Origin of the sequence: Pseudomonas sp. EA_5y_Pfl2_R50, from assembly GCF_963970475.1 — a bacterium.
Taxonomy (GTDB): domain Bacteria; phylum Pseudomonadota; class Gammaproteobacteria; order Pseudomonadales; family Pseudomonadaceae; genus Aquipseudomonas.
Genome location: NZ_CAXAPT010000009.1, coordinates 1 through 115343 on the forward strand (window position 1 = coordinate 1; position 115343 = coordinate 115343).

General features: G+C 58.9%; 108 protein-coding genes (1 of these 108 running past the window's edge). 34 read left to right on the top strand and 74 right to left on the bottom strand.

Annotated elements, in window-relative coordinates; all coding sequences use genetic code 11:
- Nucleotides 1-272 precede the first annotated feature (272 nt).
- Entirely contained in the window at nt 273-929 is a 657-nt protein-coding gene (locus tag AACY19_RS16435; protein ID WP_339451910.1) for a thiopurine S-methyltransferase, read from the bottom strand.
- 103 nt (nt 930-1032) lie between these two features.
- Here AACY19_RS16435 and AACY19_RS16440 point away from each other — a divergent pair, with 103 nt between their 5' ends.
- Nucleotides 1033-1800, top strand: coding sequence for a DODA-type extradiol aromatic ring-opening family dioxygenase (locus tag AACY19_RS16440; protein ID WP_339451912.1), 768 nt, complete (start codon nt 1033-1035; stop codon nt 1798-1800).
- Between the two features lie 117 nt (nt 1801-1917).
- Here AACY19_RS16440 and AACY19_RS16445 read toward each other — a convergent pair whose 3' ends face one another.
- Complete coding sequence (locus AACY19_RS16445; RefSeq protein WP_007964821.1) at nt 1918-3591, bottom strand: DEAD/DEAH box helicase; 1674 nt, start codon at nt 3589-3591, stop codon at nt 1918-1920.
- A 421-nt stretch (nt 3592-4012) separates the two neighbouring features.
- On the opposite strand from AACY19_RS16445, the gene AACY19_RS16450 reads away from it, so the two are divergent.
- Nucleotides 4013-4804, top strand: a complete 792-nt coding sequence (locus AACY19_RS16450; protein ID WP_339451915.1) for a crotonase/enoyl-CoA hydratase family protein — start codon at nt 4013-4015, stop codon at nt 4802-4804.
- A gap of 132 nt (nt 4805-4936) precedes the next feature.
- Here the strand turns inward: AACY19_RS16450 and AACY19_RS16455 are convergent, their stop codons facing one another.
- Nucleotides 4937-5692, bottom strand: coding sequence for a spermidine synthase (locus tag AACY19_RS16455; RefSeq protein ID WP_339451917.1), 756 nt, complete (start codon nt 5690-5692; stop codon nt 4937-4939).
- A 150-nt stretch (nt 5693-5842) separates the two neighbouring features.
- On the opposite strand from AACY19_RS16455, the gene AACY19_RS16460 reads away from it, so the two are divergent.
- On the top strand, nt 5843-7189 hold the full coding sequence (locus tag AACY19_RS16460; RefSeq protein WP_016985491.1) for a class II 3-deoxy-7-phosphoheptulonate synthase: 1347 nt from the start codon (nt 5843-5845) through the stop codon (nt 7187-7189).
- Nucleotides 7190-7297: 108 nt separating this feature from the next.
- Here AACY19_RS16460 and AACY19_RS16465 read toward each other — a convergent pair whose 3' ends face one another.
- Both AACY19_RS16465 and AACY19_RS16470 read right to left on the bottom strand, forming a co-directional pair.
- Nucleotides 7298-8524, bottom strand: coding sequence for a winged helix-turn-helix domain-containing protein (locus AACY19_RS16465; RefSeq protein ID WP_339451921.1), 1227 nt, complete (start codon nt 8522-8524; stop codon nt 7298-7300).
- 64 nt (nt 8525-8588) lie between these two features.
- A complete protein-coding gene (locus tag AACY19_RS16470; protein ID WP_339451923.1) occupies nt 8589-8804 on the bottom strand; it encodes a DUF1127 domain-containing protein in 216 nt (71 codons plus the stop codon).
- A gap of 97 nt (nt 8805-8901) precedes the next feature.
- Here AACY19_RS16470 and AACY19_RS16475 point away from each other — a divergent pair, with 97 nt between their 5' ends.
- Nucleotides 8902-9756, top strand: a complete 855-nt coding sequence (locus AACY19_RS16475; protein ID WP_339452376.1) for a LysR substrate-binding domain-containing protein — start codon at nt 8902-8904, stop codon at nt 9754-9756.
- On the opposite strand, the gene AACY19_RS16480 is transcribed toward AACY19_RS16475, so the two are convergent.
- Entirely contained in the window at nt 9746-10492 is a 747-nt protein-coding gene (locus tag AACY19_RS16480; RefSeq protein ID WP_445262312.1) for a sulfite exporter TauE/SafE family protein, read from the bottom strand. The two genes, AACY19_RS16475 and AACY19_RS16480, sit on opposite strands and share 11 nt — an antisense overlap.
- 112 nt (nt 10493-10604) lie before the next feature.
- On the opposite strand from AACY19_RS16480, the gene AACY19_RS16485 reads away from it, so the two are divergent.
- The 4 genes from AACY19_RS16485 (at nt 10605) to AACY19_RS16500 (ending at nt 13875) form a co-directional block, all read left to right on the top strand.
- Nucleotides 10605-11561, top strand: a complete 957-nt coding sequence (locus AACY19_RS16485; protein ID WP_339451926.1) for a LysR family transcriptional regulator — start codon at nt 10605-10607, stop codon at nt 11559-11561.
- Between the two features lie 71 nt (nt 11562-11632).
- The gene (locus AACY19_RS16490) at nt 11633-12088 is read left to right on the top strand and encodes a MarR family winged helix-turn-helix transcriptional regulator (RefSeq protein ID WP_339452378.1); all 456 of its coding nucleotides are present in this window, start codon (nt 11633-11635) and stop codon (nt 12086-12088) included.
- A 323-nt stretch (nt 12089-12411) separates the two neighbouring features.
- Nucleotides 12412-12831 carry an organic hydroperoxide resistance protein gene (locus AACY19_RS16495; RefSeq protein WP_339451928.1) on the top strand — a complete coding sequence of 140 codons (420 nt, stop codon included), beginning with the start codon at nt 12412-12414 and terminating at the stop codon, nt 12829-12831.
- Nucleotides 12832-12864: 33 nt separating this feature from the next.
- Nucleotides 12865-13875 carry an alpha/beta hydrolase gene (locus AACY19_RS16500; protein WP_339451930.1) on the top strand — a complete coding sequence of 337 codons (1011 nt, stop codon included), beginning with the start codon at nt 12865-12867 and terminating at the stop codon, nt 13873-13875.
- 123 nt (nt 13876-13998) lie between these two features.
- Here the strand turns inward: AACY19_RS16500 and AACY19_RS16505 are convergent, their stop codons facing one another.
- Together AACY19_RS16505 and earP are read right to left on the bottom strand one after the other, a co-directional pair.
- Nucleotides 13999-14568, bottom strand: a complete 570-nt coding sequence (locus tag AACY19_RS16505) for an elongation factor P (protein WP_003226785.1) — start codon at nt 14566-14568, stop codon at nt 13999-14001.
- Nucleotides 14569-14616: 48 nt separating this feature from the next.
- Nucleotides 14617-15759, bottom strand: a complete 1143-nt coding sequence (gene earP, locus AACY19_RS16510; protein ID WP_339451932.1) for an elongation factor P maturation arginine rhamnosyltransferase EarP — start codon at nt 15757-15759, stop codon at nt 14617-14619.
- A 124-nt stretch (nt 15760-15883) separates the two neighbouring features.
- On the opposite strand from earP, the gene AACY19_RS16515 reads away from it, so the two are divergent.
- Nucleotides 15884-16297 (top strand): hypothetical protein, encoded by a 414-nt coding sequence (locus AACY19_RS16515; RefSeq protein ID WP_339451934.1) that lies wholly within the window; start codon nt 15884-15886, stop codon nt 16295-16297.
- 2 nt (nt 16298-16299) lie between these two features.
- Complete coding sequence (locus AACY19_RS16520) at nt 16300-16782, top strand: GreA/GreB family elongation factor (RefSeq protein ID WP_339451936.1); 483 nt, start codon at nt 16300-16302, stop codon at nt 16780-16782.
- A gap of 9 nt (nt 16783-16791) precedes the next feature.
- On the opposite strand, the gene cysB is transcribed toward AACY19_RS16520, so the two are convergent.
- From cysB to AACY19_RS16545, 5 genes are all read right to left on the bottom strand, one after another.
- Nucleotides 16792-17766 carry an HTH-type transcriptional regulator CysB gene (gene cysB, locus AACY19_RS16525; protein WP_003183769.1) on the bottom strand — a complete coding sequence of 325 codons (975 nt, stop codon included), beginning with the start codon at nt 17764-17766 and terminating at the stop codon, nt 16792-16794.
- 113 nt (nt 17767-17879) lie between these two features.
- Nucleotides 17880-18383, bottom strand: coding sequence for a universal stress protein (locus AACY19_RS16530; protein WP_339451939.1), 504 nt, complete (start codon nt 18381-18383; stop codon nt 17880-17882).
- A 97-nt stretch (nt 18384-18480) separates the two neighbouring features.
- Complete coding sequence (locus tag AACY19_RS16535) at nt 18481-19386, bottom strand: 5'-nucleotidase (protein WP_122844743.1); 906 nt, start codon at nt 19384-19386, stop codon at nt 18481-18483.
- Between the two features lie 32 nt (nt 19387-19418).
- On the bottom strand, nt 19419-20375 hold the full coding sequence (locus tag AACY19_RS16540) for a putative 2-dehydropantoate 2-reductase (protein WP_339451943.1): 957 nt from the start codon (nt 20373-20375) through the stop codon (nt 19419-19421).
- A complete protein-coding gene (locus AACY19_RS16545; RefSeq protein WP_339451945.1) occupies nt 20372-20758 on the bottom strand; it encodes a thioredoxin family protein in 387 nt (128 codons plus the stop codon). The genes AACY19_RS16540 and AACY19_RS16545 overlap by 4 nt, the downstream gene beginning before the upstream one ends.
- Here AACY19_RS16545 and AACY19_RS16550 point away from each other — a divergent pair.
- Nucleotides 20757-21212: a PilZ domain-containing protein gene (locus AACY19_RS16550; protein WP_339451947.1), complete on the top strand. Its 456-nt coding sequence runs from the start codon at nt 20757-20759 to the stop codon at nt 21210-21212. The two genes, AACY19_RS16545 and AACY19_RS16550, sit on opposite strands and share 2 nt — an antisense overlap.
- 130 nt (nt 21213-21342) lie before the next feature.
- Nucleotides 21343-22419 (top strand): 3-deoxy-7-phosphoheptulonate synthase, encoded by a 1077-nt coding sequence (locus AACY19_RS16555; RefSeq protein ID WP_339451949.1) that lies wholly within the window; start codon nt 21343-21345, stop codon nt 22417-22419.
- 60 nt (nt 22420-22479) lie between these two features.
- On the opposite strand, the gene AACY19_RS16560 is transcribed toward AACY19_RS16555, so the two are convergent.
- A complete protein-coding gene (locus tag AACY19_RS16560; RefSeq protein ID WP_095189182.1) occupies nt 22480-22761 on the bottom strand; it encodes a GNAT family N-acetyltransferase in 282 nt (93 codons plus the stop codon).
- Nucleotides 22762-23400: 639 nt separating this feature from the next.
- On the opposite strand from AACY19_RS16560, the gene oprI reads away from it, so the two are divergent.
- The gene (oprI, locus tag AACY19_RS16565) at nt 23401-23652 is read left to right on the top strand and encodes an outer membrane lipoprotei OprI (protein WP_003183784.1); all 252 of its coding nucleotides are present in this window, start codon (nt 23401-23403) and stop codon (nt 23650-23652) included.
- Between the two features lie 125 nt (nt 23653-23777).
- On the opposite strand, the gene AACY19_RS16570 is transcribed toward oprI, so the two are convergent.
- From AACY19_RS16570 to AACY19_RS16580, 3 genes are all read right to left on the bottom strand, one after another.
- Nucleotides 23778-24746, bottom strand: a complete 969-nt coding sequence (locus tag AACY19_RS16570; RefSeq protein ID WP_339451953.1) for a L,D-transpeptidase family protein — start codon at nt 24744-24746, stop codon at nt 23778-23780.
- A 198-nt stretch (nt 24747-24944) separates the two neighbouring features.
- Nucleotides 24945-25238 (bottom strand): hypothetical protein, encoded by a 294-nt coding sequence (locus tag AACY19_RS16575; RefSeq protein WP_007908575.1) that lies wholly within the window; start codon nt 25236-25238, stop codon nt 24945-24947.
- A gap of 57 nt (nt 25239-25295) precedes the next feature.
- Nucleotides 25296-25901 (bottom strand): arylesterase, encoded by a 606-nt coding sequence (locus AACY19_RS16580; RefSeq protein WP_339451956.1) that lies wholly within the window; start codon nt 25899-25901, stop codon nt 25296-25298.
- 10 nt (nt 25902-25911) lie between these two features.
- Here AACY19_RS16580 and AACY19_RS16585 point away from each other — a divergent pair, with 10 nt between their 5' ends.
- From AACY19_RS16585 to greB, 3 genes are read left to right on the top strand one after another with little or no spacing between them, the layout of a single operon-like run.
- Complete coding sequence (locus tag AACY19_RS16585) at nt 25912-26595, top strand: ABC transporter ATP-binding protein (protein WP_339451958.1); 684 nt, start codon at nt 25912-25914, stop codon at nt 26593-26595.
- Nucleotides 26595-29099, top strand: a complete 2505-nt coding sequence (locus AACY19_RS16590; protein WP_339451960.1) for an ABC transporter permease — start codon at nt 26595-26597, stop codon at nt 29097-29099. Before AACY19_RS16585 ends, AACY19_RS16590 begins: the two co-directional genes overlap by 1 nt.
- Nucleotides 29100-29133: 34 nt before the next feature.
- A complete protein-coding gene (gene greB / locus AACY19_RS16595; RefSeq protein ID WP_339451962.1) occupies nt 29134-29631 on the top strand; it encodes a transcription elongation factor GreB in 498 nt (165 codons plus the stop codon).
- A gap of 5 nt (nt 29632-29636) precedes the next feature.
- Here the strand turns inward: greB and AACY19_RS16600 are convergent, their stop codons facing one another.
- The 3 genes from AACY19_RS16600 to AACY19_RS16610 all read right to left on the bottom strand — a co-directional run bounded on the left by AACY19_RS16600 (nt 29637) and on the right by AACY19_RS16610 (nt 32162).
- Nucleotides 29637-29945: a class I SAM-dependent methyltransferase gene (locus tag AACY19_RS16600; protein ID WP_339451964.1), complete on the bottom strand. Its 309-nt coding sequence runs from the start codon at nt 29943-29945 to the stop codon at nt 29637-29639.
- Between the two features lie 249 nt (nt 29946-30194).
- Nucleotides 30195-30629: a DoxX family protein gene (locus AACY19_RS16605; protein WP_339451966.1), complete on the bottom strand. Its 435-nt coding sequence runs from the start codon at nt 30627-30629 to the stop codon at nt 30195-30197.
- Between the two features lie 111 nt (nt 30630-30740).
- Nucleotides 30741-32162 (bottom strand): transglycosylase SLT domain-containing protein, encoded by a 1422-nt coding sequence (locus AACY19_RS16610; protein ID WP_339451968.1) that lies wholly within the window; start codon nt 32160-32162, stop codon nt 30741-30743.
- A gap of 236 nt (nt 32163-32398) precedes the next feature.
- Between AACY19_RS16610 and AACY19_RS16615 the strand changes: the two genes are divergently transcribed.
- From AACY19_RS16615 to AACY19_RS16625, 3 genes are all read left to right on the top strand, one after another.
- A complete protein-coding gene (locus AACY19_RS16615; protein WP_339451971.1) occupies nt 32399-33205 on the top strand; it encodes a TatD family hydrolase in 807 nt (268 codons plus the stop codon).
- Between the two features lie 217 nt (nt 33206-33422).
- Complete coding sequence (locus AACY19_RS16620) at nt 33423-34904, top strand: methyl-accepting chemotaxis protein (protein WP_339451973.1); 1482 nt, start codon at nt 33423-33425, stop codon at nt 34902-34904.
- A gap of 213 nt (nt 34905-35117) precedes the next feature.
- A complete protein-coding gene (locus AACY19_RS16625) occupies nt 35118-35483 on the top strand; it encodes a terminase (RefSeq protein WP_339451974.1) in 366 nt (121 codons plus the stop codon).
- A 1-nt stretch (nt 35484) separates the two neighbouring features.
- On the opposite strand, the gene AACY19_RS16630 is transcribed toward AACY19_RS16625, so the two are convergent.
- The 3 genes from AACY19_RS16630 to AACY19_RS16640 form a co-directional block, all read right to left on the bottom strand.
- Nucleotides 35485-36279: an acyl-CoA thioesterase gene (locus tag AACY19_RS16630; RefSeq protein WP_339451975.1), complete on the bottom strand. Its 795-nt coding sequence runs from the start codon at nt 36277-36279 to the stop codon at nt 35485-35487.
- A 172-nt stretch (nt 36280-36451) separates the two neighbouring features.
- Nucleotides 36452-37216: a CHAD domain-containing protein gene (locus AACY19_RS16635; protein WP_339451977.1), complete on the bottom strand. Its 765-nt coding sequence runs from the start codon at nt 37214-37216 to the stop codon at nt 36452-36454.
- Between the two features lie 78 nt (nt 37217-37294).
- Nucleotides 37295-37573 (bottom strand): hypothetical protein, encoded by a 279-nt coding sequence (locus AACY19_RS16640; protein WP_129394926.1) that lies wholly within the window; start codon nt 37571-37573, stop codon nt 37295-37297.
- A 216-nt stretch (nt 37574-37789) separates the two neighbouring features.
- On the opposite strand from AACY19_RS16640, the gene AACY19_RS16645 reads away from it, so the two are divergent.
- Nucleotides 37790-38836, top strand: a complete 1047-nt coding sequence (locus AACY19_RS16645) for a patatin-like phospholipase family protein (protein ID WP_339451981.1) — start codon at nt 37790-37792, stop codon at nt 38834-38836.
- A gap of 140 nt (nt 38837-38976) precedes the next feature.
- Here the strand turns inward: AACY19_RS16645 and AACY19_RS16650 are convergent, their stop codons facing one another.
- From AACY19_RS16650 to kdpF, 6 genes are all read right to left on the bottom strand, one after another.
- Nucleotides 38977-39675, bottom strand: a complete 699-nt coding sequence (locus AACY19_RS16650) for a response regulator (protein ID WP_339451983.1) — start codon at nt 39673-39675, stop codon at nt 38977-38979.
- Between the two features lie 48 nt (nt 39676-39723).
- Entirely contained in the window at nt 39724-42375 is a 2652-nt protein-coding gene (locus AACY19_RS16655; RefSeq protein WP_339451985.1) for a sensor histidine kinase KdpD, read from the bottom strand.
- A gap of 130 nt (nt 42376-42505) precedes the next feature.
- Entirely contained in the window at nt 42506-43051 is a 546-nt protein-coding gene (gene kdpC / locus AACY19_RS16660; protein WP_339451987.1) for a potassium-transporting ATPase subunit KdpC, read from the bottom strand.
- 195 nt (nt 43052-43246) lie between these two features.
- Nucleotides 43247-45304 carry a potassium-transporting ATPase subunit KdpB gene (gene kdpB, locus AACY19_RS16665; protein ID WP_339451989.1) on the bottom strand — a complete coding sequence of 686 codons (2058 nt, stop codon included), beginning with the start codon at nt 45302-45304 and terminating at the stop codon, nt 43247-43249.
- Nucleotides 45305-45314: 10 nt separating this feature from the next.
- Nucleotides 45315-47009, bottom strand: coding sequence for a potassium-transporting ATPase subunit KdpA (gene kdpA, locus AACY19_RS16670; protein WP_339451991.1), 1695 nt, complete (start codon nt 47007-47009; stop codon nt 45315-45317).
- Between the two features lie 8 nt (nt 47010-47017).
- Nucleotides 47018-47107, bottom strand: a complete 90-nt coding sequence (gene kdpF, locus AACY19_RS16675; protein ID WP_007899818.1) for a K(+)-transporting ATPase subunit F — start codon at nt 47105-47107, stop codon at nt 47018-47020.
- A gap of 400 nt (nt 47108-47507) precedes the next feature.
- Between kdpF and eat the strand changes: the two genes are divergently transcribed.
- From eat to AACY19_RS16690, 3 genes are all read left to right on the top strand, one after another.
- Nucleotides 47508-48872, top strand: coding sequence for an ethanolamine permease (gene eat / locus AACY19_RS16680; RefSeq protein WP_339451993.1), 1365 nt, complete (start codon nt 47508-47510; stop codon nt 48870-48872).
- Nucleotides 48873-49001: 129 nt separating this feature from the next.
- Nucleotides 49002-49169 carry a DUF2897 family protein gene (locus AACY19_RS16685; protein WP_339451995.1) on the top strand — a complete coding sequence of 56 codons (168 nt, stop codon included), beginning with the start codon at nt 49002-49004 and terminating at the stop codon, nt 49167-49169.
- Nucleotides 49170-49307: 138 nt separating this feature from the next.
- Nucleotides 49308-49862, top strand: coding sequence for a TetR/AcrR family transcriptional regulator (locus tag AACY19_RS16690; RefSeq protein ID WP_339451997.1), 555 nt, complete (start codon nt 49308-49310; stop codon nt 49860-49862).
- Here the strand turns inward: AACY19_RS16690 and fabF are convergent.
- The 4 genes from fabF to AACY19_RS16710 all read right to left on the bottom strand — a co-directional run bounded on the left by fabF (nt 49859) and on the right by AACY19_RS16710 (nt 54615).
- Nucleotides 49859-51133, bottom strand: a complete 1275-nt coding sequence (gene fabF, locus AACY19_RS16695; protein ID WP_339452000.1) for a beta-ketoacyl-ACP synthase II — start codon at nt 51131-51133, stop codon at nt 49859-49861. The two genes, AACY19_RS16690 and fabF, sit on opposite strands and share 4 nt — an antisense overlap.
- Nucleotides 51134-51155: 22 nt before the next feature.
- The gene (locus AACY19_RS16700) at nt 51156-51959 is read right to left on the bottom strand and encodes an SDR family NAD(P)-dependent oxidoreductase (RefSeq protein ID WP_339452002.1); all 804 of its coding nucleotides are present in this window, start codon (nt 51957-51959) and stop codon (nt 51156-51158) included.
- A gap of 214 nt (nt 51960-52173) precedes the next feature.
- Nucleotides 52174-52509, bottom strand: a complete 336-nt coding sequence (locus AACY19_RS16705) for a ComEA family DNA-binding protein (RefSeq protein ID WP_339452004.1) — start codon at nt 52507-52509, stop codon at nt 52174-52176.
- A 111-nt stretch (nt 52510-52620) separates the two neighbouring features.
- Entirely contained in the window at nt 52621-54615 is a 1995-nt protein-coding gene (locus tag AACY19_RS16710) for a polysaccharide biosynthesis protein (protein WP_339452006.1), read from the bottom strand.
- A 189-nt stretch (nt 54616-54804) separates the two neighbouring features.
- Here AACY19_RS16710 and AACY19_RS16715 point away from each other — a divergent pair, with 189 nt between their 5' ends.
- Entirely contained in the window at nt 54805-55569 is a 765-nt protein-coding gene (locus AACY19_RS16715; RefSeq protein ID WP_339452008.1) for an SGNH/GDSL hydrolase family protein, read from the top strand.
- Nucleotides 55570-55579: 10 nt separating this feature from the next.
- Here the strand turns inward: AACY19_RS16715 and AACY19_RS16720 are convergent, their stop codons facing one another.
- The 30 genes from AACY19_RS16720 to mtnA form a co-directional block, all read right to left on the bottom strand.
- The gene (locus AACY19_RS16720) at nt 55580-57310 is read right to left on the bottom strand and encodes a glycosyltransferase (RefSeq protein WP_339452010.1); all 1731 of its coding nucleotides are present in this window, start codon (nt 57308-57310) and stop codon (nt 55580-55582) included.
- Nucleotides 57311-57592: 282 nt separating this feature from the next.
- Nucleotides 57593-58609, bottom strand: coding sequence for an MraY family glycosyltransferase (locus AACY19_RS16725; protein ID WP_339452012.1), 1017 nt, complete (start codon nt 58607-58609; stop codon nt 57593-57595).
- A complete protein-coding gene (locus AACY19_RS16730; RefSeq protein WP_339452014.1) occupies nt 58602-59576 on the bottom strand; it encodes a UDP-glucose 4-epimerase family protein in 975 nt (324 codons plus the stop codon). The genes AACY19_RS16725 and AACY19_RS16730 overlap by 8 nt, the downstream gene beginning before the upstream one ends.
- 173 nt (nt 59577-59749) lie before the next feature.
- Nucleotides 59750-61126: an FAD/NAD(P)-binding protein gene (locus tag AACY19_RS16735; protein WP_339452016.1), complete on the bottom strand. Its 1377-nt coding sequence runs from the start codon at nt 61124-61126 to the stop codon at nt 59750-59752.
- Nucleotides 61123-61716 (bottom strand): adenylyl-sulfate kinase, encoded by a 594-nt coding sequence (cysC, locus tag AACY19_RS16740; protein ID WP_115078780.1) that lies wholly within the window; start codon nt 61714-61716, stop codon nt 61123-61125. Before cysC ends, AACY19_RS16735 begins: the two co-directional genes overlap by 4 nt.
- A gap of 169 nt (nt 61717-61885) precedes the next feature.
- Nucleotides 61886-63232 carry a glycosyltransferase gene (locus tag AACY19_RS16745; protein ID WP_339452018.1) on the bottom strand — a complete coding sequence of 449 codons (1347 nt, stop codon included), beginning with the start codon at nt 63230-63232 and terminating at the stop codon, nt 61886-61888.
- Nucleotides 63233-63280: 48 nt separating this feature from the next.
- Nucleotides 63281-64213 (bottom strand): NAD-dependent epimerase/dehydratase family protein, encoded by a 933-nt coding sequence (locus AACY19_RS16750; RefSeq protein ID WP_339452020.1) that lies wholly within the window; start codon nt 64211-64213, stop codon nt 63281-63283.
- Between the two features lie 95 nt (nt 64214-64308).
- Entirely contained in the window at nt 64309-66522 is a 2214-nt protein-coding gene (locus tag AACY19_RS16755) for a glycosyltransferase family 4 protein (protein ID WP_339452022.1), read from the bottom strand.
- Between the two features lie 6 nt (nt 66523-66528).
- A complete protein-coding gene (locus AACY19_RS16760; protein WP_339452024.1) occupies nt 66529-67692 on the bottom strand; it encodes an acyltransferase family protein in 1164 nt (387 codons plus the stop codon).
- Nucleotides 67685-68152, bottom strand: coding sequence for a hypothetical protein (locus AACY19_RS16765; RefSeq protein WP_339452026.1), 468 nt, complete (start codon nt 68150-68152; stop codon nt 67685-67687). The genes AACY19_RS16760 and AACY19_RS16765 overlap by 8 nt, the downstream gene beginning before the upstream one ends.
- Before the next feature lie 106 nt (nt 68153-68258).
- A complete protein-coding gene (locus tag AACY19_RS16770; protein ID WP_339452028.1) occupies nt 68259-69320 on the bottom strand; it encodes a glycosyltransferase family 2 protein in 1062 nt (353 codons plus the stop codon).
- A gap of 1 nt (nt 69321) precedes the next feature.
- On the bottom strand, nt 69322-70620 hold the full coding sequence (locus AACY19_RS16775; protein ID WP_339452030.1) for a sulfotransferase family 2 domain-containing protein: 1299 nt from the start codon (nt 70618-70620) through the stop codon (nt 69322-69324).
- A 131-nt stretch (nt 70621-70751) separates the two neighbouring features.
- Nucleotides 70752-72077, bottom strand: a complete 1326-nt coding sequence (locus AACY19_RS16780; RefSeq protein WP_339452032.1) for an ABC transporter ATP-binding protein — start codon at nt 72075-72077, stop codon at nt 70752-70754.
- Nucleotides 72067-72885 carry an ABC transporter permease gene (locus tag AACY19_RS16785; RefSeq protein WP_115078789.1) on the bottom strand — a complete coding sequence of 273 codons (819 nt, stop codon included), beginning with the start codon at nt 72883-72885 and terminating at the stop codon, nt 72067-72069. Before AACY19_RS16785 ends, AACY19_RS16780 begins: the two co-directional genes overlap by 11 nt.
- A gap of 54 nt (nt 72886-72939) precedes the next feature.
- Nucleotides 72940-73929, bottom strand: coding sequence for a glycosyltransferase family 2 protein (locus AACY19_RS16790; protein WP_339452037.1), 990 nt, complete (start codon nt 73927-73929; stop codon nt 72940-72942).
- A 176-nt stretch (nt 73930-74105) separates the two neighbouring features.
- Entirely contained in the window at nt 74106-75026 is a 921-nt protein-coding gene (locus AACY19_RS16795) for a glycosyltransferase (protein WP_339452039.1), read from the bottom strand.
- 55 nt (nt 75027-75081) lie between these two features.
- The gene (gene rfbA, locus AACY19_RS16800; RefSeq protein ID WP_339452041.1) at nt 75082-75972 is read right to left on the bottom strand and encodes a glucose-1-phosphate thymidylyltransferase RfbA; all 891 of its coding nucleotides are present in this window, start codon (nt 75970-75972) and stop codon (nt 75082-75084) included.
- Nucleotides 75969-76862: a dTDP-4-dehydrorhamnose reductase gene (gene rfbD / locus AACY19_RS16805; RefSeq protein WP_339452043.1), complete on the bottom strand. Its 894-nt coding sequence runs from the start codon at nt 76860-76862 to the stop codon at nt 75969-75971. Before rfbD ends, rfbA begins: the two co-directional genes overlap by 4 nt.
- Nucleotides 76859-77935 carry a dTDP-glucose 4,6-dehydratase gene (rfbB, locus tag AACY19_RS16810; RefSeq protein WP_339452045.1) on the bottom strand — a complete coding sequence of 359 codons (1077 nt, stop codon included), beginning with the start codon at nt 77933-77935 and terminating at the stop codon, nt 76859-76861. Before rfbB ends, rfbD begins: the two co-directional genes overlap by 4 nt.
- 226 nt (nt 77936-78161) lie before the next feature.
- The gene (locus tag AACY19_RS16815) at nt 78162-78401 is read right to left on the bottom strand and encodes a LapA family protein (protein WP_339452047.1); all 240 of its coding nucleotides are present in this window, start codon (nt 78399-78401) and stop codon (nt 78162-78164) included.
- 30 nt (nt 78402-78431) lie between these two features.
- The gene (gene ihfB / locus AACY19_RS16820; RefSeq protein ID WP_008042113.1) at nt 78432-78725 is read right to left on the bottom strand and encodes an integration host factor subunit beta; all 294 of its coding nucleotides are present in this window, start codon (nt 78723-78725) and stop codon (nt 78432-78434) included.
- 152 nt (nt 78726-78877) lie between these two features.
- A complete protein-coding gene (locus tag AACY19_RS16825) occupies nt 78878-79156 on the bottom strand; it encodes a hypothetical protein (RefSeq protein WP_339452049.1) in 279 nt (92 codons plus the stop codon).
- Nucleotides 79157-79367: 211 nt separating this feature from the next.
- A complete protein-coding gene (rpsA, locus tag AACY19_RS16830) occupies nt 79368-81053 on the bottom strand; it encodes a 30S ribosomal protein S1 (protein WP_339452051.1) in 1686 nt (561 codons plus the stop codon).
- A gap of 119 nt (nt 81054-81172) precedes the next feature.
- Nucleotides 81173-81862, bottom strand: coding sequence for a (d)CMP kinase (cmk, locus tag AACY19_RS16835; RefSeq protein ID WP_339452053.1), 690 nt, complete (start codon nt 81860-81862; stop codon nt 81173-81175).
- On the bottom strand, nt 81859-84066 hold the full coding sequence (locus AACY19_RS16840) for a bifunctional prephenate dehydrogenase/3-phosphoshikimate 1-carboxyvinyltransferase (RefSeq protein WP_339452381.1): 2208 nt from the start codon (nt 84064-84066) through the stop codon (nt 81859-81861). The genes cmk and AACY19_RS16840 overlap by 4 nt, the downstream gene beginning before the upstream one ends.
- A gap of 28 nt (nt 84067-84094) precedes the next feature.
- Nucleotides 84095-85207 carry a histidinol-phosphate transaminase gene (gene hisC / locus AACY19_RS16845; RefSeq protein WP_339452055.1) on the bottom strand — a complete coding sequence of 371 codons (1113 nt, stop codon included), beginning with the start codon at nt 85205-85207 and terminating at the stop codon, nt 84095-84097.
- 13 nt (nt 85208-85220) lie between these two features.
- Nucleotides 85221-86315, bottom strand: a complete 1095-nt coding sequence (gene pheA, locus AACY19_RS16850; RefSeq protein WP_016770924.1) for a prephenate dehydratase — start codon at nt 86313-86315, stop codon at nt 85221-85223.
- Nucleotides 86315-87400, bottom strand: coding sequence for a 3-phosphoserine/phosphohydroxythreonine transaminase (gene serC, locus AACY19_RS16855; protein WP_339452057.1), 1086 nt, complete (start codon nt 87398-87400; stop codon nt 86315-86317). The genes pheA and serC overlap by 1 nt, the downstream gene beginning before the upstream one ends.
- Nucleotides 87401-87632: 232 nt before the next feature.
- Complete coding sequence (gene gyrA / locus AACY19_RS16860) at nt 87633-90407, bottom strand: DNA gyrase subunit A (RefSeq protein ID WP_339452059.1); 2775 nt, start codon at nt 90405-90407, stop codon at nt 87633-87635.
- A 423-nt stretch (nt 90408-90830) separates the two neighbouring features.
- Nucleotides 90831-91907 carry an S-methyl-5-thioribose-1-phosphate isomerase gene (gene mtnA, locus AACY19_RS16865; RefSeq protein ID WP_339452061.1) on the bottom strand — a complete coding sequence of 359 codons (1077 nt, stop codon included), beginning with the start codon at nt 91905-91907 and terminating at the stop codon, nt 90831-90833.
- A gap of 108 nt (nt 91908-92015) precedes the next feature.
- Here mtnA and AACY19_RS16870 point away from each other — a divergent pair, with 108 nt between their 5' ends.
- The 5 genes from AACY19_RS16870 (at nt 92016) to AACY19_RS16890 (ending at nt 96871) form a co-directional block, all read left to right on the top strand.
- On the top strand, nt 92016-93350 hold the full coding sequence (locus tag AACY19_RS16870) for a TRZ/ATZ family hydrolase (RefSeq protein ID WP_339452063.1): 1335 nt from the start codon (nt 92016-92018) through the stop codon (nt 93348-93350).
- A 56-nt stretch (nt 93351-93406) separates the two neighbouring features.
- Nucleotides 93407-94105 carry a bifunctional 2-polyprenyl-6-hydroxyphenol methylase/3-demethylubiquinol 3-O-methyltransferase UbiG gene (gene ubiG, locus AACY19_RS16875; protein ID WP_007908399.1) on the top strand — a complete coding sequence of 233 codons (699 nt, stop codon included), beginning with the start codon at nt 93407-93409 and terminating at the stop codon, nt 94103-94105.
- Between the two features lie 4 nt (nt 94106-94109).
- Nucleotides 94110-94781 (top strand): N-acetylmuramic acid 6-phosphate phosphatase MupP, encoded by a 672-nt coding sequence (mupP, locus tag AACY19_RS16880; RefSeq protein WP_339452065.1) that lies wholly within the window; start codon nt 94110-94112, stop codon nt 94779-94781.
- A 61-nt stretch (nt 94782-94842) separates the two neighbouring features.
- Nucleotides 94843-95583 (top strand): YciK family oxidoreductase, encoded by a 741-nt coding sequence (locus AACY19_RS16885; RefSeq protein WP_025113079.1) that lies wholly within the window; start codon nt 94843-94845, stop codon nt 95581-95583.
- A gap of 361 nt (nt 95584-95944) precedes the next feature.
- On the top strand, nt 95945-96871 hold the full coding sequence (locus AACY19_RS16890; protein WP_339452068.1) for a GGDEF domain-containing protein: 927 nt from the start codon (nt 95945-95947) through the stop codon (nt 96869-96871).
- A gap of 135 nt (nt 96872-97006) precedes the next feature.
- Here the strand turns inward: AACY19_RS16890 and AACY19_RS16895 are convergent, their stop codons facing one another.
- Complete coding sequence (locus AACY19_RS16895; RefSeq protein ID WP_445262313.1) at nt 97007-97768, bottom strand: TenA family transcriptional regulator; 762 nt, start codon at nt 97766-97768, stop codon at nt 97007-97009.
- Between the two features lie 79 nt (nt 97769-97847).
- Nucleotides 97848-100307, bottom strand: coding sequence for an EAL domain-containing protein (locus AACY19_RS16900; protein WP_339452072.1), 2460 nt, complete (start codon nt 100305-100307; stop codon nt 97848-97850).
- A 175-nt stretch (nt 100308-100482) separates the two neighbouring features.
- Between AACY19_RS16900 and AACY19_RS16905 the strand changes: the two genes are divergently transcribed.
- Nucleotides 100483-100953, top strand: a complete 471-nt coding sequence (locus AACY19_RS16905) for a hypothetical protein (protein WP_339452074.1) — start codon at nt 100483-100485, stop codon at nt 100951-100953.
- A gap of 53 nt (nt 100954-101006) precedes the next feature.
- Here the strand turns inward: AACY19_RS16905 and AACY19_RS16910 are convergent, their stop codons facing one another.
- From AACY19_RS16910 to AACY19_RS16930, 5 genes are all read right to left on the bottom strand, one after another.
- A complete protein-coding gene (locus AACY19_RS16910) occupies nt 101007-102824 on the bottom strand; it encodes an ABC transporter ATP-binding protein (RefSeq protein WP_339452076.1) in 1818 nt (605 codons plus the stop codon).
- A complete protein-coding gene (locus AACY19_RS16915) occupies nt 102817-103452 on the bottom strand; it encodes a DsbA family protein (protein WP_339452077.1) in 636 nt (211 codons plus the stop codon). Before AACY19_RS16915 ends, AACY19_RS16910 begins: the two co-directional genes overlap by 8 nt.
- A gap of 2 nt (nt 103453-103454) precedes the next feature.
- A complete protein-coding gene (trhO, locus tag AACY19_RS16920) occupies nt 103455-104396 on the bottom strand; it encodes an oxygen-dependent tRNA uridine(34) hydroxylase TrhO (RefSeq protein WP_339452078.1) in 942 nt (313 codons plus the stop codon).
- Nucleotides 104397-104577: 181 nt separating this feature from the next.
- On the bottom strand, nt 104578-104874 hold the full coding sequence (locus AACY19_RS16925) for a BolA family protein (RefSeq protein ID WP_339452079.1): 297 nt from the start codon (nt 104872-104874) through the stop codon (nt 104578-104580).
- A gap of 12 nt (nt 104875-104886) precedes the next feature.
- Nucleotides 104887-105408 carry a DUF2059 domain-containing protein gene (locus tag AACY19_RS16930; RefSeq protein ID WP_095120531.1) on the bottom strand — a complete coding sequence of 174 codons (522 nt, stop codon included), beginning with the start codon at nt 105406-105408 and terminating at the stop codon, nt 104887-104889.
- Between the two features lie 193 nt (nt 105409-105601).
- Between AACY19_RS16930 and AACY19_RS16935 the strand changes: the two genes are divergently transcribed.
- Nucleotides 105602-106996: a class II fumarate hydratase gene (locus tag AACY19_RS16935; protein ID WP_339452085.1), complete on the top strand. Its 1395-nt coding sequence runs from the start codon at nt 105602-105604 to the stop codon at nt 106994-106996.
- Between the two features lie 122 nt (nt 106997-107118).
- Here AACY19_RS16935 and AACY19_RS16940 read toward each other — a convergent pair whose 3' ends face one another.
- Complete coding sequence (locus tag AACY19_RS16940; protein ID WP_339452087.1) at nt 107119-108078, bottom strand: DMT family transporter; 960 nt, start codon at nt 108076-108078, stop codon at nt 107119-107121.
- A 210-nt stretch (nt 108079-108288) separates the two neighbouring features.
- Here AACY19_RS16940 and AACY19_RS16945 point away from each other — a divergent pair, with 210 nt between their 5' ends.
- The gene (locus AACY19_RS16945; RefSeq protein WP_339452089.1) at nt 108289-108483 is read left to right on the top strand and encodes a DUF6316 family protein; all 195 of its coding nucleotides are present in this window, start codon (nt 108289-108291) and stop codon (nt 108481-108483) included.
- 112 nt (nt 108484-108595) lie between these two features.
- Here the strand turns inward: AACY19_RS16945 and AACY19_RS16950 are convergent, their stop codons facing one another.
- Nucleotides 108596-109780 (bottom strand): thiolase family protein, encoded by a 1185-nt coding sequence (locus AACY19_RS16950; protein ID WP_339452091.1) that lies wholly within the window; start codon nt 109778-109780, stop codon nt 108596-108598.
- Nucleotides 109781-109882: 102 nt separating this feature from the next.
- Complete coding sequence (pap, locus tag AACY19_RS16955; RefSeq protein ID WP_339452093.1) at nt 109883-111397, bottom strand: polyphosphate:AMP phosphotransferase; 1515 nt, start codon at nt 111395-111397, stop codon at nt 109883-109885.
- 221 nt (nt 111398-111618) lie between these two features.
- Between pap and mnmC the strand changes: the two genes are divergently transcribed.
- Nucleotides 111619-113598: a bifunctional tRNA (5-methylaminomethyl-2-thiouridine)(34)-methyltransferase MnmD/FAD-dependent 5-carboxymethylaminomethyl-2-thiouridine(34) oxidoreductase MnmC gene (gene mnmC / locus AACY19_RS16960; protein WP_339452095.1), complete on the top strand. Its 1980-nt coding sequence runs from the start codon at nt 111619-111621 to the stop codon at nt 113596-113598.
- A gap of 18 nt (nt 113599-113616) precedes the next feature.
- Here the strand turns inward: mnmC and AACY19_RS16965 are convergent, their stop codons facing one another.
- Entirely contained in the window at nt 113617-113973 is a 357-nt protein-coding gene (locus AACY19_RS16965) for a hypothetical protein (RefSeq protein WP_339452097.1), read from the bottom strand.
- Between the two features lie 202 nt (nt 113974-114175).
- Here AACY19_RS16965 and AACY19_RS16970 point away from each other — a divergent pair, with 202 nt between their 5' ends.
- On the top strand, nt 114176-115343 hold the 5' portion of the coding sequence (locus AACY19_RS16970; RefSeq protein ID WP_339452099.1) for an N-acetylglutaminylglutamine amidotransferase. It continues 605 nt past the right edge of the window; the window shows 1168 of its 1773 coding nt (coding positions 1-1168); the start codon lies at nt 114176-114178; its stop codon lies off the right edge, out of view.

The window sequence follows — 115343 nt, forward strand, 5'->3', positions numbered from 1 at the left end:
GTTGAAGAATCGATAGAAATTTATAACCGTAAGCGACCTCACTTGTCCCTGAAATACAAAACGCCCGATGCGGTGCATCGGGCGTTTTGAGACTGAAACAGGTGTAAACCTATTTCAGGACTAGACACTTGAATTGTGCGTCGACAGTGCCGGCCCTTTCGCGAGCAAGCTCGCTCCCACAGGTTATGTGGTTCTTATGTAATCGGCGAAACAGCACAAATCACTGTGGGAGCAAGCTTGCTCGCGAAGAGGTCGGCAATGGCGCCGACACACTAGCGGGACGAAACGCGATAAACCCGCTCCTCCAACCGCGTCACCCCCGCCTGCAAGAACTTCCAGCTCTCCTCCAGCACATCCTGCTCTTCCAGCACTTGCACGTGCCAGCCATCACCCAGCAACCGCTGCACCTCATCCTCCCCCACCGCAAACGGTGGCCCGGGCATCTGTGCCTGATCGTAATCCAGCGTGATCAGCAGCCCCTGAACACCCGGCGCGAGGATCTGCTGAAGATGCGCCGCATAACGCTCACGCATCGCCGGCGGCAAGGCGATCAGCGCCGCCCGGTCATACAGTGCCGTGCAGTCGCCCACATCGCTGGCCGTCAGCGCGAAGAAGTCACCGCACCACAACTCGATGGCGTCGCCTCGGTAGACCTTGAACACGCCTTTTTCGCTGATCTGTGGCTCAATCCCGTGCTCGCTGAAAAAATCCTCGACCGCTTTTTCCGACAGCTCAATACCGAGTACTTGATGGCCTACACCCGCCAGCCACGCCAGATCCAGACTTTTCCCACACAGCGGAACCAACACACGTGCCGATGAGGCTACACCCAGATCCGGCCAGTGCCCCTGCAAATGTGGATTGACATCCGGCAAGTGAAAACCGATCTGCCCCGATTCCCACTTCTTGTGCCAAAACTCAGGCTGCATGCCCTACTCCTAATAATTCGATCAAAAAGCATTAAAACTTATATTAGATTTAGATCAATGAACTGACTGAAGATGAATCATCTTAACGCTCAGGACCCCTTCCATGCTGCCCAGCCTGTTTATCTCCCATGGCTCACCCATGCTTGCTCTCGAACCCGGCGCCAGTGGCCCGGCGCTGGCGCGGCTGGCCGCCGAATTACCGACACCCAAAGCCATCGTGATCGTCTCCGCCCATTGGGAGAGCCACGAACTACTGGTGAGCAGCAATGCACAACCGGAAACCTGGCACGACTTCGGCGGTTTTCCCCGCGCGCTATTTGAAGTGCAATACCCGGCACCGGGCAATCCGCTACTGGCCGCTGAAGTGGCTGCGCTGTTGACCGCCAACGATCTGCCCGCACGTCTTGATCCGCAACGGCCGTTCGATCACGGTGTTTGGGTGCCACTGTCGCTGATGTATCCGCAAGCAGATATTCCGGTGGTGCAAGTGTCGCTGCCGAGCCGTGCTGGCCCGGCGCTGCAAACCCGTGTCGGCCGAGCGCTGGCGAGCCTGCGTGATCAGGGTATTTTGCTGATCGGCTCCGGCAGCATCACCCACAATCTGCGCGAACTGGACTGGCACGCCGGCCCGGAAAGTGTCGAGCCGTGGGCGCGGGATTTCCGCGACTGGATGATCGACAAGCTGGCATCCCAGGATGAGGCGTCGTTGCATGATTACCGCCAGCAGGCACCGAATGCGGTACTCAGCCATCCGAGTGATGAGCATTTGTTGCCGTTGTACTTTGCGAGGGGCGCTGGTGGTGAATTCAGCGTGGCGCATCAGGGCTTCACGATGGGTGCGCTGGGGATGGATATCTATCGCTTCGGATGACGTCATCGCTGGCAAGCCAGCCCCTACACGTGTTCGTGTGAATCCAAACCGCAGGCAAAAAAAATCCCCGAACCAGTCGGGGATTTTTTATGTGCGATCAATCAGCCCGAGGGCGGATCAATCTTCGCGATAGCGACGCAGTTTCAGCTGCTTACCGGCAACGCGAGTGTCCTTCAGTTTGGTCAGGAGCTTGTCCAGACCATCTTCCGGCAGCTCGACGAGGCTGAAGCTGTCACGCACCTGGATGCGACCGATCGCTTCACGGGCCAGACCGCCTTCGTTGAGGATGGCGCCCAGCAGGTTCTTGGCAGCGATACCGTCACGCGCGCCCAGCGCGGTACGGCAACGAGCACGGCCTTCGCCCAAAGGCATTGGCGCACGACGCTCGCGGTCACCACGATCAGGACGATCACCGGAACGCTCAGGACGGTCGCCACGCGGTGCGTTGTTCGGCACCAGTGGACGCTCCTTCTCGATGGCAGCCAGGTTCAGCGCTTGACCGTTGGTGGCTTTGCGCAGCAGCGCAGCAGCCAGTGCACGCGGGGTGCAACCGATGTCTGCAGTCAGACGATCAAGCAGTTCACCGTGAGTCGATTCTGCATCAGCGACCAGCGGCGACAGGCTGTTGGTCAGTTTCTTGATGCGCGCATCGAGAACGGCCTGAGCGTCCGGCAGGCGAACTTCAGCCACTTTCTGACCGGTCACACGCTCGATCACTTGCAGCATGCGGCGCTCACGTGGAGTCACCAGCAGCAGTGCACGACCTTCGCGACCGGCACGGCCGGTACGGCCGATACGGTGAACGTAGGATTCTGGATCGTATGGCATGTCAACGTTGAATACGTGAGTGATGCGCGGAACGTCCAGGCCACGGGCAGCAACGTCGGTCGCCACAACGATGTCCAGACGGCCATCTTTCAGCGAGTCGATGACACGCTCACGCTGGTTCTGGGCGATGTCACCGTTCAGCGCCGCGGCTTTGTAGCCTTTGGCGTCGAGGGCGCTGGCCAGATCCAGGGTCGCTTGCTTGGTGCGCACGAACATGATCAGAGCGTCGAAGTCTTCCACTTCCAGCAAGCTGAGAACGGCGGAGGTCTTCTGGTCAGCGTGAACCAACAGGTGAGCCTGTTCGATCGCGGTAACGGTCTGGGTCTTGCTCTGGATCTTCACGTGCTTCGGATCGCGCAGGTGGCGCTCAGCGATGGCACGAATCGATTGCGGCAGGGTCGCCGAGAACAATACGGTCTGACGGGTTTCCGGCATGGCCTTGAAGATGACTTCCAGGTCGTCCATGAAACCGAGTTTGAGCATTTCGTCTGCTTCGTCCAGAACCAGGTGGTTCACGGTAGCGAGGACTTTTTCGTCGCGACGCAGGTGGTCGCACAGACGGCCCGGAGTGGCGACAACGATCTGTGCGCCATTACGGATTGCTTTCAATTGTGGGCCCATCGGCGCGCCGCCGTAGACAGCCACAACAGTTACGCCCGGCATTTGCTTGGCGTAGGTTTCGAAAGCGGTTGCAACTTGTAGCGCCAACTCACGAGTTGGGGCCAGGATCAGAGCTTGCGGCTCGCGCTTGGACGGATCAATGCGGTGCAGAATAGGCAGGGCAAAGGCAGCGGTTTTACCGGTACCGGTTTGCGCCTGACCAATCATATCGTGACCGGCGAGAATGATCGGGATCGACTGCTGCTGAATGGCCGAAGGCTCTTCATAGCCGGTAGCGACTACTGCAGCGACAATATTTGGATGAAGTTCAAGAGCGGCGAAGCCGCCGATTTCCTGGGTCATGGGTCTGCCTCTAAGTGCATCCGCAAAGACCCATGCTCCAAAGCTGCACATGCCGTGTTGAGACTCAAGAGTCGCCCTGGCAGCTTTGTCGGCGGGGATTTGCGAAAACGAATGAATGAAAAAGAATCGTCAAGGAAGAGTCCGCAGTGCAGACGTGCAGCCGAAGCTGGCTTCGGGGAATTGCGCTACCTAAACGCGGCCCGGTTAAAGGCCGGCGCGCACTATACCGGAATTTGCCCAAAAAGGGAGCTTTTTTTATCGCTTGAATGGGTGTGTCACCGCTGTGTAACGGGGTTTTGCAGATAATCGTGCCAAGGTCTATTTTTCAAAGGCCCGGCTCTGCGGGTGATGACGCTTAAACGATTCACCGATGTGCGGCATACCGTCGCTGCCACTGTCCTTCCCGCCCGAGGATTTCGCCATGAATCAGCCCTGCCCCGGCCGCGTCAGCCGTGAACGTCGTGGCCATGTCCATCTGATTGGCCTCGACCGGGCCGCCAAACGCAACGCATTCGACCTCGACCTGCTCAACGACTTGAGCCTGGCCTACGGCGAGTTCGAGGCCGACAGCGAAGCGCGGGTGGCGATCGTGTTCGGGCACGGCGAGCACTTTACTGCGGGTCTGGATCTGGTCAACGCCAGCCCTGCTCTCGCCCAAGGCTGGCAGGTTCCGACCGGCGGCTGCGATCCGTGGGGCGTTTTCGTCGGGCCGCGGGTAAGCAAACCGGTGATCGTTGCCGCGCAGGGTTACTGTCTGACCATCGGCATCGAGTTGATGCTAGCAGCGGATATCAACCTGTGCGCGAGCAATACCCGCTTCGCACAAATGGAAGTGCAGCGTGGGATCTTTCCTTTTGGTGGTGCGACTTTACGCTTTCATCAGGTAGCCGGTTGGGGCAATGCGATGCGCTGGTTGCTCACCGGGGATGAGTTCGACGCCCACGATGCGTTGCATCTGGGCCTGGTGCAGGAAGTGATGGCCAGTGAGGATCTGCTGCCCCGGGCGATTGAATTGGCCGAACGGATTGCCCGGCAGGCGCCGCTGGGGGTGCAGGCAACACTGTTGTCGGCGCGGCAGGCGCGTTATGAGGGGGAGACGGCGGCAGCGCAAGCATTACCGGCGCTGGTGAAGACGTTGCTGGCCAGTGAAGATGCCAAGGAAGGAGTACGGTCATTGGTCGAGCGGCGGCCTGGAGTCTTCAAAGGGATCTGAAAGATGTCGTGACTATCAGGACGCCTTCGCTGGCAAGCCAGCTCCCACAGTGACCGCGTCGTTCATCGATTTTGTGACCGACGCTAACCCTGTGGAAGCCGGCTTGCCCGCGAAGGGGCCATCACCTGCGACTCAGGTCGCCGGCCGAATGGCGTTGATCAACGATTGCAACGAATATCCCAGCTGCGGCGCCAGCGCTGCAGCCCGGGCGGTCAGCGCCTGCATGTCCAGCATCTGATCAAGGTCCGCCGGCACGATCAGAATCACATTGCCCTCTTTCACCGGCAGTTCCCAGTAATGCCGGTGATACAGCCCTCGCAACAACGCCGCACCGAGCGGTTTGCCGTCGTCGGTGGCCCACTGGTTGATCACCAGCCAGCCACCCGGATTCAGGCGTTTCTGACAGTCACCGAGAAAACTCCAGGCCAGATGCCCGACGCCCGGCCCGACATCGGTGTACAGGTCGACGAAAATCAGATCCGCCGGCTCCGCTGTCGGCAACAGTTCAAGGGCATCGCCGACGCGAATGTACAGGCGCGGATCATCGTCCAGACCGAGGTACTCGATGGCCAGGCGCGGCACATCCGGACGCAGTTCGATGGCTTCGACGTCTTCCAGCGGCAGGAATTTCAGGCAGGCCTGCGTCAGCGTTCCCGCTCCGAGTCCGAGAAACAGCGCACTCTCCGGCCGCTCATGACACAACGCACCGATCAGCATCGCCCGGGTGTAGTCATATTCGAGCCAGCTCGGGTCTGCGGTGAACACGCAGCTCTGCTCGATGGCATCACCGAATTCCAGAAAACGGTAATCGGCCACTTCCAGCACACGAATCACGCCGAATTCATCCTGTACCTCGGCGAGCAGATGCTCGACGCGCTCCTCAGTCATTTCGTCTCCTGGTGGTCACCGGGCGCGGTGACGCGATGGCACCGCTATGGCGCCGTGGCAAAGCGGCGATTGTCGGCGAAGGGGCGGGAACAGGTCACGCACTAATTGCTGCTAACATGGCCTTCCGTGCGAAGAACCTTAGAGACTGTGATGAGCCAACCCTGGAGTCCTGATAGCTGGCGCGCCTTGCCGATCCAGCAACAACCGCAATACCCCGACGCCGCGCACCTGCACCAGGTCGAGCAAACCCTGGCGAGTTATCCGCCGCTGGTGTTTGCTGGCGAAGCGCGCGAGCTGCGCCGCCAGTTTGCCGAGGTCACTCAGGGCCGGGCGTTCTTGCTTCAGGGTGGCGATTGCGCGGAAAGCTTCGCCGAATTCTCCGCAGCAAAGATTCGCGACACCTTTAAAGTGTTGCTGCAAATGGCAATTGTCATGACCTTCGCCGCCGGTTGCCCGGTGGTCAAGGTCGGGCGCATGGCCGGCCAGTTCGCCAAGCCGCGTTCGGCCAACGACGAAACCATCGACGGCGTCACGCTGCCCGCCTACCGTGGCGATATCGTCAACGGCATCGGTTTCGACGAAAAGAGCCGCGTGCCGGACCCGGAACGTCTGCTGCAGTCCTATCACCAATCGACCGCGACGCTGAATCTGCTGCGGGCTTTTGCTCAGGGTGGTTTTGCCGACCTGCATCAGGTGCACAAGTGGAACCTCGATTTCATCGCCAACTCGGCGCTGGCCGAGAAGTACAGCCACCTCGCCGATCGCATCGATGAGACTCTGGCGTTCATGCGTGCCTGCGGCATGGACAGTTCGCCGCAACTGCGCGAAACCAGCTTCTTCACCGCCCACGAAGCGCTGCTGCTCAACTACGAAGAAGCGTTCGTGCGTCGCGACAGCCTGACCAACGATTACTACGATTGCTCGGCGCACATGCTGTGGATCGGCGACCGCACCCGTCAGCTTGACGGCGCTCACGTCGAATTCCTGCGTGGGGTGAACAACCCGATTGGCGTCAAAGTCGGCCCGAGCATGAACCCGGACGACCTGATCCGCCTGATCGACGTGCTCAACCCGGACAACGATCCGGGGCGCCTCAACCTGATCGCGCGGATGGGCGCGAACAAGGTCGGCGATCACCTGCCGGCGCTGATTCGCGCGGTGCAGCGTGAGGGCAAGCAGGTGCTGTGGAGTTCCGACCCGATGCACGGCAACACCATCAAGGCCAGCAGCGGCTACAAAACCCGCGACTTCGCGCAGATCCTTGGCGAAGTCAAACAGTTCTTCCAGGTGCACGAAGCGGAGGGCAGTTATGCCGGCGGGATTCACATCGAGATGACCGGGCAGAATGTCACCGAGTGCATCGGTGGGGCTCGGCCGATTACTGAAGATGGCTTGTCGGATCGCTATCACACGCACTGTGATCCGCGGATGAATGCGGATCAGTCGCTGGAGTTGGCGTTTTTGATTGCTGAAACCCTCAAGCAGGTTCGCCGCTAAGGTTCGAGATCCTTATCGCTTGAACGGGCCTCTTCGCGAGCAAGGCCGCTCCCCCATTTGGAATGCCTTTCAAAATGTGGGAGCGGGCTTGCTCGCGAAAGGATCAGCTCAATCAACGCCTGTTTTCGCCAATGCCACCCGCAACCGCAGCGCACTCTCCCGCAGACAATTCAACTGCACCCGCTCAAGTCCCAACCAATCCGCCATTCGCCGCAAATTCACCGCCAGGGCTAACATCCCCTCTTCATCCAGCCCCGGCTCCTCCTCGTGTACCGCATGCACCGCCAGTCGTCCCGATGCTCGCTCAGCACGCAAATCCACCCGCGCGGCAATCCGCTCGTTGTGCAAAAACGGCAGCACGTAATAGCCATAAACGCGCTTGTCCTGCGGGGTGTAAATCTCCAGCCGATAACGGAAATCGAACAGACGCTCAGTGCGGCTACGCTCCCAGATCAACGAATCGAATGGCGACAGCAACGCGCTGGCCGACACTTTGCGCAAGACTTTCGGTTCGGGCAGGCAGTAGGCGATTTGCCGCCAACCGGCGACTTCGCAAGTCTGCAACTGACCGTCCTCAACCAGCTCCGCCAGGCGCGGTCGTGAGTCAGCCGGACTCAACCGGAAATAATCGCGCAGGTCTTTTTCGGTGCCGACGCCCAACGCCTGCGCCGCATGCAGCAGTAGCCCGCGCTGCGCCTCGGCTTCCCCAGGCCGCGGTTGTTGCAGGATCGCCGCAGGAATCACCCGTTGCGGCAAATCGTACAAGCGCTCGAACCCGCGCCGCCCCGCCACCGTCAATTCTCCGGCAGCAAACAACCATTCCAGCGCATGCTTTTCCGCGCTCCAGTCCCACCACGGCCCGGCTTTATCTTTCCGGGTCGACAGGCTGCCGGCGCCCAATGCGCCCTGCGCTTCGACCGAAGCCAGCACCCGGCGCACCGTGTCTTGCTGCTCGCGGCCGAATGTCGCCAACTGCTGATAAATACCCTCGCCTCGTTTGGCCCGCTGCATCCGCCAGTCCAGTAACGGATACATCGATAGCGGCAAGAGGGAGGCTTCGTGGCCCCAATATTCGAACAGCGTGCGGCGGCGCCCCGAGCTCCAGGCAGCCTGGTCGAGCAAATCAGGAGAATAATGACCCAGGCGGGAAAACAGCGGCAGGTAGTGCGAGCGCACCACGGCGTTGACGGAGTCGATTTGCAAAAGGCCCAGCCGTTCGATCAGCCGGTTGAGGTGCGACGCCTTGGCGGTCGGCGGCTGGCGCCCGTAGAACCCTTGGGCGGCCAGCGCCAGACGTCGCGCCTGTTTGAGGGAAAAGGACAATGTCGCGGGCATGTGTACCTCCATGTCTGCTCGCAACCTACCTCACCTGAAAGTGGTTTGTGTAGCGCTGTCCTCATCATTTATGCATCGGATCGTCCCAGAACGGCCGCACGGCTTCATGTTCAACGTCGGCACGACTGATCCCGATATCCTTCAACGTTTCGTCGCTGAGACTGGCGAGCAACTCGCGTTCACGGTGAAGTTCATACCAGCGGCTGAACCTGTGCAGCAGATCGGAAACGATATGACCGCTGTATTTTTCTTCGCTTGCATACTCTCTTTGACCTTTCATCGTATTGACCTCCTTTGTGGATGGCTCAAGTCTCGCGCCAGCGCTAAGATCAATCCAACGAATGTTTCTGATGGCATTCATCACGGAGATTCATCAATTGTCGGCCTACCCCAGTATCGATACCGATGTCCTGCGCACCTTTGTCGCGATTGCCGATCAGGGCGGTTTCACTCGCGCGGGCGAGATGGTCAACCGCACGCAATCGGCGGTCAGCATGCAGATGAAACGTCTGGAAGAAGACGTGCTGCAACGCCAACTGTTTGAACGTGACGGCCGGCAGGTGCGGCTGACTGCCGAGGGCCAGGTGCTGCTTGGTTATGCGCGGCGCATTCTCAAGTTGCACAGCGAGGTGTTCAACACTCTGCGCGAGCCGCACATGGTCGGCACCGTGCGCATCGGTACGCCGGACGATTATGTGATGAGGTTTCTGCCGGGGATTCTGTCGCGGTTTGCGCAGTTTTATCCGCTGATCCAGATCGAGGTGCACTGCGAGTCGACCAAACAGCTGTTGCAGCGCACCGACCTCGACTTGTCCATCGTCACCCGTGAGCCGGGTAACGAGATCGGCCAACTGCTACGCAAGGAGCGTTTTGTCTGGGCCGAGGCGCAAAACTTCGCCGCCCACGAACAGACGCCGCTGCCGCTGGCGATGTTCAACAGTGATTGTTTCTGCCGCTTGTGGGCGTGCAATGCGCTGGACGCAATGGGCCGCGAATACCGCATCGCCTACAACAGCACCAGCCTGTCGGCGCTGATGGCGGTGGTGAGCGCGGGTCTGGCGATCACCGCGCAGCTGGAAAGCCTGATTACCCCGGACATGCGCATTCTTGGCGCCGCCGAAGATCTGCCGTTGCTGCCCGAGGCGAGCATCATGCTGATCCGCAACCTCAACAACCCGTCGCCGATCACTGAGTGCCTGGCCGAGCACATCGTCGAAGGCTTCAAACTTTAAACGCGAGCATCACCGCACACAGCACGAGGAAAGCGCAGAACAGCCCGCGCAGACACTTTTCAGGCAGCGCGTGGGCGACTTTCACCCCCCAACTGATGCTCGCCAGTCCGCCGATGGCCAGCGGCAGGCCGATCATCCAGTCCACTTCGTGGTGCACTGCGTAGGTCACCAGCGTCACGCCGGTGCTCGGCAATGCCAGGGCCAGCGACAAACCCTGGGCGATCACCTGGGTGGTGCCGAACAGGCTGGTCAGCACGGGCGTCGCCACTACCGCGCCGCCGACACCGAACAATCCACCCATGGTTCCGGACGCCGCGCCGAGCACGCCGAGCCACGGCCACGAATAGCGCATCTCGGACGTTGCTGCGCGCTGGCGGCCAAACATCTTCAACAGGTTGTAGGCCGAAAGCACCACGAGGAATGCGACAAAACCGATGCGCATGGTTTGCGCGTCGATACCGACGGCCCAGATCGAACCGATCCAGGCAAAGCAGAAACCCATCGATGCCAACGGCAGCGCATGGCGCAGTTCGATGCGATTGCGCTGGTGATAGCGCCACAACGCCAACATCACGTTCGGCACCACCATGACCAGCGCCGTGCCTTGGGCGATCTGCTGATCGAGGCCGAACCAAACGCCGAGCAACGGGATAGCAATCAAGCCGCCGCCGATGCCGAATATGCCGCCGAGTGTGCCAAGGGCGGCGCCGAACAGCAGGTACAACAAAAACTCCATCACAGGCGAATTCCTCTCACGTCAGGCGATTCAATCCTACGCAGTCATGGCTGGCGGGGAAACGCACAGCAACGCACAATGGCTGTGCCAACTTCGCATAAGCGTTAAAATCATGAATCCCAATCAATTGACCGACCAGCTCGGGCTGTTTCTCGATGTGCTGGAAAGCGGCAGCTTTTCCGCCGCCTCGCGTCTGCATCCGTTAACACCCTCGGCGGTGGCCCGGCGCATCGACAGCCTGGAAAGCGCAGTCGGCAGCCAGTTGTTCATTCGCACCACCCACGCCGTGCGCGCGACGCCCGCCGGCTTGGCGTTTGCCGAACGCGCGCGACGGATCGTTGCCGAGCTGCAACTGGCCCGCGCCGAAGCGGTGTCCCTGAGCAGCGCACCGGAGGGTCTGATTCGCATCGATGCCCCAGCAGCGTTCGGGCGCCGACATCTGGCGCCGGTGATTGCGGACTTTCTGGTGTTATACCCCGGCCTGGACGTGCAACTGCACCTGATCGACAGCTTTGTGGACATGGGCGGTTCCAACCTGGGCAAGGTCGATCTGGTGCTGCGCGCCGGGCAGATGGCCGACACCCGATTGGTGGCGACTCCACTGGCGAGCATGGTGCGGATTGCCTGCGCCAGCCCCGACTATCTCAAGCGCCGAGGGGCACCGGCGACACCTGCGCAGTTGCATGAACACGATGGCCTCGATTGGGAGGGCCTCGCCCCGCCCTTCGCCTGGCGGTTCGAGCAGGACGGGCAGATGCAGCTTCATCGACCGGCGCGCATCCGCATGAGTGCCAACAACGCTGAAGCACTGGTGTGTGGCGCCTTGGCCGGACTGGGCATCGCTCATCTGCCAACGTGGCTGGCGAGTGAATACCTGCTGCGCGGCGAACTGGTGCCGTTGTTCTGCGCAAACGGCCTGCCACAACCGGAGTCCACCGGTATCTACGCCCTGCGGATGGAACAGCAAACCCACTCACGCAGCCGTTTGTTGCTGGAATACCTCAAGACCCGCTTCAGTCCAGTGCCGCCATGGGATCTGGCGTTGCAACGCGATCTGGGCCGGCACTGACGGGAAAAATTGTCTAGCGCATTAAAGATTCGGGCGCTAGATTCATGACCATCACTGAACAAGGCTTTGACATGACTTCCGAACGCGACACCTGCGACGACCTGCTGCTGGATAACCAGGCTTGCTTCGCCCTGCATTCCACTTCACTGATGATGACCAAGGTCTACAAGCCGCTGCTGCAAGCATTGGGGCTGACCTACCCGCAATATCTGGCGATGATGGTGTTGTGGGAGAAGGACGGTTTGACGGTCGGAGAAATCAGCACTCGCCTGCTCACAGATCCTGGCTCGCTGACGCCACTGCTCAAGCGCCTGGAGGCAGAAGGTCTGCTCAGCCGCACCCGCAGCCGTGAAGATGAGCGGGTGGTGATCGTCGAGTTGACCGAGCAAGGTCGAGCGTTGAAAGAAAAGGCCCAGACCGTTCCACAGTGCATCCTTGGCGCCAGCGGTTTTTCTCTGGAACGCCTGCAAAAACTGCAAGCGGAACTGCAGGCACTGCGCGGTCATTTGCAAGAAAGCCTGATCTGACCTCCACACACTCCCTGTGGGAGCGAGCCTGCTCGCGAATGGGATGTCTCACTCAACAACAGGTTGGCTGACAGATCGCATTCGCGAGCAGGCTCGCTCCCACATTGATTTCATCACCAGCAAAATATTTTCGACTCCTGACATTCCGCGCGATCCGCTCTAACTCAAGCCTTACAGCCACCCTCTCAGACCCGATCCTTCGCAAAAAAGCAGATTCTTCAAAAAATTATCTTGCGCACTAAATATTCGCGCGATACATTTGCTTCGTACCTACTTAGCGCGCAAACAATTAGCGCGCACACACACTCAATGAGGCTCACACCATGCAAACTCTCTACACCGCAATCGCAACCTCCACTGGCGGCCGTGACGGTCGTGCAATCTCCAGTGACAACATCCTCGACGTCAAACTCGCCACCCCGAAAGAACTGGGCGGTGCCGGCGGCGCGGCGACCAACCCGGAGCAACTGTTCGCTGCCGGCTACTCGGCCTGCTTCATCGGCGCACTGAAATTCGTTGCCAGCCAGACCAAACGAAAAATCCCTGATGACGCGTCGATCACCGCCCACGTCGGTATCGGCCAGATTCCCGGTGGTTTCGGTCTGGACATCGACCTGCACATCAGCCTGCCAGGTCTGGAACACGCCGACGCGCAAAGCCTGGTCGACGCGGCCCACCAGGTCTGCCCGTACTCCAACGCCACCCGCGGCAACGTCGACGTGCGCCTGCACGTCACCGTCTGACCGCTGACTCCCAGGCCCGAACAGGAAATGAACATGAACACTTTCAGCAAAGTCTTGACCGGTACCCTTCTCGCTCTGTCCATCCACAGTGCATTTGCCGGTGATGTCGAACACAACACGCAGGCATTCCTCGATGTACTGAATGCCGGCACTGGTAAACCGATGGAACAACTGACACCCAAAGATGCCCGCGCGGTGCTGGTCGGCGCGCAGTCCGGGGTCAAGCTGACGCTGCCTGAAGCCGACGTCAGCGAGAAGACCATTCAGGTCGATGGCCAACCGTTGAGCCTGACCATCGTCCGGCCGGCCGGGGTCAAGGGCGAACTGCCCGTGTTCATGTTCTTCCACGGCGGTGGCTGGGTGCTGGGTGATTTTCCGACCCACGAACGGCTGGTCCGTGATCTGGTGGTCGGATCGGGAGCGGCGGCGGTGTTCGTCAATTACACGCCCTCCCCGGAAGCGCATTATCCGGTGGCAATCAACCAGGCCTATGCGGCGACACAGTGGGTCGCCGAGCACGGCAAGGAAATCAACGTCGACGGCAAGCGTCTGGCCGTGGCGGGCAACAGCGTCGGCGGCAACATGGCGGCTGTGGTTGCACTGATGGCCAAAGACAAAGGCACCCCGGCGATCAAATTCCAGTTGCTGCTGTGGCCGGTGACCGATGCCAACTTTGATACCGGCTCCTACAAACAGTACGCCGAAGGACACTTCCTTACGCGCAACATGATGAAGTGGTTCTGGGACAACTACACCACCGACGCCAAACAGCGCAACGAGATCTACGCCTCGCCGCTGCGGGCGACCACCGCACAACTGAAAGGCCTGCCGCCAGCACTGGTGCAGACCGCCGGTGCCGATGTGTTGCGTGATGAGGGTGAGGCGTATGCGCGCAAACTCGACGAGGCTGGCGTGGCGGTGACGTCGGTACGCTACAACGGCATGATCCACGACTACGGTTTGCTTAACGTGGTCAGCCAGGTGCCGGCAGTGCGATCGGCGATGTTGCAGGCGTCTGAAGAACTGAAGCAACACTTGAAGTAACCACAATCCCGTTGTGGGAGCGAGCCTGCTCGCTCCCACACAGGACAGGCGTGAAGCTCATATCGCAGGCATAAAAAAGCCCGACTCAATGGTCGGGCTTTTTCTTTGCGCAAAAACCAGTGCTTATTTGGCACGGCCTTTGTAGGAACCGCCTTCGCGGGTATCGATCTCGATCATGTCGCCGATTTCGATGAAGTCAGCAACCGACAGCTCGGTACCGTTCTTCAGTTTGGCAGGCTTCATCACCTTGCCGGAAGTGTCACCGCGAGCGGAACCTTCGGTGTAGTCAACCTGACGCACGATGGTGGTCGGCAGCTCTACGGAAACCAGACGCTCTTCGAAGAACACGGCTTCGCAAACGTCGGTCATGCCTTCTTCAACGAAAGGCAGAACGCTTTCGATGTCTTCGGCGTTCAGTTCGTACATGGTGTAGTCAGTGGTGTCCATGAACGTGTAGGTGTCACCGCTGATGAACGACAGGGTGGCTTCTTTACGATCCAGGATCACGTCGTCCAGCTTGTCGTCCGCACCGTAAACGGTTTCGGTCTTGTAACCGGTCAGCAGGTTCTTCAGCTTGGTCTTCATGATCGCGCTGTTACGGCCCGACTTGGTGAATTCAGCTTTCTGAACCAGCCAAGGATCGTTGTCGATACGGATCACGGTACCGGGTTTGAGTTCTTTACCAGTTTTCATTGCGAATATCCGAATTTGGATGGGATTTACAAAAATCTAGGCCGCGTATCATATCCAATTTAGGTAAAACTGTACCAGCGCTGCGGCAAGATCGGCCTGCAAGCCTTGTTCCAGACACCATGCTTCGGCATTTTCCTGCAGCTCCAGCCAGTGTTTTCGGGCCTCGATCCAATGTTCGCCGATTGGCTGAGCGGCGCTCCAGGCACGCCAGAGACCGTTGATCGCCTCGGCAGCAGCCGGTGACAGGCCTTTTGTGTAGAGCGCGAGGAAGGCATCGAGCTTGTCCAGATGGATGTCTTCGTCCTGCTGATAAATGTGCCAGAGCAGCGGCCGCCCCGCCCACTGCGCGCGAACGAAGGAGTCTTCGCCGCGCACCGCGTTGAAATCGCAGCACCAGAGCAGGTGGTCGTATTGATCCTGACGGACGAAGGGCAACACCTGCACAGTCAATGACTGGCGCACATTAATCTCGCCCACCGTCAGGGTTTCCACGCCGAGCCAGCGTGCCACGTCGCCCAGAATCCGCCCTTGCGGCACCAGCAGATGCGTCGGCGCAGCATCGGCGGCCAGCACGTCGAGCCAGCTCGCCAGCCCGGCGTTCTCGTAGGCGAACAACGAAATCAGCTGGGCATCCGCTGCGCGATCCACCCCGAGACCTTGCAGGAACTGCCGTTGAGCCTCGGCATCCTGTTGAAAGTGTCGACGCTGCTCAAGCAAGCCGCGCTCACGCAACAGCCCTCCGGTGCCCGGCTGGAATCCCGGAAAGAAAAAGAACTTCTGCACCGACTTGTATTTGACCGACGGCAAGCCGTGACAGCCAATCACCCAGTCTTCGGCACTCAAGTAATCGAGGTTCATCCACAGCGGCGGCTTGGCCCGCTCGGCCATCGCGTCCATGTACGCGCTGGGCAATTGGCAAGCGAAGGCGGCGATCACCACATCAGCGGCCTCGGTCGGTGCCCATTCGGCCGGCCAGTGTCGGACTTCAACACCCTGCTGCCATTGCCGGTCACGGTCGATATCGACCTGCGGGCAAAGCCGCTCGAACGCGCGCAAATCATCGACCCACAACCGCACGTCCAGCCCATGTTCCGCGACCAGTTGCCGGGCCAGACGCCAGGTCACGCCGATGTCGCCGAAGTTGTCGACGACGGTGCAGAAAATATCCCAGCGGGTTTTCGATTGCGGCATTCAAGACTCCCGTTGGCAAAAGTGTCGATTGTCCGCATAAATGACCTCGCGCAGAAGAGCCGACGGCGATTAATCTTCGTGCGACAATCGCCACTTGCCCGCAATCATCCGCCAGGAGGCAGCCATGCCCTTTCGCCCAAACCCGCGTCGTCCCTTGCCTGTCCAGCTTAGCGCGCTGCACCTGACCGGCAGCATCGCCTTGGGCCTGTGGCTGGGCTTTCTCGCCATCGCGCTGACCTGCTGGCTGCTGGCGCATTGGCTGTTCAAGGAACAATTGGCGCCGGTCGCTCAGGCGGTGCAACAAATCGCCAATCCGCCGGCAGTTCAGGTACAGGCACAGCCAGACATCCCGCCGCAGAGCCCGCTGTTCGACCAATACGAACAGAATCTGCGCAAGAACGAGCAACAGGTGCGCATGGATCAGGCGCGCAGCAGCCTGCGCAATCAGTCGAACCCGAAATGCCAGTTCTGGCTGCAACAGGACCAGACTGCACCAAGCGAAAAGAGCCGCGCCAACGTTTTGCAATTCTGCGATTGATCATGAACAAGCACATTGTCCACCAACTGATTCTCGACAAGCTGCGCGTCGACCTCGACATCGCCGAGCGTGCTGCGCAAACCGCTTACGAAACCGCGACTCACGAGGAAAACATCGCCGAAAACAAGTACGACACCCTTGGGCTGGAAGCGTCGTATCTGGCGGCGGGACAGGCGAAACGGGTTGAGGAGATCCGGCAGTCACTGGCGCTGTGCCAGAACCTGACGCTGCGCGCCCATGACGAAAGTCGTGGAATCGAGGTCGGCGCCCTGCTCGGGCTGGAAGACGAAAAGGGTCGCGAGCAATGGCTGTTTCTGGCGCCGGATGCGGCGGGATTGAAGGTCGACATCGTCGGTCAACCGGTTACCGTCATCACCCCGCGTTCACCCCTGGGCAAAAGTCTGCTGGGCAAATGCGCAGGTGATGAGGTGGAGATTCTGGTCGCGGGCACCCGGCAACAGTTTGCTGTCACCGAGGTGCTTTGAGGCAGCGGGTCAGTGAACCGGCAGTTCGACGCCGTCGAACAGCTCTTCCAGTTCCTGCTTGTTGTGGCACTGAATGGCTTTGGCCATGACTTCGCGAGTCAGGTGCGGGGCGAACTTCTCGATGAAGTCGCACATGAAACCACGCAGGAAGGTGCCGCGACGGAAACCGATCTTGGTCACGCTCGATTCGAACAGCTCGCTGGCGTCCAGCACCACGAGGTCGTTGTCGAGTTTGGTATCGACGGCCATTTTGGCGACGATGCCCACGCCCAGCCCCAGACGCACGTAGGTTTTGATCACGTCGGCGTCGGCGGCGGTGAACACCACTTTCGGCGTCAGGCCGCGATGACTGAAGGCTTCGTCGAGTTTCGAGCGGCCAGTGAAGCCGAACACGTAAGTCACGATCGGGTATTCGGCCAGCGCTTCGAGGGTCAGCTTCGGCAGCTTGGTCAGCGGGTGGCCCTGCGGCACGACCACGCAACGGTTCCAGCGGTAGCACGGCATCATCACCAGATCGCCGAACAGTTCCAGCGCTTCGGTGGCGATGGCGAAGTCGACGGTGCCGTCAGCGGCCATTTCGGCGATCTGCATCGGCGACCCCTGATGCATGTGCAAGGCCACGTCCGGGTATTGCTTGATGAAGTTGCTGATCACCGGCGGCAGTGCATAACGCGCCTGGGTGTGGGTGGTGGCAATCGACAGGGTGCCTTTTTTCTCGTTGGAGAATTCCTGGGCGATCTGCTTGATGCTTTCGACCTTGCGCAGGATCTCACCGGCGGTGGTGATGATGCGCTCGCCGGCTGGCGTGACGCGGGTCAGGTGCTTGCCGCTGCGGGCAAACACTTCGACGCCGAGTTCGTCTTCCAGCAGACGGATCTGTTTACTGATGCCCGGTTGCGAGGTGTAGAGGCTTTGGGCTGTAGCGGAAACGTTGAGGTCGTGGTGCGCCACTTCCCAGATGTAGCGCAATTGTTGAAGCTTCATATGAATCCCTCAAAGCAGGTAGACGCCACGGGCATCAGCGACGGTATATAACTATATTAATGGTTTGAATAATAAATCTAGAACTTTTTTATCAAAGTGCCATTGTTCCTGCTTCAGCGATCCTCCCGCCGCCGACGCTCCACCAACGGCACCAGATAAACCGGCACCCTGGCCAATTGCAGAACCCGCGCAGCCGTGCGCCCCAACGGTGTTTCCGCGCCTACCCCGTGGCTGTGACTCCCTACGATCAGCAAATCGACCGAGAGTTTCTGGACCTGGTCGAGAATCACCTGCGACGGATCGCCCTGCAGCACGCGTACCGCGCGAATGCGTTGCAGATCCTGCTCTCCGTCCTCCCCCAACTCTTCACGAAAGCTCTCCAGCACTCGCTGCTCGATATTGGCGATGACGGTTTTCAGACCTTGACTGTGGAATTCGTTCAATGCCTGTTCGTCGAGATAACTCTGCAACACCGACTCGGCAAACAGCCCCATCGGCTCCACCGCGTGCACCACGTACAGGTCGGCATTGAACGTTCGCGCCAATGCCAAGGCATGCTGCATCACTAACGGTGCGTACAGACCGAGGTCAGTGGCATACAGCATCGAACGAATCATATGACCTCCTCGCGTGCCAACATGGCGGAGATTTGATTCAGCTTAGCAGTGCCTTGACGACTACGACGTGCGACGCAACGTCTTGAACCGAAGGGCTTTAGACCGACGGTTCGTTGCTGATGCCGTGGGGGACATGGCCAGTGGCGACCACTTCCCGGGCGAGTTCGCAATGACCCGCCTGATCGTCGAAGAACACGTCGGCGGCGAATGCTTCGAGAAACGCCGATTTGGTCAGCCCCCCGAGGAACAGCGATTCATCCAGACGAATATCCCACTCACGCAAGGTCCGGATGACCCGCTCATGGGCCGGCGCTGAACGCGCCGTGACCAGCGCCGTGCGGATCGGGCAATCATCGTCGGGAAACTCGCGCTGCAATAAATTGAGCGCCGCGAGAAAGCCTTTGAACGGCCCGCCGCGCAACGGTTCGCGTGCTGATTCGCGCTCCTTGGCCTGGAACGCTTCCAGCCCACCGGACTGATAGACGCGCTCCGACTCGTCGGAAAAGATCACCGCGTCACCGTCGAAGGCGATGCGCAATTCATCGCTGGCCGCACGACTGGCACCACCGGACAGAATCGTTGCAGCGGCGAAACCGGCATCCAGTGCCGCGCGCACGTCCTCGGCATGGGTCGACAGAAACAGGTCACAACCGAAGGCTTTCAGGTACGGGTACGGACTGCGCCCGCCGACAAACGCCGCTCGGGAAATCGCCAGACCGTAATGGTGAATCGAGTTGAACACGCGCAGGCCGGTGTCGGCGCTGTTGCGCGACACCAGAATCACTTCGACCCGCGCACGACCGAGGCGACTGTTGAGACTCAGGAGTTTTTCCACCAGTGGAAAAGCATCGCCCGGCGCGAGAATTTCGTCTTCGTGCTCGATCTGATATTGCCGATAGGCTTCGACGCCGCTCGACAGGTAGACCTTGTGGCTCTCGCTCAGGTCGAACAAGGCCCGCGACGAAATCGCCAGCACCAGCTTGTCATCGATGTTCTTGGCCATGCCTTCCCCCGCCCCTCACAAAGAAAACCGACCTAAACGTTGCGCCGGTCGATAAAACGTAAATGGCGATACAGCGCTTCGATTCGCGGCAGCTCACAGCCCGCCGCCTTCGCTGCCGCCAATGGCCGAGCGTAGATCGCTTCCAGCTCCAGCGGTCGTTTATGTAAAAAGTCGTGGTACATGCTCGGCCAGTAGTCGGGCATCTTCTCGGTCATCATGAACAGGTAGTCGGCATATCCCGCCGGCATGTCGTGACCGCAAGCCTTGGCGCCCTGCACCACTTCGGCCATCAATGCCTGAATCGACAGGCGACTGTCGGCGTCGGCCATCAGCGGCGCAGTACCGGCGCCGAGCAGTACCGAAAGACCGTTGTAGGGAATATTCCAGACCAGTTTTTGCCAGCGTGCCTGATGCAGGTTGGGCATCGCCTGCGAATCGATTCCGGCGACGCGGAACAGATCGCAGCCCTCTTCAACAATTACCATACGCGCAACGTCATCGAGGGCTGGGCCGCTGTGATAACCCACGTTGACCGCACCGAGCGCTTGATGGGTAATGTGTCCGGGGCCTTCGCGGTGTACGCAGATCAGGCACAAGCCGCCCAACAGATGCAGCGAATCGGGGAGCAGTTCACGCAAGCTGTCTTCGACGTCGAGACCATTTTGCAGAACCAGCACTTTCGCGTCCGGCTTGGCCGCCTGAATGATCGAGGGGGCCAGACCGGCATTGCTGGTGGTTTTCGCCCCGACCAGCAGCCAGTCACACTTGGGCATGTCTTCAGCCGCCGAACAGGCCTGCGCCGGATTCAGTGTCAGCAGGCCATGCACCGCACTGTTCACCTGCAAACCGTGCTCGGCCACCGCCGAAAACTCGCTGCGCAACAGGAAGTGCACGTCGAAGCCGGCGCGCGCCAGCATGACCCCGTAGAAACCACCAATTGCACCGGTACCAATAATCCCCACCACCGGTTTATTCACTGCCCCCATCATGGCAACTCCTCTGCAATTCGACCCAGTGCCTGCGCCAATGCTGCGTTAAGGGCATCGGCAGTCAGGCGCGTGTGCAATGCCCCAAAGAACTCGCCGTCGCGCACGACAAACAGCGCCGGCAAATGAAAGACCTGATAACGCTCAACCAGTCCGCCGTTGTCACCGGCATCAATCCAGCACAGACGATCCACTGCCAGCGCCATCCCCGGCAAGACTTCGCGGGCATAGCGGCAACTGGCGCAGCCGACACTGGTGAAAATCACCAGGGAAACGCCGCTCATCGCCAACAGCCGTTGATCAGCGTCGAAATCGGTCAACTGCGATTCGACCACTATACTGGGGGAAACAATGTCAAATGGCCGACACAGGGAGTCTGTGCTCATGGGACGTTTCATACCTCATCCGGAAGAAGTGCCGGTTGAATTAACCTTGCTCAAGCCTGAGTGTATTTCCAGGCAACGGCTGCACACTATCAGCCTCGGCGGCATCGCTTGCAATTACCACCGCGCATGGCGCCACGGCACGGCGCTGCAGGTTCGCATGCCGACGCTCAATGCCGACATCTGCTATCCGGGCTACGTGGCGTGGTGCCTGCGGCGCAAAAAGGGCTATCTGGTGGGGATCGCGTTCACCGATGAGCAAACGCTGTTCAGCGCGCGAATGGGTGAACAGGTGTGCCAGATCGAGCGCTTTTGCCGCATGAGCGACACCCACGATGACCTGCAGGATATTCAGGCGCTGGCCCTGCAATGGGTCGAACAACACGCCGACGAGTTCTCTCACGACAACATGCGCAAAGCTTTCGCCCAGCCAGTGCGGGATTCGCAGTCTCTCTAAACCGTTACTTGCCCATTGTCGAGCAGGCGCTTAACGCGCTAAGGTTCCGCTCCCCGACGCGCTTAAATCTGCTGTGCTCCGCCGCGCGGGGATCGCTGGCGGCCGGCACCCGTGACCTGACGAGTAAACGATGGCTGATTTACCGATCAACGACCTAAACGTCGCCTCTAACGAGACCCTGATCACTCCCGATCAGCTCAAGCGTGATATTCCTCTGAGCGACGCTGCCCTGCGCACCGTCACCAAGGGCCGCGAAGTCATTCGCAACATTCTTGATGGCACCGACCACCGTCTGTTCGTAGTGATCGGCCCGTGCTCGATCCACGACATCAAGGCTGCCCACGAATACGCCGATCGCCTCAAGGTGCTGGCGGAGGAAGTCTCCGACACCCTGTATTTGGTCATGCGCGTGTATTTCGAGAAACCACGCACCACCGTCGGCTGGAAAGGCCTGATCAACGATCCGTATCTGGACGACTCGTTCAAGATTCAGGACGGTCTGCACATTGGTCGTCAGTTGCTATTGGATCTGGCTGAAAAAGGCCTGCCGACCGCCACCGAAGCCCTCGACCCGATCTCTCCGCAGTACCTGCAGGATCTGATCAGCTGGTCGGCCATCGGCGCGCGTACCACCGAATCCCAGACTCACCGCGAAATGGCTTCCGGCCTGTCCTCGGCGGTCGGCTTCAAGAACGGCACCGACGGCGGCCTGACCGTGGCGATCAACGCCTTGCAGTCCGTCTCCAGCCCGCACCGCTTCCTCGGCATCAACCAGGAAGGTGGCGTGTCGATCGTCACCACCAAAGGCAACGCCTACGGTCACGTGGTGCTGCGCGGCGGTAACGGCAAGCCGAACTACGATTCGGTCAGCGTTGCCCTGTGCGAGCAGGCGCTGGACAAGGCGAAGATCAAGCCGAACATCATGGTCGATTGCAGCCACGCCAACTCCAACAAGGACCCGGCCCTGCAACCGCTGGTGATGGAAAACGTCGCCAACCAGATCCTCGAAGGCAACCAGTCGATCATCGGCCTGATGGTCGAAAGTCATTTGAACTGGGGCTGCCAGGCGATTCCAAAAGACCTCGCCGACCTGCAATACGGCGTTTCGATCACCGATGCCTGCATCGATTGGTCGGCCACCGAGAACACCCTGCGCAGCATGCACGCCAAGCTCAAGGACGTGTTGCCGAAACGTCAGCGCAACTGATCGACGTTTCGCAGGCATAAAAAAACGCCGGGCATTGCCCGGCGTTTTTGTGTGTACGATTCAGATCTTGGCGGCGCGGCGCTGATGACGCTCCATGTAGCGCTCGACGTAGGAACACGACGGAATCACCGTGTAGCCCATTTCTTCGGCGTACTGCAACGCGCTTTCAGTCAGCGCTGCGGCAATGCCACGCCCGCGCAGGGCGTTGGGCACAAATGTGCGATAGATATCCAGGGTCTGTTTCCCAAGATCCATATAGGTCAGGTAGGCACGATGACCGTCCACACTGGTCTCGAACTGATGACCAGCCTGGTCATGGTGGATGGACAACGCCTCGCTCATCACTACTCCTCGCGGGTCTTGAATTTTGACCCCTACCTTACCGATGTTTTTCCGGCGAAGGAACATCTACGCCACCCCGTGCCTGACGGACACCGAGAAGAGCCACACCGATCTCGCACAACCGGGCACCTGATAAATAGTAGGCACCAATGGCGAAAATGCTCAAGGTACGCTCGTCATCACGCCGGTTGATGGGGGGTGCTCCGATGGACGCAGGGTGTGTCTGGGAGAAGATCTTCCCAGGCTGATCACCTGAACATTGCCGGATGTTGAGACTTAAGACGTGCCACCTTTTTTAAAGTCACCTCAACATCGACAAAGATAAGCGAAGCAGCACGCAAAATCGCAACGAAAGTATGGACGAATTCATCTAGATAGACTCTAGCTAACACTGCAAAAACAATGCGCAGTAGCGGGAACTTTTTCTCAATAACTCGCTCAGCTCGGGGCTTGTAGCTGGATATTTTTTAAGCAACGCAGTTAAAAGTTGCTCGAAAAAGAATCAGCGCCTACAATTTTTTTTGCTTCTTGCGCTACGTCAGTTTACTTACTACAAGTAATGGGTAGTATGTACGCCGGCTATTTCCTCAATCGTGAGGAGACAGCCACTTAATTTGAAAGTCCTTGAAGGGGAACACGATGAACAACGTTCTGAAATTCTCTGCTCTGGCTCTGGCCGCAGTTCTGGCTACCGGTTGCAGCAGCGCATCGAAAGAAACCGAAGCACGTCTGACCGCTACTGAAGACGCAGCTGCTCGCTCCCAGGCTCGTGCAGACGAAGCTTACCGTAAAGCTGATGAAGCTCTGGCTGCTGCTCAAAAAGCACAACAGACTGCTGACGAAGCTAACGAGCGTGCTCTGCGCATGCTGGAAAAAGCTAGCCGCAAGTAATAGTCCTTCGGGATTGTTATCAAGCCGACCCATTTTTTGGGTCGGCTTTTTTGTGCCTGATGCTTTTGTCCGGGCAATAAAAAACCCGCCGACGCTTTACGCATCGGCGGGTTTTGGCAGACCGGTTACTGCAACTCGACCGGCGTGCTCGAGACCATCGGCGCCGCTGCACTCGGCGTGCCGATTTCGGTTGGCAGACCATCCTCAGCCGCAACCACATCACGCACCACATCCCAGTTCATGCGCAGGTTGTTGGTGATGTCGTCACGCTTGAGCATCGCGTTGATCACCGCCGTGTGTTTGTCGACCACGGACGGGTTGCCCTTGTCGTCGATTGGCGTGTGCGCTTCAAGATAGACCTTGCCGTTGCTGCGACCGAACTTGTACGCATCGTTGAGGATGCGCACCGACGTTCCGACCGGCACCATGCTGGCCATTTCCAGCACGTTGTTGTTGAACATGCGGAAGCAGCCGTGGCTGGTACGCATGCCGATACCGAACTTCTTGTTCGAACCGTGGATCAGGTAGCCCGGCGTGCCCAGAGTGAACTTGAACGGGCCCAGCGGGTTGTCCGGGCCGGCCGGCACCACGTTGGGCAGCGGATCGCCGTCAGCGGCGTGTTCGGCCTTGATCGAGGCGGGAGGTGTCCAGGTCGGATTAGGTGTCTTGGCGATAATCGAGGTGTGTGCGATCGGCGAACCCCAGCCTTCACGACCGATACCCAGCGGGAAGGTGTACACCGTGTTCTTGCCTTTCGGGTAGTAGTAAAGGCGGTATTCAGCCAGGTTGATGACGATGCCTTCACGTGGGCCCGGCGGCAGAATGAAACGCGTCGGCAAAACGATTTCGGTACCGGCGCCCGGCAACCAGGCATCAACGCCCGGGTTGGCCGCAACCATTTCCGAATAACCCAGATCGTAGGCAGTGCCCAGATCGGCGAAGGTGTCTTCGTACTTGGCTTTGATCACCTGCACCTGACCGATGATGTCCTCACCGGGTGGTGGCAAGGGAAACTCCAATGCAGCAACGGGACCGGCCACACACAGGGCGGCAAGTGACAGGCAGCGGGTGACGGCAGGAAAACGCGGCAACATCCGGAAAATCCTTCGCATGATCAACAAGGGTATAAGAACGCGATTGTACACCGCACTTTGAATATTCGGGGAGATCACCCCATTGCAGGCGACAAGGTGTTCCAAGTGGGAGCGAGGCTGCTCGCGAAAGCGGTGGGTCAGTCACCAACAATGTTAGCTGACACGGCCTCTTCGCGAGCAAGCTCGGCTCCCACCGAATCAGAGCTCGAAACGCAGCTCAGGCCAGATCGGCGAGGTGCCACGCTTCTGCGATTCCAGAATCGCCCGACACAGCGAGCACAGTCGCTGATCCTGGAAAACCCGGCGATCCACGCTCGACCAGCGCGGTTGCGCCGGCAGCAGACTGCCGCACAACGTGCGATCGGCTGAGCCACCGAGTTCCAGCTGACGCGTCACCAGATGCACCCGCACTTCCTGGCAGGCGAACAGATCCAGCTGCTCGTCAGGCTCGATCAGTTGGTAGGCAAACAGGGACCAGGCAGAACGCGACATCGGGGGCTCCAGATAAGGGGGCGCCACATTAGCCGAAAGCCTGTCAGTAGAAAAGCCTCATAACAGCGGTTTTAGCGTCGGCCAGACATTTTCCAGCAACTTGCCCTGAGCCCCGGCTGCCGGGTGCAGACCATCGGCCTGCATCAGGTCTGGATGACCGCCGACGCCGTCGAGGAAAAACGGCACCAGCGGGATCTTTTTATCGTCGGCGAGATTGCTGTAGACCTCGGCAAAAGCATCGGTATAGCGCTTGCCGTAATTGGGGGGCAGTTGCATGCCGAGCAACAGCACCTTGGCACCGCTCTTTCGGGAGCTGTCGATCATCGAAGCAAGATTTTGTTGCAATTGCGTTGGCGGCATCCCGCGCAGGCCATCGTTCCCCCCCAGTTCAAGGATCACCAACTCGGGCTTATGCTCTGCAAGCAGCGCCGGCAGCCGCGCCTGGCCTCCGGCGCTGGTGTCACCGCTGATGGAGGCATTGACCACTTTATCGTCGAAGCCCTCCTGTTTGAGCCGTTGTTCGAGCAACGACACCCACCCCAAGCGGGTATCCAGTCCGAAACCGGCGCTGATACTATCGCCAACGATCAGGACAGTACCCGCCGCTGCGTTCTGGGCCATGCACATCAAGGCCAGGCCAGCACTCAAAAACCATACACGCATCGGATTCTCCATGGGCGCAAGCATTCTCACCGCGAAGAACCTCAGCAAAGTGGTTCCCAGCGCGGAAGGTGAACTGACTATCCTGCACGAACTCAGCCTGGAACTGAACAAGGGCGACAGTCTCGCCATTGTGGGCGCGTCCGGTTCCGGCAAATCCACCCTCCTTGGCCTGCTCGCCGGTCTCGACCTGCCAAGCAGCGGCGAAGTCACCCTCGCCGGGCAGGGCCTGAGCAATCTCGATGAAGACCAGCGCGCGCGCATCCGCGCCGAGCATGTCGGCTTCGTCTTTCAATCCTTTCAATTGCTCGACAGCCTTAATGCGCTGGAAAACGTCATGCTGCCGCTGGAGCTCGATGGCCGCAAAGATGCCCGCGAACGTGCCACCGGACTGCTTCAGCGTGTCGGCCTCGGCCAGCGCCTGACTCACTCGCCGCGCCAGCTCTCCGGTGGCGAGCAACAGCGCGTGGCGATTGCCCGCGCGTTTGCTGCCGAACCTGACGTGCTGTTCGCCGACGAACCCACCGGTAACCTCGACAGCCACACCGGCGAGCGCATCAGCGACTTGCTCTTCGAATTGAACAAGGAACGCGGCACCACCCTGGTGCTGGTGACCCACGACGAGCGCCTGGCCCATCGCTGCCGACGCCTGATCCGCCTTGAAGCCGGGCTGCTGGTCGCCCCTCTGGAGCCTTGATGGCACGTCTGCCGCTGTTGCGTCTGTTCAGTCTCGCCATTCGCCAATTACTGCGCGATGCCCGCGCCGGTGAATTGCGCGTGTTGTTTTTTGCCCTGGTAGTGGCAGTGGCGGCAAGTACCGCCATCGGCTACTTCGGTGCCCGCCTCAATGGCGCCATGACCCTGCGCGCCACCGAGTTTCTCGGCGCCGATCTGGTGCTTGAGGGCAGTTCGCCGGCACGGGAAGAACAGATCAAGAGTGGCACCGAGCTGCGCCTCAATCATGCGCGAGTGGTGGAGTTCTCCAGCGTCATTGCCACCGACAACGGTATTCAGTTGTCGAGCATCAAAGCCGTCGACCGCGCCTATCCGCTACGCGGTGAACTCAAGAGTGCGCCTGAACCCTTCGCCGCTGAAGCGGTTGGCGGCGAGCCGCAACCGGGCGAAGCCTGGGTCGAGGCACGCCTGCTGACAGCGCTGGATCTGAAGATTGGCGACAGCATTGATGTCGGCATGAAGACGTTGAAACTGACGCGCGTGCTGACCTACGAACCGGATCGCGCCGGCAATTTCTACAGCCTGACGCCGCGGGTGATGATCAACCTCGACGACCTCGTCGCAACCGGTGTCGTCCAGCCCGGCAGCCGCGTAAGTTACCGCGAACTGTGGCGCGGCGAACCACAGGCGCTGGAAACCTATCGGCAATTGATCAAACCCGGGCTTGCGGCGAACCAGCGCATTCAGGATGCCCGCGACGGCAATCGGCAGATTGGCGGCGCGCTGGGCAAGGCCGAGCGCTATCTGAACATGGCCAGTCTGGTCGCGGTATTGCTCGCGGGCGTGGCAGTGGCATTGTCGGCAAACCGCTTTGCCAGTCGCCGCTTCGATGCCAGTGCACTGCTGCGCTGCCTGGGCTTGTCGCGCCGGGAAACCATGCTGCTGTTCAGCATCCAGCTGACGGTGCTCGGCTTGCTCGCCGCCCTGAGTGGAGCGCTACTCGGATGGCTGGCGCAACTGGGCTTGTTCGCGCTGCTGCATGATTTGCTGCCAAGCGACGTTCCACCGGGCGGTCTGTTTCCGGCCATCGCCGGGATCGGTACCGGGCTGGTAGCACTGGCAGGATTTGCCTTGCCACCCTTGGCGGCGCTGGGTCGCGTACCGCCGCTGCGGGTCTTGCGTCGCGACATGCTGCCAATCCCGTCGAGCACATGGATGGTTTACGGTGCGGCACTCGGCGCGCTCGGTCTGATCATGTGGCGATTGAGCCTGGATCTGCTGCTGACCTTTGCCCTGCTCGGTGGTGGCGTGGTGGCTGCGCTGGTCTTGGGCGGACTGCTGTTGTTGCTGCTGCAAAGTCTGCGGCGGATGCTCGCCCGCGCTTCGCTGCCGTGGCGTCTCGGGCTGGGTCAATTGCTGCGTCATCCATTGGCGGCGGCGGGACAATCGCTGGCCTTCGGTTTGATCCTGTTGTCGATGGCGCTGATTGCCCTGCTGCGTGGCGAACTGCTCGACACCTGGCAAAACCAGTTGCCGAAAAACGCGCCCAACTACTTCGCCTTGAATATTCTGCCGGCGGACAAGCAAGCCTTTACCGATCATCTGGTCAATGTCTCTGCGCAAGCTGCGCCGCTCTATCCGGTCGTGCCCGGACGGCTGATCAGCATCAACGGCGATCCGGTGCAGCAAATCGTCAGCAAGGACTCGGCGGGTGATCGCGCGGTGCAGCGCGATTTGAGCCTGACCTGGGCGGCGGATTTGCCGGCGGGCAACAAGCTCACCGCCGGTGAGTGGTGGAAGGACCAGCCGACCGATGAAGTGCCGGGCGTCTCGGTTGAAGGCAAAGTCGCCGAAAGCCTGAAGCTCAAGCTCGGCGATCACATGGTGTTCAGCGTCGGCGGGGTCAATCGTGAAGCGAAGGTCACCAGCCTGCGCGAGATCAACTGGGACAATTTCCAGCCAAACTTCTTCATGATCTTCCAGCCCGGCACGTTGAAAGACCTGCCAGCGACTTACCTGACCAGTTTCTATCTGGCACCGGGGCATGATCAGCAGGTGGTTGAACTCTCGCGGGCGTTCCCGGCGGTGACCATCCTGCAAGTCGAAGCCCTTCTGGAACAGCTGCGCAGCATCCTCGCCCAGGTCACCCTGGCGGTGGAATATGTATTGTTGTTTGTCTTGGCCGCGGGGATGGCAGTGCTGTTTTCCGGCCTGCAGGCAACGCTGGATGAACGCATTCGCCAAGGTGCATTGCTGCGCGCACTGGGGGCGGAGCGGCAGTTGCTGATCAAGGCGCGGCGCATCGAATTCGGTTTGCTCGGCGCGGTCAGCGGCTTGCTCGCGGCAATCGGTTCGGAAGTGGTGAGTCTGGTGCTGTATCGCTACGCCTTCGACCTGCCGTGGCATCCACATCCGTGGTTACTGGTGCTGCCATTGATTGGCGCGGTGCTGATTGGCGGTGCCGGCGTTTTCGGTACACGCCGGGCGCTGAATGCAAGCCCACTGACAGTGTTGCGCGAGGGTTGATAGACTCAAGGCGTCTTAATCACAAGAAGTTGCCATGAGCCGTTATCGCCCTCCCCGCACCGCCGGCACTGCGCTGATCACCCCTGAAGGTGAAGCGCGAATGCGCGCCGAATTCCATGAGCTGTGGCATGTGCGTCGCCCGCAGGTCACGCAGTCTGTCAGCGAGGCGGCGGCACAGGGTGATCGCTCGGAAAACGCCGAGTACACCTACGGCAAAAAGATGCTGCGTGAAATCGACAGTCGCGTGCGCTTTCTCACCAAACGCCTGGAAGCGTTGAAGGTCGTCAGCGAAAAACCCAGCGATCCAAACAAGGTCTACTTCGGCGCCTGGGTCACCATCGAAGACGAAGTCGGCAAGCAGTCACGCTACCGCATCGTCGGCCCGGACGAGCTTGATCTGAAGCTGGGCCTGATCAGCATCGACTCGCCACTGGCCCGCGCCTTGATCGGCAAGGCGCTGGACGCCGAAGTCCGGGTGCAGACGCCAACCGGTGAGCAGTTCGTTTACATCGTCGCCATCGACTATCCGTAAGCGTATCAGCGACGGGTGATCAAACCCTGCCGCGCGACGCGGGTCAGTTGTTTGATCATCTCTGGTGCCTCTTGCGCACTCGGCGCCTGAATCACTGCCAGATCAAAACTGTCACTGGCAAAACGCGCCAGCGACTCACCGTCTTCGACGAATTGAATCAGGAACGCGGCAGGACCGCCGCTGCGACGTGGCCAGCCATCGAGATAACGCAACAGCGTCGGCTGATGTTTGCCGCCAAGGAGGATTTTCGGGTTGCGCTGTGTGACATGAGCCGTGATCGGCGCGGGACGTGCAGGAGGTTGTAGTGCATTCATCGTGTCGTGTCTCTGCCTCAAAAGTCTGCGTGGCAGGTGAGAGGCAACACCGAACCAGCGCTTTAGCGGTATTTCGAAGCCCTGTTCCGGCTTCTGACGGCAACTGTTGAAGTCACCTGGCGCCCCGCAAGTAGCTGTTTAAATCGGCGCATGGGCAACATCCTAGAGAACGTGACCGATCAGTGTCAAGAATCAGCCGCAACAAAAAAAGGCCCGCACAATGCGAGCCTATTGCTTGAGCCAGAGCAGTCAACCGGCGATGGCGCGGTCCACCGAAAGCTTGCCGGCGCCTTCGATCAGCACCGCGAGGCTGCCACCGAGCAGTGCCAGGGCGAACTCGTAACCGTTGTTGGCCATGAACAGTCCGTTGCTGATATGCACGGTGAAGATCGCCACCAGCGACAGAAAGGTCAGACCTAACGCTGCCGGACGTACCAGCAGGCCGATGATCAAAGCCAGGCCGGCGAAGAACTCAGTACCGCCCGCCAGCGTTGCCATCAGGTAGCCCGGATGCAGACCAATGCTGTCCATGTACTGCGCGGTGCCCGCCAGACCGTAACCGCCAAACAGGCCAAAGAGTTTCTGCGAACCGTGTGCGGCGAAGATCACACCGACGGCGATGCGCAGGATGGTCAGGCCATAACCGGCACGGGTGAACAGAACTTTACTGATCAGAGAGCTCATGGGGCATTCCTTGTTTTGCGAGAAGTTGTGTGTGTTGGTTGGTCGCTATATTAATCAGTTAATTTCATGATAAAAGCGCAAAAATTCCGCCATACCAATCAGTTTAGTTGATCATTTGCGTGAGACAACTTTCTGTCCCCGGGGCTCCAACGACTCTCGCTCCCGGTCGAACGCCAAGTAATACTTGTTCACGCTATTAACATAGCTGACCGGCCCCATTCCGACCTGCTCCATGGCAATGCGCTCGACCTGGAAAAACCACTGGTTGGGGTTGAGCCCCCTGCGCCGGGCTTCGGCGCGCATGCCTTGCACGCGCTCCGGGCCGATGTTGTAGGCCGCCAGGGTGAACGCCATGCGCTCACGTTCATTGAGCTTGGGACTGTTGAAGAACTTGCGGCGAATCATCGCCAGGTACTTGGCCCCCGCCTGCACGTTCGCATCGAGATTCTGGATATTGTTCACTCCGACCCGCTGGGCCGCGGACGGGGTGATCTGCATCAGCCCGGTCGGGCCACTGCCGCTGCGCGCATTGGGCCGCAGCGCGGACTCCTTGAACGCCAGCGCTGCGAGGTTCAACCAATCCATGTTCTGCGCATCCGCATGCTTTTGCAGGGTCGGACGCAGTTTTTCCAGGCGCTGTCGATCAGACTTGGCCAACGGATAGTGGACTTGGTACAACCGCCGGTAGATGCGCAGAAACGCCGCGTCCTCGTTCGACGGTTTCTTGTAGCCGGTCAGGAAGCGATCAATGCTCGCCCGCAGCATCGATGCATCACGACGCACAAACCAGTATTCCTCGCCAGGCTCGCTGATCACCAGCTGCCGCTCAAAACGCAGCTTCGGCAGGATCTTGCTCCAGCGCTCGGCAATCGGCTGCTCGACGATGGTCAGGTGGAAGATCCCGCCCTGGACCATTTCCAGCACATCTTCGACAGCCAGCGTCGGATCGACCCACTCGATCTTGATCGGCGCCAGTTTGTGCAACGCGAGCTTCTGATTGAGCTGACTGACCGCCTCCCCGGCTGCGCTGCCGGTCGGCAAGGCCAGGGTTTTGCCGGCGAGTTGCTCGACCTTGGTGTATCGCCGTTCGCCCTTGATCCCGACCAGCACCAACGGCACTTTGCTGGCAATCGGCTCGCTACTGGCCACCGCATAACCCGACGGCAGATCGAGCAACTCGCCCGGCGCGACCAGATCACCTTCGCCACGCTGTAGCGCGCCGAGCAGTTGATCCTTGGCTTTGGGAATGATCTTGAGGGTGACTTCCTGACCGTCGCGAGCATGACCATTGAGGTATTGCTCGAAGGCGCGCAGGCGATGGTACTCAACGCCAATGGCCTGGCCCTGGACTTCGCCGGAACTGTTGCGGCTCTGATTGACCAGAACCCGCAGCACGCGGCTGCTGCGAATCTCCGACAAGTCGCGCACCTTCGCCGCCGGCACGGCTTGCAGTGGCCCGGGCAGGCGCGCAACTGCCGCCATCGGCAGGAGCAACGAGCCACACAACAGAAGCAGAACCGAGGGACGAACCATCCACTCTCCGGAAAGAATACGGGGCGATTTCACCGCTGAACGGTGGCAATCGCCGACGAAAACAGAGCGCCATGAGCGCTGGCAACGTGCGAGAGACTGGCACAGTAATGGCACTACTACCAAACCGGTCTGCGTCGCGGCATCAACAGACAGCTATAACTCTTTGTAGTTCTTGGCTTTTCTTATGAATCTACAGCTCTGGTATGCTTTCCAGCCTTCGGCCCGAGGTAGCAACCATGCAACTCATCGATATCGGCGTCAACCTGACCAACCCCGGTTTCGCCGACAAACACCAGGCCGTACTCGACCGCGCCTATGCTGCCGGGGTCTGCCAACTGGTACTGACCGGCACCAGCGTCGAGGGCAGCGAGCACGCTCTGGAGCTGTGCCAGCAACTCGATGACCGCGGCCAGCGCCTGTTCGCCACCGCCGGCATTCACCCGCATTCGGCCAGTGACTGGAACGCTGACAGCGCACGACGTCTTCGCAGTTTGTTGAAGGAAACCAACGTTGTCGCTGTGGGTGAGTGCGGGCTGGATTTCAACCGCGATTTCTCCCCGCGCCCGCAGCAGGAAAAAGTCCTTGAAGAACACTTGGCGATGGCCGTTGAATTGCAGTTGCCGGTGTTCCTGCACGAGCGCGATGCCAATCAGCGTCTGCTGGAAATCCTGAAAGACTTCCGCGATCAACTGCCTGCCGCCGTGGTGCACTGCTTCACCGGCGAGCAGAAGGCGTTGTTCAGCTATCTCGATCTGGATCTGCACATCGGCATTACCGGCTGGATCTGCGACGAGCGTCGGGGCACGCATCTGCATCCGCTGGTGAAAGAGATCAAACCCGGGCGCTTGATGCTGGAAAGCGATGCGCCTTACTTGCTGCCGCGTACCCTGCGACCCAAACCGAAGAACGGCCGCAATGAGCCGGCGTATCTGACGGAAGTGTTGCGCGAAGTCGCGTTGCATCGCGGCGAAACCGAAGCAGACCTCGCCGCCCACACCACCGCCTGCGCCCGAGCCTTCTACAACCTCCCCGCCCTCCTCTGACACCCCTTAATTGCGTTGTGGGAGCGAGCCTGCTCGCGAAAGCGGTGGTTCAGAGGGCAATGATGTTGACTGACACGCCCTCTTCGCGAGCAGGCTCGCTCCCACAGGGGGGGGGGAACAATGCGCCCTGTTGACTCATATCAACATCCGCAGATCTGCGTAGCGGCACAATGATGGCACCTTGCCAAAACTGTTTCCGCTATCAGAGAAGACCTCCATGGGTGCCTGGCTTAGCAATATCTCGCTGAAATACAAATTCTGGGCGGTCAATGCGGTCGCCTTTGTCACCACTCTGCTGCTGGTGTTGTACGCCGTGCAGCTTGAACAGCAGGCGCGCAGTCACGCCTCACAAGCGTCGGCACAGGCCCAGGCGCAACTGCTCAAGGCCTGGCCGGCCGGGCAAGCATTGCCCAAAGCCGAACAGGTGCTGACCTTCAAACGCGGGGAAGCGCCGCGCCTCAACGATCAACCCTTGCTGGAGATCAACGACAGCAACGGCTGGAACCAGATCAGTCACCTGCCGCTGTTCGGCGATAATCCGTTGATGGGCGCCGAAGTGTTCAGTCGTGCCGATGGCCAACAGGTCGCCGTGATCGCCTATGGCCCGAGCCTGAGCCAGGTGTTCAGCGAGCGTTTCGCCAACTACGCGGTGGCGGTGTTTATCCTGATGCTGGCGATGCTCGGCGCTTCGCAGCTGCTGATCCGTTTCTTGCTCAGCCAGCTCAACACGTTGAAAGACGTAATGCTGCATGTCGAGAAAAGCGGCGATCTCTCCGCGCGCGTGCCGCTGGCTGGCAAAGACGAAGTGGGGCAGATGGCCAATGCCTTCAACGCCATGCAGGCTGGTTATCAGCGTGTAGTGACCACCGTCGCCGACACTGCGCGGCAACTTGATGTCGGCGCCGCGCGGCTGGCGTCGAGCATGAACGAGGTGCGCCACGGCATGCTCGGCCAGCAGAGCGAGACCGATCAGGCGGCCACGGCGATCAATGAAATGACCGCCACGGTTTATCACATCGCCCAGCACGCAGGCGCCACCCGCGATCTGTCGCAGACCGCCGATGGCCTCGCCGGAAGCGGGCAGCAAGTGGTGGCGCGGGTGCAGCATTCCATTGCCGGACTCTCCAGCGGCGTGCAGCAGACCGCCGAGATGATCCAGCGCCTGGCCGAGGACAGCCAGAAGATCAACGGCGTGGTCAGCGTGATTCACAGCATCGCCGAACAGACCAATCTGCTCGCGCTCAATGCCGCCATCGAAGCCGCCCGCGCCGGGGAAATGGGTCGCGGCTTTGCGGTGGTCGCCGATGAAGTGCGCAACCTCGCCAAACGCGTGCAGACCTCGACCGATGAAATCACCACCATGGTTTCAGCCTTGCAGGCCGGTACGCGCGATGCGGTGGATTTCATGCAGGAGAGTTCGTACAAAGCCGACGACTGCGTGCAGCAGGCGCAGGAGGCTGGCGAGGCATTGGCGGAAATCACTGGCGCGGTGGCGCAGATGCGCGAGAGCAACACGCAGATTGCCGTGGCGGCGGAGCAGCAAAGTCAGGTCGCCGAAGAGATGAACCGGGCGGTAGTGAGCATTCGCGACGTGACCGAAAACACCGTGCAGCAAACGGTGGATTCGGCGACGACCAGCAATGAACTGGCGACGTTGGCCGGGGAGCTCAACAAAGCCATTGGGCAGTTGAAACTCTGAAGGCCCCTTCGCGAGCAAGCCCGCTCCCACAAGGGGATTTGTGTGCGCACCGGTCCAATGCGGGAGCGGGCTTGCTCGCGAAGGCGTCATTCCATCCAGCATCGAATCCTGCGATGACGCCTATCACTCCAATAGCCAACCTTGATTCGCCGCCCTCCCCGCCCGGGCCTATTCTTCAACCATGTGTTCAACATGGATCGAGGAGTCATCAACATGGGCAAACGTCACCCCAACCTTCCCGCGTGGCAATGGCGCGCGTACCCGGGCAATCACCAGCACCCGGCCAATCTGGTGTTGCACCTGATCGCCGTGCCACTATTCATCGTGGCGTTTCTGCTGATCGTCTCCGGGGTGTTCAGCCTGAATCTGGCCAGCGTCGCCATCGGCGTAATCGGTATTGTTGCGGCGCTGGGTTTGCAGCGCCACGGCCACAGCCTGGAGGCGCAAGCCTCCGAGCCGTTCAGTGATCGCAAGGATGCGGTCTCACGTCTGCTGGTCGAACAGTTTCTGACCTTTCCGCGTTTTTTCCTCAGTGGCGGCTGGTGGCGCGCATGGCGTGAGCGCCACCATCGGCATTGAGTCAGGCAAATATCGTGACGGTCTGGCGACTCATGGCAATCAACTGCCCTTGCGCACTCCACAGCTTGGCGGCGACATGGCCGTAGCCGTCGGCGGCGTACTCGATGTCGGCCAGGTATTGGCACCAGTCCAGCGTGCTCAGGTCGTTTAGCGGCTGCACGAATTCGATGGTCCAGGTCAGCGTGCTGCCTGGCGCAGGCTTCTTCAAATACGGCAACAGCGCGGGCGGCCATGCATCGACCAAGGCCAGCAGATGCGCCTCGTTGACCGGCTCTTCCTTGACATCCCCGCGTAACCGCACCCAGCCACCCATCAGCCGCGATTGATTGCCGGTGAACGGCATGCCGCCGACGCTCCAGCGCATCGCCAGATGACGCATGAATTCCGGAGTCACGCCTTTGATGTACGGCAACTCCTGGCATTCGTCCCAGTGTTTCATTTGAGGCGCCGGATACGCCTCGACTGCAACCTCAGAAGGCCGCGAAGCACCAAAACTGCCCTGGACAATGGTCACCACCTGGCCCTTCTGCACGGCCCTGCCCATGACCTGGCTGACGGCTTTGCCTTCGCGCAGTACATCGACTTCAAAACTCACCGGAACGTCCGGTTCGACCGGACCGACAAAGGTGATCGCCAGCGAACGGACCGGGCGGTCTGCCGGCACCTTGGCGCGCATGGCTTCATATTGCAGCGCCGCGATCAGTCCACCGAAACTGGCGCGACCCTGACCCCACTCGGCAGGAATCGTCAGTTCCGGTTGGCGGCGGACCGCATCGAGCAAATCGCTAAAGCGCATGGCAACCTCAAAAATCGGAAAATGAATGCAGGGATCTTAACCAGCCACGCAGGGCACCGCAGCGTCTATTCCGGTCAAATGGGCTGACAGAAAGGCCTTACACCGCCTCCCGACACACAACACACTGCGCGAGCAAGCCCGCTCCCGCAGGGAGGATGTGGATGTTTCGGGATTATTTGAAGCAGGTGCTGCTGAGTTTTTCAAGTACGCGGTCGGACGTGGTTTCGGCCTCGATCATGGTTGCCTGCCAAGTGGCGACGCAGGGTTGCAGATCCGCTTCGACCTGCGCCTTCGCCAGCCACTGCCAGCAATCGTGCCAGTCACCCAACGCACCTTGCGCGGACTTCAATCGCTTCAGCGCCGCTTCCGGCAACCGGTCCAGTTCGGGATAGGCCTCAATGCCATAACGCACACGCTTGATCAGCAGGCGCAAACGATGGCGATCATGGGCCGGATCGTGCAGCGCCTCATCCAGTTTCTTCCACTGTTTGCCGAGGCGTTTTTCGATGCGTTTGTCCAAACCCTTGAGCAAGCCCTGACGCTGGGAAGCCCGCAGGAAGCGTGGGAAGGCGTCGAGAATCATCATCAGCGACGCCACTTCGGCACTCGCCGCCAGCGCCGGATAGGCCTCGGCCATTTGCGCCATGCGCCGTTGCGCGGCTTCAGGTTGATCGTGCTTGAGCAGGTACGCCGCCAACACCTCGCGATCACGCCACGGCGTGGTCAATTGGCCGACAGCCGAAGCGGCGTCTTCCAGTTGTTCGACACCGGGCAAACCGCACAACGGTCGCAACAGGCTGCGAAGGCGCCGCACGGTGGTGCGCAAGTCATGCAAGGCCTCGGGATCGGTGCGCGCCGTCATTCGGGCCTGACAGGCCAGCAGCCGCACCTCCAGGCTCAGGACATGAGCCACCAACCGATCAACCAACGCAGACATCACTTGCTCCTGATTCAAATGGCTTGAGGATCATTCTGCCGCCCAGTGAACGCAGCTTCCTTGCTTCACGTCAGCAGCTTAGCGGCCGGCGCGGGATTCGCGAATGTAGAACCGCGCCTTTTCGGCTTTGCTGCTGCATCCTTCGAACCCTTCGAACTGCTGCTGGGTCTTGGCGGCGGTCAGCAAAGACAGGGCTTTGGAATAACTGACGGTGCCGGCAAAGCCTTCGGCCTTGGCCAGATCCAGCTCATGCCACGCGGCGTCGAGCTGGCTGCCGCAACTGTCGCGGTAAGCGGTTTTACCGGCGCAACCGGCCAATGCCAGAGCAATCAACGGCACACAGATCCAGGCTTTCATCATTTACACCTCAACGTCAGGGAAACAGTCGTGCAGGTAAGACGGTCAGGCGGCGAAAAAGTGCCTTGTCGCCGCGTGAATGTGCGATGACGACAGGATAGTGCCAAAGGGTCATCCGGTATCGAAAAAACGACGCTGCCGGCGCACTCAACGACCTCGGCGATTGAGCCACTTGCGCGATGGGTGCATTGTGGAACCTTGTCGGGAGGAAGCTGGATGAAAAAGCGAGTCGCACTGGTGCTGGGCTCCGGTGGCGCCCGGGGCTACGCCCATATCGGGGTCATTGAAGAGATCGAGAAACGCGGTTACGAAATCGCCTGCATTGCCGGTTGTTCGATGGGCGCGGTAGTCGGCGGAATCTACGCCGCCGGCAAGCTCGACGAATACCGTAACTGGATCGAAAGCCTGGATTATCTCGACGTGCTGCGTCTGGTCGACGTGAGCTTTCGCCTCGGCGCAATTCGCGGCGAGAAGGTCTTCGGGCAGATCCGCAAGATCGTCGGCGATATCAACATCGAAGACCTGCGCATCCCCTACACCGCCGTCGCCGCCGACCTCACCAATCAGCAGGAAATCTGGTTTCAGGAAGGATGCCTGCATCAGGCCATGCGCGCCTCGGCGGCGATCCCCAGCCTGTTCACTCCGGTGATGCAGGGCAACCGCATGCTGGTCGACGGTGGCATTCTCAACCCATTGCCGATTGTGCCGGTGGTGTCCAGCCACTGTGATCTGATCATCGCGGTCAATCTCAATTCGACCAACCAACGCCATTACAAATTACCGGTGATCCAGCGTCCTGCCGCGTTCCGCTCGCGCTTCGACAGCCTGATCAGTTCGCTTGGCTCGAAAATGCCGTTCCGCCGCAAGCAGGCCGAGCAGTTGTTGTTGCTGGAGCAAGAAGCCCTGCGCGCCGAAGCAGCGGATATCAATCCATGGCTTGAAGGTGCCGAACCTGAAAGTCAGCAACCGGCCGCTGCGCCCGAACGCGAAGGCGCGCCGAAGTCAGCGACCGGGTCGTTCATCATCGATAACGTCGGGCCAGCCTCGTTGCTGGACTTGATCAACCAGAGTTTCGAGGTGATGCAGACCTCTCTGGCGCAATACAAGATTGCCGGGTATCCGCCGGACATCCTGATCAACGTGCCGAAGCGCGTGTGCCGGTTTTTCGAATTCTACAAGGCGCCGGAATTGATCGCGCTGGGGCGCGAGATTGCGCGGGATACGCTGGATCGGTATGACAGTGAGCAGGGTGATCGAAGCTGACTTTCTTGTTGCATTTCAGGACCTCTTCGCGAGCACGCCCGCTCCCACCGTGGTCGGTGTGATACACAGAATTCAATCACAGCCGAAAAACCTGTGGGAGCTGGCTTGCCAGCGATGGCGTGCGCCGGGACAACCAGTGGCTAGAGATCGTTGTCGCTGATCAGACGATACCCAACCCCTGCCTCTGTCACGATAAACCTTGGCCGCGTCGGATCATCTGCCAGCTTCTGGCGCAAATGACCCACCACAATCCGCAGGTAATGACTGTCCTCGGTATGGGTCGGCCCCCAGATATCCTTGAGCAATTGCTGTTGCGTGATCACTCGCCCCGGATGCCGCGCCAGTTGCGCCAGCACCGCGTACTCCTTGCGGGTCAGCGCCACTTCGGCGCCGTCGAGCAGCACCCGCCGATAGGCCAGATCCACAGTCAGCGGGCCGAAGTTCAACGCCGCCTGCTGCGCCTCCCCTGCCGGCGCCTGACGCAACAACGAACGCACCCGAGCGAGAAATTCCTGGATGCCGAACGGTTTGGTCACGTAGTCATTGGCGCCACCATCCAGCGCCTGGACTTTCTGCCCTTCGCTGGCGCGCACTGACAGCACCAGCACCGGCGCCGTGGCCCACTCGCGAAACTCGCGCAGCACTTGCTGACCGTCCATGTCCGGCAGACCGAGATCGAGCACCAGCAAATCCGGTTTGTTCAGCGCCGCCTGCGCCAGTCCTTCGGCACCGGTGCCGGCCTCGAGCACTTTATAGCCTTGGGAAGTGAGGCTGATGCGCAGGAATTTGCGGATCTGCGGTTCGTCGTCGATGACCAAAATGGTCGCGGTCTGGCTCATGAATTCACATCAATGCGAAAGATTGGCAGGAGAATAGCGCAGTCGGATTCAGGCTTCATTGTCCACCCCCGGTTGCGCCTGTAATGGCAGGTGCAAGGTAATGCAGGTGCCGCGCCCATCGATGCCGTCATCGACGCTGATGCGCCCGCCGTGGGCTCCGACCATGCCCTGACAGATCGCCAGCCCGAGGCCCGTGCCCTGACCGCCACGATCACCCCGGGCGGCGGTGTAGAACATGTCGAAAATCTTCGCCCGCTCCGCCTCGGGAATGCCCGGCCCTTCGTCACTGACCGAGAAGAAAATTTCTTCGTCGCCGGCACCTGCGCGCAATTGCAATCGACCGTGAACCGGCGAAAAGCGCGCGGCGTTTTCCAGCACATTGACCAGCGCCTGTTCGATCAATGCCGCATGCACAAACAGCAGTGGCAACTCGCTCGGTACCTCGGTGCTGACCTGCAACGGCGCGAGCACCGCGCGCAGGCGATTGAGCGAACTGCCAACGATGTCAGCGGGCGACACCCAATCCCGTGCCAGCTTCAAGGCGCCGTGGCCGAGACGGGTCATGTCGAGCAGATTCTGAATGTAGCGGTCGAGGCGCTCGGCTTCATCGCGGGTGCCTTCGAGCAGTTCGCGGCGATCCTCCAGCGGGATCGCTTCGCCGAGGGCCAACAGGCTGTCGATGCTGCCGCGCATGGCGGTCAGCGGTGTGCGCAAATCGTGGGACACCGAGGCCAGCAAGGCGCTGCGCAATTGTTCGGTTTCGCCATGCAGACGTGCTGCTTCCAGATCATCGGCCAGTTGCGCCCGGGCCAGCGCTTGCGCCAACGGCTGGCTCAACGCGGTGAGCAGGCGCCGACGCTGGCCGCTCAAGGTCTGACCTTCCTTGGCACAAACGCCAAGCAACGCCAGCGGCCCGTCCTCCACTGACAGCGGCCACCACCACCAGCGCCCGAACGGCAATGTGCCGGTGCCCATGCCCGCCGGTTGATCGTGTTGCCAGGCCCAATCGGCGGCGGCGCGTTCGGACTCGGTGAATTGCAGCGGGCCGCCGGTCTCGACTTTCCAGGCGCCCTGGCCGTCACGGTTGAGCAGGCACAGTTGCAGATCGCTCCAGCCATTGAGGTGCTGGGCGGCGGCACTGATCACGGCCTGTCGATCCGTCGCGGCGGTGAGTTTGCGCGACAGATCAAGCAGTTCGGTGGTTTCTTCCTGCGTGTCGCGCAAGGCCTGCAACTGCCGACGCTGACGCGCCGCCAGATTGCCGGTGAGTGCCGCCATCAGCAGGAAAAACAGCAGCGTCAGCACATCTTCTTCGCGCTGGATGCTGAAGGAGAAATTCGGCGGGATGAACAGAAAGTCATAGGTCAGAAACGACAGCGCCGCACAGGCCAGCGCCGGGCCAAGACTGCTGCGTACCGCCACCAGCAACACGGCGGCGAGGAACACCAGCGAGATGTTCGGCAGCGGCAACACGCTGGATACCGCCCACGCCAAGGCAGTGGCCAACACCGTAGCAACCAGCACCAGCGCATAGTCGAACCACACCAGCGTCAGTTTGTTGCGCGGACGCGGTTGATGATCCTGCCGGTCGCTGTCGAGGACGTTGATTTCCAGACCATGGGCCTGACGCAACAAACGCGCCGCGAGACCGCCACCGAACAGACGCCGGCGCAGGCGTGGCCGCGACTGGCCGACCAGCACCAGACTCGCACGGCGTTCGGCAGCGTGCTGGATCAGGGTTTTCGCCACCTCACCGGCGCGCAGTAGAACCACCTCGCCACCGAGTCGCTCGGCCAATTGCTGCGCGCTTTGCAGGCGCAGGCGCGATTGCTCGTCGCGCACGCTGCCGTTGTCGACGTGCACCAGGCTCCACGGCAAATGCCGGCGCTGGGCGACGCGACTGGCGTGGCGCACAAGCCGTTCAGCCTGCTCGTCACCATCGACGCCGACCAGCAAGCGACCGCGCACCGCTGGCGCCGCCTGGCCGAGTTGGCGATAGCCTTGGGCGAGATCGTTGTCGACTTGCGCGGCGGCCGTTTGCATCGCCAATTCGCGCAAAGCGGTGAGGTTGGTCTGGGTGAAAAATGCGTCGATGGCGGCGCGCGCCTGTTCCGGTACGTAGACTTTGCCTTCGCGCAGGCGCTCGAGCAATTCGCGCGGTGGCAAGTCGATCAGCAGCAGTTCATAGGCTTCCTGCAGCACCCAGTCCGGCAGGGTTTCGCGCACCTGCACACCGGTGATACCGCGCACTTGGTCGTTGAGGCTTTCGAGGTGCTGGACGTTGACCGTGGTGAACACGTCGATGCCGGCGGCGAGCAGTTCCTGAATGTCTTGCCAGCGTTTCGCGTGACGGCTGCCAGGGGCGTTGCTGTGGGCCAGTTCATCGACCAGCACCAGTTTCGGCTTGGCGGCGAGGATGCCGTCGAGGTCCATTTCTTCGAGCATCACGCCACGGTATTCCGAACGCACCAACGGTTGCTGCGGCAGACCGCCGAGCAGCGCTTCGGTTTCGGCGCGGCCATGGGTTTCGACCACGCCCGCAATAACTTTCACGCCCTGGCGCAGTTGTGTGTGCGCCGCCTGAAGCATGGCGTAGGTCTTGCCGACACCGGGGGCGGCGCCGAGGAAAACCTTGAGCCGGCCACGGCCGTCACGGGGCAGGTCTGCTAACAGGGCGTCGGCGCGGCCGGAGTCGCTCATGCTTGATGTTCTCTCTTGCTGATAGTTGTGCGGTGGCCGTTATGGCCCCTTCGCAAGCAAGCCCGCTCCCACATCTGGAACGCGTATTCCTGTGGGAGCGAGCCTGCTCGCGAAGGGGCACGCTGCCGATTTACAGTTTTTCCAGTGCCATGTTCAACGCCAGCACATTCACCACGGGTGGCCCCACCAGCGGCTGTTCGGTATGCGCATCGAGCAGTTGCTGCAAGGTCGTCACGGGCACGTTTCGCGCTGCCGCAACTCGCGCCAGTTGATAGGCAATTGCAGCCGGTGGCAAGTGTGGATCGAGGCCACTGCCGGAGGTGGTCAGCAGGGCCAATGGCACAGGGCCTTGCCCCGGAACCTGCAATTTATTGGCATCGTCGATCACGCGGGTTGCCAGCGCCGGATTGCTCGGCGCCAGGTTGCTCGCGCTGCTGGAAACGGTAGCAAACGCACCGGCAGATGGCCGTGGATGGAACCACGCATCGCCGACGAAATCCTGCGCGATCAGTGCCGAGCCGCGCACCTTGCCATCAGCGTCATGCACCAGACTGCCATTGGCCTGTGCGGGGAACGCGACTTGCGCGACACCGGTGACCACCAGCGGATAGGCAACGCCGGTGACCAGGGTCATCAGCACCAGCAGGCTCAGGGCCGGACGTATCATTGTGGACATTTCAAGATCCTCGAATTCGTTGGGCAAAATTTTGCGGGGTGTCAGGGAGATCTTCTCCCCCACACCCCAGCCCTTTCCCCCAAGGGGCGAGGGGGAAAGGGAGCCGACTTGCATGCTGTTCAAAACCTGAGCTCGGCTCGGTCAGTCCCCTCGCCCTCCGGGAGAGGGTTAGGGTGAGGGGGTGCGGTGTCAGCCTCACACCAGATGCATCGCCGTGAGCAGCATGTCGATCGCCTTGATCCCCACGAACGGCACCAGAATCCCGCCCAGTCCGTAGATCAGCAGATTGCGCCGCAACAATGCCGCTGCACTCGCCGCTTGCACCCGCACGCCGCGCAACGCCAGTGGAATCAGCACGACGATGATCAAGGCGTTAAAGACAATGGCCGACAGGATCGCGCTCTGCGGGCTGGTCAACTGCATGATGTTCAGCACGCCCAGTTGCGGATAAATCGAGGCAAACAACGCCGGTAGAATCGCGAAGTACTTGGCGACATCGTTGGCGATGGAAAACGTCGTCAGCGCACCACGCGTGACCAGCAATTCCTTGCCGATCTGCACCACGTCGAGCAGCTTGGTCGGGTCGCTGTCGAGGTCGACCATGTTGGCCGCTTCGCGTGCCGCCTGGGTGCCGTCATTCATTGCCATGCCGACGTCCGCCTGGGCCAGCGCCGGGGCGTCGTTGGCACCGTCGCCGCACATCGCAACCAGACGACCGTCGTTCTGTTCATGACGAATGCGCGCGAGTTTTTTCTCCGGGGTGGCTTCGGCGAGCACGTCATCGACGCCCGCTTCCGCAGCGATGGCAGCCGCCGTCAGCGGGTTGTCGCCAGTGACCATCACCGTGCGAATCCCCAATTTGCGCAGTTCGGCAAAGCGTTCGCGAATGCCGGGTTTGACCATGTCCTTGAGGTGGATCGCGCCAAGCAACTTGCCATCGGCGCAGACCAGCAACGGCGTGCCGCCGCTCTGGGCGATCTTGTCGATTTCCCGCGACAGCGCCGGGGCCAGATCCGCACGTTTTTGCCCGAGGAAACTCAGCAGCGAGTCCACCGCACCTTTGCGATAGATGCGGCCCTGATAGTCGACGCCGGACAAGCGGGTTTGTGCGCTGAACGGCACAGCAGTCAGGGTTTCCAGCGCCGGCTCAGGCTGCGGATGCAGACCGCGCAGGTACTCGACAATGGATTTGCCTTCAGCGGTTTCGTCGGCCAGCGAAGCGAACAACGCGCCTTCGGCCAGGTCGCGACCGCTGACACCCGGCGCGGCATACACCGCGCTGCAACGACGGTTGCCGAAGGTGATGGTGCCGGTCTTGTCCAGCAGCAACACGTGCACGTCCCCCGCCGCTTCCACCGCGCGACCGGACTTGGCGATCACATTGAGGCGAACGAGACGATCCATCCCGGCAATACCAATCGCCGACAGCAGACCGCCAATGGTGGTCGGAATCAGCGTGACCAGCAGCGCCACCAGGAACACCAGCGGCAGGCTGCCATTGGCGAAGTGAGCGAACGGCTGCAGCGTCACCACCACCAGCAGGAAGATCAGTGTCAGGCCGATCAGCAGAATATCCAGCGCGACTTCGTTCGGAGTCTTCTGCCGTTTGGCGCCTTCAACCAAGGCGATCATGCGGTCGAGCGTTGACTCACCGGGGTTGGCGGTGATCTTCACCAGCAACCAGTCGGACACCAGTCGGGTGTTGCCGGTGACGGCCGAGCGGTCGCCGCCGGACTCGCGAATAACGGGTGCAGATTCACCGGTGATCGCCGCTTCGTTGACCGCCGCGATGCCTTCGATGACTTCGCCGTCGCCGGGGATCATCTCCCCCGCTTCAACACGCACCACATCACCTTTGCGCAGACTCGCCGCCGGCACCACCTGAAAGCTGCCATTGGCCTGTTTGCGCCGTGCGCTGAGGCCTTCGCTGCCGGCCTTGAGGCTGTCGGCGCGGGCCTTGCCGCGACCTTCGGCCAACGCTTCGGCGAAGTTGGCGAACAGCACCGTGAACCACAGCCACAGGGCGATTTGCGCAGCGACAAAAGTCGGCACGACGTTGTCCGGGATGAAGCACAGCACGGTGGTGAAAATCGCCGTCAGTTCGACCACCAGCATCACCGGCGAGCGCATCAACTGGCGCGGGTCGAGCTTGACGAAGGCTTGCACCAGCGCCGGCCGCCACAGGGCCGAGATCGAGGTTTTCGCTTGTTCCGGTGCTTTTGCAGCAACAGGTTTGATTGCGGGCATATTCATCATTGATTCCTCAGAAACCCATGCTCAGATGTTCGGCAATCGGGCCCAGTGCCAAGGTCGGCAGGAAGGTCAGGCCGCCCACCAGCAAAATGGTCACGGTCAACAGGGTCACGAATAGCGGGCCGTGAGTCGGGAAGCTGTTCTGGCCAATCGGTGCGGCTTTCTTCATCGCCAGGCTACCGGCCAGTGCCAGCACCGGAAGGATGTAACCGAAGCGACCGATCAACATGCCCAGACCGAGCATCAGGTTGTGATACGGCGTGTTCGCACTCAAGCCACCGAAGGCCGAGCCGTTGTTGGCGCTGGCCGAGGTGTAGGCGTACAGCAACTGGCTGAAACCGTGCGGGCCGGGGTTGCTGATGGTCGCCGCAGGGCCGGGCAGCACTGCCGCAATCGCGCCGAGAACCAGCACGCCCACCGGCATCACCAACAGCGTGACGACCAGCAATTGCACTTCACGGGCCTGGAGTTTCTTGCCGAGGTATTCCGGCGTGCGGCCGATCATCAGACCGGCGAGGAACACCGCGATCAGCACGTTGAGCAACATGCCGTAGAGCCCCGCACCGACGCCGCCGAAGATCACTTCGCCGACCATCATGTTGACCAGCGCGACCATGCCGCTGAGCGGGTTGAGGCTGTCGTGCATGCCGTTGACCGAGCCGTTCGAGGCGGCTGTGGTGGTCACCGACCAGAGCACGGTGGCCGTGGTGCCGAGGCGCGCTTCCTTGCCTTCCAGCGGCGCGGTCTGTTCGACGGCGGCGTTGTTCAGGGTCGGGTTCGGTTGGTATTCCGCCCACAGCGAGGTCGCGCCGCCGATCAGGAACAGCGCCAGCATGCAGGCGATGATCGCGCGGCTCTGACGCAGGTCTTTGACGTAGTGGCCGAAGGTAAAGACCAGCGCTGCCGGGATCAAAATGATCGATGCGACTTCGAAGAGGTTGCTCCACGCCGAAGGGTTCTCGAACGGGTGCGCCGAGTTGACGCCGAAGAAGCCGCCACCGTTGGTGCCCAGTTGCTTGATCGCGATCTGACTGGCGGCCGGGCCGAGCGGGATCACTTGATCGACGCCCTGCATCGTTACTGCATTCACATACTGCGCGAAGGTTTGCGGCACGCCCTGCCAGACCAGATACAGTGCCAGGAGCAGGCACAGCGGCAGCAGACCGTAGAGCGTGGCGCGGGTCATGTCGACCCAGAAGTTGCCGAGCGTCTGGGCGGATTTGCGACCGATACCACGGCACAGCGCAACCAGCACGGCGAGGCCGGTGGCGGCGCTGACGAAGTTCTGCACGGTAAGGCCGACCATCTGGCTCAGGTAGCTGAGGGTTGCTTCACCGCTGTAGGACTGCCAGTTGGTGTTGGTCATGAAACTGACCGCCGTGTTGAATGCTTGCGTCCATTCCTGGCCGGGCAGGTTCTGCGGATTGAGCGGCAAATGATCCTGAAACAGCAGAATCGCGAACAGCAGCAGGAAGCCAGCCAGGTTGAACGCGAGCAGCGCCAGCGTGTACTTCTGCCAGCTCTGCTCAGCCTGCGGATCAACGCCGGCAATGCGATAGCAACCGCGCTCGACCGGGCCGAGAACCGGCGTCAGCCAGGTGCGCTGGCCTTCCATCACTTTGTAGTAGAAGCGCCCGAGGAAAGGCGCCGGCAGCAAGACCAGCGCAAAGAACGCGAGGATCAGCCAATAGTCATAACTGTGCATAGCCGCTCCTAGTTCCGATCCGCGCGCAACAGCGCAACCAACAGATAAATGAACAGCCCCACTGCCAATAGCAGTGACACCCCGTCCAGAACGCTCATGGAAGATCTCCGTATTACGGCGTATTGCCGCGTGTGGAGGCATTGTCGGAAAGGAGGCTGTAAAGGAACGAGACTGAGGGGTCTGGCTGGGCATAAAGAATGTGTAAAAAGTGGGTTTATGCGGGCGTTACAGCAGTTTTTTTGCCCCGTCAGGCCGGGCCTCTTCGCGAGCAGGCTCGCTCCCCCCCTTTGAAAGGCATTCCCCTGTGGGATCGAGCCTGCTCGCGAAGACGGCATAACCGTCAAGATCGCACTCAACTGGCGCACAAAAAGCAGTTATCCCGCCGCGAACATCCCCGATACGACAGCTTTCAACTCATTACGACTTGTTTCACAGCAATGGCACGCCCACTGCACGCGCCCTCCCCCGAGCTTTCCAAACCGTTCAGGGAGCATGCGCATGAACACACAACTCAAACCCACGCTGGGCACATTGCACCTGTGGGGCATCGCCGTAGGGCTGGTGATTTCCGGGGAGTATTTCGGCTGGAGTTACGGCTGGGGCGTGGCCGGAACACTCGGCTTTCTGGTGACCTCGTTCATGGTCGCGACCATGTACACCTGCTTCATCTTCAGCTTCACCGAACTGACCACGGCGATTCCCCATGCGGGCGGGCCGTTTGCCTATAGCCGTCGCGCCTTTGGTGAGAAAGGCGGATTGATCGCTGGATTGGCCACGCTGATCGAATTCGTTTTCGCCCCGCCGGCCATTGCCCTGGCGATTGGCGCGTACCTCAATGTGCAGTTCCCGGCGCTCGATCCGAAACACGCGGCGGTCGGCGCGTACATCGTCTTCATGGGTTTGAACATTCTCGGCGTGAAGCTGGCGGCGACGTTCGAATTGATTGTCTGTGTGCTGGCGGTCGCCGAGTTGCTGGTGTTCATGGGCGTGGTCGCACCGGCGTTCAGCTTCAGCAACTTTGCCCTCAATGGCTGGGCGGGCTCGGACGTGTTTGGCGCGCCAGCGATCGCCGGCATGTTCGCGGCCATCCCGTTTGCGATCTGGTTCTTCCTCGCCATCGAAGGCGCGGCGATGGCCGCCGAAGAAGCCAAGGACCCCAAACGCACGATTCCCAAGGCGTACATCAGCGGCATCCTGACCCTGGTGCTGTTGGCGATGGGGGTGATGTTCTTCGCCGGCGGCGTAGGTGACTGGCGTACCCTGGCCAACATCAACGATCCACTGCCGCAAGCGATGAAAAGCGTGGTGGGCGACAATTCCGGCTGGCTGCACATGCTGGTCTGGATCGGTCTGTTCGGCCTGGTGGCGAGTTTTCACGGGATCATCCTCGGCTACTCGCGGCAATTCTTCGCCCTTGCCCGCGCCGGCTACCTGCCGGCCTCGCTGGCGAAACTGTCGCGCTTCCAGACGCCGCACCGGGCGATCATCGCCGGCGGCCTCATTGGCATCGCGGCGATCTACAGTGACGGCCTGATCAACCTCGGGGGCATGACGCTCACTGCCGCGATGATCACCATGGCCGTGTTCGGCGCCATCGTGATGTACATCATGAGCATGCTCAGCCTGTTCAAACTGCGCCGATCCGAACCGAATCTGGAGCGCACTTTCCGCGCCCCGTGTTATCCGCTGATCCCGCTGATCGCACTGGTGCTGGCCGTGGTGTGCCTGGTGGCGATGGCGTGGTTCAACACGTTGATCGGGCTGATCTTCCTCGGTTTCATGGCGGTCGGTTTCGGTTACTTCCTGCTGACCGGGCAACTGCGTGCCGCCGCACCGGCCGATGCAATGCTGACAGGCAATTGAGGGATTTCGGGTGTACCGGATGCAAGCGGCCTAGAATGGAACCACTGCGAAGTCACTTCGCTCAAACGTGGTAGGCAGCGTCGCACGGCGAAATCCTCGCCCGTCGAACTGCCTTTAAGGAGAGCCGTTATGCCCTGGTATGCCTGGTTGATTCTGGCCGTTGCAATCGGCTCGATCGTTGGCGGTCTGATGATGTTGCGAGACACCGCCAACAAGGTCGAACTGACCGATGAGGAACGCAAGCGTGTAGCCGCGCGCAACGCCGAAGCGGACGCCAAAGACGCGCAAGACCGCTAAAAGAAAACCCCGCCGGATTGGCGGGGTTTGTCTTTTCAGTACCAATTGGACTCATCTGCATGGTTTTTAGAAGTAGAAGTACGGTCACCATTTAATTTTCCATGGTTAAGATGGCGCTCTTGTTGCGGAGAGCTCCAAATGCGTTACTCGCAGGATCATAAAGCCCAGACCCATCAGCGCATCATCAAAGAGGCTTCGGCACGCTTTCGCAAGGACGGAATCGGCGCGACAGGTCTGCAACCCCTGATGAAAGCGTTGGGCTTGACCCATGGCGGTTTCTACTCGCACTTCAAATCCAAGGACGAACTGGTCGAGAAGGCCTTGCAGGAGGCCGGTAACCAGGTCGACGGCTTATGTGCCGAGATTTTTTCACAGGATAATGCGCTGGATGTGTTTATCGAGACGTACCTGTCCGAATGGCATCAAACGTCGCCCCATGAAGGCTGCCCGTTGCTGACCATTTCTTCGGAGCTGGGCCTGCGTGGCCAGCCAAGTCCCACCAGTGACATGGTTCTCAACGCACGGCTGGAGCAGATCGGGAACTGCCTCGAAAGCGAGAACAGCGCTGACCGCGCCATTGTCATCATGTCGACACTGGTCGGCGCGCTGCTGCTCTCACGCAGTATCGCGGATACCGAGTTTGCGCAACGCATCCTCGATGTCACCCGCGATCACCTCAAGAACCGCGACTAAGCCTGCCAGCGTTTGAACAACACACTGGCATTGACCCCACCAAACCCGAAACCGTTGGACAGTGCATACTCGATCGACATGGGCCGCGCCTGGCCATGAACGATGTCCACCCCTGCGCTCGCCGGATCGGGGTTGTCGAAGTTCAGTGTCGGCGGTACCACTTGATCGCGAATGGCCAACAGCGTGAAGATCGCCTCAAGCCCGCCGGCAGCACCAAGCAGATGTCCAGTGGCGGATTTGGTCGAGGTCACGGCGATTTTATTTCGCGTGCCGAACAACGCTTTGATCGCCGCCAGCTCACCGAGGTCGCCCACTGGCGTCGAGGTCGCGTGAGCATTGAGGTGCTGCACCTGATCCGGCTCGACACCCGCCTGCGCCAGTGCCAGTGTCATCGCACGCCGCGCACCGCTGCCATCTTCAGGCCCGGCGGTCAGGTGATAGGCGTCAGCAGTGGTGCCATAACCGACCAGTTCCGCCAACGGTTGCGCGCCACGAGCCAACGCATGCTCCAGGGATTCGATCACCAACAGCCCCGCGCCCTCACCCATGACGAAACCGTCGCGACCGCTGTCGAACGGCCGTGACGCGCGCTCCGGGGTATCGTTATAACCGCTCGACAGTGCCCGCGCTGCAGCGAACCCGGCGAGACTGACGCGGTCGATGCAGGCTTCCGCGCCGCCACACACCGCAATGTCCGCCTCACCGGCGCGGATCAATCGCGCCGCATCGCCAATCGCCTGAACACCCGCAGCGCACGCTGTCACCGGAGCCCCCAATGGTCCTTTGAGGCCATGCTGAATGGACACGTGTCCCGCCGCGAGATTGACCAGAAAGGAGGGAATGGTGAACGGCGACAGGCGTCGCGGGCCACGACTGTCCGTCGTGCGCACGGCGTCGGCAATCGCACCAAAACCACCGACGCCGGAGCCGATGATCGTCGCGGTACGCTCCTGGCTTTGGCCCTCAGAAGGATGCCAGCCAGCCTGCTCCAACGCTTGCCGGGCAGCCTCCATGGCAAACAGAATAAAGCGGTCCATCTTCTTCTGTTCTTTTGGCGGTGTCGCACGATCCGGATCGAAACCTGCTTCAGCATCCTCTTCCAGTGTCGGCACCGCGCCGCCGACTCGCGTGGGCAAATCAGCGACCACTGCCTCAGGCAAATGACGCAAACCGGAACGTCCCGCCAGCAAACGCTGCCAGACGACTTCGACCTCGCTGCCCAACGGTGAAACCAGGCCCATGCCCGTGACGACTATTCGACGCGAATCCATACCGTGGTGACCTCTGATCAGTTTAATTACCGGACTTGTAGCGTTGGGCGGCGGCACTGCGGGAAAGATTCGGCGCCATGACATGGCGAGCTGCAACGAATGCCTGCCATTCGCCTGCGTCCGGCAGCGAAGGAATGGTGATCAACTCACCTTGATCCAGACCGGCCAATGCCGCATCGACCATTTCGCCCGCGTCCATGACCATTTCCTCCGGAATACCACTGGCATCGATACCCGAGCGCTCCCAGATTTCAGTACGGGTCACGCCAGGCAACACCGCCTGGACTTGCACACCGGTGCCGTCGAGTTCTGCGTTCAAGGATTGCGTCAGGCTCAGCACATAGGCTTTGCTGGCGCTGTAGGTGGCATTGAAACGCTCCGGGAACAAGGCCACTACCGAGGCGATATTGATGATCGTGCCGCGACCGGCCTTGGCGAAACTGGCAGCCGCTGCCGAGGCCAGACGCGTGACGGCGGTGATGTTCAGCTGGATCAGTCGCTCCAGTTGCTCCATATCGGAGTTGGCCAAAAGCCCATCGGCGGCGACACCTGCGTTGTTGACCAGCAGGCTGATGTTCGAATCGCTGCGCAAACGCTGCTCCAGTTTGAGTACGTCATCCTTCTGCGTCAGGTCGGCCTTGAGCACTTCAACCTGAACGCCATGCGTCTCGCGCAAAGTGCGCGCAGCATTTTCGAGACGCTCCTGGTCACGGGCCACCAGCAGCAGATCAAAACCGCGCGCGGCCAAGCGCTCGGCGTAAATCGCCCCGATACCAGACGATGCGCCAGTGACGAGAGCCATACCTTGGTTTTTTGCGGAAGTCATGCCAGTACTCCTGAAAATGCGCGAAATGAGAATGGCCGCCGAAGAACAGGGAATCCGGGGCGGTGATTTATTATAGGCATAATCAAAAACGAATATGATAGCCGTAATTTTTAATCAACCGACGAATGCCCTGTGAATCTACGGCGGCAGACTGCGGCGAAGCGAACAAAAAAGGCCGGTCAATGACCGGCCCCCTTGGCGTTGAACAATGAGCTTAGTTCACTTCCAGCTTTTCACGATTACGATCCAGGATCGCCTTGCCGATGCCCTTCACTTCCAGCAATTCATCCACCGAGGAGAAAGGCCCGTTTGTTTCACGATAGGCAACAATCGCATTGGCCTTGGCTTCCCCAATACCAGACAGCTCTTTTTGTAGCGTTGCGGCGTCCGCGTCGTTCAGGTTCAGTTTTGGACTTTCAGCAGTGGCCGCGGCATCAATCACCACAGCAGCTTTCGGCGCCTGTTCGGGAGCCACGGGTGCCGCTATTGCTGTAATCGACGCGCTGGTGAGCAGGGCAAAAATCAGGGAACAGAAGTAACCGGTACGCATAAGTGACGCTCCATCATCATTTGAGAAAGCAGCTTTTTCCCAAGCTGCTCTCCAAAAGTAGGTCATGCTGGAGACAAGTCAAAAATGTGACAGTTACAGAATGTGAAACAATCAGGGCTCGAGGCGGCGCTGCTGATAGATCCAGTCGACGATCTCGCCGTCCGGCATATAGCCGCTGACGGTTTCGCGCAGCAGTTGACGGACGCGTGCGTAATCATCGCGCTCCACGGCCAGAAGCAATTCGTTCAAGCGGGTTTTCAGCACATCCCACGGCAGGTGATCTTCGCTCGCCGTCATGATCATAGGGTGCTGGGTGGCCGCCACGTTGTCGCCGATCAACAGCTCTTCGTAGAGCTTTTCACCTGGCCGCAGCCCGGTGAACTCGATGGAAATATCACCCTGCGGATTGCGTTCGGAGCGGATGCTCAAGCCCGACAGGTGGATCATTTTTTCAGCCAGCTCGACGATTTTCACCGGCTCGCCCATGTCCAGCACGAACACATCCCCGCCCTGCCCCATGGAGCCGGCCTGGATCACCAGTTGGGCGGCTTCAGGAATGGTCATGAAGTAGCGGGTGATTTTCGGGTGAGTGACCGTCAGCGGGCCACCGGACTTGATCTGGCTGTGGAACAGCGGGATCACCGACCCCGAGGAGCCGAGGACATTGCCGAAACGCACCATGGTGAACCGGGTTTTGTTGACCCGCGACACGTTGGCACTGTCACCAAACAATACCGGGGCGGTTTCACGGCTGAGGGCCTGCAGTGTCAACTCGGCCAGACGCTTGGTGCTGCCCATGATGTTCGTGGGGCGCACGGCCTTATCAGTGGAAATAAGCACGAAATTCGATACGCCCGACTGCAAGGCTGCCTGCGCCGTATTGAGGGTGCCAATCACGTTGTTCAGCACACCTTCAGCAATATTGTGCTCAACCATCGGCACATGCTTATAGGCCGCAGCGTGATACACGGTGTCGACTTTCCAGGTTTTCATCACATCCAGCAGCTTGTCCTGATGGCGGATGGAACCGAGGATAGGCAACAGACGCACCGGAACCGACTGCCGGCAACCCCGTTGCTCAAGTTCGCAGAGAATGCTGTAGAGGTTGAATTCGCTGTGTTCGAACAACACGAGCGTGGTCGGCCCGAGGGTGAAGATCTGCCGGCACAACTCGGAACCGATCGAACCACCCGCGCCTGTGACCATCACCACCTTGCCCGTGATGCAACGCGCCAACAGATCCGGCTGGGCCGGTACAGCGTCACGTCCGAGCAAGTCGGCGATATCCACTTCCTGGATATCCTCGACCTTGACCCGACCACTGGCCAGGTCGGTGAAATTCGGCACACTGCGCACGTGCAGCGGGAAACCCTCGAGCAGGTTGAGGATTTCCCGGCGCCTGGCGCGGGTCGACGACGGCAGCGCGAGGAGTATCTCCTGGGCACCAGTGACGTCGATCATGTGTTGAATATGCTTGGGTTTATAGACCTGAAGCCCGGAAATCGAACGATCAGAAATCCCCGGATCATCGTCGATGAAGGCCACCGGACGCATGACGCGGCCCATGCGCAGAGCCGCGACCAACTGGTTGCCGGCGACACCGGCACCGTACACGGCAACCTTGGTCAAACCGTCATCGCGGCTGGTAAACGGTACGTGTTGAGCTGCGGTAAACCAGTCGCCCATGAAAAACTGACGCATGCACAGGCGCAGCCCGCCGATGATCATCATGCTCAACCACCAGTAGTTGAAGATGATCGAGCGCGGCACCACCGCTTCGTGATTGCTGTACCAGTAAACGACCACGGCCAGTATCAGCGAGGACAGGCTGACTGCCTTGACAATGGCAATCAGGGCATCGTTACCGAAGTAACGCATCACCGCCCGGTACATGCCAAAGCGAATAAAGAGTGGAATGGCGATGACAGGGGCGAAGGCAAAGAGCCAGATGTGGGCCTTCAAGGGGTTGTACATGTCATCGATGCCGAGGCGCACGATGAACGACAACCAGAGAGCAACCCAGACCAGAACGACGTCGGTAGCCACCTGCAGCAAACGTTTTTGCTTACGAGGCAAACCCAGCAAGACAGTCCGCACTTTATCCATTCAGCCGCTCGAGCACTTGGCTCCCTCCTTAAACAGTCGACGGCGAGCATTGTAACCTCAATGCTGGCGTCTTCATCTGAATAATTGGCCCGAGAAAAGGTGAATTCGCTCTCGGACTAAACGCGGTGACCCTATAGAATTTCACCATTGCCTTCTCGCAACCCAGATGAACCAGGAATTAATCAGACAATGATCCCAGTAGTTGTACTCGGCGACTCTCACGCATCGGTATTCAACTCCGAAACACTGAGAGCACTGCTTCCCGAATACACGTTCGAAGTGACTTCGGTAGGAGGGGCAACCGTTTCCGGATTGAAAAATCCAAACGCCGTAACTCAGGCCATGCCACAGTTCACTGCAGCGCTGGAGGCGACAACCGCCAAAACGGCGATCGTAATGCTAGGTGAGGTCGACACCGGTTTTGTGATTTGGTATCGAGCGCAAAAGCACGGCAGCGCCGTATCGCAAATGTTGCAAACGGCAGTTGATAACTATCGGAAGCTTCTTCAAGACATTCAACAGACCCATCATGTGATCTGCATCAGCACCCCCCTTCCAACCATTCGAGATGGCATGGATTGGGGCGAGGTTGCCAATTTGCGCAAGGAAGTGCAGGCCACTCTTGCTGAAAGAACCCGGCTGACTATTGAGTTCAATAGTTTGATGGAGGCTTTTTGCGCCAAGCAGGGCATCAGTCATATAAATATGGACAGTCTGTCGATGGACGCAACGGGATTTCTCAAAGAAACGCTTCGAAACCCCGATCCGAGCGATCATCACTACGACCCTTCTGCCCATGCGCAAATGATTGCCCCGCTGCTGGCTCCGATGCTTGAATGTTACGCGCATTCGGATCAATCAAGCGGTGTAACCCAGCCTGTCGAAGAACATCTCGCAAAGAGCAAGCCGATGCTCTTGGGCAGGCTGGTGGAGCGTTTCTTTCGCCGCAGGTGAGGTGAACCTGTCAGGCGTTGTTCCATACGCCTTTCGGAGAACCCGTGCGAATGTAATCGGCAAATGGGTCGCCGCCCGGGATTTCCACACCATGTTGTTCGGCATAGACATCGGGCTGGAAGTCTGAGCGAGGCAACTGCGGGTTTATGCCGCTGGCCCATGCGCGAACATACAAGCGCGCGTCTCGCTCACTGCTGTCGAGCAAGCCCGAGTCCGAAATCAACTGAACATCACGTTTTTCCTGTTGAGCGCGTACAGCGGCTTTAACACCGACAGACTCAAGTTCCGCAACATACCTGTCCATATCGAAGTAGATTTTCGATGCTGCATGACTCTTGGCGACTGCCTCTGCATACAGTTCACTGGAGTCGGCCAGTGCGAAAATTTTTCGCACTGCGCTGTCAACATCAAGATAATCAGCGATGCAGGAATCGCGTAGTCCGGCAAATGAAAGGAAGTCAGATATGCCTGTCGCTTTGTCGAAGCAGAGCACTGGCAATCGCGCATCGAAAGCATCAATGGCAACGTTCGGCAACGGGTCCAATCGAGAAGAGATAAACAATAGGTCAGCTTCTTCATACGCCGTTGCAATAGCGGACGTCTCGTCCAGCATCACGAAGCGATCCTCCAGCCCCGAACGCTTGATCTGATCGGCGAGATATACCGAATAGCCATCTTCTACATCAGGGTTAAAGCCTTTACCGATCCAGACAAAACGAAACTTCTCCCCACCGGGAGTCAGCATGGTTTTGATCGCGCATTGAATGAAGATGTCGGCGCCTTTTCGGAAGTTGACATAGCCAGCGCCGAGAATTACGAACTTCCTCTCAGTATCGGTGGCAGGCCGCATCTTGCCGCGCAAGTAATCAGACTCCAACTGCTGCTTTTCCTGTTCGACAGCTAGCGCGGGCAGCGCGCAATGACCCTGAGGAATAATGTGGGCGCTCAGAGGTTTCAGGGCCGGACATAGATCTTTGGCACTTTGCCACGTGATGTCCGCGGAAAACACCAGGTCGCTAGACCACAACTTGGCATCCGAAAACAGCGCGGCGGAATTGGGATAGGCGGACGCAAATTCATGGATCAACGGAATGGCAGGCACGAAATGCCGGGCCAGTGGTTCCAGAACCACCCGGCACTCCATGCTGTTAACCAGTGCGAACTTAAAATTGAATTCGCTGCACAGTTTTTCAATGGCAAACTGTGTATAGGGAAGATTGTTTTTCAGTCGCGGGCTCGCCATTGTCGCAACCGCTGCATCTTCGAAGTCCTCAAGAAGCGGACCATTGCCGAGCAAAAGAGCGACTACGTTGTAACTGGCGGATAAACGTTGTACCAGGTTAAGGGCAAGTATCGGCGCACCTGATCGGGATGCTTCGTGACTGACGATCATGACCGTTTCACGCGAAGGATCAAACTGGCGACTGTCGGACATTTTGATTCTAGGCAGAGTCACGATACGCCAGCTTTCCTGAAAACCGTGATTCAGATAATGGGCAACCGGATCAATTGCCGTGCCGAGATCCGGATTCATTTTCAGATAGAGCGCCGCGTCAAAATTGTCTGGCAGCCTGCTCACGCCATGTCCAACCTGAACGACCGCCGGCGGCTCAACCACAGGAGCATCAGCGGGTGCCTTTAGCTCGCTTACAGGTTGCCGGGGCAACTCGGAGGTCTCAACGCTCTCTGATCGTTGGACAAAGAGCCGGGACAGCTTCGAGAAAAAACTATTGCGAGCCAAAATCTATTCCTTCTAATTAAGCAGTTTCAAGGGATCAAGTGCTTCTGCACCTGTGATGAGCGGTGCAGTGTTTCCCAGCCTCTCACCTATCTCGAACCATAAATGTCCACAAACCGAAACGTGTCATGCGCCACCTGATTTCGCAGTCCGTGAGACAGGCGGGCAATAATCTATCTGGGGGCGCATGATACACATCCCGGCCGGTTTTCCGACACTTGCGCAGCAGCCCTAATCGGCTATGGGTGGCAGGGAGCGCCCACGACGCAACTCACTGCCCAACTACTAAGATCGCTCAAGTTCGCCCGCTCGGTACTTAACTGCCAGCCAGACAAGTGGCAAGTACGCCACAGCCAACCCCAGTGCACCGTCCACTTTCAAGTAGCTCACGCACAGCGCAATCGGCAGCAGCCAGAACACATTGATCAGCCCAACCGCCGCCGTCACGGGCAAGTGTTTGCCGAACCGTCGGGACGCGAACTGATAGGCGTGGCTGCGATGCGCCTCGTAGACTTTATCGCCGCGCAACAATCGACGCATCAACGTGAACGTTGCATCAACGATGAACACGCCAAGCAGTATCAGCCAGACCCACAGTAATCCGGGATCAGTCCATGCCGCCTGCAGCGACAACACGCCAAGGATGATACCGAGGAAGCCACTGCCCGCATCGCCCATGAAAATTTTTGCCGGGGGAAAGTTCCAGCACAGAAAACCGGCTGCGCAGACCGCCAGCAACGCAGGTGGCCACAACATTTGCGGGAAGCCACTGAGCCAGTAAATCAGACAGGCACCCGCGCACGTCGTGACGGCTTCGACACCGGCAATACCGTCGATACCATCCATGAAGTTGTAGAGATTAAGCATCCAGACAAGATAAAACAGCGCGAGTAAATGCCCGAGCCATCCCAGATCAACGCTGACACCGGCAATCACCAACGGTGATAGCCCACCTACCCAGTAAACGCCCCAAGCGGCAGCAGAAAAATGCGCCAGCAGGCGCCAGCGGGCAGCGATGTGACCGTGATCATCCAGAAAACCGATAACCGCCGTGATACCGCCGGCGCCGACCAAGGCAATCAACGCGTCCCTGGTTGTCAGCCCGACAGCGAACAAAACGCACAAGGCGAAGATAAAAGTCAGGACGATGGCGACCCCGCCACCACGCGGTGTCGGGATCGAGTGGGAACTGCGTTGATTGGGAATATCGATCAGGCTGCGCGAAATCGCATAACGACGTAAAAAACCCGTCAGTGCGAACGACAGGATCGCAACAACCGGAACTAGCCACCAGTCATTCATTTTTTCGAGCATCCAGGAATGGTTTTACTGTGGCGTCCAGAGTTCGCGGAAAAGTTACCGGCGGAACCCAGCCCAACAGACGTTGATTCTTACTGATATCGACTTCCAGCGAACCAAAAATGCGCTGTGCGACGGCTTCTTTACCCAATAGTTTCGCCGCAGCGCTCATCAGGCTCACCGGCAATGGTAATAACAGAGAGGGTTTGTGCAGCGCAGCGGACAGACTGCGTAACAACTCGGTTGTAGAAACGTCATGTCCGTCGCTGACCAGAAAGATCTGGTTAGCCGCCGAGGGGTGCGTCATACACGTCACGATCAAATCCACCAGATTATCCAGACTGACCAGACTGCGCTTGTTATGCACCGCACCGAACGGCAATGGCACCGCGCGTTGTAGCCAGCGAATCATGCTGAGGAAGTTGGCTTTGACGCCCGCGCCATACACCAGAACGGGCCGGATGATGACCACTTCCATTCCGGTAGCGATTGCGAGTGCCTTCAAGCCAAGTTCGGCCTCAAGTTTGGAAATGCCATAAGGGTCGAGGGGCGCGGGCGTGTCATCTGCTGTAAACGCAATGCCAGGCAAAGTTGATTCGCCATTGACCTTGATCGAACTGATGTAAATGAAGCGCTTCACGCCTGCATTTGCAGCCTGCCGGGCCAGATTCAATGTGGCATCGACATTTACCCGCCGAAACTCGCTCAGCGGATCAGCAGCGGATTCGTCCATGACATGAACCCGTGCCGCGCAATGCACCACCACATCAACCTGATCAAGCGCATCTCGCCAATCGACATCAGCCGTCAGATCCGCAAACAGGAAACGCCGAATGGACTGGGGTAGATCGCTACATTCCCTGCGCAACGCGGCAATCAGGGAATACTGCCCGTGGGTATCCAGGTGTCGCAGCAAGGCACCACCCAAAAAGCCTGAGCCGCCGGTGACAAGTACTGTTTCAACTTTCATTGTTCAGGCTCGGTAACGAATATTGACGCTTGAAATTGCATCACGACTACTGACCATCAAACTATCCAGAAGAGGATTGGACCCCGCTGCAAACAGCGAGGCCAAACGACGCGCCAGTGGAAACCGTGATGCCTTGAAGGACAAGCCCGTGACACTGATTATCGCGATATGAATCAGGCGATTTTCGCGGCGACCCTCAGGGCCAGATCACGCGCATAACGCCGAAGCTCTGGAACAGCCGTGGCCTCCCAGAATTGCGCTTTGAGCATTGGCCCGACGTAACTCAGCCAACTGACGGGGGCACCGTGCTCATCCTGAACAGAAAGCGCCTCGTCGACGCAAATGCCCAAGCCAAGTTTATCCAATCGAATCAGCCCCGCCTGCCGCAATTGCACGATCAAGCGATCTTCGACCCGCGCCAGATTGGAATTAGGTCCGGTGCAATTGATGATATGCGAAACATCCAGAGTCTCTAGTGCCGCAGTGCCACGCCGCCCGACTCGAACGCGCAAACCATTGGGCAACACTTCGATATCCTGGATTCTGCCGGCCATCGGCTTCAGCCTGCCCTGCTCCAACTGCGCGGAAAACGCCGCATACGAATCGGGTGCGACTCTGTGGCGATGGGCGTCCCAATACACCTGGACGTGACGCAGGAAGCGCTGACGCTCTGCCTCGCTCAGACGCTCCCACAGTTGTGCGGTGATGGGACGCACGGCGGCGATGACATCGCGCCAGTCGACGCCATCCTTCGCGGCAACACGAACCAGTGAACGCATCTGGCGCAGATAGCTGCGCACGCTCGGAGCGGAGGCCAGAAGCGTCTGAACCACCTCACCGGCGATGCTATCGACATGTCCCGAAGTACGATGAGGCAACGGTTGAACGCCTCGCCGTGACAGCATGTACACCGGCCCGGTGTGCCCTTGCTGATCCAGCGTCAGGGCCACATCCAGTGCCGTCAATCCTGCGCCCAGCAACAGGACCGGCGCTTGAGGATCGATGGGCACCTCGATTTCCCCCGACCACGGATCAGCGAGATAGCGCCCTGCAGCCCGGGGAGTGGAGGTAATGGCCGGGTTGAACGGTGCAAAGTTGCCGAATGCGAGAATCACATGATCGGCCAATATTTCCCGGCCATCAGCAATACGTATCCGAGCTTTTCCGTCCTGCGCTTTAATACTGTGAGCTTCGGTGGTGATCCGCTCGAAACTGACGCCCTCACGGCACTGATGCTCAGCCTCGGCGAGCAGCCCTGACAGGTATTCACCGTAGAGCTTGCGAGGAACAAAAGACCCCGCCACTGTACCCGGCAGGCGGGTCTCGCAAAAACGCAGGAAATGGTCAGGCTGATCAACCAGCGCGGTCATGTTCCCCGCCGGCACGTTCAGCAAGTGCCTCGAACTGTTGGTTCCATAGGCCAGACCACGGGCCATTTCACCGGAACGGTTGAGCAACACCACTCGAGTATCAGGCTTGCACATCTGGAGGAATTGAACAGCGGTTACCGCACCACTGAATCCGGCACCAATGATGACCAGAGTCTTCAACGTTCGATCCGCCCAACCAGGTAATGCATGATCTTCGCGACAGACGCGGACACATCTTCTTCAAGTGTGTTGATCGTGATATCCGGGTTCAGCGGGGGCTCGTACAACGAGTCGATGCCGGTAAAATTCTTGATCATGCCCGAGCGCGCCTTGCCGTACAGCCCCTTCGGATCGCGACGCTCGCACTCAGGCAACGGCGTACTGATGTAGACCTCAACGAAGAACTCGTCACCGATCACATTCCTGGCCAACGCCCGATCAAGCCGAAACGGGGAAATGAATGCGCTGACGACGATCAGGCCAGCGTCAACGAACAGCTTGCCCACTTCAGCGATCCGGCGGATGTTTTCCGCCCGATCATGATCATTGAACCCCAGATCGTTGCACAGACCGAGACGCATGTTGTCCCCGTCCAGCAAATAGGTATGACGATTATCTTCAAGGAGTGCCTGCTCAAGAGCGTTGGCGATCGTCGACTTGCCGGCACCGCTAAGCCCGGTAAACCAAAGAACCACCGGGCGCTGCTGTTTAAGAGCGCTGCGCTGCTCCCGGTCGACAACCATTTGATGAGCGACAAGATTTTCCGTCATCGAAACTACACCGCAGTTATATACACATTGACTTAAATCAGGTTTTTCAACGCTGACAGACATTAGATCTGCGAGCATTAAACCCAAGTTCGTAATTAAGCGTGAAGAATAGACCCCGCGTCTGCCGGCGCCAAGAAAAACCTCGACACGGGGATAAGAGCGGACAGTGTTACTTGGCTAATGCCCATATCTGTAACAACTCTTTTACATAAACAGAAACGGATTTTGGAGGCGTGGAATTCGACGACAGCTTTGACATTAACCCCTCTTCGGCAAGCAGTCGCTTCAATGCGCTTTCAAGGCCCGAGACGCTACCAGGCTCAAACAGCAATCCATTGAAGTCGTGCGTGACGGCCTCAGCGATTCCAGGCACATCTGAAGCCACTACCGGGCAACCGGCAGCCTGCGCTGAATAGACGACCAGAGGCGTGTTTTCATTCCAGACAGAGGGGACTATCAGCGCGTCGAGCCCGCCCAATACATCGAATATGTCTTCGTTGGCGAAGGTGCCGCAAAACGTAACGGTTTCGTTGCCAGCCGCGAGCCGATGCAAACCGGCCACATAGTCGGGGAAATCCGTCTGCTTGCCGTAGATTCTCAACTGTACATCGCGTGAAGAAAACGGCTGCAGCGCCTCCAGCAGCACATGGCAGCCTTTGTGTGACGCGAGCGTACCAATGAACCCCAACACCATCGGACGCTCACGGCGCGCTCTGTCTCGCACCACAACTGGCTGGTCAAGGTTGATGCCGTAGGACGATCTGACCACGATGTCTGCTCGCACGCCATAACGGGCCAGCAGCGTTTCGATCATCTGGTTAGGCGCGATGATGCCCTGCAGCATATTCAGTCGCCGGACATTACGTTCAAGACGCCCTTTCAATGCGCGCACCTCGCGCCCCAGAGAACCCGATGGCATCTGCGGTGAGCAAGCAATACGCACGAGCATGTCGCTGATGACATCCGGAACCGCAGTGGCCAGTCTGCCCATGCGTTCAGGCATCTGACTGGCAGCAAAATGCACGACACAGTTCCCCGCATCCGTACTTGGACCCGCACATGTCCGTCCGCCACAACGCAGCAATTGCCCGGTCGGGCAAATACTCCAGAAGTCGGTTGGCGTGTAAAACGCAGGCACACCGGCAGCGACCGCTTTTTCGATCAGGCCAGTGCCGAGACGATTGAGGTGAAAGAAATGCACGACATCCGGCTTGAACGCTTCCAGCAAATGCCCGAAAAAGTCAGCGGCCAGATGATTGTCATAACCGACTTCGATCTTTGAAGTTTGATCGCCCATGGGCACATAGGCGTGCCGAAAACGATCAACCAGAATCGAGTCGTAACGATATTGATCGAAGCGCTCACCGTCCGCGAGCGCCTCGCTAGCCGGATAGCCCGTGAAAACCCTGACCTCATGGCCAAGGGCGGTCAATACGCGAGCGACGGACAGCGTCAAAACTTCAGTACCCGCGGAAAACTCCGGGAAAAACTGATGAACCGTAAGCAGAACCTTCATTTGCGACCAACATTCGCACCGAGTAGACGGTAACTCACCCGACTACCCTCACTTCTGCTGTTCGTTCTTGGCCCACTCGAAGGTTCGCACGATCCCTTCCTTCATCGAAACCTTGGGCTCCCAGCCCAATTCGTCGCGCGCCAGATCGTTGCTCAGTACACTCACCGGCACATCGAAAGGACGACCCGGCTTGTAGTTGCGGGCAACAGGCTCACCGCTGACGTCTTCGATCATCGACATGAGGCTGTTCAGGCTCGTACCCACGCCGGAACTGATGTTGAAGACACTGGCGCTACCCGAGTAAGTAGCCGCCTTGGCAAACGCCTCGGCCACATCACTGACATGCAGGAAATCACGCTCGACGCTGCCATCACCCCAGATCTCGATCGGCAAGCCCTTCAGAACGTTATGGATGAATACACCCACCGCGCCCTGCGCCGTTTCCACGCGCTGACGCTCTCCGTAAGGGTTGGCTACCCGCAGAACAACAGGCTTGATGCCATACAGATGGTTGTACATCTGCAGATATTTCTCGATGGTCAGCTTGGTGATGCCATAGGAAACTTCTGGATCTGTCGGGTGCTTTTCATCGATCGGCAGGTACTTCGGCGCGCCATAGACAGTGCCGCCGGAAGAAATGAAAACGATTCTGCCAACCTTGTGCGCGACCATTGCATTGAGCAGTTGCAGACTTGCAACCACATTGCTCTGGACATCGTAGACCGGGTCTTCATTCGAGCTTTTCGGCAGCGTGGTGGAGACCAGATGAAAAACAACATCTGCACCTTCTACTGCCTTGTTGATATCACTGGTGGACGACAAATCGCCTGTCATCCATTCGACACATTCATGAGATAAAAACTTACGATATTCAACTACGCGAGGACGCTCAAAAACTCGAATAGAGTGACCATCTAACAACAAACGATCAACAATCGTTGATCCGATAAAACCGCCACCACCAAATACTGTAATTTTCATAAAAACTCTCGACTGACATCGAAAAAATGACAAAAAAATTGAATTTAATCAGCCAATAAAAATGACAAAAAAATTAACACAAAAGCGACAAAGCGTCAAGAAACCAACACTTTCAACTTTTGCGCAAACTTTTTAATCAATGGGTTTTTCAGCAAGTATCTAGCAAATGGATATTGGCGAACTTGTGAAATTAACAACCGTAGAATTCCGGCCTTGACTGGAATCTCAGTTTGCGCATCATTTGTCAGGCAATGCGTAGAGTAGAGATGATCCAGATAAGATGTCACACGGCGGTTCTCCAACGCAGTGGTCGCCAGCTCTCTCGCGAGCCCTGCCGGCATGAACGGTTGCGGTGACTGCGCCCTGTTGGCTTGAGCCTCATCCAAGATCTGTAACCACTGACGATTGGTCGCGGCTGCAGTGTAATGAGCCTCGATCAACTGCCGGCATGCCTGCGCCTTTCGCTCACGCATCGCCGGATCTTTCGACAGCGCCTGCAATACGTCAACATAGCGACTGACCTCGTCTTCGCCGTGCGGGACCAGATACCCGGTTTCGTTCCCCACCAACTCATCCTGTCCACCGACATCGGCGACCACCGGCACAACGCCTGCTGCCATTGACTCAAGAAGTGCGACCGAGATGCCCTCGTATTCCGAAGGCATCAGCAACACATCTGAAATTGCCAATAATGAGAGCCACTCAGCATGCGGTTTCGCACCAATTACATGAACTTCTGCACCCAAGCCATACTGCTTGATTGATGCCTCGAACGCCGGACGTAATTCGCCCTCACCGATGATCAATGCATTGAAACGAATGCCAACCTGTTTCAACCCATGGAGAATTTCAGCCAGCTTCAGCGGTCGCTTCTGGTCACACATGCGCCCCGCAAAAATGATGGTAAAGGCCTGTTCATCGAGGCCTAGACCACGCTGTTTTTCAGCTCGCTGAGTTTGCGAAAGCGATACCGGATGCGACTTGATTCCCGTGTACATAACACGAACTTTCCCGGCATCAGCATTACGCTCCACCATCCACTCGGACAGATGGCGCGTACTGACCACGTTCATGTCCAGTGCATCCTGATATCCGACGCCAAATCGCGGATGCCCGCCGTTGAGCCAGTGCATTTCCTCGGTATGGCTCAAGTCCAGGAACGTCGTCGCTGGCGCATGCGTGCGCAAGTAAGGAAGAAGCTGATAACCCAACGTACTCCCGGCTACCAATACAGTGTCGATCTGTCTGGAGGCAATGAGATACAAGAGGAACCGTGGAAAATCTGACAGCGAAAGAATATTCGGCAGAATGAAGATATCCGCCGTCCACTCCGCAAACTTGTCCTGCCACCGATGATCAGCCTCAAGGGTAGCGCATACCGTTACATCAGCGCCGCCCGCAACGAGACCTTGAATGAGATCAATATTGACGCGATCAGCCCCGCCCTCCACCATCCACGGCAGCAAAAACATGACCCGTCTACCGCGCACATTGCCTTTCAATGAATTATTGAAGGCAACGCCCTCGGGCAATGTTTCATAGGCAGAGGGATAACGACGCTGAGGGCTAGGAACAGGCTTGAGCGGCAGTGCGAGTGAAGCGTCAAGGCCTTGTCCCGACGATACTTTGCTAAAGGTCTGCAGGAACTCTGCAATGGTAAAACCCCAATGACCGGCATCCGCCAGGCGAGCGAGAAAGGATGTTGGATCTCTGCCGTCGACGAGAGGCGCTACTTCTTCAGATAGCTGCAAGATGGCTGACTTGCGAACCACAATGCCTCTGACTTTGGGATGAGGGTGCTCGAGATAATATTTGCCCTGACTCAAGCTGTGCCGAACTGGCGTGCGCTGTTCTCCCGTTATTGTGCCGAAGGAGTTGCAAAAAGCGAACTCAGGGTTTGACTCTAGAAACCAGATACCTTTCTCGATAAATGTCGGATCAAACGCTGTTGCTGCATCAGCCAGAACTACATATTCAGGAAATGCCCAAACGTCATTCGCATAAGTGCACTCTGTACGATCAAGTACCTGCACACGCTTATCAACAGCTATAGCTTGCAAGAACTCATCGCCAAATTGCGGTGCCGTGCCAGCTTCAAAGCAAATCAGCCATTTCCAGGACTGGAATGTCTGACCCAGAAGGGATCGATACAGATTCGAAAAATTGCTGAGCGTAGCGCTCGCACTGCTGACGACAAGGACGTCAGCTTGCTGAAGACCAACACTCAAACCATTGATCGGTTCGTATCGATTCGCGATTTCAACCGGATCGGCACCTGGAAGAGCATCAATTTGCGCAGAGTTCGACATAAATAATTACTTCCCTGCGCCAAAACGCTGAAGACCTTTCAAAAACTTGACTACCGACAAGCTATTAACATCACGTAACCGCAAGAACGGTTTCTCTACGAATGTGTATGTCAGATGAGCGAGTGCGTATACGCACACAATGAAAATCGGGTAGACCAGCCACGGATTATCGTAAATACGCTCGTGTAATCCATATCGATTCAAAACATTAATTACCAATATAAAAGCAAAAATATGGCCGAGATAAATTGAATAGGAAATCAGGCTGGTATATTTCACGAACCGATTTACAATATTAAGCCGTGAAGCACTCAGTCTGAAAAAAGCAGGTATTAACGCCGCGAAAAATATCGCTGAGCACGTGAAAAACAATGATTGTTCCAGCTTGCTGCCAGCAGTCCATGGCATCCCTTGTCGAGTCAGGACAATCAATCCGACAGCGAATGCAAATGGCACATACCAAAATTTGGCCAGACGTTCAAAGATCGGTCGGTGCCAAGAGTAGAGATAAGCGATCAATACCCCGAAACCGATGGCATCAAGGCGGTACAACACTACATAACGTGCATCGTCATATCGCACTGACTGGATCGGCAATCCGATACGCGCAAGAAAAGGCACCACCATAAAGACCAGAATAACGATCGCTGCTGCGCGCTTGACGCCTGCGCCCAGCCCGATCATCAACAACATAACAAGCGGAAAGGTGTAGTAAAACCACTCTTCAACCGCCAGGCTCCAGGACAGACGATAGAAATCCGTCATGTTCCATGCAAAGTTCTGCGCAAACACTAAGTAGTGAAACTGCTCGGCGAATGTCGTAGCGCCCGCCCAGTCAAATCGCAACGAAACAAAAAAGAAGAAAATATAGAGCGGCAAAGTCCTCATCCAGCGCCGATACCAAAACTCTGTCAATCCGGCAATCTTCTGTTCGCGCCAATGCGCCGCCTCTTTTAGCAGAATCCTGCCGATAAGGAAGCCACTCAGACAAAAGAACAAATCAACACCGAAAGTCGCCAGAAATGCAAACCCGGCCAATACTGGATGCGGTGCCGAGTGCCCGAGCATATGTCCGAACACAACAAGCAGGCAGGCAATGGTCCGACAAACATCCAGGCCAAAGGAACGATGGGCATTCTGTACAGCGCCTGTTGCTTGAGGGTTATTCATCAATTTTCACTTCTTTAGTCCACAAAATGTCACAGCAACGTCCTTCCGGTGCCCTGAACTGACCTAGCGCGACGCGGGTAATGGCCATCGGCGCGAACTCTATGCGGTAAAGACACGACGCGAGACCTTCCTGCTTTTTGGTTTCGACAGGCGTCAAGGTCTTCAGATTGAATTGCTGATTGATGAATCCTTCCGGGCCTGCGCTCGCGGCATTCGCCGGATAAAGATGCAGGAAAAACTCATCCCCCAACTTTTCGATGTTACACGCTTGTACTTCCAGGGTGACCCCCGTACTCGTCACGGCCACATCCAACCCTTGCGGAAGAACGACCGGAGGTGCGACCGGTACGGGCAATTCAACTGCCTTGCCGACTCCTGTCCAGCGAGCGAAGGACAACACTCCTATCGCAATCAAGGCGAAAAAAAGGACACCACTCAATATCTTCAGATCGACCTTCACTCACTGCCCCACCATTACTGATTACTTTTGCATACGATAAAACCAGCGCTCCGCCCCATTTAGAAGCGGAAAAATGGCTCGGTCAGTTATCCTGGCAGATGCCCTGTTACCAGCTGCGAAGCCTGCGCACTACCTTACCGGCAAAGCGCCGCAGCGGATTGCTGACGATGGGGCTCGGCACTACGGGCGACAATGCTGCCGGGTTGAAAAATTCTTCCTGCCCCGTGAGCGCGATGAAATCCAGGTAGTTGAAACCGTGAATAGCTTCGATCTCTGCCCTCTCTTCGCTACTATTCATCAACTGATACAGAAGTTCGACACCAAACAGCCGGGTGCCAGGGCAACCGCCGATCTGGATTGCGAACATTGCCAGCAAGTAGCCGCTATTGGCCCCTTTTGGCGTTACCCACTTTTCACTTTCGGGAAACGCTTCAAGTATGTCGGTCAGCGACATGCCAATGTAGTGTTTCTTCTGAAAGTACCATTCCAGCCACATCCGGGCCCGCCTGTCCGGCCGCTCCCCACTCTCGTTGGATTGATCCGAGAAAATACGGTGCAGGGTCAGTCGCTCTTGAACAACATGGATATCGAAAATCTTCAGTAACCGTGTCCACATTTCGGCATCGTCTGTCTGCGCATGCGCGCTTCTATAGAGACCCGCCTGCTCATAGGCACTGCGTCTGACCAGCGCACTAGGGTGACACAACTGGTTTTCGTTGAAGAACAGCGAACGCAACCAGGCCGTCCGCGGTTTGTTCGGCTGATTGAACCATTCGACGACAAGTGGCTGGTTATTCTCGTCAATGCATTGAACATGCGAAAACACCGCACCTATGCCGGGATTTTCTTCGAGCACTGCCACTTGCTTTTCCAGCTTGTCCAGTTCCCAGGCATCATCCGAGTGGTGAATGGCAATATATTCACCGGAACTTTGCGATTCGATAGCACGATTGATGTTGTAGATATAACGGCGTGTTCTATCGTTCTGAACCTTGATGATTCTCGGGTCATTGTAGCTTTCGATAACGGCCCATGAACCATCTGGCGAAACGTCATCTACAATAATCAGCTCCCAATCAGTAAACGTCTGATTGATCACAGAATCGATTGCCTGCCCGATAAATTTTTCATGGTTATAGGAGGTAAGAACAACTGAAACTTTCGCCACTTTACGCTCCGTTACGCTTATTAGTTACACGCAATGCCTTGCGCAACGGAGCAGAAATTGCCCCGACAAATTGATACGCTGCAAGGTAATACTTATGCTTCAATGCAAATGCCTCACGACCAGCAATATGCGTTGAAATTTCCGCGTGAGAAAGTTCGAGATCAACTTTCAACTGGCTCGCTTCTTTCTTCGACTGGCCCAGCTCAATTACGAGACTTTCGCATTCAGAGCGCAACGCTTCAAGTTGAGCTTGTTGAGCGAGGCTGTGGACCTCCAGGTCATTATATTGGGTCTCTTGAGCGCTACAGTGCGCCTCCAGAGCATATATCTGCTCTTCTTTGCTCTTGGCGAAAGCAGCCCAAGTGTCGCGCTCTCCGACAAGCCACTCTTTATCCTTAAGCAGGTCAGCCATCTGTTCATTCAGACATTGGCGCATTTCACCCATGCGTTGATGCCTGCCGCGTAAAAGATCGATCCCCTTGAGCGCCACCGTCAACTGCTCTTGCGAGAAGCTTTCCTTCGCAGGCGGAATGACTTTTGAATAGCCATATTCCTCAAAATCCCTGGAGTAAAGCTCTTCAATCAGTTCCTTGGATCGTGGGCTGATGAATTCCGGCAGATAGGGGATCATGCTCTCGTTCGCGCGAGCAGTCGTAAACGGACTTACATATGACTCTGCGAGGTGAGCGCGTAGCGCAGCATCAAGCGCCGCAGTATCTTCTATTTTTGAGACGGCGCTGTAGGGGAAAAGTGCAGGCTGGAGCAAATCGTACTGAGGCGTCCAATGACAATCCTTGAAATTGTCGCGCTCGTGGACGTACAGATATTCGAGAAAACACTCGAAAGCCCCCGTCACATCTGACATGAGCTCAATCGGGTACTCGACAAAATCCTGCCCTTCATAAGGAACGATCTGCAACGGCTCGCGCAGCAGTATTTTCGATTGCCAGGCAGAAAAAATTCGTTTGTAGGGATTTCTCACCAGCGCAAAGCTGAAGTATTCATCGGCCTTTATCTGAGCAAGTCGCTCGGGGGATCTGACGAACAATCCGGGGGCGACGGCGAGCAACGTGTCATGAATGGCCAATTCTGGATCTGTTTCCGAACTGCTTTTCGCTTGCTGAACGGCCTGAACAACACCCTCAAGCTCTGCAAACCACCATTTCACGGACGTGCACGCCACCTTTGGAGTGGCCACGTAGAACAACTTCCGCTCATCCGAGACGCAGCTATTCCAGGAAAAATAGTCCAGCAAGCGCTGGTCATCACTACTCGTCATCACTTTTTTCTCAATTCTCATTGATTTTTATGCAAAGGGAAATTTTGCCGGTATACACGCTATATCGGACCAATGCCCGGCCTCTTCACCCATTCGAACATCCCTGTCCCGAGGCATCGGAAGGACTGATTCTCCCTTAGCAGATCAAGTTTTTAGAGCAGTTCAAGCGCCGGTTCATCTACGGACACATCCATATAACCAAACGACCTCGCCCCCTGATCCGACACCACCCTGAACATCGAAGCATCCAGAATCCGGTGGCACAGGGTTGGCTCACTCTCCGACCACACCCCACCGCCGACGAAGTATACGCCGGGGAGCATCACCATCTTGCAGCTGAACGTGACTCGAAACTCGCGCTCAGCGCCTTCACAGTCAAAATATTTCCCTTCATCGGGAAAACGTTGCCCGGTAATCACGACGCCGGACACCGTCCGGATGTGCATCGCAAAGAAAACCCGCGAGACCGCGTCTGTGAGTTTGCCCCGCATGACGATATCGTATTCGCCGCCGGCCTTGAGGACGTTACAACGACGCCCTTCTTTGTCGAACACCTCGAACGCGTCGATTCGAGCCCCTTGTTCGGGGTAAACCGTGGTCGACTCAGGCACCATTCCGGCATCGAAGTACTGGTCTTGCTCTGGCGCATTCTGCTCGGCTTCTACCGGGCTTGCCTCGACAGCAATCCTGTCCGTACCAATTGCGCGGAACTCTTCGATCAATCGAGGCTGTTCTTCGGCCGGTGCGTAGATCAGCTTTTGATAGGCTCGCACCACCTCCATCGGCGATCCGGTACAAACGCGTTCACCACGCTCCATCAAAATCGCCCGATCACACAATTCGACAACCTGCGGCCCAGAGTGGGACACGAAGAGAATCGAGGTACCCTTGGCCTTCAGCTCATCGAGCCTGGCGAAACACTTGCGCTGGAAGCGCTCGTCTCCGACCGCCAGCGCCTCATCGACAATGAGAATGTCCGGATCGACCATTGCCTGAACGGCAAACGCCAGGCGCACGATCATGCCGCTGGAGTACGTCTTGACAGGCTGATGAATGAACTCGCCAATGTCGGCGAATGCCGCAATGTCGGCGTAGCGCTCATCCACTTCCGCACGGCTCAGACCAAGAATCGCGGCGTTCATGTAGACGTTTTCGTGCCCGGTGAATTCCGGATTGAAACCGGAACCGAGTTCGAGCAGCGCGCCGATCCGGCCCAGGGTCTGAACATCGCCTACGGTCTGGTTCAACGTACCGCAGATGACCTGAAGCAACGTCGATTTGCCGCTGCCATTACGGCCGACAATACCGACCGTCTCGCCTTTTTTGATTTCGAACGAGACGTCCTTGAGCGCCCAGAACTCCCGATAATATTGTTTGCGCTGACCAGCAACCATCTGCATGAGACGATCGCGAGGCTTGTCGTAAATGTGATAACACTTGCTGACATTCTGCAGCTTGATCGCGATTTCAGAGGACATCGGCAAACCCCTTTCTAGTCTTCTGGAAGAAGGCGAACCCCAGGTAAGCCACTGCAATCGCTATACATGTGTAGATGCCGAGCAACGGCCAATCAGGCTGCTGTCCGAAAAACAGTACGGCCCTCACGTTCTCCACAGCCACGGTGAGCGGGTTGAGCAACAGTAGATGCCGATACTCCTCCGGCACCGCCGTCGCAGGATAGAAAATCGGCGCGAGGAACATCAGGCCACTGGTCACCAGACCAATGAAATGCGCGACATCTCGCATGTAAACGCCGATGGCGGCCAACCCCCATGACAGGCCCAGGATGATCAGCACCAGAGGCGCGATGACCAATGGCAGATAAAACAATGTGAGCGGCGGGACGCCAAAAAACACCCCGTAAGCCAGCAACCACACAATCAGACTGACCAACGCATGGAACAAGGAAGAGCCGGCAATTACGCACGGCAGGATTTCCAGTGGAAACACGACCTTCTTCACGTAATTGGCGTTTGAAATGATCAAATTGGGCGCGCGCGTGACGCACTCCGCGAACAGGTTGAAAACCATCAGGCCGGCGAACAGAATCAACGCGAACTCGGCTTTCGAATCACCGGCTCCTGCCCAGCGCGAATTGAAAATGAAGCTGAACACGAATGTGTAGATCGCCAGCATCACGATCGGATTGAAGAACGACCAGAGAATGCCCATAAAGGAGCCGCGGTAGCGGCCGATGACTTCGCGCTTGATCAAAGCAACGATCAATGCGCGATTACGCCAGACACTGGAGAACATGACGCCAGGCGCCGCTGAAAATTTCTGCATTAACCTGCGACCTCAAAAAAACTCATTTTCAACCCCTTCTCGAACCATTCATCATCAAACTCCTTTGAAAATGGTCGCTACTGCAAGCCCAAGATTTCCCAAGAGCGTCTGGCGGTAAATACCCGAGCGCCATAGCCCGGTGATGCGTCCAGCCACGCCCCGATTGCGAGCGGACTTGAACCGGCTCAACACCTCGCGGTTCTGCTCGGTCAGAAGATGCTCCACCCGCTCAAGGTGGCTGATGTTCTGATCGATCCAGCGCCGCAGACGTCCCTGAAACATCTTGCGGATACGCGTCAGGGCAGCCATGAATCCCGCATTGGCGCCTATCGAATTCGTTTCATGCTGCCGATAGAAAAGATGCGGCACCTGATCAAAGTGAAACTGCCCGCCGGCGCCGGTCACCAACATATAGGCCCACCAGTCATGGGCGACAATGCCCCGAGTCGGCCCAGCCTTCAAAAGCTCATGCGCTGCGCGATTGAACACCATCGTGTTTCCGGCAGCGACATTCTGTACGAGCGCATTGGGGAAGCTGAAGGCGCGGCAATATCCGGGGGTCATTCCCACTTCGACACCGGCCTCATTGACCACCGTCGTCCGGGAGGCGTACAGCGCAGGTACACCAACGGGTACCTGACGCAGCCACTTCAAAGCAGCGCTCAGCTTATCGGCAGCCCAGACATCATCCTGATCGGACCAGGCATAAAAATCAGCGCTGATGCCTTCCAGACAGGTCACCGACATGAAGTTGTTGGCAAACCCCGTTCGAGGGCCGGAAAGCAATGTCACTTTCTGCTCCCCCATACGCGCCTGAAACGACTTGAGAATCTCCAGCGTCGAGTCGGATGATCCGTCATCGGAGACGAACAGACGCCAATGCGCATGTTTCTGCTGTTCGATGGAGGTCAATTGCTCGGAAAGAAATCGCTCACCGTTATAGGAGCACATCAATATCGCGACAGACTCATCCAGCTCCGGCACTTCGACTGTATCGACACTCAGGTCGGAGTTCGCGGAATCCGCTGATAAGGGGCTTGACAATGTTTGCTCCACTGCAATTAAAACACCGGTCGAAAGCCTGAAGAATCATATCCAGTGCTTCGGCGGTACCGGCTCCATACGTTCCCTTCATGAAGCGGGCGATTATAGAGAACTTTCATTCCCGGTGTTGGGCTTCGAGCAGGCGAAGCGAAATCGCAAAACCGGCTCCCGCCCAATCACGGCTTCCTGCCAACGACAGCCGTCAGGCAGCAGACGAAAAAAAACAGAAACTTGTCACGCGGCCGACGACGGCATTGGCCGCCACTGACGGATAACCGCAGCAAATCACGCCGCCGCAGGCTCAACCAGCTCCTGACGAAGGGCGTTTTATCCGCGCCGACAAGCAATGAAATCGCCTGAACCTGCTTGAACCACCAGCCTTCATGGATGGTGACATAGCGTTGAAACAATGATGACAACCCGGTATTGGCCCCTACCTGGTTACTCTCGTGCTGGCGATAAAGCATGCTCGACCGAGAATCAATGAACCACTTGAAGCCATGGCTGCGAGCGAACGCGTAGCAATACCAGTCATGCAGACTGATTTGCTGCAGTCGCTCCCAATCCTCAATAACCTGTTGACGCAGTGACCGGGCCAGCGCAGGGCTAAACACGTAAGTACAGCCTGGCCCCGCCGCCTCGAACAAAAAGTCCCAGGCAACTTGTGGCTGACTCTTGTCGAGCAGGATCGTCTTGCCATCCGGCCAGAAGGCCGTGACATTGCTCGAGTAGGCATCGACTCCGCGTGAGGCCATGACTTGTGTAGCGCGCAGCAGCTTGTCGGACTCCCAGATATCATCCTGATCTGCAAACGACACAGCGTCGTAATCGCTCAGATCAACATCTCGAATCAAACGGAAAAAATTGCGCGCCGCACCACCAAAACGCCCGGCGGGAGGCAGGAGAATCACGCGACTGTCGACCTCTGCGAGAGCTTTGCACCAAGCCTCGGTGCCGTCATCGGACAAATCAACGCTGATATGAATAGTGACGTCGACGGACTGCTGACCGAGGATCGAGGCTACCTGCTCCTCGATCCACTGCATGCCATTGTAGGCAGCCAGCAAAACCGCAATCTTGGGATGTTTTACTGGCATGCCGTTCCTGCTAGCAGCGATTAAACCCACCGGTTGAAAGCACCAGGCTTTCGAATCAGCGAGAAGGCGAGTCCAGCAGTTTTTGCAGATACTGGCCGTAACCGGTTTTCTTCAAGGCATTTGCCTGTGAAGCCAGTTGCTCCTTGGTAATCCAGCCATTGTTGTAGGCAATTTCTTCGAGGCACGCCACTTTCAAGCCTTGACGCTGCTCGATAGTGTGTACGAAGTGACTGGCTTCCAGCAGAGAGTCGTGGGTACCGGTATCCAGCCACGCGAAGCCACGGCCGAGCATCTCGACATTCAACGACTTCTTGTTGAGGTAGGCGCTGTTCACATCAGTGATTTCCAGCTCGCCACGCTCCGACGGCTTGATGTTCTTGGCAATTTCCACGACATCGTTGTCGTAGAAATACAGACCGGTCACCGCGTAGTTGGATTTCGGCTTCGACGGCTTCTCTTCGATGCTCAAGGCACGACCTGTCGCGTCGAACTCGACCACGCCAAAGCGCTCCGGATCGGACACGTGGTAGCCAAACACCGTGGCACCACTCTTCTGCTCATTGGCGGAGCGCAGGTTGTCCGAGAAATGCTGGCCGTAGAAGATGTTGTCACCAAGGATCAGACAGCAAGGGTCATTGCCGATGAACTCTTCACCGATGATGAATGCTTGTGCGAGACCATCCGGGGTAGACTGCTCGGCGTAGGTCAGCTTGATCCCGTACAGGCTGCCATCACCCAGCAGCTTGCGGAAGTTCGGCAGATCTTCCGGCGTGGAGATGATCAGGATCTCGCGCATGCCGGCAAGCATCAGCACCGAAAGCGGATAGAAAATCATCGGCTTGTCGTAAATCGGCAGCATCTGCTTCGACACGCCGAGGGTTAGCGGATGCAGACGAGTGCCCGAGCCGCCGGCGAGGATGATGCCTTTACGATTATTGGTGGTCATTTGTTCAGAACTTCCCTAAGCATTCGAGTTACACCACTTTGCCAATCCGGCAAGTGTAGAGAAAAATTGTCGCGCAGCTTTTGTGTATTCAAGCGCGAGTTCAAAGGACGACGTGCGGCAGTTGGATAAGCCGTTGCCTCAATAGGTTCGATTGCCTTTACAGCAAGCGCCTCGCCATTGGCCTTGGCAAAATCCAGTACATGGCAGGCGTAGCCGTACCATGACACTTCCCCGGCGGCCGCCAGATGGTACAAACCGGACAATTCCGGACGCTGGAGCGCTTGCTGCAGTGCCAGTGCGGTCACATCCGCAATCAGATCGGCACCTGTCGGCGCTCCCACCTGATCCGCGATGACATTGAGCTTTTCGCGCTCTTTGCCCAGACGCAGCATGGTCTTGGCGAAGTTGCCGCCGCGAGCGCCGTACACCCAACTGGTACGAAACAGCAAGTAACGGCAACCTGAGGACTGGACGACACGCTCCCCTGCCAGCTTGCTTTCGCCGTAGCGATTCAGCGGCTGCGGTTCGTCGCCTTCCAGCCAAGGGGTTTCACCCTGACCGCCAAAAACGTAATCAGTCGAGTAGTGGACCAACCACGCCCCCACCTCACGAGCCTCGTCAGCCAGCACCTGGAGAGCTTGCGCGTTCACCAGATCAGCCTGCTCTGGCTCGGACTCGGCAGTGTCGACGGCGTTGTAAGCGGCCGCATTGACGATCACGTCAGGCTTGACCTTGCGGATCGTTTCGCGCAGAGACGCCAGATCGGTCAAGTCGCCAGACAAACCGTCAACGCCATGCCGACCCAGTGCGATCAATTCGCCAAGCGGCCGGAGGGAGCGCTGCAGCTCCCACCCCACCTGACCATCCTTTCCTAAAAGAAGGATCTTCATGCCTTGTTCGAACGATCCGCGTAGTTCTGATCGATCCACTGCTGGTAGCTACCGCTCTTCACGTGCTCAACCCACTCAGTGTTATTCAGATACCACTCAACAGTCTTGCGAATACCAGTCTCGAAAGTCTCTTCCGGTGTCCAGCCTAGCTCACGCTGAATCTTGCTCGCATCGATTGCATAACGCACGTCATGACCAGGGCGATCTTGAACATAGGTAATCAGGCTGGCATGCGGACGATGGGCCGAATCAGGGCGCAACTCATCGAGCAACGCACACAGGGTATGCACCACTTCGATGTTCTGTTTTTCGTTATGACCGCCGATGTTGTAAGTCTCGCCGATGACACCCTCGGTCACGACTTTGTACAGCGCACGAGCGTGATCTTCTACATAGAGCCAGTCGCGAACCTGGTTACCTTTGCCGTAAACCGGCAGCGGCTTGCCTTCCAGCGCATTGAGAATGATCAGCGGGATCAGTTTCTCAGGGAAGTGGCAAGGGCCGTAGTTGTTCGAGCAATTGGTGACCAGCGTCGGCAGACCATAGGTGCGAGCCCAAGCGCGAACCAGGTGATCGGAGCTGGCCTTGCTGGCCGAGTAAGGCGAGCTTGGCTGGTAAGGCGTGGTTTCGGTGAACAGGTCTTCCGGGCCTTCGAGATCACCGTAAACTTCGTCAGTGGAAATATGGTGGAAGCGGAAGTTGCTCTTGCGGGTATCGTCCAGCGCCGACCAATAGTGGCGCGCGGATTCCAGCAAAGTGTAAGTACCGATGATGTTGGTCTGGATGAACTCGGACGGGCCGGAGATCGAGCGATCAACATGGGACTCAGCGGCAAGATGCATGATTGCATCCGGCTGGTGCTCACGCAGAACACGGTCGACCTGCTCGCGATCGCAGATATCAACGCGCTCGAATGCGTAACGCGAGTTTTGGCTGACCTCGGCCAGCGACTCCAGATTGCCGGCGTAAGTCAGTTTATCGACGTTAACGACAGAATCGGTGGTGTTGGAAATGATATGACGGATGACTGCCGAGCCGATAAACCCGGCGCCGCCGGTTACTAGAATTTTCACGCGAAACCATACCCTTGAGCTGCGGACGGCGCCAACTATGAGCGCTGCCTAATCCATGAATGCAGTAGCCGTCTTTACAACAGGCTGCTGTCAGAGTCAGTCTGAATCGATGTGGGAATAGGCCACTATCGAACAAGGGCTGCATTTTACAGCTTAATGAACGTTTTACTAATGGATATAGGCAGGCCGAGGTGCAATTTCGACAGACGCCCTGCCCCTGTCGTTTTCAGACAAGACGTTTGCGACCAGCTCTGGACGCGCGTCCCAGAAACCAGCCCAGCATCGGCCCCATAATCATGCCAGCCAGCAGCGCCGTGACGACGACCAGCGACACCGGAAGTTGAGGTCCGGCCCAGCCAAGAAACAACAACGACACCGATTGCTGGTTCTCGAGGACGAAGGCCAGGACAACCAACACCAGCACAAGCAGGAAAACACCAAGAAGTATGCGCTTGAGGTTACGCATAGGTACCCCCTTGATTTTCAGCAGAGACGATCAAACCTCTTCCTCCTCTTCATTCACCCGATCTCGCAGCTCTTTACCGGGCTTGAAATGTGGAACGAATTTGCCGTCAAGACTGACAGACTGACCGGTCTTCGGATTACGACCGACGCGCGGTGCACGGTAGTGCAGAGAAAAGCTGCCAAAGCCACGGATCTCGATACGATCACCGGTAGCCAGACACTGGGACATTTGTTCAAGCATGGTCTTGATGGCCAGCTCCACATCTTTCGATGAGAGTAGCCCTTGATGGGTGACAATTCGTTCGATCAACTCCGACTTCGTCATATTTTTCCCTTCTTTTTCAAGCAGCTAGATCAGCGCTTGAAAGGTTTTAGCACGCCCGGAAGATTTTGAACAGCCCAGGGATTGACATATCTTCTTCAGCCTATAAACGCCCATTTTCAGGGCATCAAGCACCCGGCCGGCGCGCTGCAGACTTAGCGGCATATCACCAGCATGGTTCGAGTCAGATAGCCCGCCGGATTGAAGCCGAATGGAAAGTCATCCTCGTCACTGGCATCGTCGGAGCGCGTGATCACTTTGTACCCTGCACCCTTGCACTCTTTTGCCGCGCGCTTCTGACACTTCTCCCAGCCAGAGCCTAACCCGGAACAGTCGACCTGGATTCCGCTGACTCCACGCACCGCATGGGTCTTGGCGCTCGTGGTACAGCCCGCCAACGCCAATACCGCCACGAAGACTATTAACTTGTTCATCCACTTCCTTATGCCAGGCTACGCCTGACGACTACACACTAAGACCTAGCTTAGACGCGAATAGGCGATTGATCCGATTAAAGAAACAGACCGCACAGGAAACGGATTGGTTTCACCCATAGCCCCGATCAATGGAATGGGAGCGAAGCCTACAAATCGCAGGCACAAAAAAGGGCGACCGAAGTCGCCCTTTTTAATGATCAAGCAGAACTTAGTTCTGTTTGGCCATTGCTTGACGCAGCAGTGCCGCCATAGTGGTGTCAGCTGCTTCGCCTTCCGGAGCTGCTTTCAGGCTCTGGATAGCTTCTTTCTCTTCAGCATCGTCTTTCGACTTGATCGAGAGCTGGATTACGCGGCTCTTGCGATCAACGCTGATGATCTTGGCTTCTACTTCCTGGCCTTCCTTCAGAACGTTGCGCGCGTCTTCAACGCGGTCACGGCTGATTTCGGAGGCTTTCAGAGTTGCTTCGATGTCGTCAGCCAGAACGATGATGGCGCCTTTGGCGTCAACTTCTTTCACGGTGCCAGTAACGATTGCGCCTTTGTCGTTAACCGAGACGTACTCGGAGAACGGATCGCTTTCCAGTTGCTTGATACCCAGGGAGATACGCTCACGCTCCGGGTCAACCGACAGGATAACGGTGTCCAGCTCGTCGCCCTTCTTGAAACGACGAACAGCTTCTTCGCCAACTTCGTTCCAGGAGATGTCGGACAGGTGAACCAGACCGTCGATGCCGCCGTCCAGACCAATGAAGATACCGAAATCGGTGATCGACTTGATGGTGCCGGAGATTTTATCGCCCTTGTTGAACTGGCCAGAGAAATCTTCCCATGGGTTAGATTTGCACTGCTTGATGCCCAGGGAGATACGACGACGCTCTTCGTCGATGTCCAGAACCATAACTTCCACTTCGTCGCCGACTTGTACGACTTTCGAAGGGTGGATGTTTTTGTTGGTCCAGTCCATTTCCGAAACGTGTACCAGACCTTCAACGCCTTCTTCCAGCTCAGCGAAGCAGCCGTAGTCGGTCAGGTTGGTTACACGAGCGGTAACGCGAGTGCTTTCTGGGTAACGGGCTTTGATAGCAACCCATGGATCTTCACCCAGTTGCTTCAGGCCCAGGGAAACACGGTTGCGTTCGCGATCGTATTTCAGAACCTTGACGTCGATTTCGTCACCAACATTGACGATCTCGGAAGGATGCTTGATGCGCTTCCAGGCCATGTCGGTGATGTGCAGCAGGCCGTCCACGCCACCCAGATCGACGAATGCGCCGTAATCGGTGAGGTTTTTGACGATACCTTTGACTTGCTGGCCTTCCTGCAGGGATTCCAGCAGAGCTTCACGCTCGGCGGAGTTCTCGGCTTCCAGGACGCTGCGACGGGAAACGACAACGTTGTTGCGCTTCTGGTCCAGCTTGATGACCTTGAATTCCAGCTCTTTGCCTTCCAGGTGCGTGGTGTCGCGCACTGGACGGACGTCAACCAGGGAACCTGGCAGGAACGCACGGATGCCGTTAACGTCGACAGTGAAGCCGCCTTTAACCTTACCGTTGATAACGCCCTTGACCACTTCCTCAGCTGCGAAGGCTGCTTCCAGAACGATCCAGCATTCAGCGCGCTTGGCTTTTTCACGGGACAGCTTGGTTTCACCGAAACCGTCTTCAACCGAGTCCAGAGCAACGTGAACTTCGTCACCGACATTGATAGCCAGATCGCCAGCGTCGTTGTAGAACTGTTCAAGCGGGATGAGTGCTTCAGACTTCAGACCAGCGTGAACGGTTACCCAGCCAGCTTGGTAATCGATATCAACGATAACACCGGTGATGATGGAGCCTGCCTGAAGGTTCAGGGTTTTTAGGCTTTCTTCAAAGAGTTCCGCAAAGCTTTCGCTCATTTTAATTCCTGTAAATGAGGGCGAAGGATACGCCCATCTCCACACCCCAGACGGTGTGGGTTAGTTTCATTAAAAAGAAGCGCTGCAGGACTATGACTGGTCCCCTGCAACCTTCTTGGTCACCCGACGATATCGCGAATGGCGATCTCGCTCATGATGCGTTCAAGCACCTGATCGATGGACAACTCCGTGGAATCCAGCTGTATGGCGTCAGCCGCCGGCTTAAGCGGGGCTACCGCTCGCTGGGTGTCACGCTCGTCGCGTGCACGGATCTCATCTAGCAGACTCGACAGACTAACACCCTCGACTTTGCCCTTCAACTGCAAATATCGACGGCGCGCCCGCTCCTCGGCACTGGCGGTCAGGAAAATCTTCAGCGGCGCATCGGGAAACACCACCGTACCCATGTCGCGACCATCCGCGACAAGGCCTGGCGCTTCCTGGAAAGCACGCTGACGTTGCAGCAGCGCCTCGCGCACGGCGGGCAACGCAGCCACTTGCGAAGCGCCGGAGCCGATGCTTTCAGTGCGAATGACATCGCTGACTTCATCGCCTTCCAGAATGATCCGTTGCAGCTGACCTTCGGTCGCCGCAATGAATTGCACATCCAGATGAGCGGCAAGTGTTTTCAGCAGTTCTTCATTGGTCAGGTCGACACCATGGTTGTGCGCGGCAAACGCCAGCAAGCGATAAAGCGCACCGGAATCCAGCAGGTTCCAGCCCAGACGCTTGGCCAGAATCCCGGCGACCGTGCCTTTGCCCGAGCCGCTAGGCCCATCAATGGTGATGACCGGAGCAATGTTCTTCACGATTGAGCCTCTTGTGCAACACGAATACCGACCTGCCCGCACAATGCGAGGAAGTTCGGGAACGATGTCGCGACGTTGGCACAGTCATGGATGCGGATCGGTGCCGTGGCGCGCAGCGACGCTACGCTGAAAGCCATCGCGATACGGTGATCGCCATGACCGTGCACTTCGCCGCCGCCGATCTGGCCGCCGTCGATGATGATGCCGTCCGGCGTCGGCTGGCACTTGACGCCCAGCGCCAGCAAGCCATCCGCCATGACCTGGATGCGATCCGACTCCTTGACCCGCAATTCTTCAGCGCCGGTCAGCACGGTGCGCCCTTCAGCACAGGCGGCGGCCACGAACAGCACCGGGAATTCGTCGATGGCCAACGGAACCAGCGCCTCAGGAATCTGGATACCTTTGAGTCTAGCTGCTCGCACGCGCAGGTCAGCGACTGGCTCACCGCCGACTTCACGCTGGTTTTCCAGGGTGATGTCCGCCCCCATCAGGCGCAGGATGTCGATAACGCCGGTACGGGTCGGGTTGATGCCGACATGCTCGAGCACCAGCTCCGAACCTTCGGCAATCGATGCCGCGACCAGGAAGAACGCCGACGACGAAATGTCGCCAGGTACTTCAATATGGGTAGCCGTCAATTTGCCGCCGGACTCGACCGAAGCCGTGGCGCCATCCACAGACACCGGGTAGCCGAAACCACGCAGCATGCGCTCGGTATGGTCGCGGGTCGGCGCTGGCTCAGTGACGGTGGTCTTGCCTTCTGCGTACAGACCGGCGAGCAGCAGGCAGGACTTCACCTGAGCACTGGCCATCGGCATGGTGTAGGTCAGGCCTTTGAGCTTGTGACCACCGCGAATGGTCATCGGTGGACGACCCTCGGCAGCGGTTTCGATTACGGCACCCATTTCACGCAGTGGATTGGCCACGCGATTCATTGGACGCTTGGACAGCGACGCATCGCCAGTCAGGGTACTGTCGAAGTTCTGCGCAGCCAGCAGGCCAGACAGCAGACGCATCGACGTACCGGAGTTGCCCAGATAGATCGGGCCCGGCGCAGGCTTCAGGCCATGCAGGCCGACGCCGTGAATGGTCACGCGACCGTGGTGCGGGCCTTCGATGACCACGCCCATGTCGCGGAACGCCTGCAAGGTCGCCAGGGCGTCTTCGCCCTCAAGGAAGCCTTCGACTTCAGTGACGCCTTCGGCCAGCGAACCGAGCATGATCGAACGGTGGGAAATCGATTTATCACCCGGTACGCGAATCCGACCGGACAGGCGGCCACCAGGTTGAGCCAGGAAGATCAGATCGTTGGAGTTCATAGCGTCCACATAGGCCCTGCGGGCCAGGATTTTACTGAAATGCTCGCGGGCAACCCGGGCGCGAGTGAAAACGCCCAACAATTGGTGCCCATCCCCTGCATCGACCGCGTCGCGCAAGGCGTCGAGGTCGCTGCGAAATGTATCGAGTGTGCGCAGAACAGCCTCGCGATTGGCGAGGAAGATGTCGTGCCACATCACCGGGTCGCTTCCGGCGATTCTTGTGAAATCGCGGAAACCGCCCGCAGCGTACCGGAAGATCTCAAGGTTTTCATTGCGCTTGGCCAACGAATCGACCAGACCGAAGGCCAGCAGGTGCGGCAGATGACTGGTCGCAGCCAGCACTTCATCGTGACGCTCGACCTGCATGTGCTCAACGTCAGCGCCCAGTTCACGCCACAGACGATCGACAACAGCCAGCGCAGCCGGATCAGTTTGCTCAAGCGGCGTGAGAATCACCTTGTGACGACGGAACAACTCGGCATTGGAGGCTTCCACCCCGCTCTGCTCGGAACCGGCAATCGGATGGCCCGGCACGAAACGCGCCGGCATGCCGCCGAACGCTTCGGTCGCCGCGCGCACCACATTGCCTTTGGCACTGCCGACATCGGTCAGAATTGCCTGCCCCAGATCCATGCTCGCCAAACGCGCAAGCACTTTTTCCATGGCCAGGATCGGCACCGCCAACTGAATGACATCAGCCCCCTGGCATGCCGCCGCCAGGTCATCCTCACAGCGATCAACCACGCCCAACTCGACCGCCAGCTTGCGCGATTGCGGGTCGAGATCGACCCCGACCACTTCGCGACACACGCCACTTTCACGCAAGCCCTTGGCAAACGAACCACCGATCAACCCCAGACCGACCACCACAAGGCGACCGATCATAGGTGCAGCAGGTTGCAGTGCAGTGACATCAACCACGGGCCAGAACCTTGCGCAGCGCTTCGAGGAAGCGGCTGTTTTCCGCCGGCAGACCGATGGTCACCCGCAGATGATTCGGCATGCCGTAGTTGGCCACCGGACGCACAATCACGCCTTCGCGCAGCAAGCCCTGAAATACCGGGGCCGCCACTTGAGCCAGGTCGACGCAGATGAAGTTGCCTTTGGATTCGATCCAGCTCAGACCCAACTCACGGAAACCGGCCTGCAACTGCTGCATGCCCGCTTCGTTGAGCTGACGGCTTTGCGCCAGATATTCCTCATCCTTCAGCGCCGCGCAGGCTGCCGCCAGCGCGAGGCTGTTGACGTTGAATGGCTGGCGAACGCGATTCAGCACGTCAGCGACTACCGGAGTCGACAGACCGTAGCCGACGCGCAATGCCGCCAGGCCATAGGCCTTGGAGAAGGTGCGCGAAACCAGCAGATTCGGGTAAGCCGCAAGGAAATCCAGCCCGTCCGGCAGATCACTGCCTTCGGCGTACTCAATGTAAGCCTCGTCAAGCACCACCAGCACATGCTCCGGAACATCCTGCAGGAACTCGTCCAGCGCTTCAGCGCCGAACCAGGTGCCGGTCGGGTTGTTCGGGTTGGCGATGAATACCACACGGGTGTCAGCATCGATTGCCGCAAGCATTGCGGGCAGGTCATGCCCCCAATCCTTGGCCGGTACCACTTTGGCTTGCGCCCCGACCGCCTGAGTGGCAATCGGATACACCGCGAATGCGTGCTCGCTGAACACCGCATTCAGGCCCGGCGCCAGATAGGCGCGCGCGACCAGCTCAAGAATGTCGTTGGAACCGTTGCCCAGAGTGACCTGGTTCAGCTCGACGCGGCATTGTTCGGCCAGCAGGGATTTCAGCGCGAACCCGTTGCCGTCCGGATAACGGGTCAGATCAGCCAGCTCTTCGCGGATGGCCGCCAAGGCTTTTGGGCTGGCACCCAGCGGATTTTCGTTGCTGGCCAGTTTGACGATTTTCGCCGGGTCCAGATCCAGCTCGCGCGCCAGTTCGTCCACAGGCTTGCCCGGAACGTATGGCGAAAGTTGTTGCACGCCCGGCTGTGCCAGAGCGAGGAAGTTGCCACTCATTTGCTACCGCCCCTTAGAGAACTGCTTTCGGGTAGGAACCCAGCACTTTGAGTGCTACTGCTTCCTGACTGATCTTTTCCAGCACACCTTTGATCAACGGATCACGATGGTGGCCGACGAAGTCGATGAAGAACACGTAGGTCCATTTGCCGCTGCGCGACGGACGGGTTTCGATGCGGGTCAGGTCGATGCCATTGTCATGGAAAGGCACCAGCAACTCGTGCAGCGCGCCCGGCTTGTTGCTCATCGAGACGATGATCGAGGTCTTGTCGTCGCCGGTCGGCGGCACCTCCTGATTGCCGATCATCAGGAAGCGCGTCGAGTTGTCCGGACGATCTTCGATCTTCTCGGCCAGTCGGGTCAGGCCATACAGACCGGCCGCCATGTCACCGGCAATCGCCGCCGAGTTCCACTCGCCCTTAACCCGCTTGGCCGCTTCGGCGTTGCTCGACACCGCGACACGCTCGACATTCGGGTAGTGCGCGTCCAGCCACTTGCGGCACTGGGCCAGCGACTGCGCGTGGGAATAGATGCGGCTGATGCTGTCGGTCTTGGTGTTTTCACCAACCAACAGGTGATGGTGAATGCGCAACTCGACTTCGCCGCAGATGACCATGTCGTGTTCGAGGAAGCTGTCCAGCGTGTGATTGACCGCGCCCTCGGTGGAGTTTTCCACCGGCACCACGCCAAAATTCACTGCACCGGCTGCCACTTCACGGAACACTTCGTCGATGGCTGCCATCGGCTTGCTGATCACGGCGTGACCAAAGTGCTTCATGGCGGCGGCCTGGGTGAAGGTGCCTTCAGGGCCCAGATAGGCCACCTTCAGCGGTTGCTCCAGCGCCAGGCACGACGACATGATTTCGCGGAACAGCCGCGCCATCTCTTCGTTGCCCAGCGGCCCCTGGTTACGCTCCATCACGCGCTTGAGCACCTGAGCTTCGCGCTCAGGACGATAGAACACGGGCACTTCGCCTTCGGCCAGCGAGGCCATCTTTACTCGCGCGACTTCCTGGGCGCAACGCGCACGCTCACTGATCAGCTCCAGGACTTTGGTGTCCAGAGCGTCAATGCGAACGCGCAGTGCCTTGAGTTCTTGCTCGGACATCAGCCGTGTTCCTTCTCGAAATCAGCCATGTACGCCACCAGCGCATTAACAGCGTTGATGTCGACGGCGTTATAGATGGAGGCGCGCATGCCGCCTACGGAGCGGTGGCCCTTGAGGTTGAGCAGACCGCGCTGTTCGGCGCCGGCAAGGAACGGCTTGTCCAGACGATCATCAGCCAGACGGAACGGCACGTTCATCCACGAGCGATCCGACTTGTTGATCGGGTTGCTGTAGAGGACGCTGGCGTCGATGAAGTCGTACAGCGTGCGCTGCTTGACGTCATTGAGCCTGGCGATCGCTTCAACACCGCCCTGCTCTTTCAGCCACTGGAACACCAGACCGGACAAGTACCAGGCCAGGGTCGGCGGGGTGTTGTACATCGAGCCGTTATCCGCCGCGACTTTGTAGTCGAGCATGGTCGGGCACAGCGCGCGCGCCTTGCCCAGCAAGTCTTCGCGGATGATATTGACGACGATGCCGCTCGGGCCGATGTTCTTTTGTGCGCCAGCGTAAATCATGCCGAAACGCGAAATATCGACCGGACGCGACAGAATGTCCGAAGACATGTCAGCCACCAGCGGTACGTCACCGGTTTCCGGAATCCACTGGAATTCCAGACCACCGATGGTTTCGTTCGGCGCGTAGTGAACGTAGGCGGCGTCTTTCGACAGGTTCCACTCGTTCTGGCCCGGAATGGCGAAATAGTCATAAGGCCTGGCGGTGGCGGCAACATTGACGTGACCGTAGCGCGAGGCTTCTTCGATGGCTTTCTGCGACCAGATACCAGTGTCGATATAGTCGGCCGAGCCGTTCTCCGGCAGCAGGTTCAGTGGAATCTGCGCAAACTGCTGGCTGGCGCCACCTTGCAGAAACAGCACTTTATAGTTCGACGGGATATTCAGCAGGTCACGCAGATCCTGCTCGGCCTGGGTGGCGATGGAGACGAACTCATCGCTGCGATGGCTCATTTCCATGACCGACAGGCCCTTGCCGTGCCAATCAAGGAGTTCACCTTGAGCACGTTGCAGGACAGCTTCAGGAAGCGCCGCAGGACCGGCGCAGAAGTTATAGGCTCGCTTGCTCACATCCAATCTCGCTCTGATTTGGTGATATCACGCATTACATCATCAGCCGACACGAATCGAATGGGGGAGCGGGCTTGCTCGCGAAAGCGGCTGGACTGACAACATCTCCGCCGAATGTCAGTCCGTCTTCGCGAGCAAGCCCGCTCCCACACTGGATCTTCATGGGTGTCGATATTTCATACCGGACAAATAACAAGGGGGCGAATTCTCATCCGCCCCCTTGCTTGTCCGCTTATTCTTGCGGTTCTTCGTCTGCTGCGGCGTCGAGTTGCTGGTCTTCACCGGCATCGTCGCTTACGACGGTGCCTTCGAACTCCTCGCCCTCTTCACCCTCGAGTTCTTCACCTTCAACCTCCGAAGGTTCCTGAACGCGCTCCAGCCCGACCAGGGTTTCATCCTTGGCCAGCTTGATCAGCGTCACACCTTGAGTGTTACGACCCAGGCTCGACACTTCGTCGACACGGGTACGCACCAGCGTGCCTTGATCGGAGATCAGCATGATCTCTTCACCGTCCTGCACCTGAACCGCGCCGACCAGGCGGCCGTTACGCTCGTTGCTGACCATGGCGATAACGCCCTGACCGCCACGCTTGTACTCAGGGAATTCGGTGATCGCCGTGCGCTTGCCGTAGCCGCGCTCGGATGCAGTGAGAATCTCGCTGCCTTCTTCCGGGATCAACATGGAGATCAGCTTCTGCCCTTCTGGCAGACGCATACCGCGCACACCGCGAGCCGTGCGGCCCATGGCGCGAACTTCGGATTCCTTGAAGCGGGTCACCTTGCCGCCGTCGGAGAACAGCATGATTTCCTGCTCGCCATCAGTAATGGCTGCGGAAATCAGGATGTCGCCTTCGTCCAGCTCCAGGGCGATCAGGCCGACGCTGCGCTGACGACTGAAAGCCACCAGCGGAGTCTTCTTGACGGTACCGTTGGCAGTCGACATGAAGATGAACGGTGCCTTCTTGCGGTCGGCAGCCTTGATACGGGCGCGGCGCTCTTCTTCGGTTTCGTTGCTGTTTTCGATCTCTTCGACGTCAGCCTCGACGCCTTCGGCCTCTTCTTCGTCAGCCTGACGCTTCATGGCTTCGAGATCGACCGGCAGCATGGTGGTGATGTACTCACCCTCGCTCAACGGCAGAAGGTTGACCAGCGGACGGCCACGGGCAGCGCGGGACGCTTCCGGAATCTCGTAGGTCTTGAGCCAGTACACCTTGCCCTTGCTGGAGAACAGCAGCAGCGTGGTGTGGCTGTTGGCAACCAGCAGGTGAGCGATGTAGTCCTCATCCTTGACGCCGGTGGCCGACTTGCCTTTACCGCCACGACGCTGAGCCTGGTACGCAGCCAATGGCTGGGTCTTGGCGTAGCCACCGTGGGAGATGGTCACGACGCGCTCTTCTTCCGGGATCATGTCACCCAGGGTCAGGTCGAGACGGGCATCGAGAATCTCGGTGCGACGCGCATCGCCGTATTCGGCGCGAATCACTTCCAGCTCTTCGCGGATCACTTCCATCAGGCGCACGGCGCTGTTGAGGATGCGGATCAGCTCGCCGATCTGGTTGAGGATCTCCTGATACTCGGCCAGCAGTTTTTCGTGTTCCAGACCGGTCAGGCGGTGCAGACGCAGTTCCAGAATGGCTTGCGCCTGTTCTGGCGACAGGAAATATTTGCCGTCGCGCAGACCGTATTGCGGATCGAGGTTTTCCGGGCGGCACGAATCGGCGCCGGCACGCTCAACCATCGCCACCACTGCCGAGGATTCCCACGGCGTGCTGACCAGCGCTTCTTTGGCTTCCGACGGGGTCGGCGACGCCTTGATCAGGGCAATGACCGGGTCGATGTTCGACAGGGCAACGGCCTGACCTTCGAGGATATGACCACGCTCGCGCGCCTTGCGCAGTTCGAACACGGTACGACGGGTGACCACTTCGCGACGGTGACGCACGAAGGCTTCCAGCAGATCCTTGAGATTCAGAATGCGTGGACGGCCGTCGATCAGCGCAACGATGTTGATGCCGAAGACCGATTGCAGCTGGGTCTGGGCGTAGAGGTTGTTGAGGATCACCTCAGGCACTTCGCCGCGACGCAACTCGATCACGACGCGCATACCGTCCTTGTCGGACTCGTCGCGCAGTTCGGTGATGCCTTCCAGCTTCTTCTCTTTGACCAGCTCGGCGATCTTTTCGATCAGACGCGCCTTGTTCAACTGGTAAGGGAGTTCGGTGATGACGATCTGCTGGCGGCCACCGACCTTGTCGATGTCCTCGATGATCGAGCGGGCGCGCATGTAAATGCGCCCGCGACCGGTGCGGTAGGCTTCAATGATGCCGGCACGACCGTTGATGATCGCCGCCGTCGGGAAGTCCGGGCCGGGGATGTATTGCATCAGTTCATCGACGGTCAGCTCGGGATTGTCGATGAGCGCCAGGCAACCGTCGATGACTTCACCGAGGTTGTGCGGCGGAATGTTGGTCGCCATGCCCACGGCGATACCGCTGGAGCCGTTGACCAACAAGTTGGGAATACGGGTCGGCATGACCGCAGGGATCATTTCGGTGCCGTCGTAGTTCGGCACCCAGTCGACGGTTTCCTTGTGCAGGTCAGCCAGCAGCTCATGCGCCAGCTTGGTCATGCGCACTTCGGTGTATCGCATGGCCGCAGCGTTGTCGCCGTCGACCGAACCGAAGTTGCCCTGACCGTCAACCAGCAGGTAGCGCAGGGAGAAAGGCTGAGCCATACGAACGATGGTGTCGTACACGGCGGTGTCACCGTGCGGGTGATACTTACCGATCACGTCACCGACAACACGGGCAGATTTCTTGTACGGCTTGTTGAAGTCGTTGCCCAGCTCGCTCATCGCGAACAGTACGCGACGGTGCACGGGCTTGAGGCCATCGCGCGCATCCGGCAGTGCACGGCCGACGATCACGCTCATCGCGTAGTCGAGATAGGACTGTTTCAGCTCGTCTTCGATATTGACCGGGAGGATTTCTTTGGCCAGTTCGCCCATGAGAAGCCTGATTCCTTTTTCTGGTGAAACTTCGTCATATCCATATGGGACCAACGAAGCTCGTCGGGGCCGGCCGAGTGCCATGCGCCGACTTACGACAAATCAACACTGGATCGTGGATTTGCGCAGTAAAGACAGCTCCGTGGAGCTGCCTCGGAAAACGCCGGATGTTATCACAAAGGCCGCCACGCACCTATCCCCCAGATGCGCATGGAGCATAGTTAGTTGACCGGTGACAGGCTTAACGGGGACGAGAGGGGCTCAGAGCTTCTTTGAATGCAGAATCAGGGGCTGATTTGTGGATGTTTATTGACTTTCAAGGCCCTTTCGCGAGCAAGCTCGCTCCCACAAGGTTCCATGCTGATCACAAAACCTGTGGGAGCGAGCCTGCTCGCGAAGGGGCCAACGCAGACATCAAGCCCATCAATGCAGGCGTTTGCGGCACATCAACTGGGCCAGTTTCGCCGTATCCGGGCGTTCAACGATGCCCTTCTCGGTAACAATCGCATCAATCAGGTCCGCCGGCGTCACGTCAAACACGGGATTGAACGCTTCGACGTCCGCGCCGAGGCGCTTGCCGCCAACCTCGAGCAATTCGGCGCCGTCACGCTCTTCAATCGGGATGTCGTCGCCGCTGGCCAGATTCATGTCGATGGTCGAACTCGGCGCCACCACCATGAAACGCACACCGTGGTGCATGGCGTTGACCGCCAGTTGGTAGGTGCCGATCTTGTTCGCCACGTCGCCATTGGCGGTGATGCGGTCGGCGCCAACGATCACCCAGGTCACGCCTTTGGTTTTCATGATGTGTGCAGCGGCGGCGTCAGCGTTGAGTGTGACCGGGATGCCTTCGTTGGCAAGTTCCCATGCGGTCAAACGCGACCCTTGCAGCCACGGACGGGTTTCGTCGACATAAACGCGCTCGACCATGCCTTCAATAAAGGCGGCGCGAATGACGCCCAGGGCCGTACCGAAACCACCGGTGGCCAACGCGCCGGTATTGCAGTGGGTCAGAATCGCCTGAGCATTGCCCTGATGCTTGCGGATCAGGTCAACGCCGAGCTGCGCCATGGTCAGGTTGGCTTCGCGGTCGCTTTCGTGGATGGCAGCGGCTTCGGCTTCCAGCGCCGCCAGCGGATCGGCGTTTTCTTTCAGGCGATCAAGGCGATCATGCATGCGGCCAAGAGCCCAGAACAGGTTGACCGCAGTCGGTCGCGAATCGGCCAGCAGCGCAAAATCCTCTTCCAGCGCCGCGTACCAGTCGCCACCTTCGGCAATTCGCGCTCGCGCAGCAAGGACGATGCCATAAGCGGCACTGATACCGATGGCCGGCGCACCGCGCACTACCATCGAGCGAATGGCCTCAGCCACGCCGGCGGCGCTGGTGTAGGCAATCCAGGTTTCCTCGAACGGCAAAATACGCTGATCCAGCAGGTGCAGCGCGCCGTCACGCCAATCGATGGCCTTCACTTTTTCCGCAGCCAACAGTCGATCGCGCATCCCACACCCCGCACTCATGAACAAAAGCCGCCGATTATAGCGATCCCCCCGCGAAGACGCTCGGGTATACTTCGCCATCCTTTACAAAAGCACTGGACCCGACCCTCGATGCCGAAACCTGCCATTGCGCTCGACTTACTATTGCTGCCGACCTGGCTGGTACCCGTCGAACCGGCAGGCGTTGTGCTCAAGGAGCATGGCCTGGGCATCCGCGACGGTCGCATCGTGTTTATCGGCCCGCGCGCCGAAGCATTGAAGTGTAACGCCACCGAAGTCCGTGAATTGCCGGAGATGCTGCTCGCCCCCGGACTGATCAACGCCCACGGCCACGCGGCAATGACGCTGTTCCGTGGCCTGGCGGACGATCTGCCACTGATGACCTGGCTGGAAAATCACATCTGGCCGGCCGAGGCCAAATGGGTCGATGAAGATTTTGTCCGCGACGGCACCGATCTGGCCATCGCCGAGCAGATCAAGGGCGGCATCACCTGCTTCTCGGACATGTATTTCTTCCCCAAGGTCGCCAGCGAGCGCGTGCACAACAGCGGCATCCGCGCACAGATCGCGATTCCGATTCTCGACTTCCCCATCCCCGGCGCCAGCAATGCCGATGAGGCGATTCGTCAAGGCGTCGAGTTGTTCGGCGACCTGAAGCACCACGAACGCATCAGGATCACATTCGGCCCTCATGCACCGTACACCGTTGGCGACGAGAACCTCGAAAAAATCCGCGTGATTGCCGAGGAACTGGACGCCTCGATCCACATGCACGTCCATGAAACCGCGTTCGAAGTCCAGCAAGCGCTGGAGCAACGCGGCGAACGTCCGCTGGCCCGCCTCGGCCGCCTCGGTCTGCTCGGCCCGCGCTTCCAGGCGGTGCACATGACCCAGATCAGCGATGACGACCTGACATTGCTGGTAGAAAGCAACACCAGCGTGATCCACTGCCCGGAATCCAACCTCAAACTGGCCAGCGGCTTCTGCCCGGTCGAGCGATTGTGGCAGGCTGGCGTCAACGTGGCCGTGGGCACCGATGGCGCGGCGAGCAACAACGATCTGGATCTGCTCGGCGAAACCCGCACCGCCGCGCTGCTGGCCAAAGCCGTCGCCGGTTCGGCCACCGCACTGGACGCCCATCGCGCATTGCGCATGGCCACGCTAAATGGCGCGCGGGCACTGGGGATCGAGGCGCAAGTCGGCTCGCTGCAAATCGGCAAGGCCGCCGACATCGTTGCGTTCGATCTGTCCGGCCTGGCGCAACAACCGGTGTACGACCCGGTTTCGCAGCTTATATACGCCACCGGTCGCGACTGCGTGAAACACCTGTGGGTAGCCGGCAAACCATTGCTCGACGACCGCCGCCTGACGCGAATGGACGAAGAGCAACTGGGCGCCACCGCCCGGGCCTGGGGCCAGCGCATCAGCGGCCACACCGAATCGTGAACCCCCCGGCGCGAATGCCGGGGCTACAGACTTTTTCAAGTTTCAGAGGATTTAACATGAGCAACGTCGACCACGCCGAAATCGCCAAATTCGAAGCCTTGGCCCATCGCTGGTGGGACCGCGAAAGCGAATTCAAACCGCTGCACGACATCAACCCGCTACGGGTCAACTGGATTGACGAGCGCGTCAATCTGGCCGGCAAGAAAGTCCTCGACGTCGGTTGCGGCGGCGGCATCCTCAGTGAAGCCATGGCCCAACGCGGCGCCACCGTCATGGGCATCGACATGGGCGAGGCGCCGCTGGCCGTTGCGCAACTGCATCAACTGGAATCCGGCGTCAGCGTCGAGTACCGTCAGATCACTGCCGAAGCCCTGGCCGAAGAGATGCCCGAGCAGTTCGACGTGGTCACTTGCCTGGAAATGCTCGAGCATGTGCCCGATCCGTCGTCAGTGATCCGAGCCTGCTTCCGCATGGTCAAACCGGGCGGCCAGGTGTTCTTCTCGACCATCAACCGTAATCCGAAGGCCTATCTGTTCGCCATCATCGGCGCCGAATACATCATGAAGCTGCTGCCGCGCGGCACCCACGACTTCAAGAAATTCATCCGGCCGTCCGAACTGGGTGCCTGGAGCCGCATGGCCGGTCTGACCGTCAAGGACATCATTGGCCTGACCTACAACCCGCTGACCAAGCACTACAAGCTGGCCAACGACGTTGACGTCAACTACATGATCCAGACCCTGCGCGAGGAGTAAGCCGATGGCCATCAGAGCAGTTCTCTTCGACATGGACGGCACCCTGCTCGACACGGCGCCGGACTTCATCGCCATCTGCCAGGCGATGCGCGCGGACCGTGGTTTGCCACCGATGAACGACAAGCACATCCGCGATGAAATTTCCGGTGGCGCCAAGGCCATGGTGGCGGTGACGTTTTCGATGGACCCGGAGTCGCCGGGCTTCGAGGAACTGCGCCTGGAGTTCCTTGAGCGCTACCTGGTCGGCTGCGCGGTGCACAGCAAACTGTTCGAGGGCATGGGCGAGCTGCTCGCCGATATCGAAAAGGCCAATCTGATCTGGGGTGTGGTCACCAACAAACCGCTGCGTTTTGCCGAGCCGATCATGCAGCAACTGGGGCTGGCCGAGCGTTCGGCGCTGCTGATCTGCCCGGATCACGTGAAGAACAGCAAACCCGACCCGGAGCCGCTGATCCTTGCGTGCAAGATGCTTGATCTGGACCCGGCGACGGTTCTGTTTGTCGGCGATGATCTGCGCGATATCGAATCCGGTCGTGATGCCGGAACCAAAACCGCTGCAGTGACCTTTGGCTACATTCACCCGGACGACAACCCACGGCACTGGGGCGCGGATGTGGTGGTGGATCATCCGTCGGAGTTGCGCAAGGTGCTCGATAGCGCTCTGTGTAACTGCTGAGTGTCATTGGCTGCATTCCCATGGGGAACGTGGGAACGATCTGACTCTTGATGAGGTTTTTATGTTTGATTATTCCGCTCGTCCCGAATTGCTCAAGGATCGGGTCATTCTGGTCACCGGTGCCGGTCGTGGCATCGGTGCGGCCGCTGCGAAAACCTACGCCGCCCACGGCGCCACCGTGTTGCTGCTGGGCAAGACCGAGGCCAATCTGACGCAAGTCTATGATGAAATCGAAGCCGCCGGTCATCCGCAACCCGCCGTGATTCCGTTCAACCTCGAAACCGCCCTGCCCCATCAATACGATGAGCTGGCAGCGATGATCGAAACCGAGTTCGGCCATCTGGACGGCCTGCTGCACAACGCCTCGATCATTGGCCCGCGCACGCCGATCGAGCAGTTGTCCGGCGAAAACTTCATGCGCGTCATGCAAGTCAACGTCAATGCCATGTTCATGCTGACCAGCACGTTGCTGCCGCTGCTCAAGCTGTCGCAAGACGCATCCGTGGTATTCACCTCCAGCAGTGTCGGTCGCAAAGGTCGCGCCTACTGGGGCGCTTATGGCGTGTCGAAGTTTGCCACCGAAGGCTTGATGCAAACCCTCGCCGATGAAGTCGACGGTGTGGCGCCGGTACGCTCCAACAGCATCAACCCGGGAGGCACGCGTACCAGCATGCGCGCCCAGGCCTATCCGGGCGAAAATCCGCTGAACAACCCGACACCAGAGGAGATCATGCCGGTATACCTGTACCTGATGGGCCCGGACAGCACCGGTATCAACGGGCAGGCATTCAACGCTCAGTAATGCCATACGTCGTATTTGTTGCCGTGGCGGGTTTCCGTCGCGGCATGGATTTGCCGCTCACCTCTGTCTTGTTTAAGTCAAAAAACCACCACCCCTCTTTCCCAGCCACTTCCAACCCATTGATTCCTAAAGGGTTAAAAAAATACGAACCGAATGGCACGACTTTCGCTCTAAATTCCCTCAAAGCATGCCGTGTGAAGGCAATGGGGCAAGTCCGATTTCGATAGCTGACTAATCGTCATCAGGCAGACTAAACTTACGCCAAATGTCCTACGGGACTGATGGATCAGTATGACGCGCAGCCCATAGCCGCTCTCACCCAGCCTGTAAGACAGACTTACTGCTTAGGGGCTCACGCCATATGAAATCACCCTCCCAGACCAATGCAATTGACTTTGACAGTGCCAAATTGCAACGCCTGGGCTTTGGTCAACTGCCTCCGCTTCTGGAGCGACCGGCCAGCCTGGCGCAACTGCGCCAGCAAATGAGCCTGCAACTGCAAACCAGCCTTGAGCCGCAACGCATCCTCGGTTTGTTTTTCCGCGAAGTTCAGCGCCTCGTGCCGCTGGACGCCTTGAGCTATGTGCATCAGGGCAGCGACCTGCGTCTGGAATTCGGCACACGCGGCCACCACTCGGTCAGCTACAGCCTCAGCCATGAAGGTGCACACATGGGCGAAGTGGTGTTTCGTCGCAATCAGCGCTTCAGCGACCAGGAACAAGGCAACCTCGAATCGTTGTTGTCTTCCCTGCTGTTTCCGATGCGCAACGCCCTGCTCTACCGCGAAGCCACGCAAAGCGCCCTGCGCGATCCGTTGACCGGTGCCGGCAACCGCATCGCCATGGAACAGACCCTGCAACGGGAAATCGAGATGTCCCGTCGGCATCTGCAACCGCTGTCACTGCTGATGCTCGATATCGACCACTTCAAACGGGTCAATGACAGCCATGGCCACAGCGCCGGCGATGATGTGCTCAAAGCCATCGCCGCGACAATCAAGGCCCAACTGCGCAATGTCGACATGGTGTTCCGTTACGGCGGCGAAGAGTTTCTGATTCTGCTGTCCAACACCAGTCGCGAACCTGCTGCGATGGTCGGCGAACGGTTGCGTTACGCGACTCAGGCGGCCGAATACTACGCAGATGGGCAGTTGATCGAGCTGACTGTGAGCCTGGGCTGCTCGACGTTGCTGCCGGGCGAATCCGCTGACAGCTTGCTGCGCCGTGCCGACAGTGCGTTGTATGTGGCCAAGCGCGAAGGTCGCAACCGCTTGGCGATGGCGGGCTGAGATCTTTCGACCAGCACAGAACAAAGCGGGAGCGGGCTTGCTCGCGAAAGCATCGTGTCAGTCAAATCTCTACTGACTGACACGACGTCTTCGCGAGCAAGCCCGCTCCCACATTGGTTGTGTGTGAGCCGAAAATCAGCTCTCGACGACAGCCCTGCGCTCTCGGCTCACCAGCAAGCGCTCCGAAGTTTCAAGCTGCATGCAGCGCTCGAGGAACAGGTACATGTAGTCGTAGCTCTTGCACACCGCTTGACGCAGTTCTGTCTGCAGCGCCTTGCTCGGGTTCATCCCGGCCAGGGTGCAAATGATTTCCAGCGCTTCCCATGGATGAGCATCGTCATACTGCGCGTGCATCTTCAGCCACTTCATCGCGCGTTTGCGGTGCTCTTCCGGGAACGCCGCAGCATAGACACCGGTAGAACACACCAACGCCGACCACTCCCCGGTGGCGCCCTCAATGGCGTAGTTCGTTGCGGCAATGGCGACGATCAGTGAATCGGACGAACTGGTGTGCCAGCACCAGTGACTCAAGGCATGCAGTTCGGGCGGAACCTGCTGTGCTTGCAGGTCTTCCAGACTGACGCCGTGGGCGCGACTCCAATGCATCCAGTAATCGGCATGATTGAGTTCGACGCGGATATTGCGCATCAACCAGCGACGCGCCATGTCTTCGCCGGGGTGACGGGCGAACCGGGTTTTAGTGAGGTTCTGCGCCATGTACAACGCAAACTGCTCGACCACCGGCCAGCCGCCAATCAAGTACTGACGCATGGTCCTGGCGCTGAGTTTGTTATCACGCATGCGCATGTAGAGTTCATGTTCGACAACCCGGCGCTTGCTCTCGCTGCAATCCTGAATCAACTGTTGTGCCCAGGCAGGATAACTTGCAGCTTCCATGAGTGGTCCGGTTCGGTTGAATGTGTCGATCACTGTTCGGCTCCTTTTGATTTGTGATTGTAAGGATCGGCGAGAGACTTCAACGGAACGTGCCAGGCGCTTTGAATAACAACGGCTGCGGTCTGGCGGGCCGACTTTGCAAACTGTCACAGGTAAACAACTGCGGTCGTTCAATGACGTAACCCTGAGCGTAATCCACGCCAATTTCAAGCAATGCCTGCTCGATCTGGGTTGTTTCAACAAACTCGGCAATTGTCTTCTTGCCCATGACATGCCCGATGTGATTGATCACTTCGACCATTGCGCGGTTAATCGGGTCGTCCAGCATATCCTTAACGAAACTCCCATCGATCTTCAGGAAGTCTACAGGTAAATGTTTCAGATAAGCGAATGAAGACATTCCGGCACAAAAGTCATCTAATGAAAAGTGGCAACCTAAGCCTTTGAGCTCATTGATAAATTTTATTGCACTACCTAAATTTGAAATCGCACTGGTTTCTGTAATTTCAAAACAAATCATTTCAGGCGGTATTGCGTAGTTAACAAACTGCTCTCTTAGAAAGTGCAGAAAAGCGTCATCTCCGATAGTAATGCCTGACAGATTAATCGCACACATTGCTAATGGGCCTTGATGTTCTTGTGCAATACAATCAGCAATTACTTTAAAAACGTTTTGCACTACCCAACGATCCAGTTGACTCATCAAACCATAACGTTCGGCGGCAGGAATAAAGCTGTCAGGCAAAATCATCCGCCCGGCTTCGTCGTGCAGTCGCAGCAGAATCTCGACGTGCCCGCCGTTGCTGTGGCCCGGCTTGAGCGGTGCAATTTCCTGGGCATACAGGCAGAAGCGATTTTCCTCCAGCGCCATGTGCAGACGCTGCACCCAAGCCATTTCGCCGAAGCGCAGCGACAGTTCGGAATCGTCGGCGTGGTAAACCTGGACGCGGTTGCGGCCTTTCTCCTTGGCCATATAGCAGGCCATGTCGGCAGCGCGCAGCGAGGCTTCGAGGGTGGTCGGGGTCTGCACTACGTGGACCAGACCAATACTCACGGTAGTGAGGAACGGTCGCCCTTTCCAGACGAAGTGCAGGTTCTGCACGGTCTGGCGCAGGCTTTCGGCAATTTTTTCCGCTGCCTCCGGCGCACAGTTTTCCAGGAGAATGCCGAATTCATCACCGCCAAGCCGGGCCAGCGTGTCGCCCTCACGCAGGCCCGATTGCAGCAACGTGCAGATATGTCGCAGCAATTCATCGCCTGCCGCATGGCCGCAGGTATCGTTGACCAGTTTGAACTGGTCCAGATCGAGGAACATCAGCGCATGCCGCCCTGACTGACGCGCGAGGTTGTGCAACGCCTGCTCGAGGCGATATTCGAACTCCCGGCGGTTGGCCAGCCCGGTCAGCGCATCGTGTGTGGCCTGCCAGGACAAGTTGGCGATGTACTGCCGCTCCTGCGTCATGTCGTGCAGCACCAGCACCGTGCCGCTGACCTTGCCGGCATTGCGGATCGGCGCGCCGACCAGGGTCACCGACACGGTGCTGCCGTCGAGGCGCTGAATCAGTTTGGAGTGTTCGCTGCCGCCACTGAGCTGGCCGCTGAGAATGTGCTCGATCAGCGTCAGCCCTTCGGCCTGGGCGTTGTCGTCAAGCAGGTTGAACAGCGCTGCCAGCGGCAGCCCGGAGGCTTGCTCAGCCTTCCAGTGGGTCATCGCTTCCGCAGCAGGGTTCATGTAGTCGATGGCGCCGCTGACGTCAGTGGTAATGACGCCATCGCCAATCGATTGCAGTGTCACATGCGCGCGGTCCTTCTCCAGTTGCAGCGCTTGGGCAAAGGCATGGCGCTGCTTGAGCAGTTTGTGCGTGCGCCACAGCGCCAGCACGATCAACCCCAGCGCGGTCGCCAGGTTGGTGAACAGCAGCAGGCGCAGAATCATCCGCGAACCTTCGCCCAAGGCATCGCTGAAAGCTTTGGCGGCGGGGGTTACACCGTCATTGATGGCAAAGATCCGGGCCCTCCAGCGCTGGACATCGGCTTCGGTGGCAACGTTGTCGACGATGCTGCGGTGCATCTCTTGCGCCACGCTATCGAGTTCGACCAGATAGGCATCCCCAAGCGTCCAGCGGTCGATGGCGGTTTCGAGGTAGCTGAAATGGCGAAAATTCAAATACAGCCAGATCAAGCTGGGGATGTCATCCGGATGGTTGCCCCCCTTGAGAATGCCCTCCCGCGCCGCCCGCAGATCCGGTGGCTGGCGATCAAGGGCCAGTCGCAACTCATGACCGCCCTGCGGCACGGCAATCGCTTGCTTGTACTTGAGGAAGATCGCTTCGTCGCGGCTATCGGCGTAGAGGTTCAGGTAATAGATGGCGTCCTTCTGGCCCTTGGACCAGAGGCTTTCGCCGGCTACATAGCCACGAACAGCCGACAGGACGTAGAGGCTCACGCCCCCCAACAAAGCCTGAAACAACACGACGGCAATAAATGGCCAGACGATGCCCAACAACCGTGGCGTTCCGAGAGTCCTTTTTTGCTTCATGAGTTCCTTTGTGCACGCACTGCCATCTTCAAGAGGAGACTGCTCAAGCTAGCCTAGGGGGCGATTTCCCTTCCGGCAAGCATGGACTCGAACGAACCTGCGATACCTATGTACCGCACAGACGGCAAGCGAAGCTTTGACACTGCGGCTCTTTCTCATTCAAGAGCCCTTTACCATGAGTTCAACGACTTCAACGCCCACGCCCTTAGAGCGTCACACCGGTCAACAGGCTGAATATACGGCGATGTTGAGTGCCCGGCATGAGGTAAAAAGTAGCAGCATCGCGCTCCACGATTTCTTCTTTTCACCGCGCAGTCATTCGCCGTTGTCCATTGAGCACAGTCACGCGCGAAATCTCTGGCAAGCGCTGCTCGCCTCATCGAGAGACTGGGGACTGCCAAAACACCTGCAAAGCGTTCAGGGAGAGCCGACGGTAGTCGACAGCATTGGCGACCAGTGCATCGTTACAAGCAGCCGTCTGGACGGCGGCAACACCACCTACAAAGTCAGCGGCACTGAAAAGTCGCTCGACGAGGTTCAGTCCTTTCACCAGGTAATACGGGAAAAGTACCCCGACCCCAAGAGCTGCGCTCGGTCGATATCGCCACGACCATGCGCCCGTGCGCGTCATGTTCCGTGGTCATGAAAGAGTTCGGCCACGATGGTTCAGAGGGGCATTGCAGGTGTTGTGGAGTTGATCTAGAGCCGTTGCAGATGGCCATACAGCTTGGCGTACAAACCGCCATCCGCGATCAGTTGCTGATGATCGCCGTCCTCGGCCACTTGCCCACCATCGAACACCAGGACGCGGTCCGCCTGCTTCACCGCTGACAACCGGTGGGCAATGATCAAGGTGGTACGGCCGTTGAGGAAACGCGCCATGGCCTGATGCAGGTTGTACTCGGTGGCGGCGTCGAGGGCCGAAGTGGCTTCGTCGAGGATCACCACTTTCGGTTCGGCGAGGATCATTCGCGCAATCGCCAGGCGCTGACGCTGACCGCCGGACAGGCGCACGCCGGAGCGCCCGACGATGCTGTCGAGGCCGTCCGGCAACGCGCGAATCGCCGGCTCCAGCTGCGCAATTTCCAGCGCCTGCCAGCAGGCCTCGTCGCTGCGGGTGCGGCCCATGGTCAGGTTGGCGCGCACGGTGTCGTTGAACAGCGCCGGATGTTGCAGCACCACCGCGACGTTTTCCCGTACCGTTTCCAGGCCGATTTCCTGTTGGGTCGAACCACCGAAACGGATGGTTCCAGCCAGTGGCGTGTAGAGACCCAACAGCAATTGCACCAGGGTGCTTTTGCCGCCACCGCTGGCGCCGACAATCGCGACTTTCTCGCCCGGCGCAATGGACAGGTGCAACTGGTCGAGCACCAGTTCATCGCCGTAACCGAAGCTCAGCCCCTGAATCTGAATGCCCACGGTATCGCGCCCCTTGAACGGATCGACACCGCCCGGATACTGCGGCTCATCGGCACGCGCCAGCAATTCGTTGATCCGCGCCAGTGCGCCGCCCGCCGCGTAGTACGCGTATTGCAGGTTGAGCAGTTGTTCCACCGGGCCGATCATGAACCATAGATAGCTGAACACCGCGAGCATCTGGCCAATCGACAGGTCGGAGAACAACACCGTGAGCATGGCCGCCGCACGGAAAATATCGATACCAAACTGGAACAACAGGCCGCTGGCGCGGTTGGAGGCGTCGGTTTTCCACTGCGAGTTGACCGCGTAGTTGCGCACTTCCTGGGCGCGTAATCCGAGGCGCCCGAGGAAGAAGCCCTGGCGGTTGCCGGCGCGCACTTCCTGAATCGCATCGAGGGTTTCGCTCAGCGCCTGGGTGAAGCGCGCGGTGCTGTCGTTCTCGAGTTTCTTCAGGTGTTTGACGCGTTTGCCCAACTGCACCGTGGCGTAGATCACCAGCGGGTTGAACAGCAGGATCAGCAAAGCCAGTTTCCAGTGCATCCACATCAGGATGCTGGCGGTGCCGACCAATGTCAGCATCGCCACCAGAAAACGGCTGAGGGTTTCGCCGACGAATTTGTCGAGGGTGTCCAGGTCAGTGACCAAGTGGGTGGTCACCGTGCCGCTGCCGAGGCTTTCGTATTCGCCGAGGGAAATCCGCTTGAGCCGTTCGATCAGGCGCACGCGAATGCGGTAGACGATGTCCTTGGCCAGCCGCGCAAACAGCCGCGACTGCAACACGCCAAAACACAGGGCACTGCAGCGCAGGGTCAGCGTCACCACCAGCATCAGGCCGATATAACCCGCCGCTTGTTGCCACATCGATGGCAGCACGTGGTTCATGACTTTCAGTGCGGCATCGCCGTGACCGAGCAAGACCTCATCCACCAGCAACGGCAGCAGCAGCGGAATCGGCACGCTGCACAGCGTCGCCAGCACGGCGACGCCGTTGGCGATCCACAAGGATTTTTTGTGAGTCAGCGCCAGTCGCCGGACTTCTGCCCAGCTCAGCCGGTCGACACGCTTTACGGCTGGCGTGTCATCGGCCAGGTCAGGCACAGGCTGCGCGCTCCAGCCAGCGGCCGAGCAGTGGCGACAGCTCGCTGAGCGGTTGATAGCCGTTGGTCAGCAACGCCAGTTGGCCGTTGCGCTCGGCGAGCAGGGTCGGGAAACCGGCGATGCCAAGGTCCTGCACCCAGTTGAAATCCGCCAGAGTCGCTTCGTGCTGATCGGCACGATCAAACAGCGCGGCAAATTCGATGCGCGGCACGCCGGCCTTCTCCGCCAGCTCGACCAGCACGCTGGCCTGGGTGACGTCGCGGCCTTCGGCGTAGAACGCTTGCTGAATCAAGCCCAGCAATGTCCATGCGCAATCTGGCGCCAGCGTGCGCGCCGTGACGATGGCGCGGCAGGCCGGTTCGGTGTCGTAGACAAAACCGTCAGGCAGCGCACCTTCGAACTTGAACGGCTGGCCGGTGGCCTCGGTCACCGCTTGCCAATGCTCAAGAATGTAGCGCCGCGTGGTCGGCTCCAGCGCCGAACCGCTGCCGGTGCGCAGACCACCGACCACCAGATGCAACTCGACCCCGGCTGCTTGCGCCTGCTCGACCAATGCCCTGGCCACCGGAGCGAACCCCCAGCACCACGAACACATCGGGTCCATCACATAGAGCAGACGCGCAGACATGATTAAGCCTCGGTGGATGCTTGCTTATAGTTGTAGCCGATCGGGTGCGGCTGGTTGCGGGCCTTGGCCAGTTCGATCTGCTTCTGCCGATCGATGGCGCTGCGGCGGGTCTTCTCGCTCAGTTTGTCCCAGCAATGCGGGCAACTGATACCGGCCACATAATGCTCGGAGGCGCGATCTTCAACGCTGACCGGTGTGCGGCAAGCATGACATTGATCGTAGTCGCCTTCGCTGAGGTCGTGACGCACGGTGACGCGGTTGTCGAAGACGAAGCAGTCACCCTGCCATTTGGTTTCTTCCTGAGGCACCTCTTCGAGGTACTTCAGGATGCCGCCCTTGAGGTGGTAAACCTCTTCATAGCCTTCGCTGAGCATGTAGCTCGACGCCTTCTCGCAGCGAATGCCGCCGGTGCAGAACATCGCGACCTTCTTGTGCACGGCCGGGTTGAAGTGTTCTTTGATGTAGTCGGGGAATTCGCGAAAACTGGTGGTTTTCGGATCAATGGCGCCTTCGAAGGTGCCGATCGCCACTTCGTAGTCGTTGCGCGTATCGATCAACAGCACTTCCGGATCACTGATCAACGCGTTCCAGTCTTGCGGATCAACGTAAGTGCCGACTTTTTTGTTCGGGTCGACGCCCTCGACGCCCAGGGTGACGATCTCTTTTTTCAGTTTGACCTTGGTGCGGTAGAACGGCTGCTCGTCGCAGTACGACTCTTTGTGATCGATGTCGACCATGCGTGGATCGTTCTTCAGCCAGGCGAGCAGGCCGTCGATGCCTTCGCGGGTGCCGGACACCGTGCCGTTGATGCCTTCTTCGGCGATCAGCAGGGTGCCTTTGATCTGGTTGTCGACCATCGCTTGCAGCAGGGGCTCGCGCAGGTTGACGTAATCTTCGAGGGTGACGAACTTATACAGTGCCGCCACGACAATCGGTTGTGTCATGGGTATATCTCCAGGTGGCTACCCTCGCAAAGGGTGAACCGGATACGAAAAAAAACGCGCCGGGTGAGCGGCGCGCTGCGGATTCTAGCAAAAAAGCAGCTTCAAGCGGCGAGCTTCAAGCGACAAGCTGACAGCGCGGTGCTTTGACTTGCGGCTTGGAGCTCAAAGCTTGCAGCTGCTTTTAGTGCTTTCCTCCGGCACAGGTCGGTGACGCCGGGGCGGCGCCGATTTCTGCCCATTCCTGCGGGGTGTAGGTGTGCAGCGCCAACGCATGGAACTCGCCCATCAGCTCGCCGAGCGTGCCGTAGACTTTCTGGTGGCGCTTGACCCGGTTCAGGCCGTCGAACTGCGCACTGACCACCACAGCCTTGTAGTGCGTCTGCAACCCGCGACTGTGCATGTGGCTTTCATCCAGCACTTGCAGATGCTCAGGCTGAAGCAGGCCCAGCGTCGATTCAATGCGTTGTTGCATGGTCATCACGAACTCCGCTTACTTCTTCTTGGCCGGCGCAGCAGCGCCTTTCGGGTCCAGCTCTTTGGTCATGTCGTCGAGCAGCTTGTTGACGACAGGCACGGCGCTTTCCAGCTTGGCCTGGGTCATCTGGGCCGATTGCTGGGTCAGTTGCGGCATTTTCTCAAGGACTTTCTTGCCCAGCGGCGACTTGTAGAACGCAACGAGGTCTTTCAGCTCCGATTCGCTGAAATTGCTGGTGTACAGCTTGACCATGTCCGGCTTCAGCTTGTTCCAGCCAATGGCTTGGTCGAGCGCGGCGTTGGCCTTGGCCTGGTAGGTTTCCAGAACGGCTTTCTTGGCTTCCGGGGCTTTGGTCTGCTCAAAACGCTGTGCGAACATTTGCTGCACTTGCATGTACACCGGAGTGCCCAGCTTGTCAGCGTGCGCCAGGGTCAGAAAAGCTTCAGCACTGGCGTTGTGGCTGGCGGTATCGGCAAGCACCTGGCCGCTGGCGCAAACCAGTGCAACCGCGGTGCAGATGGCACGAAGACGAGTCATCGAGTTTCCTTTTCAGCTAGGCGAGGTCAAACCCCAAGGGCGACCATTCTGCGCCTAAAAAACGCCGCGGCTCAAGCCCCGAGCCTTGCCGCGCTTGATTGGCCGGATTTTACCGGTCAACAATCGTTTCGAGGGAACCACCCGGGCCGATGCCGGCCTAAACTGCGCAAACAGACCAACAGGAGTGTGCACGATGAGCCGTATCGAAACCGACAGCCTGGGCCAGATCGAAGTCCCGGACGACGCTTACTGGGGTGCTCAGACGCAACGCTCGCTGATCAACTTCGCCATTGGTCAGGAACGCATGCCGCTGCCGGTACTGCACGCTCTGGCCCTCATCAAGAAAGCCGCCGCCCGGGTCAACGACCGCAACGGCGACCTGCCCGCCGACATTGCCCGCCTGATCGAACAGGCCGCCGATGAAGTGCTCGACGGCCAGCATGACGACCAGTTCCCACTGGTGGTCTGGCAGACCGGCAGCGGCACGCAAAGCAACATGAACGTCAACGAAGTGATCGCCGGTCGCGCCAATGAACTGGCCGGCAACCCGCGCGGCGGCAAAACGCCGGTGCACCCGAACGATCACGTCAACCGCTCGCAAAGCTCCAACGATTGCTTTCCCACCGCCATGAGCATCGCCACCGCGCACGCCGTGCAGGAGCAGTTGCTGCCGGCGATTGCCGAACTGTCCGGCGGTCTTGCCGAACTGGCCGCGCGGCACATGAAACTGGTGAAAACCGGGCGCACGCACATGATGGATGCGACGCCGATCACCTTCGGCCAGGAGTTGTCCGGGTTTATAGCGCAACTGGATTACGCCGAACGGGCGATCCGCGCCGCACTGCCGGCGGTGTGCGAACTGGCCCAGGGTGGCACGGCGGTTGGCACCGGGCTGAACTCGCCCCACGGTTTTGGCGAGGCCATTGCCGCTGAACTGGCCGCGCTGTCGGGTCTGCCGTTTGTCACTGCGCCGAACAAGTTCGCCGCCCTCGCCGGCCACGAACCGCTGACCAGTCTGTCCGGCGCGCTGAAAACCCTCGCCGTGGCCCTGATGAAAATCGCTAATGATTTGCGTCTGCTGGGCTCGGGCCCCCGCGCAGGTTTCGCTGAAGTGCGGCTGCCGGCGAACGAGCCGGGCAGCTCGATCATGCCCGGCAAGGTCAATCCGACCCAGTGCGAGGCGCTGTCGATGCTGGCCTGTCAGGTACTGGGCAACGACGTGACCATCGGCATTGCCGCCAGTCAGGGGCACTTGCAGTTGAACGTGTTCAAACCGGTGATCATCCACAACCTGCTGCAATCGATCCGATTGCTCAGCGATGGTTGCAGCAACTTCCAGCAGCATTGCATTGCCGGGCTCGAGCCGGACGCCGAAGTGATGGCGCGGCATCTGGAACGTGGGTTGATGTTGGTGACGGCGTTGAACCCGCATATCGGTTACGACAAATCCGCGGAAATCGCCAAGAAGGCTTACAGCGAGGGGCTGACCTTGCGTGAGGCGGCGTTGGCGCTGGGTTATCTGACCGATGAAGAGTTCGATGCGTGGGTGCGGCCGGAGAACATGATCGAGGCGGGGGCCAAGGGCTGAGAGTTGTAGCGCCTGAAAGTCCGTCTTCGCGAGCAAGCCCGCTCCCACAATTGACCGCTATCCCATGTCAGGAATGCGAACAAATGTAGGAGCGGGCTTGCTCGCGAAGAACGCTGCCTCGGTTAACCTGCGGCTATCCGCATCCGTCGCGCTTTTAGACCGGCAATCAACGAAGGCCCCAACGCCACCAGCGCCGACCCCAGCACCACCAGCACCGCCCCGCCATAACCCAATCCGTTGATCTGTTCGGCATGCACATAGTCCGGCCAGATCCTCGCCGCAATCGCCACCGCGCCAAACGTCACCAACGGCGTAATCGCCAACGTCGCACTGACGCGCGACGCCTCCCAATGCGCCAGCGCTTCAGCAAACGCGCCATAGGCAATCAGGGTATTCAAGCAGCACGCCAGCAACAGCCAGCCCTGCAACGGGCTCAGGCTCAACGCTTCCAGCGGATGCACCCATGGCGTCAGCAACAGCGCGCAAAACAGGTAGATCACCATCATCACCTGCAACGAATTCCACACCGTCAGCAATTGCTTCTGGCCCAAGGCGTAGAAGGTCCAGACCGTCGACGCCAAGAGCACCAGCAAGACGCCGGCGGTGTAGTCCGACAGCGACGTCAGCAATTCGGCCAGACGCTGATTGAAGAACAACACGAAACCGATGAGCAACACCGCCAGACCGATGCCCTGCCCCATACTGAAGCGTTCCTTGAATACAAACAGGCTGGCAATCAACAGCATGATCGGGCCCATCTGCACCACCAGTTGCGCCGTACCGGGGCTGAGCAGATTCAGGCCCATCAGGTACAGCACATAGTTGCCGACCAGCCCGAGCACCGCCATCAGCACCAGCCAGCCGCCCTTGGGCCCGAGCACTTTGCGACTCGGCAGACGCTTGACCGAAGCCAGATAAATGAACAGGCAACCGCCGGACACCAGCAGACGAAACCAGGTCACGGTGACCGGGTCCATCACCAACAAGACCTGTTTGAGCTTGATCGGCAGGATGCCCCACAGGAACGCCGTCAGCAGCGCCAGGAACAGGCCGTACACCCAGCGCCCCGATGAAATGTGCATGCGAACCCCAAAACCTGCTGACGAGAGCGCTCATTCTAGGCTTGCCGCCCTGCGCGACACAGGGACAGTTGAGGCCAGGACGCGAATGAAATTGTGCAGGTCGCAGCACTAAATTGACGCACCGCCGTTGATCGGCTCGCCGCGCCACCCAAGTGCTTCAGGCATAAGCTGATTGCACCCCATCCAGCGCCGCCCCCAAGGAGACCGATCATGTTAGGAATGCGCGCCCAGGACAGCGCCCCCGCCACGCACTTTCGCAGCGACCGCGTGTGCCGGGTCAATGGCGAACTGTTTTTCAGCACTCGGGAAAATACCCTTGAGGGGCCGTTTGAGAGCGCCGAAAAGGCAGAGCTGGAGATAAAGGCCTATATCGCGCGGATGCAGCTTCTGGATTCCAATCGGTAAATCCGGTCAATGCCTTCGCGAGCAAGCCCGCTCCCACACTTCAAATGCATTCCAATGTGGGAGCGGGCTTGCTCGCGAAGAGGCCCGAACGGGCAACGCAGATTCAGAAGATCTAACGCACCGCCTCAAACAACCCCGTCGCCCCCATCCCACCACCCACGCACATGGTGACGATGCCGTAACGCACATTGCGCCGCTGCAACTCACGCACCAGATGCCCGACCTGCCGCGACCCGGTCATGCCGAACGGGTGGCCGATGGAAATCGAACCGCCATTGACGTTGTACTTGTCGTTGTCGATCTCCAGCCGGTCACGGCTGTACAGGCACTGCGACGCGAACGCCTCGTTCAGCTCCCACAGATCGATATCCGCGACCTGCAAGCCTTTGGCCTTGAGCAACTTCGGCACCGAGAACACCGGGCCGATGCCCATCTCGTCCGGCTCGCAGCCGGCCACGGTAAAACCACGGAAAAACGCTTTCGGCTTGAGCCCCAGTTGCAGGGCCTTTTCCAGGCTCATCACCAGGGTCATCGAGGCGCCGTCGGACAGTTGCGAGGAGTTGCCCGCCGTCACCGAACCGTCCTCGGCAAACACCGGTTTCAACCCTGCCAGGCTTTCATAAGTCGTGTCTGGGCGGTTGCAGTCGTCGCGATCCACGACGCCATCGAGCATCTGCACTTCGCCGCTGTTCTTGTCCTCGACGCGATACTTGACCGCCATTGGCACGATTTCATCGTCAAACAAACCGGCTGCCTGGGCCTGGGCGGTGCGAATCTGGCTTTGCAGGGAATAACGGTCCTGCGCTTCACGGCTGACGGCATAACGCCGCGCCACCACTTCGGCGGTCTGGCCCATCGTGTAATAGATGCCCGGCGTCTGCTGTTTGAGCAGCGGGTTGATCAGGTGGTCGGTGTTGACGCTTTTCATCGTCAGGCTGATCGACTCGACACCACCGGCTACGATGATGTCGCTGCAACCCGAAGCAATCTGGTTGGCGGCAATCGCAATCGCCTGCAGACCTGACGAACAGAAACGGTTGAGGGTCATGCCGGCGGTGCCGGTGCCCAGGCGCGACAGCACCGCCACGTTGCGGCCGATGTTGTAGCCCTGCGCACCTTCGTTGGAGCCGGCGCCGACGATGCAGTCCTCGACGCTGGCCGGGTCGATGGCGTTGCGCTCAAGCAGCGCGTTGACGCAATGAGCCGCCATGTCATCGGGACGGGTCTGGTTGAACTTGCCGCGAAAGGATTTGGCCAGGCCAGTCCGCACGCTGTCGACGATCACCACTTCACGCATGGCATACCTCATTGTCGTTGTCAGTTGAGAGTGGTCCGAGCATAAGTCCACCACATCAACGACCGCGACGATCATTCACCCCGCGTATGCGCATCTATCGACTCAGTCCTTGTGCTTCTTGGCGTGCTTGTCGGATTTCTCGAAAGCCTCCTCCAGTGCCCGGTTGATGGTGCGCAACACCTTCACCCGCGCCCAGCGCTTGTCATTGGCCTCGACCAGCGTCCACGGCGAAATCTCCGAACTGGTGCGATCCACCATATCGCCGACGGCGGCCCGATAGTCATCCCATTTGTCGCGGTTGCGCCAGTCGTCTTCGGTGATCTTGAAGCGCTTGAACGGAATCGCCTCACGTTCCTGGAAGCGTTCGATCTGCGTGTCCTTGTCGATGGCCAGCCAGAACTTGACGACGATCACCCCGTCGTCGGCCAATTGCTCTTCGAAATCATTGATCTCGCCGTAGGCCCGCAGCCAGTCGGCAGGTGTACAAAACCTCTCGACCCGCTCCACCAGCACCCGCCCATACCAGGAACGGTCGAACACGGTGAACTTGCCGCGTGCCGGAATGTGCCGCCAGAAACGCCACAAATACGGCTGCGCACGCTCCTCTTCAGTCGGTGCGGCAATCGGCACGATGTTGTATTGACGCGGATCGAGCGCCGCCGCGACGCGGCGGATCGCCCCGCCCTTGCCCGCCGCATCGTTGCCTTCGAACACCGCGACCAGTGCGTGGCGACGCATGCGTTTGTCGCGCATCAGGCCCGAAAGCCGCGCCTGTTCGGTGATCAATTGTTCTTCATAGTCTTTCTTGTCGAGGCGCTGGGTCAGGTCGAGACTGTCGAGCAAATTCAATTGATCGACCGGCGTCCCCAACGGCGCAGCGCTGACATCGTGGGTATGCACGTCCGGGCGTTTCAGCGCATTTTGCAGACCCTCAAGGAGAATCTTGCCAACCGCCAGGCTGCGGTAGTTGGCGTCGGCGCCTTCGATCACATGCCACGGCGCGTAATCGCGGCTGGTACGGCGCAGCACACGCTCGCCGTATTTGACGAACTTGTCGTAGGTCTGCGATTGCTGCCAGTCCAGCGGGCTGATGCGCCAGCTGTGCAAGGGGTCATCGGCCAGCGACTTGAGCCGCGCTTTCATCCGTTTCTTGGAGAGGTGAAACCAGAACTTGAAGATCAGTGCACCTTCATCGCAGAGCATCTTTTCCAGACGCTCGGCACCGGCAATCGCTTGATCCAGACGCGGGTCCTTGAACAAGCCATGCACCCGCCCCTGCAGCATCTGGCTGTACCAGTTGCCGAAGAAAATCCCCATCCGCCCCTTGGCCGGGAGCATCCGCCAATAACGCCAGGCCGGTGGCCGCGCCAGCTCTTCATCGGTCTGCTGATCGAAAGTACGCACTTCGATCAGGCGCGGGTCCATCCACTCGTTGAGCAATTTGACCGTCTCGCCCTTGCCCGCGCCCTCAATGCCGTTGATCAGGATGATCACCGGGAAACGCTTCTGTTGCTGCAATTCGAACTGAGCTTCAAGCAAGGCTTCACGCAATGCAGGGACGGCCGCATCAAAGGTGTCTTTGTCGATGGCGTGACCGATTTCAGCGGATTCAAACATGGGACGGCTCCTTCCAGGATTCATCAAGACTAGCGGATTGGGCACTGGTAGAGGGTAGAAATTCCTGCGCCTTGCGTGCGGGATAAAAACCCTGTGGCGAGAGGATCTACTTTGCCCAAATGGGCGATTGTCCTTGTGCTCGCTCTTGTCAGCCTTGCCATGGATCAAGCAGCCCCCGCACGATCAGCTAGAATGGCCGCCTTGTCGTTGCCGAGCCTGCCATGAAGCCCGTATTACCCCACGCCCAACTCGATTGGGATGACCAAGGACGCCCGCGTTCGCGCGTGTTCGATGACGTGTATTTTTCCGACAAGTCCGGTCTGGACGAAACCCGTTACGTGTTCCTCGAACAAAACCGTCTGGCCGAGCGTTTCGCCGGGTTGCCGGCAAGCGGGCGGCTGGTCATTGGCGAAACCGGCTTCGGCACCGGGCTGAATTTTCTCTGTGCCTGGCAGTTGTTCGAGCAACACGCCGTGGCCGGTGCGCGACTGCACTTTGTCAGCGTCGAAAAATACCCGCTGAGCCCCGCCGACCTGCATCGAGCCTTGGCACTGTGGCCAGAACTCAAGCCATTGGCCGAGCAATTGCTGACGCATTACGTGGCGATCCATCAAGGGTTTCAGCGCATCGTCCTGGCCGATGGGCGGGTGACCCTGACGCTGCTGATCGGCGATGCACTGGAGCAATTGCCGCAGCTCGACGGGCAGGTCGACGCATGGTTTCTCGACGGTTTTGCCCCGGCGAAAAACCCCGACATGTGGACCGCCGAACTGTTCAGTGAGCTGGCACGACTGGCCGCCCCCGGCGCAACCATCAGCACCTTCACCAGCACCGGCTGGGTGCGACGCTTGCTCAATGCGGCCGGATTCAAGATGAAACGCACGCCGGGGATCGGCCACAAATGGGAGATTCTGCGCGGTGAGTTCATCGGCTGGCCGGCGCACGTGGCGCCACCAGCGGCCGGGAAACCGTGGTTCGCCCGCCCGGCTCCGCTGACCGGTGAGCGCCGCGCCCTGGTGATCGGGGCCGGCCTGGCCGGTTGTGCCAGTGCCGCCAGCCTCGCCGCACGGGGCTGGCAGGTCAGTCTGCTGGATCGTCACGATGCCGTTGCCCGAGAGGCTTCGGGCAATCCTCAAGGCGTGCTGTATCTGAAGTTGTCGGCCCACGGCACCACATTGTCGCAACTGATTGTCAGTGGATTCGGCTTTACCCGTCGCCTTTTGGAAAGCCTGCAACGGGGCTCCGATTGGGATGATTGCGGCGTGCTGCAATTGGCGTTCAATGCCAGGGAGGCCGAGCGTCATGCGCAACTGGCGGCAGCGTTTCCGGAGGATTTGCTGCACTGGCTCGATCAGCCCGAGGCGCAGACCCGCGCCGGAGTGGGTCTGGCCCATGGTGGTTTGTACTACCCCGAGGGTGGCTGGGTTCATCCGCCCGCCCTGTGTCAGGCACAGGCCGCACACCCGAACATCGAATGGCTCAGTCATCGCGAGGTCCTGGAGCTGCGCAAGGTCGACGACCAGTGGCAGGCCTTTGCCGGCGACCGCTTGCTCGCCAGCGCGCCGGTCGTGGTGCTGGCCGGCGCTGCCGAGATCAAACGTTTCGCGCAAAGTGCCGAACTGCCCCTCAAGCGTATTCGCGGGCAGATCACCCGACTGGCCGAAACCGCGCACAGCCAGGCCCTGACCACCGTGGTATGCGCCGAAGGCTATGTCGCGCCCGCCCGGTTGGGCGAGCACACCCTCGGCGCCAGTTTCGATTTCAACAACGACGACCTGACCCCGACCACTGCCGAACACCTGGGCAATCTGGCGATGCTCGAAGAGATCTCCGCCGATCTGGTCACGCGCCTGCACATCGACGAACTGACGCCCGACAGCCTTCAGGGCCGCGCCGCTTTCCGCTGCACCAGCCCTGACTACTTGCCCATTGTCGGCCCGGTAGCCGACCACTCGGCATTCATGCAGACCTACGCCGCCCTGAGCAAGGACGCCCGGCAAATACCGGATATCCCCTGCCCGTGGCTCGACGGCTTGTACGTCAACAGCGGTCATGGCTCGCGCGGTCTGATCACGGCGCCGCTCTCGGGTGAGCTGCTGGCAGCCTGGCTGGACAACGAGCCGCTGCCGCTGCCCCGAGAAGTCGCACACGCCTGCCATCCCAACCGGTTCGTTTTGCGTCGCCTGATCCGGGGCAAGTGATCGCGGGTCTGACACGACTCAGAACTCCGGCAAGATGCACAGCCCCTGATCGTTCTGCCGGATGATGTCATCGGTCAAACGCTTCATCACCGCGCTTTCCACAGTGTCCCTTTCCCTCGCGATGTCCTCGACCTGTTTGAGATAATCCGCCGTCGTCGGGGTATCGGCCTGCTCGAACAACGCCTCCAGCCGGGGCGGGAAGACCGTGTCGAGGGTGCTGAACTGGCGCGGGTGATGCCGTTTGAGAAAATCGCTCCAGAACGATTGCTTCGCCAGAAACGTCAGGAATTGCGGCGAACGCTCGGCCGTGGTGACCCTGGACGGTGCCGTGTCTTGCCGATATCCGGGGTGGCACCCAACGGGTTGCCCACGCAATCAGCAGTAATCCGCATGTTTGTCATAACTATGTACCGCATCAGTGTCCGGGCTTTGTGGTAGCCGCCCGCCGGTCTGGCAAAGCTGCTTATAACTGATCGTTCTAAAACTCCCACAACTGGCACGGGTCAGTTCCTGAGTACCGGCCATTTCGGCACGGTGAAGAATGACCCTCCCCAACGGAAAAACCGGTAAGGACCTTATGTGCGGATTAGCTGGCGAGTTACGTTTTGATCAACAACCTGCAGACCTTGCAGCCATCGAACGAATCACCCATCACCTGGCCCCTCGCGGCCCCGATGCGTGGGGGTTTCATGCCCAAGGGCCGATTGCCCTCGGTCATCGTCGCCTGAAAATCATGGACCTGTCGGACGGCTCGGCGCAGCCGATGATCGACAGCCAATTGGGCCTGTCCCTCGCGTTCAACGGCGCGATCTACAACTTTCCGGAATTGCGTGCCGAACTCGAAGCGCTGGGTTACGCCTTCTATTCCGGTGGCGACACCGAAGTGCTGCTCAAGGGCTACCACGCCTGGGGCGAAGCGCTGCTGCCGAAACTCAACGGCATGTTCGCGTTTGCCATCTGGGAGCGCGACGCCAAGCGTCTGTTCATCGCCCGCGACCGTCTCGGCGTGAAGCCGCTGTACCTGTCGCGCACCGGCCAGCGCTTGCGTTTTGCTTCGGCCCTGCCTGCGCTGCTCAAGGGGGGTGACATCAACCCGATCCTCGATCCGGTGGCGCTCAATCACTACCTGAATTTCCACGCCGTGGTGCCGGCACCGCGCACCCTGTTGGCTGGCATCGAAAAGCTGCCGCCCGCGACGTGGATGCGTGTCGAAGCCGACGGCACCACCGAGCAGAAAACCTGGTGGACCCTGCCCTACGGCCCACACGACGACGAGAAAAACCTGACGCTGGAAGACTGGGTCGACCGCGTGCTCGACAGCACCCGCGAAGCGGTGGCGATCCGTCAACGGGCGGCGGTGGATGTGGGTGTGCTGCTGTCCGGCGGCGTCGACTCGAGCATGCTCGTCGGCCTGTTGCGTGAAGTCGGCGTGGAAAATCTGTCGACCTTTTCCATCGGCTTCCAGGACGCGGGCGGCGAGCGCGGCGACGAATTCCAGTACTCGGATCTGATCGCGAAGCACTACGGTACCCAACATCATCAGTTGCGGATCGACGAGAAAGAAATCATCGAGCAACTGCCCGCCGCGTTCCGTGCAATGAGCGAGCCGATGGTCAGCCACGACTGCATCGCTTTCTACCTGCTGTCCCGCGAAGTCGCCAAGCACTGCAAGGTCGTGCAGAGCGGCCAAGGCGCGGATGAACTGTTCGCCGGATATCACTGGTATCCGCAAGTCGACGGCGCGG

Coding starts and splice junctions, on each gene's coding strand:
- AACY19_RS16435 (WP_339451910.1), bottom strand. CDS start 929: ATGCAGCCTGAGTTTTGGCACAAGAAGTGGGAATCGGGGCAGATCGGT.
- AACY19_RS16440 (WP_339451912.1), top strand. CDS start 1,033: ATGCTGCCCAGCCTGTTTATCTCCCATGGCTCACCCATGCTTGCTCTC.
- AACY19_RS16445 (WP_007964821.1), bottom strand. CDS start 3,591: ATGACCCAGGAAATCGGCGGCTTCGCCGCTCTTGAACTTCATCCAAAT.
- AACY19_RS16450 (WP_339451915.1), top strand. CDS start 4,013: ATGAATCAGCCCTGCCCCGGCCGCGTCAGCCGTGAACGTCGTGGCCAT.
- AACY19_RS16455 (WP_339451917.1), bottom strand. CDS start 5,692: ATGACTGAGGAGCGCGTCGAGCATCTGCTCGCCGAGGTACAGGATGAA.
- AACY19_RS16460 (WP_016985491.1), top strand. CDS start 5,843: ATGAGCCAACCCTGGAGTCCTGATAGCTGGCGCGCCTTGCCGATCCAG.
- AACY19_RS16465 (WP_339451921.1), bottom strand. CDS start 8,524: ATGCCCGCGACATTGTCCTTTTCCCTCAAACAGGCGCGACGTCTGGCG.
- AACY19_RS16470 (WP_339451923.1), bottom strand. CDS start 8,804: ATGAAAGGTCAAAGAGAGTATGCAAGCGAAGAAAAATACAGCGGTCAT.
- AACY19_RS16480 (WP_445262312.1), bottom strand. CDS start 10,492: ATGGAGTTTTTGTTGTACCTGCTGTTCGGCGCCGCCCTTGGCACACTC.
- AACY19_RS16485 (WP_339451926.1), top strand. CDS start 10,605: ATGAATCCCAATCAATTGACCGACCAGCTCGGGCTGTTTCTCGATGTG.
- AACY19_RS16490 (WP_339452378.1), top strand. CDS start 11,633: ATGACTTCCGAACGCGACACCTGCGACGACCTGCTGCTGGATAACCAG.
- AACY19_RS16495 (WP_339451928.1), top strand. CDS start 12,412: ATGCAAACTCTCTACACCGCAATCGCAACCTCCACTGGCGGCCGTGAC.
- AACY19_RS16500 (WP_339451930.1), top strand. CDS start 12,865: ATGAACACTTTCAGCAAAGTCTTGACCGGTACCCTTCTCGCTCTGTCC.
- AACY19_RS16505 (WP_003226785.1), bottom strand. CDS start 14,568: ATGAAAACTGGTAAAGAACTCAAACCCGGTACCGTGATCCGTATCGAC.
- earP (WP_339451932.1), bottom strand. CDS start 15,759: ATGCCGCAATCGAAAACCCGCTGGGATATTTTCTGCACCGTCGTCGAC.
- AACY19_RS16515 (WP_339451934.1), top strand. CDS start 15,884: ATGCCCTTTCGCCCAAACCCGCGTCGTCCCTTGCCTGTCCAGCTTAGC.
- AACY19_RS16520 (WP_339451936.1), top strand. CDS start 16,300: ATGAACAAGCACATTGTCCACCAACTGATTCTCGACAAGCTGCGCGTC.
- cysB (WP_003183769.1), bottom strand. CDS start 17,766: ATGAAGCTTCAACAATTGCGCTACATCTGGGAAGTGGCGCACCACGAC.
- AACY19_RS16530 (WP_339451939.1), bottom strand. CDS start 18,383: ATGATTCGTTCGATGCTGTATGCCACTGACCTCGGTCTGTACGCACCG.
- AACY19_RS16535 (WP_122844743.1), bottom strand. CDS start 19,386: ATGGCCAAGAACATCGATGACAAGCTGGTGCTGGCGATTTCGTCGCGG.
- AACY19_RS16540 (WP_339451943.1), bottom strand. CDS start 20,375: ATGATGGGGGCAGTGAATAAACCGGTGGTGGGGATTATTGGTACCGGT.
- AACY19_RS16550 (WP_339451947.1), top strand. CDS start 20,757: ATGGGACGTTTCATACCTCATCCGGAAGAAGTGCCGGTTGAATTAACC.
- AACY19_RS16545 (WP_339451945.1), bottom strand. CDS start 20,758: ATGAGCACAGACTCCCTGTGTCGGCCATTTGACATTGTTTCCCCCAGT.
- AACY19_RS16555 (WP_339451949.1), top strand. CDS start 21,343: ATGGCTGATTTACCGATCAACGACCTAAACGTCGCCTCTAACGAGACC.
- AACY19_RS16560 (WP_095189182.1), bottom strand. CDS start 22,761: ATGAGCGAGGCGTTGTCCATCCACCATGACCAGGCTGGTCATCAGTTC.
- oprI (WP_003183784.1), top strand. CDS start 23,401: ATGAACAACGTTCTGAAATTCTCTGCTCTGGCTCTGGCCGCAGTTCTG.
- AACY19_RS16570 (WP_339451953.1), bottom strand. CDS start 24,746: ATGTTGCCGCGTTTTCCTGCCGTCACCCGCTGCCTGTCACTTGCCGCC.
- AACY19_RS16575 (WP_007908575.1), bottom strand. CDS start 25,238: ATGTCGCGTTCTGCCTGGTCCCTGTTTGCCTACCAACTGATCGAGCCT.
- AACY19_RS16580 (WP_339451956.1), bottom strand. CDS start 25,901: ATGCGTGTATGGTTTTTGAGTGCTGGCCTGGCCTTGATGTGCATGGCC.
- AACY19_RS16585 (WP_339451958.1), top strand. CDS start 25,912: ATGGGCGCAAGCATTCTCACCGCGAAGAACCTCAGCAAAGTGGTTCCC.
- AACY19_RS16590 (WP_339451960.1), top strand. CDS start 26,595: ATGGCACGTCTGCCGCTGTTGCGTCTGTTCAGTCTCGCCATTCGCCAA.
- greB (WP_339451962.1), top strand. CDS start 29,134: ATGAGCCGTTATCGCCCTCCCCGCACCGCCGGCACTGCGCTGATCACC.
- AACY19_RS16600 (WP_339451964.1), bottom strand. CDS start 29,945: ATGAATGCACTACAACCTCCTGCACGTCCCGCGCCGATCACGGCTCAT.
- AACY19_RS16605 (WP_339451966.1), bottom strand. CDS start 30,629: ATGAGCTCTCTGATCAGTAAAGTTCTGTTCACCCGTGCCGGTTATGGC.
- AACY19_RS16610 (WP_339451968.1), bottom strand. CDS start 32,162: ATGGTTCGTCCCTCGGTTCTGCTTCTGTTGTGTGGCTCGTTGCTCCTG.
- AACY19_RS16615 (WP_339451971.1), top strand. CDS start 32,399: ATGCAACTCATCGATATCGGCGTCAACCTGACCAACCCCGGTTTCGCC.
- AACY19_RS16620 (WP_339451973.1), top strand. CDS start 33,423: ATGGGTGCCTGGCTTAGCAATATCTCGCTGAAATACAAATTCTGGGCG.
- AACY19_RS16625 (WP_339451974.1), top strand. CDS start 35,118: ATGGGCAAACGTCACCCCAACCTTCCCGCGTGGCAATGGCGCGCGTAC.
- AACY19_RS16630 (WP_339451975.1), bottom strand. CDS start 36,279: ATGCGCTTTAGCGATTTGCTCGATGCGGTCCGCCGCCAACCGGAACTG.
- AACY19_RS16635 (WP_339451977.1), bottom strand. CDS start 37,216: ATGTCTGCGTTGGTTGATCGGTTGGTGGCTCATGTCCTGAGCCTGGAG.
- AACY19_RS16640 (WP_129394926.1), bottom strand. CDS start 37,573: ATGAAAGCCTGGATCTGTGTGCCGTTGATTGCTCTGGCATTGGCCGGT.
- AACY19_RS16645 (WP_339451981.1), top strand. CDS start 37,790: ATGAAAAAGCGAGTCGCACTGGTGCTGGGCTCCGGTGGCGCCCGGGGC.
- AACY19_RS16650 (WP_339451983.1), bottom strand. CDS start 39,675: ATGAGCCAGACCGCGACCATTTTGGTCATCGACGACGAACCGCAGATC.
- AACY19_RS16655 (WP_339451985.1), bottom strand. CDS start 42,375: ATGAGCGACTCCGGCCGCGCCGACGCCCTGTTAGCAGACCTGCCCCGT.
- kdpC (WP_339451987.1), bottom strand. CDS start 43,051: ATGTCCACAATGATACGTCCGGCCCTGAGCCTGCTGGTGCTGATGACC.
- kdpB (WP_339451989.1), bottom strand. CDS start 45,304: ATGAATATGCCCGCAATCAAACCTGTTGCTGCAAAAGCACCGGAACAA.
- kdpA (WP_339451991.1), bottom strand. CDS start 47,009: ATGCACAGTTATGACTATTGGCTGATCCTCGCGTTCTTTGCGCTGGTC.
- kdpF (WP_007899818.1), bottom strand. CDS start 47,107: ATGAGCGTTCTGGACGGGGTGTCACTGCTATTGGCAGTGGGGCTGTTC.
- eat (WP_339451993.1), top strand. CDS start 47,508: ATGAACACACAACTCAAACCCACGCTGGGCACATTGCACCTGTGGGGC.
- AACY19_RS16685 (WP_339451995.1), top strand. CDS start 49,002: ATGCCCTGGTATGCCTGGTTGATTCTGGCCGTTGCAATCGGCTCGATC.
- AACY19_RS16690 (WP_339451997.1), top strand. CDS start 49,308: ATGCGTTACTCGCAGGATCATAAAGCCCAGACCCATCAGCGCATCATC.
- fabF (WP_339452000.1), bottom strand. CDS start 51,133: ATGGATTCGCGTCGAATAGTCGTCACGGGCATGGGCCTGGTTTCACCG.
- AACY19_RS16700 (WP_339452002.1), bottom strand. CDS start 51,959: ATGACTTCCGCAAAAAACCAAGGTATGGCTCTCGTCACTGGCGCATCG.
- AACY19_RS16705 (WP_339452004.1), bottom strand. CDS start 52,509: ATGCGTACCGGTTACTTCTGTTCCCTGATTTTTGCCCTGCTCACCAGC.
- AACY19_RS16710 (WP_339452006.1), bottom strand. CDS start 54,615: ATGGATAAAGTGCGGACTGTCTTGCTGGGTTTGCCTCGTAAGCAAAAA.
- AACY19_RS16715 (WP_339452008.1), top strand. CDS start 54,805: ATGATCCCAGTAGTTGTACTCGGCGACTCTCACGCATCGGTATTCAAC.
- AACY19_RS16725 (WP_339452012.1), bottom strand. CDS start 58,609: ATGAATGACTGGTGGCTAGTTCCGGTTGTTGCGATCCTGTCGTTCGCA.
- AACY19_RS16730 (WP_339452014.1), bottom strand. CDS start 59,576: ATGAAAGTTGAAACAGTACTTGTCACCGGCGGCTCAGGCTTTTTGGGT.
- cysC (WP_115078780.1), bottom strand. CDS start 61,716: ATGACGGAAAATCTTGTCGCTCATCAAATGGTTGTCGACCGGGAGCAG.
- AACY19_RS16745 (WP_339452018.1), bottom strand. CDS start 63,232: ATGAAGGTTCTGCTTACGGTTCATCAGTTTTTCCCGGAGTTTTCCGCG.
- AACY19_RS16750 (WP_339452020.1), bottom strand. CDS start 64,213: ATGAAAATTACAGTATTTGGTGGTGGCGGTTTTATCGGATCAACGATT.
- AACY19_RS16755 (WP_339452022.1), bottom strand. CDS start 66,522: ATGTCGAACTCTGCGCAAATTGATGCTCTTCCAGGTGCCGATCCGGTT.
- AACY19_RS16760 (WP_339452024.1), bottom strand. CDS start 67,692: ATGAATAACCCTCAAGCAACAGGCGCTGTACAGAATGCCCATCGTTCC.
- AACY19_RS16775 (WP_339452030.1), bottom strand. CDS start 70,620: ATGAGAATTGAGAAAAAAGTGATGACGAGTAGTGATGACCAGCGCTTG.
- AACY19_RS16780 (WP_339452032.1), bottom strand. CDS start 72,077: ATGTCCTCTGAAATCGCGATCAAGCTGCAGAATGTCAGCAAGTGTTAT.
- AACY19_RS16785 (WP_115078789.1), bottom strand. CDS start 72,885: ATGCAGAAATTTTCAGCGGCGCCTGGCGTCATGTTCTCCAGTGTCTGG.
- AACY19_RS16795 (WP_339452039.1), bottom strand. CDS start 75,026: ATGCCAGTAAAACATCCCAAGATTGCGGTTTTGCTGGCTGCCTACAAT.
- rfbA (WP_339452041.1), bottom strand. CDS start 75,972: ATGACCACCAATAATCGTAAAGGCATCATCCTCGCCGGCGGCTCGGGC.
- rfbD (WP_339452043.1), bottom strand. CDS start 76,862: ATGAAGATCCTTCTTTTAGGAAAGGATGGTCAGGTGGGGTGGGAGCTG.
- AACY19_RS16815 (WP_339452047.1), bottom strand. CDS start 78,401: ATGCGTAACCTCAAGCGCATACTTCTTGGTGTTTTCCTGCTTGTGCTG.
- ihfB (WP_008042113.1), bottom strand. CDS start 78,725: ATGACGAAGTCGGAGTTGATCGAACGAATTGTCACCCATCAAGGGCTA.
- AACY19_RS16825 (WP_339452049.1), bottom strand. CDS start 79,156: ATGAACAAGTTAATAGTCTTCGTGGCGGTATTGGCGTTGGCGGGCTGT.
- rpsA (WP_339452051.1), bottom strand. CDS start 81,053: ATGAGCGAAAGCTTTGCGGAACTCTTTGAAGAAAGCCTAAAAACCCTG.
- AACY19_RS16840 (WP_339452381.1), bottom strand. CDS start 84,066: ATGATCGGTCGCCTTGTGGTGGTCGGTCTGGGGTTGATCGGTGGTTCG.
- hisC (WP_339452055.1), bottom strand. CDS start 85,207: ATGAGTGGCAACTTCCTCGCTCTGGCACAGCCGGGCGTGCAACAACTT.
- pheA (WP_016770924.1), bottom strand. CDS start 86,315: ATGTCCGAGCAAGAACTCAAGGCACTGCGCGTTCGCATTGACGCTCTG.
- gyrA (WP_339452059.1), bottom strand. CDS start 90,407: ATGGGCGAACTGGCCAAAGAAATCCTCCCGGTCAATATCGAAGACGAG.
- mtnA (WP_339452061.1), bottom strand. CDS start 91,907: ATGCGCGATCGACTGTTGGCTGCGGAAAAAGTGAAGGCCATCGATTGG.
- AACY19_RS16870 (WP_339452063.1), top strand. CDS start 92,016: ATGCCGAAACCTGCCATTGCGCTCGACTTACTATTGCTGCCGACCTGG.
- ubiG (WP_007908399.1), top strand. CDS start 93,407: ATGAGCAACGTCGACCACGCCGAAATCGCCAAATTCGAAGCCTTGGCC.
- mupP (WP_339452065.1), top strand. CDS start 94,110: ATGGCCATCAGAGCAGTTCTCTTCGACATGGACGGCACCCTGCTCGAC.
- AACY19_RS16885 (WP_025113079.1), top strand. CDS start 94,843: ATGTTTGATTATTCCGCTCGTCCCGAATTGCTCAAGGATCGGGTCATT.
- AACY19_RS16890 (WP_339452068.1), top strand. CDS start 95,945: ATGAAATCACCCTCCCAGACCAATGCAATTGACTTTGACAGTGCCAAA.
- AACY19_RS16895 (WP_445262313.1), bottom strand. CDS start 97,768: ATGGAAGCTGCAAGTTATCCTGCCTGGGCACAACAGTTGATTCAGGAT.
- AACY19_RS16900 (WP_339452072.1), bottom strand. CDS start 100,307: ATGAAGCAAAAAAGGACTCTCGGAACGCCACGGTTGTTGGGCATCGTC.
- AACY19_RS16905 (WP_339452074.1), top strand. CDS start 100,483: ATGAGTTCAACGACTTCAACGCCCACGCCCTTAGAGCGTCACACCGGT.
- AACY19_RS16915 (WP_339452077.1), bottom strand. CDS start 103,452: ATGTCTGCGCGTCTGCTCTATGTGATGGACCCGATGTGTTCGTGGTGC.
- trhO (WP_339452078.1), bottom strand. CDS start 104,396: ATGACACAACCGATTGTCGTGGCGGCACTGTATAAGTTCGTCACCCTC.
- AACY19_RS16925 (WP_339452079.1), bottom strand. CDS start 104,874: ATGACCATGCAACAACGCATTGAATCGACGCTGGGCCTGCTTCAGCCT.
- AACY19_RS16930 (WP_095120531.1), bottom strand. CDS start 105,408: ATGACTCGTCTTCGTGCCATCTGCACCGCGGTTGCACTGGTTTGCGCC.
- AACY19_RS16935 (WP_339452085.1), top strand. CDS start 105,602: ATGAGCCGTATCGAAACCGACAGCCTGGGCCAGATCGAAGTCCCGGAC.
- AACY19_RS16940 (WP_339452087.1), bottom strand. CDS start 108,078: ATGCACATTTCATCGGGGCGCTGGGTGTACGGCCTGTTCCTGGCGCTG.
- AACY19_RS16945 (WP_339452089.1), top strand. CDS start 108,289: ATGTTAGGAATGCGCGCCCAGGACAGCGCCCCCGCCACGCACTTTCGC.
- AACY19_RS16950 (WP_339452091.1), bottom strand. CDS start 109,780: ATGCGTGAAGTGGTGATCGTCGACAGCGTGCGGACTGGCCTGGCCAAA.
- pap (WP_339452093.1), bottom strand. CDS start 111,397: ATGTTTGAATCCGCTGAAATCGGTCACGCCATCGACAAAGACACCTTT.
- mnmC (WP_339452095.1), top strand. CDS start 111,619: ATGAAGCCCGTATTACCCCACGCCCAACTCGATTGGGATGACCAAGGA.